General features: G+C 67.7%; 109 protein-coding genes and 3 pseudogenes (2 of these 112 only partly in view). 63 read left to right on the top strand and 49 right to left on the bottom strand.

Annotated features, from left to right (window positions below; all coding sequences use genetic code 11):
* Window positions 1-1,207: the 3' portion of a tetratricopeptide repeat protein gene (locus D3874_RS31135; protein WP_119777738.1), read on the top strand. Its footprint begins 701 nt before the window's first position; the window shows 1,207 of its 1,908 coding nt (coding positions 702-1,908); its start codon lies off the left edge, out of view; its stop codon occupies window positions 1,205-1,207.
* Window positions 1,204-4,185 (top strand): motility associated factor glycosyltransferase family protein, encoded by a 2,982-nt coding sequence (locus D3874_RS08700; RefSeq protein ID WP_119777737.1) that lies wholly within the window; start codon window positions 1,204-1,206, stop codon window positions 4,183-4,185. The genes D3874_RS31135 and D3874_RS08700 overlap by 4 nt, the downstream gene beginning before the upstream one ends.
* Window positions 4,186-4,313: 128 nt before the next feature.
* Here D3874_RS08700 and D3874_RS08695 read toward each other — a convergent pair whose 3' ends face one another.
* The 3 genes from D3874_RS08695 to D3874_RS08685 are packed head-to-tail and all read right to left on the bottom strand — an operon-like array spanning window position 4,314 to window position 6,474.
* Window positions 4,314-4,652, bottom strand: coding sequence for a flagellar biosynthesis regulator FlaF (locus D3874_RS08695; protein ID WP_119777736.1), 339 nt, complete (start codon window positions 4,650-4,652; stop codon window positions 4,314-4,316).
* Window positions 4,649-5,818 carry a UDP-N-acetylglucosamine 2-epimerase gene (gene neuC / locus D3874_RS08690; protein ID WP_119777735.1) on the bottom strand — a complete coding sequence of 390 codons (1,170 nt, stop codon included), beginning with the start codon at window positions 5,816-5,818 and terminating at the stop codon, window positions 4,649-4,651. The genes D3874_RS08695 and neuC overlap by 4 nt, the downstream gene beginning before the upstream one ends.
* Window positions 5,815-6,474, bottom strand: a complete 660-nt coding sequence (locus D3874_RS08685; RefSeq protein ID WP_119782219.1) for an acylneuraminate cytidylyltransferase family protein — start codon at window positions 6,472-6,474, stop codon at window positions 5,815-5,817. The genes neuC and D3874_RS08685 overlap by 4 nt, the downstream gene beginning before the upstream one ends.
* A 98-nt stretch (window positions 6,475-6,572) precedes the next feature.
* Between D3874_RS08685 and D3874_RS08680 the strand changes: the two genes are divergently transcribed.
* The 5 genes from D3874_RS08680 to D3874_RS08660 all read left to right on the top strand — a co-directional run bounded on the left by D3874_RS08680 (window position 6,573) and on the right by D3874_RS08660 (window position 11,863).
* Window positions 6,573-7,571, top strand: a complete 999-nt coding sequence (locus D3874_RS08680; protein ID WP_119782218.1) for an NAD-dependent 4,6-dehydratase LegB — start codon at window positions 6,573-6,575, stop codon at window positions 7,569-7,571.
* A gap of 288 nt (window positions 7,572-7,859) precedes the next feature.
* Window positions 7,860-9,056, top strand: a complete 1,197-nt coding sequence (locus D3874_RS08675) for a LegC family aminotransferase (protein WP_119777734.1) — start codon at window positions 7,860-7,862, stop codon at window positions 9,054-9,056.
* A 34-nt stretch (window positions 9,057-9,090) separates the two neighbouring features.
* The gene (locus tag D3874_RS08670) at window positions 9,091-10,176 is read left to right on the top strand and encodes a nucleotidyltransferase family protein (protein WP_119777733.1); all 1,086 of its coding nucleotides are present in this window, start codon (window positions 9,091-9,093) and stop codon (window positions 10,174-10,176) included.
* Entirely contained in the window at window positions 10,173-10,814 is a 642-nt protein-coding gene (locus tag D3874_RS08665; protein WP_158595904.1) for a NeuD/PglB/VioB family sugar acetyltransferase, read from the top strand. The genes D3874_RS08670 and D3874_RS08665 overlap by 4 nt, the downstream gene beginning before the upstream one ends.
* Window positions 10,814-11,863 (top strand): N-acetylneuraminate synthase family protein, encoded by a 1,050-nt coding sequence (locus D3874_RS08660; RefSeq protein WP_119777732.1) that lies wholly within the window; start codon window positions 10,814-10,816, stop codon window positions 11,861-11,863. The genes D3874_RS08665 and D3874_RS08660 overlap by 1 nt, the downstream gene beginning before the upstream one ends.
* A 194-nt stretch (window positions 11,864-12,057) precedes the next feature.
* Here D3874_RS08660 and D3874_RS08655 read toward each other — a convergent pair whose 3' ends face one another.
* Window positions 12,058-12,393 carry a hypothetical protein gene (locus D3874_RS08655; RefSeq protein ID WP_119777731.1) on the bottom strand — a complete coding sequence of 112 codons (336 nt, stop codon included), beginning with the start codon at window positions 12,391-12,393 and terminating at the stop codon, window positions 12,058-12,060.
* Window positions 12,394-12,424: 31 nt separating this feature from the next.
* Window positions 12,425-13,303 carry a flagellin N-terminal helical domain-containing protein gene (locus D3874_RS08650; RefSeq protein ID WP_119777730.1) on the bottom strand — a complete coding sequence of 293 codons (879 nt, stop codon included), beginning with the start codon at window positions 13,301-13,303 and terminating at the stop codon, window positions 12,425-12,427.
* Window positions 13,304-13,705: 402 nt separating this feature from the next.
* Between D3874_RS08650 and D3874_RS08645 the strand changes: the two genes are divergently transcribed.
* Window positions 13,706-14,005, top strand: a complete 300-nt coding sequence (locus D3874_RS08645; RefSeq protein WP_147385585.1) for a flagellar protein FlaG — start codon at window positions 13,706-13,708, stop codon at window positions 14,003-14,005.
* 40 nt (window positions 14,006-14,045) lie between these two features.
* Here D3874_RS08645 and D3874_RS08640 read toward each other — a convergent pair whose 3' ends face one another.
* From D3874_RS08640 to flgE, 4 genes and pseudogenes are all read right to left on the bottom strand, one after another.
* Complete coding sequence (locus D3874_RS08640; RefSeq protein WP_119777728.1) at window positions 14,046-15,047, bottom strand: hypothetical protein; 1,002 nt, start codon at window positions 15,045-15,047, stop codon at window positions 14,046-14,048.
* 5 nt (window positions 15,048-15,052) lie between these two features.
* Window positions 15,053-15,580, bottom strand: coding sequence for a flagellar basal body rod C-terminal domain-containing protein (locus D3874_RS08635; protein WP_147385584.1), 528 nt, complete (start codon window positions 15,578-15,580; stop codon window positions 15,053-15,055).
* An 80-nt stretch (window positions 15,581-15,660) separates the two neighbouring features.
* Entirely contained in the window at window positions 15,661-16,422 is a 762-nt protein-coding gene (locus D3874_RS08630) for a FlgK family flagellar hook-associated protein (RefSeq protein ID WP_119777726.1), read from the bottom strand.
* 26 nt (window positions 16,423-16,448) lie between these two features.
* Window positions 16,449-17,650 (bottom strand): annotated as a pseudogene (gene flgE, locus D3874_RS08620) (flagellar hook protein FlgE); the annotation flags it as partial.
* 268 nt (window positions 17,651-17,918) lie between these two features.
* Between flgE and D3874_RS08615 the strand changes: the two are divergent.
* From D3874_RS08615 to eutC, 9 genes are all read left to right on the top strand, one after another.
* Window positions 17,919-19,037 carry an SH3 domain-containing protein gene (locus D3874_RS08615; RefSeq protein ID WP_119777723.1) on the top strand — a complete coding sequence of 373 codons (1,119 nt, stop codon included), beginning with the start codon at window positions 17,919-17,921 and terminating at the stop codon, window positions 19,035-19,037.
* Window positions 19,034-22,237, top strand: a complete 3,204-nt coding sequence (locus D3874_RS08610; RefSeq protein WP_119777722.1) for a caspase family protein — start codon at window positions 19,034-19,036, stop codon at window positions 22,235-22,237. Before D3874_RS08615 ends, D3874_RS08610 begins: the two co-directional genes overlap by 4 nt.
* A 104-nt stretch (window positions 22,238-22,341) precedes the next feature.
* Complete coding sequence (locus D3874_RS08605; RefSeq protein ID WP_119777721.1) at window positions 22,342-23,193, top strand: AAA family ATPase; 852 nt, start codon at window positions 22,342-22,344, stop codon at window positions 23,191-23,193.
* Between the two features lie 9 nt (window positions 23,194-23,202).
* Entirely contained in the window at window positions 23,203-23,907 is a 705-nt protein-coding gene (locus tag D3874_RS27900) for a hypothetical protein (protein WP_147385583.1), read from the top strand.
* Window positions 23,908-23,917: 10 nt separating this feature from the next.
* Window positions 23,918-25,096 carry a vWA domain-containing protein gene (locus tag D3874_RS08600; protein WP_119777720.1) on the top strand — a complete coding sequence of 393 codons (1,179 nt, stop codon included), beginning with the start codon at window positions 23,918-23,920 and terminating at the stop codon, window positions 25,094-25,096.
* A 201-nt stretch (window positions 25,097-25,297) separates the two neighbouring features.
* Complete coding sequence (locus D3874_RS08595) at window positions 25,298-25,723, top strand: hypothetical protein (protein ID WP_119777719.1); 426 nt, start codon at window positions 25,298-25,300, stop codon at window positions 25,721-25,723.
* Window positions 25,724-25,815: 92 nt separating this feature from the next.
* Window positions 25,816-26,229, top strand: coding sequence for a hypothetical protein (locus D3874_RS28455; RefSeq protein WP_158595902.1), 414 nt, complete (start codon window positions 25,816-25,818; stop codon window positions 26,227-26,229).
* 125 nt (window positions 26,230-26,354) lie between these two features.
* The gene (locus D3874_RS08580) at window positions 26,355-27,755 is read left to right on the top strand and encodes an ethanolamine ammonia-lyase subunit EutB (RefSeq protein ID WP_119777717.1); all 1,401 of its coding nucleotides are present in this window, start codon (window positions 26,355-26,357) and stop codon (window positions 27,753-27,755) included.
* On the top strand, window positions 27,752-28,534 hold the full coding sequence (gene eutC / locus D3874_RS08575) for an ethanolamine ammonia-lyase subunit EutC (protein ID WP_233559882.1): 783 nt from the start codon (window positions 27,752-27,754) through the stop codon (window positions 28,532-28,534). Before D3874_RS08580 ends, eutC begins: the two co-directional genes overlap by 4 nt.
* A 116-nt stretch (window positions 28,535-28,650) precedes the next feature.
* On the opposite strand, the gene D3874_RS08570 is transcribed toward eutC, so the two are convergent.
* The 5 genes from D3874_RS08570 to D3874_RS08550 are packed head-to-tail and all read right to left on the bottom strand — an operon-like array spanning window position 28,651 to window position 34,233.
* Window positions 28,651-29,433, bottom strand: coding sequence for a 3-hydroxybutyrate dehydrogenase (locus D3874_RS08570; RefSeq protein WP_119777716.1), 783 nt, complete (start codon window positions 29,431-29,433; stop codon window positions 28,651-28,653).
* Between the two features lie 50 nt (window positions 29,434-29,483).
* Window positions 29,484-30,470, bottom strand: coding sequence for a tetraacyldisaccharide 4'-kinase (gene lpxK, locus D3874_RS08565; RefSeq protein ID WP_119777715.1), 987 nt, complete (start codon window positions 30,468-30,470; stop codon window positions 29,484-29,486).
* Window positions 30,457-31,740: a 3-deoxy-D-manno-octulosonic acid transferase gene (locus tag D3874_RS08560; RefSeq protein WP_119777714.1), complete on the bottom strand. Its 1,284-nt coding sequence runs from the start codon at window positions 31,738-31,740 to the stop codon at window positions 30,457-30,459. The genes lpxK and D3874_RS08560 overlap by 14 nt, the downstream gene beginning before the upstream one ends.
* Complete coding sequence (locus D3874_RS08555; RefSeq protein WP_158595901.1) at window positions 31,737-32,459, bottom strand: lysophospholipid acyltransferase family protein; 723 nt, start codon at window positions 32,457-32,459, stop codon at window positions 31,737-31,739. Before D3874_RS08555 ends, D3874_RS08560 begins: the two co-directional genes overlap by 4 nt.
* Window positions 32,460-32,463: 4 nt before the next feature.
* Window positions 32,464-34,233, bottom strand: a complete 1,770-nt coding sequence (locus tag D3874_RS08550) for an ABC transporter ATP-binding protein (RefSeq protein ID WP_233559881.1) — start codon at window positions 34,231-34,233, stop codon at window positions 32,464-32,466.
* Between the two features lie 125 nt (window positions 34,234-34,358).
* Here D3874_RS08550 and D3874_RS08545 point away from each other — a divergent pair, with 125 nt between their 5' ends.
* The gene (locus D3874_RS08545) at window positions 34,359-35,063 is read left to right on the top strand and encodes a fused DSP-PTPase phosphatase/NAD kinase-like protein (protein ID WP_119777712.1); all 705 of its coding nucleotides are present in this window, start codon (window positions 34,359-34,361) and stop codon (window positions 35,061-35,063) included.
* On the opposite strand, the gene sigJ is transcribed toward D3874_RS08545, so the two are convergent.
* The 4 genes from sigJ to D3874_RS08525 form a co-directional block, all read right to left on the bottom strand.
* On the bottom strand, window positions 35,032-35,958 hold the full coding sequence (gene sigJ / locus D3874_RS08540) for an RNA polymerase sigma factor SigJ (protein ID WP_119777711.1): 927 nt from the start codon (window positions 35,956-35,958) through the stop codon (window positions 35,032-35,034). The two genes, D3874_RS08545 and sigJ, sit on opposite strands and share 32 nt — an antisense overlap.
* Entirely contained in the window at window positions 35,955-36,482 is a 528-nt protein-coding gene (locus D3874_RS08535; RefSeq protein ID WP_147385582.1) for a hypothetical protein, read from the bottom strand. The genes sigJ and D3874_RS08535 overlap by 4 nt, the downstream gene beginning before the upstream one ends.
* The gene (locus D3874_RS08530) at window positions 36,479-36,895 is read right to left on the bottom strand and encodes a hypothetical protein (RefSeq protein WP_147385581.1); all 417 of its coding nucleotides are present in this window, start codon (window positions 36,893-36,895) and stop codon (window positions 36,479-36,481) included. Before D3874_RS08530 ends, D3874_RS08535 begins: the two co-directional genes overlap by 4 nt.
* 93 nt (window positions 36,896-36,988) lie before the next feature.
* Entirely contained in the window at window positions 36,989-37,711 is a 723-nt protein-coding gene (locus tag D3874_RS08525; protein ID WP_119777708.1) for an aspartate/glutamate racemase family protein, read from the bottom strand.
* A gap of 134 nt (window positions 37,712-37,845) precedes the next feature.
* On the opposite strand from D3874_RS08525, the gene D3874_RS08520 reads away from it, so the two are divergent.
* Window positions 37,846-38,307 (top strand): Lrp/AsnC family transcriptional regulator, encoded by a 462-nt coding sequence (locus tag D3874_RS08520; protein WP_119777707.1) that lies wholly within the window; start codon window positions 37,846-37,848, stop codon window positions 38,305-38,307.
* 166 nt (window positions 38,308-38,473) lie between these two features.
* On the opposite strand, the gene D3874_RS08515 is transcribed toward D3874_RS08520, so the two are convergent.
* From D3874_RS08515 to D3874_RS08500, 4 genes and pseudogenes are all read right to left on the bottom strand, one after another.
* Window positions 38,474-39,286 carry a 3'(2'),5'-bisphosphate nucleotidase CysQ gene (locus tag D3874_RS08515; protein WP_119777706.1) on the bottom strand — a complete coding sequence of 271 codons (813 nt, stop codon included), beginning with the start codon at window positions 39,284-39,286 and terminating at the stop codon, window positions 38,474-38,476.
* Window positions 39,283-40,616 (bottom strand): annotated as a pseudogene (locus tag D3874_RS08510) (TldD/PmbA family protein). Before D3874_RS08510 ends, D3874_RS08515 begins: the two are co-directional and overlap by 4 nt.
* Before the next feature lie 66 nt (window positions 40,617-40,682).
* Window positions 40,683-41,687: a glycosyltransferase gene (locus D3874_RS08505; RefSeq protein ID WP_119777705.1), complete on the bottom strand. Its 1,005-nt coding sequence runs from the start codon at window positions 41,685-41,687 to the stop codon at window positions 40,683-40,685.
* Between the two features lie 30 nt (window positions 41,688-41,717).
* Window positions 41,718-43,298: a hypothetical protein gene (locus tag D3874_RS08500; protein WP_119777704.1), complete on the bottom strand. Its 1,581-nt coding sequence runs from the start codon at window positions 43,296-43,298 to the stop codon at window positions 41,718-41,720.
* Between the two features lie 143 nt (window positions 43,299-43,441).
* On the opposite strand from D3874_RS08500, the gene bufA2 reads away from it, so the two are divergent.
* From bufA2 to D3874_RS08480, 4 genes are all read left to right on the top strand, one after another.
* Entirely contained in the window at window positions 43,442-43,690 is a 249-nt protein-coding gene (gene bufA2, locus D3874_RS08495; protein WP_119777703.1) for a BufA2 family periplasmic bufferin-type metallophore, read from the top strand.
* A gap of 83 nt (window positions 43,691-43,773) precedes the next feature.
* Entirely contained in the window at window positions 43,774-44,604 is an 831-nt protein-coding gene (gene bufB, locus D3874_RS08490) for an MNIO family bufferin maturase (protein WP_119777702.1), read from the top strand.
* Entirely contained in the window at window positions 44,601-45,362 is a 762-nt protein-coding gene (locus tag D3874_RS08485) for an HvfC/BufC N-terminal domain-containing protein (RefSeq protein ID WP_119777701.1), read from the top strand. The genes bufB and D3874_RS08485 overlap by 4 nt, the downstream gene beginning before the upstream one ends.
* A 70-nt stretch (window positions 45,363-45,432) precedes the next feature.
* Window positions 45,433-46,641 (top strand): OpgC family protein, encoded by a 1,209-nt coding sequence (locus tag D3874_RS08480; RefSeq protein ID WP_119777700.1) that lies wholly within the window; start codon window positions 45,433-45,435, stop codon window positions 46,639-46,641.
* A 125-nt stretch (window positions 46,642-46,766) separates the two neighbouring features.
* On the opposite strand, the gene D3874_RS08475 is transcribed toward D3874_RS08480, so the two are convergent.
* Entirely contained in the window at window positions 46,767-47,561 is a 795-nt protein-coding gene (locus tag D3874_RS08475; RefSeq protein WP_119777699.1) for an AraC family transcriptional regulator, read from the bottom strand.
* Window positions 47,562-47,677: 116 nt separating this feature from the next.
* Between D3874_RS08475 and D3874_RS08470 the strand changes: the two genes are divergently transcribed.
* Window positions 47,678-48,916, top strand: coding sequence for an MFS transporter (locus tag D3874_RS08470; RefSeq protein ID WP_338016696.1), 1,239 nt, complete (start codon window positions 47,678-47,680; stop codon window positions 48,914-48,916).
* Between the two features lie 12 nt (window positions 48,917-48,928).
* Here D3874_RS08470 and D3874_RS08465 read toward each other — a convergent pair whose 3' ends face one another.
* Genes D3874_RS08465 through ubiA form a run of 3 tightly spaced genes read right to left on the bottom strand, consistent with a single transcriptional unit; the run spans window position 48,929 to window position 50,728 of the window.
* Entirely contained in the window at window positions 48,929-49,471 is a 543-nt protein-coding gene (locus tag D3874_RS08465) for an NADPH-dependent FMN reductase (protein WP_119777697.1), read from the bottom strand.
* Window positions 49,468-49,854: an OsmC family protein gene (locus D3874_RS08460; RefSeq protein ID WP_119777696.1), complete on the bottom strand. Its 387-nt coding sequence runs from the start codon at window positions 49,852-49,854 to the stop codon at window positions 49,468-49,470. The genes D3874_RS08465 and D3874_RS08460 overlap by 4 nt, the downstream gene beginning before the upstream one ends.
* A gap of 10 nt (window positions 49,855-49,864) precedes the next feature.
* Complete coding sequence (gene ubiA, locus D3874_RS08455; protein WP_233559880.1) at window positions 49,865-50,728, bottom strand: 4-hydroxybenzoate octaprenyltransferase; 864 nt, start codon at window positions 50,726-50,728, stop codon at window positions 49,865-49,867.
* A gap of 111 nt (window positions 50,729-50,839) precedes the next feature.
* On the opposite strand from ubiA, the gene D3874_RS08450 reads away from it, so the two are divergent.
* The 7 genes from D3874_RS08450 to D3874_RS08420 all read left to right on the top strand — a co-directional run bounded on the left by D3874_RS08450 (window position 50,840) and on the right by D3874_RS08420 (window position 56,047).
* Window positions 50,840-51,577 carry a 16S rRNA (uracil(1498)-N(3))-methyltransferase gene (locus tag D3874_RS08450; protein ID WP_119777694.1) on the top strand — a complete coding sequence of 246 codons (738 nt, stop codon included), beginning with the start codon at window positions 50,840-50,842 and terminating at the stop codon, window positions 51,575-51,577.
* 16 nt (window positions 51,578-51,593) lie between these two features.
* Window positions 51,594-52,316 (top strand): alpha/beta hydrolase family protein, encoded by a 723-nt coding sequence (locus tag D3874_RS08445; protein WP_119777693.1) that lies wholly within the window; start codon window positions 51,594-51,596, stop codon window positions 52,314-52,316.
* Between the two features lie 94 nt (window positions 52,317-52,410).
* Entirely contained in the window at window positions 52,411-53,772 is a 1,362-nt protein-coding gene (locus D3874_RS08440; RefSeq protein ID WP_119777692.1) for a glutamate--cysteine ligase, read from the top strand.
* Window positions 53,773-53,787: 15 nt separating this feature from the next.
* The gene (locus D3874_RS30125) at window positions 53,788-54,060 is read left to right on the top strand and encodes a hypothetical protein (RefSeq protein WP_233559879.1); all 273 of its coding nucleotides are present in this window, start codon (window positions 53,788-53,790) and stop codon (window positions 54,058-54,060) included.
* Window positions 54,051-54,332 carry a type II toxin-antitoxin system RelE/ParE family toxin gene (locus D3874_RS31945; protein WP_119777691.1) on the top strand — a complete coding sequence of 94 codons (282 nt, stop codon included), beginning with the start codon at window positions 54,051-54,053 and terminating at the stop codon, window positions 54,330-54,332. The genes D3874_RS30125 and D3874_RS31945 overlap by 10 nt, the downstream gene beginning before the upstream one ends.
* A 106-nt stretch (window positions 54,333-54,438) precedes the next feature.
* The gene (locus tag D3874_RS08425; protein ID WP_119777690.1) at window positions 54,439-54,786 is read left to right on the top strand and encodes a YciI family protein; all 348 of its coding nucleotides are present in this window, start codon (window positions 54,439-54,441) and stop codon (window positions 54,784-54,786) included.
* Between the two features lie 10 nt (window positions 54,787-54,796).
* Window positions 54,797-56,047: an RNA polymerase sigma factor gene (locus D3874_RS08420; protein ID WP_119777689.1), complete on the top strand. Its 1,251-nt coding sequence runs from the start codon at window positions 54,797-54,799 to the stop codon at window positions 56,045-56,047.
* Here the strand turns inward: D3874_RS08420 and D3874_RS08415 are convergent.
* The gene (locus D3874_RS08415) at window positions 56,037-56,513 is read right to left on the bottom strand and encodes a hypothetical protein (protein WP_147385580.1); all 477 of its coding nucleotides are present in this window, start codon (window positions 56,511-56,513) and stop codon (window positions 56,037-56,039) included. The two genes, D3874_RS08420 and D3874_RS08415, sit on opposite strands and share 11 nt — an antisense overlap.
* Before the next feature lie 148 nt (window positions 56,514-56,661).
* Between D3874_RS08415 and D3874_RS08410 the strand changes: the two genes are divergently transcribed.
* Window positions 56,662-57,246, top strand: a complete 585-nt coding sequence (locus tag D3874_RS08410) for a hypothetical protein (protein ID WP_119777687.1) — start codon at window positions 56,662-56,664, stop codon at window positions 57,244-57,246.
* Between the two features lie 162 nt (window positions 57,247-57,408).
* Here D3874_RS08410 and tldD read toward each other — a convergent pair whose 3' ends face one another.
* Window positions 57,409-58,851 carry a metalloprotease TldD gene (tldD, locus tag D3874_RS08405; RefSeq protein ID WP_119777686.1) on the bottom strand — a complete coding sequence of 481 codons (1,443 nt, stop codon included), beginning with the start codon at window positions 58,849-58,851 and terminating at the stop codon, window positions 57,409-57,411.
* Between the two features lie 379 nt (window positions 58,852-59,230).
* On the opposite strand from tldD, the gene coxB reads away from it, so the two are divergent.
* The 10 genes from coxB to D3874_RS08355 all read left to right on the top strand — a co-directional run bounded on the left by coxB (window position 59,231) and on the right by D3874_RS08355 (window position 67,748).
* Window positions 59,231-60,094 carry a cytochrome c oxidase subunit II gene (gene coxB / locus D3874_RS08400; protein WP_119777685.1) on the top strand — a complete coding sequence of 288 codons (864 nt, stop codon included), beginning with the start codon at window positions 59,231-59,233 and terminating at the stop codon, window positions 60,092-60,094.
* A gap of 13 nt (window positions 60,095-60,107) precedes the next feature.
* Window positions 60,108-61,760, top strand: a complete 1,653-nt coding sequence (ctaD, locus tag D3874_RS08395; protein WP_119777684.1) for a cytochrome c oxidase subunit I — start codon at window positions 60,108-60,110, stop codon at window positions 61,758-61,760.
* Between the two features lie 19 nt (window positions 61,761-61,779).
* Window positions 61,780-62,715, top strand: a complete 936-nt coding sequence (gene cyoE / locus D3874_RS08390; RefSeq protein WP_119777683.1) for a heme o synthase — start codon at window positions 61,780-61,782, stop codon at window positions 62,713-62,715.
* Window positions 62,716-62,851: 136 nt separating this feature from the next.
* Window positions 62,852-63,454, top strand: coding sequence for a cytochrome c oxidase assembly protein (locus D3874_RS08385; protein WP_119777682.1), 603 nt, complete (start codon window positions 62,852-62,854; stop codon window positions 63,452-63,454).
* A gap of 29 nt (window positions 63,455-63,483) precedes the next feature.
* Window positions 63,484-64,338, top strand: a complete 855-nt coding sequence (locus D3874_RS08380) for a cytochrome c oxidase subunit 3 (RefSeq protein WP_119777681.1) — start codon at window positions 63,484-63,486, stop codon at window positions 64,336-64,338.
* Between the two features lies 1 nt (window position 64,339).
* The gene (locus D3874_RS08375; RefSeq protein WP_233559878.1) at window positions 64,340-64,654 is read left to right on the top strand and encodes a DUF983 domain-containing protein; all 315 of its coding nucleotides are present in this window, start codon (window positions 64,340-64,342) and stop codon (window positions 64,652-64,654) included.
* A gap of 44 nt (window positions 64,655-64,698) precedes the next feature.
* Entirely contained in the window at window positions 64,699-65,451 is a 753-nt protein-coding gene (locus tag D3874_RS08370; RefSeq protein WP_119777679.1) for an SURF1 family protein, read from the top strand.
* Window positions 65,448-66,941, top strand: coding sequence for a carboxypeptidase M32 (locus D3874_RS08365; RefSeq protein ID WP_119777678.1), 1,494 nt, complete (start codon window positions 65,448-65,450; stop codon window positions 66,939-66,941). The genes D3874_RS08370 and D3874_RS08365 overlap by 4 nt, the downstream gene beginning before the upstream one ends.
* A gap of 35 nt (window positions 66,942-66,976) precedes the next feature.
* On the top strand, window positions 66,977-67,357 hold the full coding sequence (locus tag D3874_RS08360) for a helix-turn-helix domain-containing protein (protein ID WP_119777677.1): 381 nt from the start codon (window positions 66,977-66,979) through the stop codon (window positions 67,355-67,357).
* A complete protein-coding gene (locus D3874_RS08355; RefSeq protein WP_147385579.1) occupies window positions 67,338-67,748 on the top strand; it encodes a DUF6678 family protein in 411 nt (136 codons plus the stop codon). The genes D3874_RS08360 and D3874_RS08355 overlap by 20 nt, the downstream gene beginning before the upstream one ends.
* Before the next feature lie 101 nt (window positions 67,749-67,849).
* On the opposite strand, the gene D3874_RS08350 is transcribed toward D3874_RS08355, so the two are convergent.
* From D3874_RS08350 to D3874_RS27895, 3 genes are all read right to left on the bottom strand, one after another.
* Entirely contained in the window at window positions 67,850-68,260 is a 411-nt protein-coding gene (locus D3874_RS08350) for a hypothetical protein (RefSeq protein ID WP_119777675.1), read from the bottom strand.
* A complete protein-coding gene (locus tag D3874_RS08345; protein ID WP_199698994.1) occupies window positions 68,257-68,508 on the bottom strand; it encodes a type II toxin-antitoxin system prevent-host-death family antitoxin in 252 nt (83 codons plus the stop codon). Before D3874_RS08345 ends, D3874_RS08350 begins: the two co-directional genes overlap by 4 nt.
* 79 nt (window positions 68,509-68,587) lie before the next feature.
* Window positions 68,588-69,301, bottom strand: coding sequence for a Crp/Fnr family transcriptional regulator (locus tag D3874_RS27895; protein WP_158595899.1), 714 nt, complete (start codon window positions 69,299-69,301; stop codon window positions 68,588-68,590).
* A 249-nt stretch (window positions 69,302-69,550) separates the two neighbouring features.
* On the opposite strand from D3874_RS27895, the gene D3874_RS08330 reads away from it, so the two are divergent.
* Window positions 69,551-70,150 carry a YqgE/AlgH family protein gene (locus D3874_RS08330; protein ID WP_119777672.1) on the top strand — a complete coding sequence of 200 codons (600 nt, stop codon included), beginning with the start codon at window positions 69,551-69,553 and terminating at the stop codon, window positions 70,148-70,150.
* Window positions 70,151-70,166: 16 nt separating this feature from the next.
* A complete protein-coding gene (locus D3874_RS08325; RefSeq protein ID WP_119777671.1) occupies window positions 70,167-71,144 on the top strand; it encodes a hypothetical protein in 978 nt (325 codons plus the stop codon).
* A gap of 4 nt (window positions 71,145-71,148) precedes the next feature.
* On the opposite strand, the gene D3874_RS08320 is transcribed toward D3874_RS08325, so the two are convergent.
* From D3874_RS08320 to D3874_RS08300, 5 genes are all read right to left on the bottom strand, one after another.
* Window positions 71,149-72,111, bottom strand: coding sequence for a hypothetical protein (locus tag D3874_RS08320; protein ID WP_147385577.1), 963 nt, complete (start codon window positions 72,109-72,111; stop codon window positions 71,149-71,151).
* A 33-nt stretch (window positions 72,112-72,144) separates the two neighbouring features.
* Window positions 72,145-72,729, bottom strand: a complete 585-nt coding sequence (locus D3874_RS08315; protein WP_233559877.1) for a GNAT family N-acetyltransferase — start codon at window positions 72,727-72,729, stop codon at window positions 72,145-72,147.
* 30 nt (window positions 72,730-72,759) lie between these two features.
* On the bottom strand, window positions 72,760-74,016 hold the full coding sequence (locus tag D3874_RS08310) for a M16 family metallopeptidase (RefSeq protein WP_119777668.1): 1,257 nt from the start codon (window positions 74,014-74,016) through the stop codon (window positions 72,760-72,762).
* Between the two features lie 18 nt (window positions 74,017-74,034).
* Window positions 74,035-75,423 (bottom strand): threonine synthase, encoded by a 1,389-nt coding sequence (gene thrC, locus D3874_RS08305; protein ID WP_119777667.1) that lies wholly within the window; start codon window positions 75,421-75,423, stop codon window positions 74,035-74,037.
* Window positions 75,424-75,661: 238 nt separating this feature from the next.
* On the bottom strand, window positions 75,662-76,774 hold the full coding sequence (locus tag D3874_RS08300; RefSeq protein ID WP_119777666.1) for a helix-turn-helix transcriptional regulator: 1,113 nt from the start codon (window positions 76,772-76,774) through the stop codon (window positions 75,662-75,664).
* Window positions 76,775-76,882: 108 nt separating this feature from the next.
* Between D3874_RS08300 and D3874_RS08295 the strand changes: the two genes are divergently transcribed.
* Complete coding sequence (locus tag D3874_RS08295; protein WP_119777665.1) at window positions 76,883-77,473, top strand: ASCH domain-containing protein; 591 nt, start codon at window positions 76,883-76,885, stop codon at window positions 77,471-77,473.
* A 150-nt stretch (window positions 77,474-77,623) separates the two neighbouring features.
* On the opposite strand, the gene D3874_RS08290 is transcribed toward D3874_RS08295, so the two are convergent.
* Window positions 77,624-80,842, bottom strand: a complete 3,219-nt coding sequence (locus D3874_RS08290; protein ID WP_147385576.1) for a DUF3971 domain-containing protein — start codon at window positions 80,840-80,842, stop codon at window positions 77,624-77,626.
* Window positions 80,843-81,017: 175 nt separating this feature from the next.
* On the opposite strand from D3874_RS08290, the gene D3874_RS08285 reads away from it, so the two are divergent.
* The 4 genes from D3874_RS08285 (at window position 81,018) to D3874_RS08270 (ending at window position 86,259) form a co-directional block, all read left to right on the top strand.
* Complete coding sequence (locus D3874_RS08285) at window positions 81,018-84,023, top strand: bifunctional [glutamine synthetase] adenylyltransferase/[glutamine synthetase]-adenylyl-L-tyrosine phosphorylase (RefSeq protein WP_158595898.1); 3,006 nt, start codon at window positions 81,018-81,020, stop codon at window positions 84,021-84,023.
* The gene (gene bcp / locus D3874_RS08280) at window positions 84,001-84,468 is read left to right on the top strand and encodes a thioredoxin-dependent thiol peroxidase (RefSeq protein WP_119777662.1); all 468 of its coding nucleotides are present in this window, start codon (window positions 84,001-84,003) and stop codon (window positions 84,466-84,468) included. The genes D3874_RS08285 and bcp overlap by 23 nt, the downstream gene beginning before the upstream one ends.
* A 116-nt stretch (window positions 84,469-84,584) precedes the next feature.
* A complete protein-coding gene (locus tag D3874_RS30120; protein ID WP_147385575.1) occupies window positions 84,585-85,877 on the top strand; it encodes a M23 family metallopeptidase in 1,293 nt (430 codons plus the stop codon).
* Window positions 85,849-86,259: a bactofilin family protein gene (locus tag D3874_RS08270; protein ID WP_119777660.1), complete on the top strand. Its 411-nt coding sequence runs from the start codon at window positions 85,849-85,851 to the stop codon at window positions 86,257-86,259. The genes D3874_RS30120 and D3874_RS08270 overlap by 29 nt, the downstream gene beginning before the upstream one ends.
* On the opposite strand, the gene D3874_RS08265 is transcribed toward D3874_RS08270, so the two are convergent.
* The 6 genes from D3874_RS08265 to D3874_RS08240 all read right to left on the bottom strand — a co-directional run bounded on the left by D3874_RS08265 (window position 86,246) and on the right by D3874_RS08240 (window position 92,723).
* The gene (locus tag D3874_RS08265) at window positions 86,246-87,823 is read right to left on the bottom strand and encodes an alginate O-acetyltransferase AlgX-related protein (protein ID WP_147385574.1); all 1,578 of its coding nucleotides are present in this window, start codon (window positions 87,821-87,823) and stop codon (window positions 86,246-86,248) included. The genes D3874_RS08270 and D3874_RS08265 overlap by 14 nt on opposite strands.
* 78 nt (window positions 87,824-87,901) lie before the next feature.
* Window positions 87,902-89,030 (bottom strand): peptide chain release factor 2 gene (gene prfB, locus D3874_RS08260; RefSeq protein WP_119777658.1). Its coding sequence is split into 2 segments (ribosomal slippage): window positions 87,902-88,960 and window positions 88,962-89,030, totalling 1,128 coding nucleotides; the frame shifts between segments, so codons are not numbered across the junction.
* A gap of 60 nt (window positions 89,031-89,090) precedes the next feature.
* Entirely contained in the window at window positions 89,091-91,586 is a 2,496-nt protein-coding gene (locus D3874_RS08255) for a penicillin-binding protein 1A (protein ID WP_233559876.1), read from the bottom strand.
* Window positions 91,587-91,705: 119 nt separating this feature from the next.
* Window positions 91,706-92,056 carry an HVO_A0114 family putative DNA-binding protein gene (locus D3874_RS08250; protein WP_119777656.1) on the bottom strand — a complete coding sequence of 117 codons (351 nt, stop codon included), beginning with the start codon at window positions 92,054-92,056 and terminating at the stop codon, window positions 91,706-91,708.
* Entirely contained in the window at window positions 92,037-92,333 is a 297-nt protein-coding gene (locus tag D3874_RS08245) for a toxin-antitoxin system TumE family protein (protein ID WP_119777655.1), read from the bottom strand. The genes D3874_RS08250 and D3874_RS08245 overlap by 20 nt, the downstream gene beginning before the upstream one ends.
* A 63-nt stretch (window positions 92,334-92,396) precedes the next feature.
* Window positions 92,397-92,723 carry a DMT family protein gene (locus D3874_RS08240; protein ID WP_119777654.1) on the bottom strand — a complete coding sequence of 109 codons (327 nt, stop codon included), beginning with the start codon at window positions 92,721-92,723 and terminating at the stop codon, window positions 92,397-92,399.
* Window positions 92,724-93,244: 521 nt separating this feature from the next.
* Between D3874_RS08240 and D3874_RS08235 the strand changes: the two genes are divergently transcribed.
* From D3874_RS08235 to D3874_RS08220, 4 genes are all read left to right on the top strand, one after another.
* Window positions 93,245-96,262, top strand: a complete 3,018-nt coding sequence (locus D3874_RS08235) for an Rne/Rng family ribonuclease (RefSeq protein ID WP_119777653.1) — start codon at window positions 93,245-93,247, stop codon at window positions 96,260-96,262.
* A 208-nt stretch (window positions 96,263-96,470) separates the two neighbouring features.
* Window positions 96,471-97,523, top strand: a complete 1,053-nt coding sequence (locus D3874_RS08230) for a M48 family metallopeptidase (RefSeq protein WP_119777652.1) — start codon at window positions 96,471-96,473, stop codon at window positions 97,521-97,523.
* A 23-nt stretch (window positions 97,524-97,546) separates the two neighbouring features.
* Window positions 97,547-97,849, top strand: a complete 303-nt coding sequence (locus D3874_RS08225; RefSeq protein WP_147385573.1) for a tetratricopeptide repeat protein — start codon at window positions 97,547-97,549, stop codon at window positions 97,847-97,849.
* Between the two features lie 33 nt (window positions 97,850-97,882).
* Window positions 97,883-98,635, top strand: a complete 753-nt coding sequence (locus D3874_RS08220; protein WP_119777650.1) for a DsbA family protein — start codon at window positions 97,883-97,885, stop codon at window positions 98,633-98,635.
* Between the two features lie 312 nt (window positions 98,636-98,947).
* On the opposite strand, the gene D3874_RS08215 is transcribed toward D3874_RS08220, so the two are convergent.
* A complete protein-coding gene (locus D3874_RS08215; RefSeq protein WP_147385572.1) occupies window positions 98,948-99,904 on the bottom strand; it encodes a hypothetical protein in 957 nt (318 codons plus the stop codon).
* Here D3874_RS08215 and D3874_RS08210 point away from each other — a divergent pair.
* From D3874_RS08210 to D3874_RS30115, 6 genes and pseudogenes are all read left to right on the top strand, one after another.
* The gene (locus D3874_RS08210; protein ID WP_119777648.1) at window positions 99,887-100,135 is read left to right on the top strand and encodes a hypothetical protein; all 249 of its coding nucleotides are present in this window, start codon (window positions 99,887-99,889) and stop codon (window positions 100,133-100,135) included. The genes D3874_RS08215 and D3874_RS08210 overlap by 18 nt on opposite strands.
* Window positions 100,136-100,656: 521 nt before the next feature.
* Entirely contained in the window at window positions 100,657-101,076 is a 420-nt protein-coding gene (locus D3874_RS08205) for a CoA-binding protein (protein WP_119777647.1), read from the top strand.
* A 122-nt stretch (window positions 101,077-101,198) separates the two neighbouring features.
* A complete protein-coding gene (locus D3874_RS08200) occupies window positions 101,199-102,482 on the top strand; it encodes an O-acetylhomoserine aminocarboxypropyltransferase (RefSeq protein WP_119777646.1) in 1,284 nt (427 codons plus the stop codon).
* A gap of 185 nt (window positions 102,483-102,667) precedes the next feature.
* A complete protein-coding gene (locus D3874_RS08195) occupies window positions 102,668-103,819 on the top strand; it encodes a calcium-binding protein (protein ID WP_147385571.1) in 1,152 nt (383 codons plus the stop codon).
* Window positions 103,816-103,968: pseudogene (locus D3874_RS31940) on the top strand (calcium-binding protein); the annotation flags it as partial. The gene D3874_RS08195 and the pseudogene D3874_RS31940, both read left to right, overlap by 4 nt.
* 15 nt (window positions 103,969-103,983) lie before the next feature.
* Complete coding sequence (locus D3874_RS30115; protein WP_233559875.1) at window positions 103,984-104,250, top strand: hypothetical protein; 267 nt, start codon at window positions 103,984-103,986, stop codon at window positions 104,248-104,250.
* A 5-nt stretch (window positions 104,251-104,255) separates the two neighbouring features.
* On the opposite strand, the gene D3874_RS08185 is transcribed toward D3874_RS30115, so the two are convergent.
* The 4 genes from D3874_RS08185 to D3874_RS08170 all read right to left on the bottom strand — a co-directional run bounded on the left by D3874_RS08185 (window position 104,256) and on the right by D3874_RS08170 (window position 108,780).
* Window positions 104,256-105,467, bottom strand: a complete 1,212-nt coding sequence (locus D3874_RS08185) for an MFS transporter (protein ID WP_119777643.1) — start codon at window positions 105,465-105,467, stop codon at window positions 104,256-104,258.
* 51 nt (window positions 105,468-105,518) lie between these two features.
* Window positions 105,519-106,586, bottom strand: coding sequence for a COX15/CtaA family protein (locus D3874_RS08180; RefSeq protein WP_199698993.1), 1,068 nt, complete (start codon window positions 106,584-106,586; stop codon window positions 105,519-105,521).
* Between the two features lie 231 nt (window positions 106,587-106,817).
* A complete protein-coding gene (locus D3874_RS08175; RefSeq protein WP_119777641.1) occupies window positions 106,818-107,486 on the bottom strand; it encodes a TetR/AcrR family transcriptional regulator in 669 nt (222 codons plus the stop codon).
* Between the two features lie 40 nt (window positions 107,487-107,526).
* Window positions 107,527-108,780, bottom strand: a complete 1,254-nt coding sequence (locus D3874_RS08170; RefSeq protein WP_199698992.1) for a cytochrome P450 — start codon at window positions 108,778-108,780, stop codon at window positions 107,527-107,529.
* 141 nt (window positions 108,781-108,921) lie between these two features.
* Between D3874_RS08170 and D3874_RS08165 the strand changes: the two genes are divergently transcribed.
* Both D3874_RS08165 and D3874_RS08160 read left to right on the top strand, forming a co-directional pair.
* Complete coding sequence (locus D3874_RS08165; protein WP_119777639.1) at window positions 108,922-109,152, top strand: hypothetical protein; 231 nt, start codon at window positions 108,922-108,924, stop codon at window positions 109,150-109,152.
* Between the two features lie 4 nt (window positions 109,153-109,156).
* Window positions 109,157-109,924 carry a hypothetical protein gene (locus D3874_RS08160; RefSeq protein ID WP_119777638.1) on the top strand — a complete coding sequence of 256 codons (768 nt, stop codon included), beginning with the start codon at window positions 109,157-109,159 and terminating at the stop codon, window positions 109,922-109,924.
* A 125-nt stretch (window positions 109,925-110,049) separates the two neighbouring features.
* Here the strand turns inward: D3874_RS08160 and D3874_RS08155 are convergent, their stop codons facing one another.
* Window positions 110,050-110,628 carry an HD domain-containing protein gene (locus tag D3874_RS08155; RefSeq protein ID WP_119777637.1) on the bottom strand — a complete coding sequence of 193 codons (579 nt, stop codon included), beginning with the start codon at window positions 110,626-110,628 and terminating at the stop codon, window positions 110,050-110,052.
* Between the two features lie 190 nt (window positions 110,629-110,818).
* On the opposite strand from D3874_RS08155, the gene D3874_RS08150 reads away from it, so the two are divergent.
* Window positions 110,819-111,454 carry a sensor histidine kinase gene (locus tag D3874_RS08150; RefSeq protein WP_119777636.1) on the top strand — a complete coding sequence of 212 codons (636 nt, stop codon included), beginning with the start codon at window positions 110,819-110,821 and terminating at the stop codon, window positions 111,452-111,454.
* A 13-nt stretch (window positions 111,455-111,467) separates the two neighbouring features.
* Window positions 111,468-112,100, top strand: partial view of a response regulator gene (locus D3874_RS08145; protein ID WP_119777635.1) — the 5' portion only. Its footprint extends 93 nt past the window's final position; only the first 633 of its 726 coding nucleotides appear in the window; its start codon is at window positions 111,468-111,470; the stop codon falls past the right edge of the window.

Below are 112,100 nucleotides of genomic sequence, written 5' to 3'. Positions count from 1 at the left end.
CTGTGCCGAGGCCGCCGCCGATCTTGCCCCGGGGGCCGAGGCCGACCTGGTGGCGACACGCCTGGTCGCCGCTTTGTTCGATCCCGCGACACCGCGTGACGGTGCGCCGCTCGCCGCCCTGGTGGCACAGGTCCAGGCACCGCTATGCGGTGCGGCCCCCATCGCCGGCCATGTCGCCGGCGTCGAGGCGCCGCGCCGGATCGGCGTCCTGGCCGCCGCGCTGACCCACCCGCGCGACCTTGAAACCATCGCCGTCCTGGGCCAGGGCCTGCGCGACGGCGGCGCGGCCGACCTGGTCGTGTTCGGCAGCGGCGCCCTGGCGGCGCCCCGCAACCGCCTGCTGCAGGGCCGCGTCGCCCGGCACATCGATGCCGCCGACTTCGACGGCGACACCCTCGCCTACACCATCGCCAGCGAGAACCTGAATATTCTGCTCGACGCCGGCGGCATCGGCGCGGCGCTCCATCTCTCCACCCTGGCCCAGCACCCCGCCGGCTGCGCCGCGGCCTGGCTCAACGGCGCCTTCGACGGCTTCGCGCCGGGGCTCGACCTGATGATCGGCGGCAATGCCCTCGACCCCGGCACCGGGCCCCTGCCTGTCGCCCCCTGCGCCGGCGGCCTGGTCGGCCGGCTGGAACGCAGCCCCCGCCTGGTCACCGGCAACGCCGTCCCCCTGCTGGGCGCCGATATCCTGCCCGGCCAGTTGCACGACGAGCTGTTGCAGGCCTGGGCGGCGATCCTCGCCCGCCTGCCGCAGGCCCGGCTGCTGCTGCGCGACCGCGAGATGAGCCATCCCGACAATGTCGCCTCCCTGATCGCCCGCGCCTCGGCCTTGGGGATCGCCGAGCGGATCGAGATCGTCGACGGGGCCGATCAGGCTTTCACCGCCGGCCTCGACCTGCTGCTGACACCCTTCGTCGCCACCGACGGCCACGACGTCGTCACCGCCGCGGCCGTGGCGACCCCTGCCGTTGCCCTGGCCGGTCCCGTCCGCCACCGCCGGTTCGCCGCCGCCGCCCTGTCCGCGCTGGGCCTCGGTGCCCAGGCCGCCCCGACGATCGATGGCTATGTCGAGATCGCCGTCGGCCTGGCCGGCGACCGCGAGGCCCGCCAGCGCACGGCCGATGCCGCCGCCGCCGCCCCCGCCTTCGCCCCGCAGCGCTTCGCCCAGGCGCTGCTCGATGCCCTGCGCGAGGCGGCACGATGACCGCCCCGGCGCCGGCGAACCCCGATTTCGCTGCGCGCTTTCCCGCGGCCGCCGCGGCCCTGCCCACGGGGCCGCTGCACACCAAGCTGATCCGGGACGCGGCCGGCCGCGCCATCGACATCGACCTGGGCCAGGGCCGTCTCTACACCGGCGACGGCAGCAAGATCGCCGCCGATCAGGTGGAACGCTTCGAGGCGCGCCCGCTGCGCTTCTTCCTCAACGACCTGGCCGGGGCCAACATCGGCAGCGCGGTTTCGGCGCGCCTGCGCGATCGCCTGCTGGGCAGCCTGCGCGAGATGGGCATCACCACGCTCACTGATAAGCCGGATTACGAAGGCACCTTCCTGGTCATCCTGGGGGTCGGCCTCGGCCACCACCTGGCCGGCCTGATCGAGACCACCAAGGCCCGCCACGTCCTGATCGTCGAGCCGGTGGCCGAGTTCATGGCCCACGCCATGGAGACGGTCGACTGGCCCGCCCTGTTCGAGCGGGCGCAAGCGCGGGGCCTGACCCTGGAGGTCAACCTGTCGGCCACGCCCGAGGCCATCGTCGACGCGGTCAAGGCGCTGATCGGCCGGGTGGGCGAGCCGTTCATCGACGGCGCCTATGTCTTCCTGCACTACCCGTCCTGGGCCCTGACCGAGACCCGCGACCGCCTGCAACTGGTGGTCGACCAGATCTTCATCTCCAAGGGGTTCTACGAAGACGAACTCCTGATGATGACCAATGCCGTCGGCAACATGGTGCATCACGATTATCGCGTGATCGACGCCAAGCCCAAGCTGGCCCGCAAGGAAACCGCGATCATCGTCGGCTCAGGCCCGTCGATCGACCGCTCGCTGGACGATCTCAAGCGCCTGCAACGCGACGGCATCGTCTTCTCGGCCGGGACCGGCCTGCGGGTCTGCCTGCGCAACGGCATCCGCCCCGACTTCCACTGCGAACTGGAGAATGGCGAGGCGACCTTCGAGGTGCTCTCGGCGCTGGCGCGGGAATTCGACCTGTCGGGCATCAAGCTGATCGCCTCGATGACGGTCGATCCCCGGGTGCCCGCCCTGTTCGCGGAAAAATACTTCTTCTTCCGCGACTCGGTCAGCTCGACCCGGATCCTGGCGCCGCCGCGCCACGAGTTGCGCGGGGCCGCCCCGACCTGCGTCAACACGGCCGTGCGCCTCGCCGCGGCCCTGGGCTTCACCGAGCTGGTGCTGTTCGGCACCGACTGCGGCACCAAGCTGGGCCAGGCCAAGCATTCGAAAGATTCGATCTACGGCACCGAGCAGAAGTTCAAGGCGGTCGACGCCAAGATCCAGTTCAACCAGACCCTGCCCGGCAATTTCGGCGGCGCGGTCGAGACCCATTGGATCTTGTCGCTGTGCGCCCGCATGATCGGCGACGCCGCCGCCCACCTGCGCCTCAATGTGCTCAACACCGCCGACGGCGCCCGCCTGCACGCCACCACGCCGCGCCTGTCGTCGACCATCCGGCGCCTGTCGCATCTGGCCGACCGCAGCCGGCTGAACGCCGATCTCGCCCGCATCACCACCCCTTCGCCCCGGCGCCTTCCTGGCGCGCTGGCCGCGCGGCGTCCTGCTCGGCGCGGCCGAGGCCTTCTTTGCCGAATTGCTGACCCTGGTCGACGAGACGATCGCCGAGGATGGCGACCTGGTCAGCTTCTGGCGGCGCTTAGGACCCTTCATGGCGACCCTGGAGGGCAACTATGCCGGCACCCACAGCGTGGCCATCGGGTCCATCCGCTCGATGCCCAAGATCGGCATGTTCTTTGCTCATCGAATTACCGATCGGGCCAAGCGCCAGCGGCTGATCGCCGACTTCTTCGAGGAGTATCGGGCGATCGTCTGCTTCATGCGCGACGGCACCGTCGAACTTCTGCGCCGGCTCGAGGAAAACCTCGACGAGGCGGCGCCGCTGACGGAGGAAATGCGCGCATGACCTCGCTCCTCGGCCTTTCGGCCACCCAGCAGAAGGCGCAGATCAGCGCGGCGCTCGACCGCACCTATCTGCTGATCAAGGCCGGCGTGGAAGCCCGCCACCAGCAGCAACTGGCGACGATCCAGAACCGCTTCAACCAGTCGAGCGCGCTGACCACGCTGCAACAGGACATCAATCGCCTCTCGGAAGTGAAGTCGGCCGCCGACGATGCGGTGAGCGCGCTGAAATCGGCCGGCGAGACCTCGCAATCCGTGCTGCTGCGCCTCAACGAGGCGCTGGCCGCGGCCAAGAACGGCAATGCCAATGGCTTCGACACGGCCATCAACCGGCTGAATATCGCGGTCGGCAGCCGCGGTGCCGGCCTCGACGAGCTGGTGGGCAATGTCGCCGCCGGGCAGAACGGCGCGCGGTCCGAGTTCATCGACGCGGGATCGAGCCAGATCCTGCTGTCGCTGCGCGCGCTGGGCAGCCGCTTCGCCCTGGTCGAGCAGGGCACCGGCAGGCAGTTCGAGCCCAACTTCATCGACCAGACCCTGAGCGTCGGCGACAAGCGGGTCGCCGTCGCCGACCTGTCGCTGATCTCGCGCGATGGCGACACCTTGACCTTCACCGACGGCACCGACACCTGGACCGCCGACTTCAAGTCGGGCGGCCTGCCGGTCGGCTCGGCCTGGACTTACGGCGGGCTGACCGGCGACGGCCAGGCCAAGGCAATCGAAGACATCACCGCCGCCATGAAACTGGTGCGCAAGGCGACCGACGATCTCAGCAATGGCGGCCTACAGGCCGAGGTGGGAACCAGCATGTTGCAAAGCCGGCTCGATGCCATGGGTGACGAGGCCCTGCGCCTGAACGACGCCCAGTTCGACGAAATGTCGGCCGCCAAGGCGGCCGCGACCACGCGCTATGAGATGACCCTGCGCGGCCTCGCCTTCGCGGCGCAGGCCCAGCGCGAGGTGATCGGCGCGATGATCCAGCCCGACCCGGTTTCCAGCAAGAGCGTCTTCTCGATCCTGGGCGGGAGCTGAAAAAGGTAAATCCCCTCGCCCCGCTTGCGGGGAGAGGGTCAGGGTGAGGGGTGTCGATGCCTCGCCCTGACCCGGCCGGCCCCTCACCCCAGCCCTCTCCCCGCAAGCGGGGCGAGGGAGTTACAAGGTTACGCCGCCTGGGCGTCCCTGGCCAGGATCATTTCCGACATGTTCAGGTTCAGCTTGATCAGCGTATCGAGCAGGTTGTCATCCATTTCGGTGCGCACCGCCGCGGCGACCTTGGCGACGAAGGCCGAGGTCTTGTGGATGAACTCGATGGTTTCCAGCGGCAGCTTGCCGTGGGCGGCGAGCGCGTCGTCGGTCAGCTTCAGCCACATCTCGGCATTCTTGCCCAGGGCCTTGTCGAGCACGGCCCAGGCGGCCCGCGCCTGATCGAGTTGCACGGCATGTTGCAGAAAGGGAAAAGCTGTTTCTTCCACCGGATTCAATTTCTCGTCTTCGCTCATGGCATTCGAGCCTCCCGCTGTTGAGGCTGATCATGGAAGCTTTTAAGTAAAAGATTGGTGAAGTCCGTCGCCTCGAGGATCGAAACGATGCGCTGTGCGGCGTGGCCGTCACCGAAGATCGAGGCCTTGCCGCCGCGCTTGTGGCGCATGGCCTTGCCGATCGCGGCCTTGATCTTGCCGACATCGGCCGGGCAATCGAACACCCCGGGGCTGCGCAGACGGCCAGCCTGCCGCGCCCCGATATTGACGCAAGGCGTATCCAGGGCCGGCGCCTCGATCACGCCCGAGGATGAATTGCCGATCACCAGCGCCGCCAGCGCCACGGCGGACAGATAGGCCTGCCGCCCCAGCGACGGGATCAGGACCGTGCGGCCGGGCCGGGCTGCGACATAGGCCTCCAGCCGCTCGCGGACGGCCAGGCCGCCCGGGTCGGCATTGGGCGCCGTCGCCAGCAGGGCCAGCTTCGGGAAGGCATCGAGCGCGGCCAGCAACACATCGAGTTCCGCGAGGCTGGCCGCCTCGCCCGCCACGGTCGCCGGGTGATAGGTCAGCAGGGCAAAGCCCGGCGCAAGATCGATCCCCGCCCGGGCTTCCAACTGCGCCAGCGACAGGCGCGGCAGGGCCATGATGTTGTCGACCGCCAGCGACCCGACCACATGGATCCGCGCCGGCGCCTCGCCCATCTGGGCGATCCGCGCGGCATAGTCGGCATGGGCGGTGAAATGCAGGTGGCTGAGCTTGGTCAAGGCATGGCGGACGGAATCGTCGATCGCGCCTTGGGTGACGTGGCCGCCCTCCAGGTGAACGATGGGCAGGCGCAGCACGGTGGCCGCGGTCGCCACGGTCAGCAGTTCGAAGCGGTCGCCCAGCAGCACCACGGCATCGGGCTTCTGCCGGGCGAAGGCGCGGCCGAACCCCTCCAGGCCCTTGGCCAAGGCCCGCACCTGGTGGACGCCCGCGCCGCCGATCGGCATCTCGACGGCGGCATCGATCTTCCAGCCGTCGGCCTTGATCTCGCCGATCGTGTGGCCGTGCGCCGGGTCGAGATGGGTGCCGCTGACCACGAGCTGAAGGTCGAGCCTGGGCGAGGCGGCAATGGCACGCAGCAGGGGCACCAGCAGGCCGTATTCCGCGCGGGTGGTGGTGACGACGCAGATCCTGCTCATGGCGCCAGGGCCTCGGCCAGTTGCCAGTCCAGCGCCGTGTCGATGTCGATCGAGCGTTCGAACGGCATCTCGAAGGCGACGGTCCCCGGCGGCGCGAAATCGCGAGCCTGCCGCAGCACGTCGACGCGAATGGCATAGAGCGCGCCGTTGATCAGGCGGATCTCGTCACCCCCCTCGACCTCGACCGGGGTAACCTTGTCCCCTGCCCCGAGGCGGACATGATAGCCCAGCGGCTTGAACGGCGTGGTCACGCCGATGACGGCCGGGGCCGCGCCATCGGCCAGGCGGCGCAGGGCAGCGTCGATATCCTGGGCCTGGCGCAAGGGCGAGGTCGGTTGCAGCAGCAGGAGGATCCGGGCGGGATCGCCCAGGGCATCCAGGGCATGGAGGGCGACATCGACCGAACCGGCACCGTCGCCGGCCAGCGCCGGCGGGCGGCGAAACGGCACTTCCGCCCCGGCCGCGAGCGCTGCAGCGACGATCGCATCGTCGTCGGTCGAAACCACGAGGCGGTCGACCGCCGCGGCCGCCAGGGCGGCCTCGATGCTCCAGGCGATCAGGGGGCGACCGCGAAAGGGCCTTACATTCTTGCCCGGCAAGCGCTTGGAGCCGCCGCGGGCGGGAATGAGGGCGAGTACACGCTGGCCGTCGATCATGCCCAAAACTCGCCCAACAGCCTGAAGAGTTCCTTAACGATCCCGTGACAGCATGGACATGGTTAACAGCGGGCTGCAACCCGCGCATGGAAATGGTCATGGCGGCTAAGATCCTGGTCACCGGTGCCGACGGCTTCATCGGCTCGCATCTCGTCGAGGCCCTGGTGCGCCAGGGTTTCGACACCCGCGCCTTCGTCTTCTACAACTCGTTCAATTCCTGGGGCTGGCTGGACAATGCCGCGCCCGACGTGCGCGGCAAGTTCGAGGTCTTCGCCGGCGACATCCGCGACCCCCACGGCGTGCGCGAAGCGATGCGCGGCATCGACACGGTGCTGCACCTGGCCGCGCTGATCGCCATCCCGTTCAGCTATCACTCGCCCGCCTCCTATGTGGATACCAACATCACCGGCACCCTGAACGTGGTGCAGGCCGCCCGCGACCTGGGCGTGCGCCGGGTGGTCCATACCTCGACCAGCGAAGTCTACGGCACCGCCCGCTTCGTGCCGATCACCGAGGACCACCCGTTACAGGGCCAATCGCCCTATTCCGCCACCAAGATCGGCGCCGACCAGATCGCCCTCTCCTTCCATGCCGCCTTCGGCTTGGGGCTGACGGTGGCACGGCCGTTCAATACCTATGGCCCGCGCCAATCGGCCCGGGCGGTGATCCCCACGGTCATCACCCAGTTGCTGGCGGGTACGCGGCGGATCAAGCTGGGCGCCGTCCACCCCACCCGCGACTTCAACTATGTCGACGACACGGTGGCCGGCTTCATCGCCCTGGCCCAGAGCGAGATTGCCGGCGAAGTGATCAACTTCGGCAGCGACTTCGAGATTTCGATCGGCGACACCGCCCGCCTGATCGCGCAGGTGATCGGCTGCGACCTCGACATCGAGTCCGACGACCAGCGCCTGCGCCCCGCCGCCAGCGAGGTCGAACGCCTGTGGGCATCAAACGACAAGGCCCGGCGCCTGCTGGGCTGGCGCCCGGCCCATGGCGGCCGTGACGGCCTCGCGCGCGGCCTGGCCAAGACCGTCGACTGGTTCCGCGACCCCGCCAACCTCGCCCGCTACAAGGCGGGGCAGTACAATATTTGAGGAGACCGGGATGGCAGCGCCGATGTGCGTCCTTCGACAGGCTCGGGATGAGGAGGGTCTTTGTGGCAAAAAGATTGTCCTCATGGTGAGCCTGTCGAACCACGCAACCCCGTCGATCCCAAGTAGCCCTCTCCGCCCTTCAGGGGGGAGAGGGTGGGGTGAGGTGGGTCGGCGGCATAGAGCACGTTCTTGCCCGACCACCACCTCACCCTCCCCATCGCTGACGCGACGGGTCCCCTCCCTCTCCCCCGCGCGCGGCGGAGAGGGCCTTATCGAGATGAATCAGTGATGCACCCCCTCTCCGATCGCCTGCGCCGGATCATCCGCGACGACCTGTGCCTCGAGGGCCAGGTGCCCCTGCACACCCCGGTGTTCCGGGGTCGCGAATGGGACTATGTGAAGGACTGCCTCGATACCGGCTGGGTCTCCTCCGTCGGCGCCTATGTCGATCGTTTCGAAGCGGCGATGGCGGCACGGGCCGGGACCCGGTTCGCGGTCGCCACCGTGAACGGCACCGCGGCCCTGCATGCCAGCCTGCACGCCCTGGGCGTGGGGCCTGGCGATCTGGTCGTCTGCCCGACCCTGACTTTTGTGGCCAGCGCCAACGCCATCGCCTATTGCGGTGCCACCCCCCTGCTGGCCGACAGCGAGCCGACGACCCTGGGCCTCGATGCCGCCGCTCTCGACGATTTCCTGCGCACCAGGGCGGTGCGGCGGCCGGACGGCCTGTTCCTGGAGGGCCGGCGCATCGCGGCGGTGCTGCCCGTGCATATTTTCGGCCATGCGGCGGACCTGACCGCGCTCGCCGAGCTGTGCCTGCGCTGGGACCTGCCGATGGTCGAGGATGCCAGCGAAGCCCTGGGTACCCTGCATCGCGGGCGTCCCTGCGGCGGGGTGGGCCGCATCGGCACCTTCTCGTTCAACGGCAACAAGATCGTCACCACCGGCGGCGGCGGCATGATCGTGACCGACGACGAAGCCCTGGCACGCCGGCTGAAACACCTGACCACCACCGCCCGGGTCAAGCACGACTGGCAGTTCCTGCATGACGAGGTCGGCTTCAACTATCGCCTGCCCAACCTGAACGCCGCCTTAGGCCTGGCCCAGGTCGAGGCCCTGGATGAATTGATCACGGCCAAGCGGCGGGTCGCGGCCTGGTACCGGCGCGCGCTGGCCGGCCTCGACGGGGTGACCTTCCTCGACGAGCCCCAGGGCGACCGCAGCATTTTCTGGCTGAACGCAGCCCTGGTCGAGGATCAGGCTGCGCGCGACGCCGTGCTGGCCCAATCCAACGCCATGGGAATCGACACCCGCCCGGCCTGGGTGCCGATGCACGAACTGCCCGCCTTCAACGCGGCGCCGCGCACCGGCTCCCTGTCCGTCGCGCTGGATATCATCGCCCGACTGGTGAACCTGCCGTCCAGCGCCTGGCTGGCCGACCATCTGCCGGTGGCCAACGATCTTTTAACCTTGTCCAGCGTTTAATGAGCCCCGTGATAGCTAAGGGAACGGGTATCGCATGGCCGATTGGCGACAGATGCTGGTGCGTCCCGACTGGCCGCTGAAGCGGGCAGTCGAGACCCTCAACGCGGCACCGGTGAAGATTTGCCTGGTCGCCGACGAAGACAATCGCCTGGTCGGCACCGTGACCGACGGTGACGTCCGCCGGGCGATCCTGGCCGGCACCTCGTTCGAGGCCCCGATCGAGAAGATCATGAACGCGAGGCCCCTGGCCAAGCGTGCCGGCGTGTCGACGGCCGAGCTGTTCGCACTCTATTCCCGCTGCCGCCAGCACCACATCCGGCAGTTGCCCCAGCTCGACGCGCTGGGCCGCATCACCGGCATCGAAACCCTGGACGGCACGGCCATCGTCGAGGGGCGCAAGGACGGCTGGGTCATGCTGATGGCCGGCGGCTTCGGCAAGCGCCTGGCGCCGCTGACCAACGACACCCCCAAGCCCATGCTGACGGTGGGCGACCGGCCGATCCTGCAGACGATCATGGAATCCTTCCTGCGCCACGGCTATTCCCGCTTCTTCATCTCGGTCCACTACCAGGCCCAGAAGATCAAAGATTATTTCGGCGACGGCAGCCGCTTCGGCGCCGAGATCCGCTATATCGAGGAAGACCGCCCCTTGGGCACCGCCGGCGCCTTGGGCCTGGTGCGCGACGCCGTGATCGAGCCGATCGTGGTCGCCAATGGCGACCTGCTCACCAATGTCGACTACGACGAGTTGCTGAACTATCACCGCAGCCAGCGCGCCGACGTAACCCTGTGCGTGCGCGAATACCGGGTGCAGGTGCCGTACGGCACCGTCGACCTGGCCGGGCGCCTGGTCGCCCGCATCACCGAAAAGCCGGAACTGCGCTTCATGGTCAATGCCGCCGTCTATGTCCTCTCGCCCGAAGCCTTGCAGGAAATCGACCAGGGCGAGCCGATCGACATGCCCACCCTGATCGACCGGGTGGTCGATTCCGGTGGCAAGGTGGTGGCCTTCCCCATGCACGAATACTGGCTGGACGTCGGCCAGAAGGCGGAATTCGCCCAGGCCAATGCCGACTATCGCACCGTCTTCGGCGCGGTCCCGGGAGGGCTGGGCCGGTGAGCGAGCGTCCGCTGCTGATCTTTGGCGCCGGCGGCCTGGCGCGCGAGGCTGCCTTCCTGGCACAGCGCCTGGGGCGCCGTGTCACCGCTTTCGTCGATCGCGCCCCCGGCACGCTGGGCGGCCATCCGGTGGTAACCCTCGACGGCGCCGTCGCGCGCTGGCCCGGGGCCGAGGTTTCGATCGCCGTCGGCGACAGTGCCCTGCGCCGCCATCTGGCCGCGGCAGCGGCGGCGGCCGGGCTTGCCGCCACCTCCCTGATCGACCCCGCGACCCCCATCGCCGACGATACGGTGATCGGCGCCGGTGCCATCATCCTGCCGGGGGTCAGCCTGACGGTGAACATCCGCCTCGGCGCCCATGTCCTGATCAATCCGGGTGTGACCATCGCCCATGACGTGGTGATGGGCGATTTCGTCAGCCTGGCGCCCGGCGTCCATGTCGCCGGCAATGCCGCGATTCACGACGATGCGTTCTTAGGGATCGGCGCTGTGGTCAGCAACGGCCGGCCGGACCGGCCGATCGTGATCGGCCGCGGTGCCCGTGTCGGCGCCGGCGCGGTGGTGACCAATGATGTCTCCGCCGGCTTCACCGTGATCGGGGTGCCGGCCAGGCCCATGCGCGGCCGGGACGTCGCCTGATGGGCGCCTTTCACATCGGCCCCCGCCCGATCGGCGGCGATGCCTCCTGCTTCATCATCGCCGAGGCCGGGGTCAACCATAACGGCGACCCGGCCCTGGCCCGTGCCCTGATCGACGCGGCCGCTGCGGCCGGCGCCGATGCGGTGAAATTCCAGACCTGGCGCACCCAGGCCCTGACCCGGGCCGATGCCCCCAAGGCCGCCTATCAGGAAGCAACCACCGGCAGCGACGGCACCCAGGCCGACCTGCTGCGCGCCCTGGAACTGCCCTTCGAGGTCTTCCGCGACCTGGCCGATTACGCCAGGTCCCGCGGCATCCTGTTCCTCTCGACCCCCTTCGACGAGGAGAGCCTGGCCTTCCTGGTCTCGCTGGGCATGCCCATGATCAAGGTGCCGTCGGGCGAGGTGCGCAACCACCTGCATCTCAGCGCGGTCGGCCACACCGGCCTGCCGGTGATCCTGTCGACCGGCATGGCTTCGCTGACGGAAGTCGAGGCGGCACTCGGCGTGCTGGCCCGGGCCGGCAGCGGCCCGGTCGCGGTCCTGCAATGCACCTCGAACTACCCGGCCGATCCAAGGGATGCCAACTTGCGCGCGATGGCGACCATGGCGGCGCGTTTCGATGTCGTCACCGGCTATTCCGATCACACCCTGGGCAACGAGACGGCCTTTGCCGCCCGCGCCCTGGGGGCCGCCATCATCGAAAAACATGTAACGCTCGACCAGTCCCTGCCCGGGCCCGATCACCGCACCTCGGCCACGCCGGAATCGCTGGGCGCCCTGGTGCGCGGCATCCGCCTGATCGAGCGGGCGCTGGGCAACGGGGTGAAGGCGCCGGCAGCCAGCGAAGGCAATGTCGCGGCCGTGGCCAAGCGCAGCCTGTGCGCAAAGCGCGATCTCGCCGCCGGCATCCGCCTGGATCTCGACAGCCTGGTGGCCCTGCGCCCCGGCGACGGGATTTCACCCGACCAGCTCGACAAGGTGGCGGGGCGCATCCTGCTGCGCCCGGTCGCCGCCAATCATGCCCTGAACTGGGCCGATCTCGGATAGTCGAGTGGGATCGACCTGATTGCGTGGTTCGACAGGCTCACCATGAGGTGAATCTTTTTGCCACAAAAATTCCCCTCATCCTGAGCTTGTCGAAGGACGCAGGGTGTCCGTGCAAGGTCTCTGCCCGGAATACTCGAGCGACAAGCGGCCGAAACACTCAGGGTTCCGGCCGCCATCGCCTGTTCATGCCGGCCTCAGTGCGTGCTGAGGATGGTTTCCGACATGTTCAGGTTCATGTGGATCATCATGTCGATGACCTTTTCGTCGCGCTGGTGACGCAGGGTGCGGGCCGCTTCGACCATGAAGCGGCTGGCCCGGTCGAAGAACGCCGTGGTGGTCGCCGGCAGGCTGTTGGCCCGGCCGGTGGCGCGGTTGGCGACGGTCATCCAGCGCGCCGCGTTGACATCGAGGGCATCGGCCAGCGGCAGGGCGTCGCCGCCCTTGCGCGCATGATCGAGCAGCACCGCGCATTCGAGGAAGGGATAGGCGGCTTCTTCACGGGCCGACAGGGCGGCTTTGGTGTTGGTCATTGGTCAATCTCCACGTGTCTGGGTGTTGCGATTACTGGAAGAGCTGCAGGACGGCCTTTTCGTTCTGGCCGGCGAACTGCAACGCCTGAAGTGCCAACTGCTGGCGGGTCTGCAGGGCCACCAGGTTGGCGCCCTCCTCGTTCAGGTCGGCCAGCCGCAGCTTGTCCGAGCCTTCCGTCAGGGTGTTGATGTAGTTCTTCGAGAAATCGAGGCGGGTCTGGAGCAGGGTGATGTTCGAGCCCAGATTGGCCGCCGCCGCGCGCACGGTCGAAACCGCACCGTCGACGGTGTTCGCCAGATCGTTGATGGTGGTGACCAGCGCCGAGGCGGCGATGGCGGTGAAGGACGAGCCGCCGACCAGCGCGGCAAAAATGTCCGAGCCGGTATCGGAGGCGTTGGCGGCTGCGGTGAACAGGGCGCCCGCCCGCAGGTCGCGGCCGTTGATCTGCAGCTCGGAGGTGGTCGCCTCGCTGAAGCGGATGGTCAGATCCTGCACCGTCGAGTTCACCAGATTGGTGCCCTGGAACGAGGCATCGCCGAACAGGCTGTTCAACTGGTCCAGCAGGTCGGTGAACTGGGCCGAGAGGTCAGCCTTGGTGGTATCGTCGGCGGTCTTGGCCGAGATCGCGATACCCTTGAGCTGCTTCAGGATCTTGTCGCCGGCTTCGGTCGCGTTGACCGCCGCCTTCAGGGACGAGATGCCCTGGTCGATGTCGTTCTTGCGGTCGGTGAAGTCCGCCGCCCGATCGCTCAGCCCCTTCGACTGGAAATAGGCCACCGCGTCGTCGAGCGCGCTGGCGACCTTCAGGCCGGTCGAAAGCCGCCCCTGGGTACGGTTGGCGAGATCGGTCGTCTGCTGCAACGACAGCAGGTTGGACCGGGTGGTCGAGGTGAGTGCAATATCAGCCATTGGTTTGTCCCTTCTAGGTGTGGCGGCCGCCTCGTTCTGTCGCGGCGGTTCGCTGGGGACATTTCAAGCACCGTGCCAAGTGTCAAATAACGGTCAACTAATTGATTCACAACGTATATTCTCCCGCAGTCAAAACTGGCCCCAGCCCCGGCCGGCAGATTCTGCCAGCCTGACGGGGCGGCCTGCGACAGATAGGCAAAATCTCCCTGCCCGCTTGACTCTCACCGAATTGGGGATAAAAATACCCACAAGCGCGCAAAGGATGTTGGGCAACTTTGAGGCGCTTTTCAGGTGGCTGGCGCCACCCTGCCCAATGGGCCTTTCGATCATGGTGACGAGCCTCGGCATCGGTGGTGCGCAATCCCCTCTCCCCCGGCGGTGGCATCGGCCGGGGTCGCTGCCGTGCAGGCTGGTTCGGCGACCCAGGCGCAAAGCGCGCAGCCGGTAAGCCCGGCCGCACCGACCTACTTCAATCCGCGATTTTCGTTCGATCGTGAATTGGGCTTGATGATCATGCAGGTTCGCGACGATGCCACCGGCGAGGTGGTCACCCAGTTCCCCAGCGAGACGATCGTGCGGGAATATCGCCGTCAGCAGACGCACCAAACCAGGCAGCCGGCCGGCGAAAAGACGACAGCCCCGGCAGTCACCGTCCGCTCCGGCGGTAACAGGCAGTCGTCGGGTGTCGAGATCGAGGCCTGACGGCCCCCGGTCAGTGCTATTCCGACCGGCGCTATGCCGGTCAGAGGTATTTCAACAACGAGGTCTGGGTGAGCGCGGCGGTGGCCTTGTAGGTCGCCTCCAATTGCGCCTGCACCTGGGTCAGCTTCACGGCAACCTCGGTCTTGTCGACATTGACGATATTGCTGTGCTCGTCCTGCATCAGGTTGATCATCGCCGTGTTGGCCTCGCGGCTGTCGGCGATCGACTTGAGGTCGGTCGAGACGTCGGCGCGCAGGGCGCGCAGGCCGTTGCGGCTGGACGACAACTCATCGATCGACTGCTGGCGAAAGCTGTCGAAGGCGGCTTCGGCCGCTGCCGGCGTCGCCGCGGCCTGTGCCGCCTCCACGCCGCTCTTGGCCAGGCGCAGGGCGTAAACCAGGCGCTGGATCGCCGGCTCGTTGGCGACTTGGCCGTACTGGACGGTCCTGCCGGTCTCGGGCGAAAACACCGCCTTGGTCCAGGCCGCCTGATCGGTGCCGGGCGCGCCGGCGTGATAGTCCGGCAAGGTGTAGTCGCCGGCCGCCGGATCACCGACGGCGACGAAGGGATCGGCGGCGGCCAGGGTCGGCAGCGTCGTCAGGTCCGTGACCGGCAGGGTGTCGCTGTTGCGCCCGCCCCAGACATTCTGGCCCGCCACGCGCTCGTTCAGCAGGCTGGTCAGGTCGCGCAGGACGTTGTCGATCTGCGTGCCCAACTGGGCGACATTGTCGGCATCATAACTGTCCTGCCCGCCCAGGGCCTTCTCGGCCAGGGTGGCCAGGTCTTCCATCCGGCCGAACTGAAGGTCATAGGCCTTGAGTTGCGGCTCGACGATGTCGATCCCCTTGTTGTAGGCCGTCCGCCGCGCCACCTCCTGGTGGGAGTCGAGAATGCGCTGCGCATCGGTGCCGCCGTAGGCCGACAGATCGGCCGATTTCACGCCGGTGGCGAGCTGCTGCGACAGGGTGTCGAAATCCGCCTGGTTGCGCTTCATGCTCGCCAGCGCCAGAAGCTGCGAGCCGTAGGACGAGACTGCGAGCATGGCCGTTACCTCATGATCCCGAAGAGATCGTCATAGAGCTGGTTGACCACCTGCATCACCCGGGCCGAGGCGGCATAGGCATTCTGCAGCACCTGCAGATTGGCCAGTTCCTCGTCCATGTTGACGCCGACCGCGGCAGCGAAGCGGGTTTGTGCCTCGCCGCGTGTCGCTTCCGACAAGGTGGCCTTCGCCGTGACGGTGCCGACATCGCGGGCGAGCGCCGCCGTGATCGCACCGGCGATGCCTGAATAATCCTCGCCCGTCAGGCTGATGCCGGTGGCGGCAAAGCCGCGCGTGGCATCGGTCATGGCGGTGCTGGCGGCGGCGATGCCCGATTGCTTGACCGTCGCCGTGCCGTCCAGCAGCGCGGGGTTGACGGCGAGCCCGCTGCCGGTCGCCACGAAGAAGCCCGAGGCCAGTTCGCCCGCCGCAACCGGCGTGGCGCCGTCATAGGCAGCGGCGAAGCTGCCAGCCGCGGTATCGGTGAACAGGCCGGCAAATCCGGCAAGCTGATCGCGCAACTCGTCGATCACGCCCCTGCCCGCCTCGGCGCTGGGGCCGTCGGCCCGCAGGGCCAGCAGCCCGGCCAGCCGGCCGGACCGGATCGTGCCGGTCAGCGGCTGGGCATCGCCGGCCCGGGTGACATCGGTGCCGTCATAGGTGAGCCTGGCGGCCGACTGATCGACCAGGGTGGTGCCGCCGGCGGTATAGACCGCCAGGCCACCGTCCGACCGGGGATGGTCTTGACGTCGATCAGGTTCGAGAGCCTGAGCACCAGGGCATCGCGCTGATCCTCGAGCTCGACCGTGTCGCCGGCCTCGCGTCGCCCGGCGGTGATGCGGTCGTTCAGGCTGTCGATATCGGTCAGAATCCCGTTGATATCGTCGACGGCGGCTCCGGTATCGGCTTGAACCTGGGCGTCGACCTTGTCGACCCCCTCGGCCAGGCGATTGACCGTATCGACCAGCGCCGCGGCCTTGGCCACGACATCCGCCTGGGCCTCGACACTGTCGGGGCTGGCCTGCAGCACCGCCCAGGCCGAGGTGAAGTCTTCGGTCGCGGTCGCCAGGTCGGCATTGCCGTTGGCGCTGCCGAACAGGCTCGACAATTGCTTCATGTAACTCGCCTGGGCGCCGGTCTGCCCGGCCAGGGCGGTATAGGCGACAAGGTCCTGGGCCAGGGCGGCATCGGTCGCCCGGGTGACCGCGATCGTGGTCACCCCTTGCCCGGGATTGTCCTGCGCCTGCACCGTCACGGACTTGCGGGTATAAGCCGCGGTCTGCGCATTCGAGACATTGCTGCTGACGATCTGGAGCGCGCGCTGATGGGCGTTGAGGCCCGACAGGGCGGCACTCATGGCTCCGTTCAGGCTCATGACACGTCTCCCGCTTCAGCCGGCCCTCAACGCTTCACGTTGAGGATTTCCTGCAGCATTTCGTCGACCGTGGTCAGCACCTTGGCGTTGGCCGAATAGGCGCGCTGGGTGGTGATCAGGTCGGTGAATTCCTTGCCGATGTCGACGTTCGAGGATTCGACCGCCGATCCGGTCAGCTTGCCCAGCCCGGATTCGCCCGGCTTGCCGACCAGGGCGGCACCCGAATTGCCGGTGGCGAGGAAGGCGCTGCCCTCGACGGTCTGCAGGTTCTGCGGGGCGTTGAAGCGGGCCAGAGCCAGTTGGAAGCCGACGCTGCTCTCGCCGTTGTCGTAGTTGAGCGACACCCGGCCGGTCGAATCGATGGTCGCATCGCGGAAGCCGCCGCTGGGAAGCCGTCGGACGCCAGGTTGACCAGGTCGATCGTGGTGCCGGAATACTGGGTCGTGCCGCTGGCCGAGCCGATCGCGCCCAGGTCGATCGCAATCGTCTGGGGGGTGGCGCCGGGGAAGGTCACATCGATGCTGACCGGCGACGGCGTCACCGAGGCGAGCAGGCCGTCGCCGTCGAAGGTGACGGCAAAGGGGCCGGCGGTGGCCGTGCCGTCAGGGGCCGCGAGGTCGAGGGTCCAGGCCCCGGCGGCAGCGCCCTTGGTCCAGGTCAGGTCCAGCGAATGGGCGCTGCCCAGCGAATCGAAGACATCGACCGACGAGGGGGGCTGCGCGCCGGCCGCGGCATCGGCCGGCAGGTCGGCGCGATAGGTGACGCCGGTGCTGGCCTTGGGCGGCATGATCTGCTCGGTGACCTGAACCTGGCCGATGGAGCCGGTGGTCAGGCCCGTGGCGGGATCGATCGTGAAGCCCTGGGCGTAGTAACCCGAGCCATTGACCAGGTAACCGTTGTCGTCGATCTGGAAATCGCCGGCCCGGGTGAAATAGTCCTGGGCCCCGAAGGAGACCGTGGAACCGCTGACATCCGTCGGCTTGGAGACGACGAAGAAGCCGTTGCCGGTGATCGCCAGGTTGGTCGTGGTGCCGGTGGTCTCGACCACCCCGGGCGCGCTATTGACGTAGAGCGGTGAGGCGACCACGCCGCCGGGCTGGTAGTGGCTCTGGCTGGCCTGGGTCACCAGATCCTCGAACCGAGTATCTACCCGGCGATAGCCGACCGTCTGTGAATTCGCGATATTGTTGGAAATCGCCCCCAGCGCCTGGGCCTGGGCATTGAGGCCCGAGAGGGAAGTGGAGAAGAAGCCGACGAAGCTCATGGCGTTTTCCTTGAAATTTGGACGGCGCCCGATCATCGGCAGCCTTCATGGCCGGTATGTGCAAGGGGCGGACCAATCGCGAAAACCCAGGAAATCCAAGGGCTTTCAAATGGCATCGGGTGGCGCTTGCGGGCAAAATCTGCCGGTCGTGACGCAGGTCACAGCGCCTGACCGTGCAAAACGCTCCTATCTGGTCTAGAGTTTCACGACAGCGTTAAGGGGGATCCAAATCATGCTGGCGACAGCCGCCCAAAAGAAACGCCGCTTGCCCGCGTTGCTGGCCGTGAGCCTGCTCCTGGGGCCGAGCCTTGCGGCCTGCGTGCCCGACAGTTCCGCCCCCGGCGGCCAGATCGCCGCCAACGATCCGTGCAGCAGCCAGCGCGGCCAGCTCACGGCCATCGGCGACTATTTCAACCAGGCGATGATCGAAGGCGCGATCGGTGGTGCCGTCCTGGGTGGCCTGACCGGCCTCCTCATCGGCGGCGATGCGCAGAGTGCCGCCATCGGTGCCGGTGTCGGCGCCGTCGCGGGGGCCGCCGCCGGCTACTACACCGCCAAGGCCGAAGCCAATACCGACCGCACCGTCCTGGTCCAGGGCGTCTACAAGGATCTCGCGACCGAGAATAGCCAGATCGACCGCACCACATCGGCCTTCCGCGCGGTACGGGCCTGCCGCACCGCCGAAGCCCAGCGGATTCGCGCCGACTACAAGGCCGGCCGTATCAACGCCGACCAGGCGCGGGCCAAGCTGGCCGACGTGAAGACCAAGTTCGAGTGGGAAGTCAGCTACGCCGAGAGCGTCAGCACCAAGATGGAAGAGCGGGGCAGCGAATACACCTACGCCGCGACCGAAATCTCCTCGTTCGACCCCCGCGCCCGTGCCCCGGCCCCCGTCACCTCCAGCTATCAGGTCACCGGCCCGATTCGCCAACTGGTGGCCAGCAAATCGACCCGCGTGCGCGAACTGCCCAGCACGAGCTCGCGCCAGATCGGCGGCCTGAAGGCCGGCGAAGTGGTCGAAGCGCGTGAGGTTACCGGCGTTTCGGGCGGCTGGATGCGTGTGCGCCTGGCCGACGGCACCCCCGGCTTCGTTTCCGCCAGCCTGCTCGTCACCCAGGACAAGTACCGGGGCGACACCCAGGCCGTCGCCTCGCGGGCCGAGCCGGTCGCGGCAGCGCCGCCGGCGCAAAGCGCCAGCGGCGTGGTGCAACTGGCCGAGACCAATGCGATCAAGCAGCGCGCCCTGGCGGACGACGCGGCCGAATCGCGCACCATGCTGAGCAGCACGACCTTCGAGCTCGAGCAGCCGATCACCATGGACCCGGCCCTGATCACCAGACCGGCGGCATGACCCCAACGCCTTACAGGCGCCTCACCCTCGCGGCCGCGGCGATCATCGCCGCGGCCGTCGCCGTCTCGACTCCGGTGCTGGTCCAAGCCCAGTCATCGCCGAGGCCCAGTTCCAGCTTCACCGTGGTGCCGCAGCCCGAGGTGGAAACGGGCATGCACGGCGCCGCGATCAATGCCATGGCCGTGGTCAAGGGCGGCCAGCTCGCCACGGTATCCGACGACAAGACCGTCCGCCTGTGGTCGCTCGATTCCGGCAGGCTGAACGCCACCCTGCGGGTGCCCGTGGCCAGCGGCCCGGAAGGCGCCCTGCACGCCATCGCTGTCTCCCCCTCCGGCGGCTTCATCGCGGTCGCGGGCAATACCGGCTTTTCGACCGACGGCACCGCCAGCATCTATTTCTTCAGCGTCGACAAGCAGGCCTGGGCCGGGCGCATCGCCCTGTCGGAGCCGCCCGCCGACACCATCAACGACCTGGCCTTCTCGCCCGATACCGACCCCAAGAAGCTGCGCCTCGCCGTGGCCGTGAACGATGCCAAGGGCCTGCGCATCGTCGACATGGCCGGCCAGCGCGCCACCCTGGCCGATGCCGACTACAAGGATGCGATCACTCGGGTTGTCTTTGCGCCCGACGGGCGGCTGGCGGCGGCCTCGCTCGACGGCACCGTCCGCCTCTACAGCCCCGATTTGAAGCGGGTCGGCATCTATTCCGCCCCCAGCGACGTGAAGCCCTTCGATGTCGCCTTCTCGCCCGACGGCAGCAAGCTGGCGGTCAGCTTCCTCAATGGCGACAAGATCGCCATCCTGGACGGGCGGAGCCTGAAGCTGGAACGTTTCCTGGAAGGCGACGGCGCCCGCACCGGCCATCTCTCGACCGTGGTCTGGTCGGCCGACGGCAAGGCCGTGCTGGCCGCCGGCACCTATGGCGCGACCAACAGCGCCAAGATGGTGCGGCGCTGGCCGCTGGCCGGCGGCACGCCGACCGATGTGCCCGTCTCGCTGGACACGGTGCTGGCCTTGACCCCCCTGCCCGATGGCGGCATCGCCTTCGGCGCGGCCGATCCGGCCTGGGGCACCCTGGATGCGGCCGGCACCCCCGGCCTGAAGCTGGACCGCGCCACCGCCGATTTCCGCGACCAGGTGGACGGCAGCTTCGTGGTGGCACCGGACGGCGCGACCGTGCGCTTCGGCCTGTCGCGCGGCGGCAACCGGCCGGTGGTCTTCGACCTGATCTCGGGCGAGTTCAAGTCGGCCGACGGCCTGCCCCGGCCGCCCGCGCCGGCCGGCCTGGACCGCCTGGCCGACTGGCGCAACAGCGCCGCGCCCAAGCTGGACGGCAAGCCCATCCCGATGAAGCCCAACGAGCTTGCCCGCAGCGCGGTCTTCACCGCCAGCGGCAAGCGCCTGGCCCTGGGCACCGATTTTGGCCTGCGCCTGTTCGAGGGCGGCAAGCTACTGTGGAAGGCCGACCTGGCCAGCCCGGTCTGGGCGGTGTCGGTCGCCGAGCAGGCCGGCTGGGTGGTCGCCGGGCTGGGCGACGGCACGATCCGCTGGTTCGACCTCGAGACCGGCCGCCAGGCCCTGAGCTTCTTCCCCCATGCCGACGGCAAGCGCTGGGTCAGCACCACGGTCGAGGGGTTCTTCGACCATTCGACCGGGGGCGAGAAACTGTTCGGCTATGTCGTCAACGTGGTCGCCGACGGCAAGCCCAAGGGCGCCGAATGGGTTTCGGTCGACCAGGTCTATTCCGTGTTCTACCGGCGCGACCTGGTCGTCGCCAAGCTGCGCCGGTCGGGCGAGAGCGAGATTGCCTCGACCGCGGCCAAGATCGGCGGCGTCGTCGCGGTCATGGACCGCGGCCTGCCGCCCTCGATCGCCATCACCGAAATCTGCGAGGTGAAGGCCGGCGCGGCCGAGAAATGCCGCCCGGCGCCGGGCGACCGCGGCCGTTCGGGCGATGCCCTGATCATCACGACCGAGCAGGTCCGCCTGAAATTCAAGGCGGCCGACCAGGGCGGCGGCATCGGCCGGGTGGTGGTGCGCCTGAACGGCGCCGTGGTCGAGGGCGGCGCCGGCTCGACCGCCACGGTGGGCGGCGAGCAGAGCGGCGAGCGTGTCGTCTCGCTGGGCCAGGGGCCCAACGAATTGCGCCTGTCGGCCTTCAACGGCGTCGGCGAGATCGAGGTCGACCAGTCCAAGCAGCCCGTCGTGACCCTGACCTATGAGCGCGAGGCCCCGCCGCCCACCGGCCCGGTGGCCGGGGGTGAGACCACCCCGCCGCCGACCGGCGGGACCCTGGGCGGCGGCCTGGGTGGCGGGCTGGGCGGCACCACGACGACGCCGCCGACCACGGATCCGACCCCGCCGACCGGCACCGGCCCCGCCCCCGGCACCGGGACGAGCGCCGCAAGCGCCGCCGATCCGGCGGTCGCCGGCGGCCGGGTCTTTGTCGTGTCGATCGGGGTCAACCGCTTCCGCTCGCCGGAAATTCCGCCCCTTACCAATGCCGTGGCCGATGCCGAGGGCATGGCCGCCGCCCTGGGCGGCAGCGCCAGCCAGGTCACCCTGCTGACCGACGAGCGGGCGACCAAGGCCGAAGTCCTCAAGGCCCTGGACGCCCTGGCGGCCCAGGCCGGACCTGACGATACCGCGGTGATCTTCCTGGCCGGCCACGGCGTGCCGATCGACGGCCGCTATTACTTCCTGCCCTACGACATCTCGGTCAAATCGCGCGAGGCGATCCAGGCCGAGGGGGTCAGCCAGGACGAGATCATCGGCATGCTGTCCAAGCTGCGGGCCTGGCGTGCGGCGGTGGTGCTCGACACCTGCTTCGCCGGCCTGCTGGCGGTCGAGGATTCGGTCATCCGCGACACCGCCAACGACACCACGGGCCGGCAACTGGTGCGCGCCTCGGGCCGCTTCATCCTGGCCGGCGCCGCCTCGCGCGAGGAAGCGCTGGACGGCATCAACGGCCACGGCGTCTTCACCGGCGCCTTGATGAACGGCCTGGGCGGCGAGGCCGACACCCAGGCCCGGGGCAACCGCGACGGCATCGTCGACATCTTCGAAATCGGCGAATATGCCAAGGTGAAAGTGCCCGACCTGGCGCGCCAGGTGGGCAACGGCCACCGGCAGAGCCCGCGCTGGTTCTTCACCGGCTCGGACCTTTTCCCGCTGACCAGGCTCGCCGGCAGCGGCGGCTGACGCGACGGAAAACGGCTGCATCTTGCTTGCTCATTTAAAACGGCCTCTATTTCCGTGACTGAACCGTCATCGATTGAAGACCCATCAAACAGGACACGCCTTCCATGAAGTTCACCGGTACCGAGTCCTACGTCGCAACCGAGGATCTGATGGTCGCGGTCAATGCGGCGATCACCTTGCAACGCCCGCTCCTGATCAAGGGCGAGCCTGGGACCGGCAAGACCGTGCTGGCGCAGGAAGTGGCGACCTCGCTGAACCGCGAATTGATCCAGTGGCACATCAAGTCGACCACCAAGGCCCAGCAGGGCCTCTACGAGTACGACGCCGTCAGCCGCCTGCGCGACAGCCAGTTGGGCGACGAGAAGGTCCACGACATCGGCAACTACATCGTCAAGGGCAAGCTGTGGGAGGCCTTCACCGCCGCCCCCGCCCCGGTGCTGCTGATCGACGAGATCGACAAGGCCGATATCGAGTTCCCCAACGACCTGTTGCAGGAACTCGACCGCATGGAATTCTACGTCTACGAGACGCGCGAGACCATCAAGGCGGCCCAGCGCCCGATCGTCATGATCACCTCGAACAACGAGAAGGAACTGCCGGACGCCTTCCTGCGCCGCTGCTTCTTCCACTACATCAAGTTCCCCGACAAGGAGACGATGCAGCGGATCATCGACGTACACTATCCCCATATCCAGCACGAGCTGGTGCGCGAAGCCCTGGGGATTTTCTACGAAATCCGCGAAGTGCCGGGCCTGAAGAAGAAGCCGTCGACCTCGGAACTGCTCGACTGGCTGAAGCTCCTGATGGCGGAATCGCTGACGCCTGAGATTCTGCGCGAGCGCGACCCCAAGAAGCTGATCCCGCCGATGCACGGCGCCCTGCTGAAGAACGAGCAGGACGTGCACCTGTTCGAGCGCCTGGCCTTCCTCGCCCGGCGCGGCGACCGCACGAACTGAGGCCACAAGATGACCGCGCCCCGCGTGGCTTCTCGGAATGGGGAGGGTCTTCATGCCAAAAAAACCCTCCTCATCCTGAGGAGGCCCGCAGGGCCGTCTCGAAGGACGCAGGCTGCCGTTGCCAGCCTTCTCCTGCTGGCCGCGATCGCATCGCCGGCCCAGGCCGTCACGCCGACCGATCCGCTGATCAGCAAGAACGGCGATGTCTTCCAGCTTGTCGGCGACGGCATCCGTCACCGCCAGAGCCGCGTCGTTTGCCCACGGTCGCTAAAGGAGTTTCCCCTCACCCGTCTGATTGTTTATCCAGGGACAAAGTCGACGGGTACGGATGTCTCCTGTGGTTACGGAAATTATCCAGGCGGTGCGGTAACGCTTTACATGGTTAAACCCAGCGACTCTGTCAGACCAACCGGCTATCGAGACTATGCCGAAGCAGCCAGGATGGAAGTCTTGCGCGCGCACCCAGCCGCCGGTGTTGTACGCCCTCCTGCGGCCCCAAGCATCGCTTCGATCGATGGTACTACTCACTCACCAACTATTGATGCTTGGACGTTTCCCGATCAGGAGATCAAGCTCTATTCCTTGCTGTATCTATCTGATGCTAATCCATGGGTCATCATGGTTCGGGCAAGTGGCCCGACCAGAATCAAAGAGAATTTGTCTGCCGCCGGCAGCGAAGCATGGCTCGCCGCCGCGCGCACCATCGGCCAATAGCGAGGAAGCGATGTTCATCAACTTCTTCTACGAGCTCAAGAAGGCCAAGATACCGGTCACGTTGCGCGAGTACCTGACCCTGATCGAGGCCGTGAAGGCGGGCGTTGCCAGTTACAAGGTCGAGGATTTCTACTTCCTGTCGCGCGCCGCCCTGGTCAAGGACGAGCGCAACCTGGACAAGTTCGACAAGGTCTTCGGTGCGGTCTTCAAGGGCATCGAGTCGATCGCCGAGGACGGCACCGCCGAGATCCCCGAGGAATGGCTGCGCAAGCTGGCCGAGAAGACTCTGACCGAGGAGGAAAAGGCCGCGATCGAGGCCCTGGGCGGCTTCGACAAGCTGATGGAGACGCTGAAAAAGCGCCTGGAGGAGCAGAAGGAGCGCCACCAGGGCGGCAACAAGTGGATCGGCACCGCCGGCACCTCGCCCTTCGGCGCCCATGGTTACAATCCGGAAGGGGTGCGTATCGGCCAGGACAAGGGCCGTCACGGCCGCGCGGTCAAGGTATGGGACAAGCGCGAGTATCAGAACCTGGACGATTCCGTGGAACTGGGCACGCGCAACATCAAGGTCGCCCTGCGCCGCCTGCGCAAATTCGCCCGCGAGGGCGCCGATGTCGAACTCGACATGCCCGGCACGATCCGCGCCACGGCCAACAATGCCGGCTGGCTGGACCTGAAAATGGTGCCCGAGCGGCACAACAAGGTGAAGGTCCTGCTGTTCCTCGACGTCGGCGGTTCGATGGACAGCTATATCCGCCTGTGCGAGGAGCTGTTCTCGGCCGCGCGCAGCGAGTTCAAGCACCTGGAATATTTCTATTTCCACAACTGCATGTACGAGCGGGTGTGGAAGGACAACAAGCGCCGCCACACCGAAACCATCCCGACCTGGCAGGTGCTGCACACCTATGCCCACGACTACAAGGTGATCTTCGTCGGCGATGCCTCGATGAGCCCCTATGAGATCGTCTATCCCGGCGGCTCGGTCGAGCATTGGAACGAGGAATCGGGCGAAGTCTGGATGCGCCGGCTGCTGGACATCTACAGCCACGCCGTCTGGCTCAACCCGATCCCGGAAAAGCACTGGGAACATACCGGCTCGATCAACGTCATGCGCCAGTTGATGGAAGGCCGGATGTTCCCGCTCACCCTCGGCGGCCTCGACGCCGCGGCCCGCGAACTGCGCCGCTGACCGCCGGCGGGCCTATCCCCAATCGTCATTCCGGCGAAGGCCGGAATCCATTCTGGGGCAGCGCGCGACGTCTCAATGGATTCCGGCCTTCGCCGGAATGACGAATCTGGGGCGGTGGGAAAACCCTCTTACATCCGCCGCATTTCTTCCCTAATGGAAACGCCTGTGCCGCCGCGAGGCGGTGATGTCAGGAGATTCGCGATGAAGTTCCGTACCGCCCTTGCCCTGTCCTTTGCCTTGTGGGCGGTGCCGGCGGTGGCGTCGGCCGATGCCAAGCTGGAAGGCACCTGGAACCTGGACGTGCCGGCCACGGTCAAGCTGATGACCGCCAAGCAGCCGCTGCCGCCCGACCAGCTCAAGGCCATGACCGACGAGATGGGCAAGATGAGCCAGCAGTTCTCGCTGAAATTCGTCGGCAAGCAGCTCGAGGCCAACACCGGCGAAGACGTCACGAAATGCGACTGGTCCTGGGGCAAGGACGACGAGGTCGTGACCAAGAATTGCCTGAACAGCAAGGGCAAGCCCAACGACCTGGACCCCGAGCGGGAAGCCATCCAGTTGAAGGGCGGCGCCCTGTACCTGATCAACAAGGCGGAAGGCAACGCGATCGTTTTCCGCCGCAAATAGTCCGGCAAGCGGCGGCACCGCCCCGCGCGTCGGGCTGGCGATCGGGCGGAGCCCGTGTGACACTGGCTCATTGCCTAAGATGAAGGTCTACCATGCTGCTCCGTCGCTCCCTCCTCGCCCTCCTGGTCCCGGCCGCGCTCGCCGCCGCCCCCGCCTGGGCCGAACCCGAAATCGCCGGGCGCTGGGCCGTCGACAAGGAAACCAGCCTGGTCAGCCTGACGGCGTCCAAGACCATAAGCCCCAAGGAGGCCGCCGATATCCTGGCCTCGTTCGGCGACTCGGCGGTGGTGTTCGAGGGCGGCAAGATGAAGGTGCTGATGGGGCCGCAATCGATCACCTGCGACTGGACCTGGGGGACGGCGCAGGAAATCAAATACACCGCCTGCCTCGACGAGAAGCAGCAGCCCGCCCCCGGCGGCCCGGCGAAGATCGAGGTGGGCACGGACGGCCTGTTACGCTTCGTCGAGTCCGACGGCTCGGCCATGACCTTCAAGCGGGCGATGTAGGCAAGCGGGCGATGTAGGGGCCGGCTGGCCCTTTTCTTGCACTGCAATATGAGCGACGGGATCGCGGCGGGCACGGCCCACCATGGTCCCATGCGTTCGTATTCACGGCGGAAAGGGGCGCGTCCTTGGCCTATTCCATCTTCCTCGACGGCACGAACTGGGTCTTTGCCGACCTGCGCGACCTGTTGGCCAAGGCCACGCCGCGCCGGTCGGGCGATGAGCTGGCAGGCCTTGCCGCCGGCAGCGCGGTGCACCGAATTGCGGCACAGATGGCGCTTGCCGAGGCACCGCTTGCCGATTTTCTGACCCAGACCTTCGTGCCTTACGAGATCGACGAGGTCACACGCCTGATCGTCGACAGCCATGACCGGTACGCCTTCGCCCCCATCGCCTCGATGACCGTGGGCGAATTCCGCGAATGGCTGCTCTCCCCGCTGGCGACGCCGGCCGCCCTCACCGCCCTGGCACCCGGCCTGACGCCCGAAATGGTCGCGGCGGTGTCCAAGATCATGCGCCTCCAGGACATGGTGCTGGTCGCCGCCAAGTGCACCGTGGTCACCGCGTTGCGCAGCACCATCGGCCTGCCCGGCCGCCTGGCCACCCGATTGCAGCCCAACCATCCGACCGACGACAGCCGCGGCATTGCCGCCAGCCTGATCGACGGCCTGCTGCTGGGCGCCGGCGATGCCGTGATCGGCGTCAACCCGGCGACCGACGGCGTGCAGGATTACAGCCGCGTCGTCGGCCTGCTGGACGATGTCCGCCAGCGCCTGGGCGTGCCGACCCAGACCTGCTGCCTGGGCCATGTCACCACCGCGATCAAGGCGATCGAAAAGGGCGCGCCGGTCGACCTGGTCTTCCAGTCGGTCGCCGGCAGCCAGGCGGCCAATGCCGGCTTCGGCGTCGATCTCGCGGTGCTGGGCGAAGCACAGGATGCCGCCCTGTCGCTGGGCCGCGGCACGGTCGGGCGCAACGTCATGTATTTCGAGACCGGCCAGGGCAGCGCCCTGTCGGCCAATGCCCACCACGGCGTCGACCAGCAGACCATGGAAGTGCGGGCCTATGCCGTCGCCCGCCGCTTCGAGCCCTTGCTGGTGAACACGGTCGTGGGCTTCATCGGCCCCGAATACCTCTACAACGGCAAGGAGATCACCCGCGCCGGGCTCGAGGATCACTTCTGCGGCAAGCTGCTGGGCCTGCCGATGGGGGTCGACGTCTGTTACACCAACCATTGCGACGCCGACCAGGACGACATGGACGGCCTGCTCCTGCTGCTGGTCAATGCCGGGGTCAATTTCGTCATCACCGTGCCGGGCGCCGACGATGTGATGCTGAACTACCAGAGCCTGTCCTACCACGACGCCCTGTGCGCCCGTGAGGTCACGGGCCGCCGCCGGGCCCCGGAATTCGAGGCCTGGCTGGCGCAGGTGGGCCTGACCGACGCCGCCGGCGGCCTGAAGCCGGCGCCGGTGGCCATTGGCCCCGCACTGGCCGCCCTGTCCAGCCGGCTGGAGGCGGCGGAGTGAGCGACGACCTGCCGACCGCGATCATCCCGGCCACGCCCTCGCTCGAATACCTGCGCCGCTTCACCGCCGCCCGGGTGGCCCTGGGCCGCGCCGGCGCCGGCCTGCCGACCAAGGCGCACCTGCAATTCACCCTGGACCATGCCCGCGCCCGCGACGCCGTCTGGTCGGCGGTCGACATGGCCGCCCTGGAAGCCGCCGTGCGCGACCGCGGCCTGGCAGCGGCCCGGGTGCGCAGCCGGGCCGGCGACCGGGCCACCTATGTCCGCCGGCCGGACCTGGGGCGGGAACTGGCCCCCGACGACCTTGCCGGGCTGCGAGCCCTGGGCACCGCCAAAATCGCCGTCATCATCGCCGACGGCCTGTCGGCCGCCGCGGTCGAGGCCAATGCCCTGGCCGTGATCGATGCCCTGCGGTCAAGCCTCGCGATCGATGCAGTGGTCCTGGCCGAACAGGGCCGCGTCGCCATCGGCGATCCCATCGGCAGCGCCTTAGGTGCCGACCTGGTGATCGTGCTGATCGGCGAACGGCCGGGCCTTTCGGCGGCCGACTCCTTGGGCTGCTACATCACCTACAAGCCCCGGCCGGGCACCCCGGATTCAAGGCGCAACTGCGTCTCGAACATCCGCCGCGGCGGCCTCGAGATCGCCGATGCCGCCTACAAGATCGCCTGGCTCGCCCGCGAGGCGTTACAGCGGGAATTAACGGGCATCGAGCTGAAGGAAGAGTCGGGCGCAGCCCTCGAGGCGGAAACCCGCGCCTTGCTCATCGACGAGCCCTGACCCACCTCCCTCGGCGTCATCCCGGCGAAGGCCGGGATCCATTGAGACGTCGCGCGCTGCCCCAGAATGGATTCCGGCCTTCGCCGGAATGACGCTGTGTGTTTGCGTGTATTGCCCTACCGCGCGGTCCAGCCGCCGTCGATCGAGATCGAGGTGCCGGTGATCGACTGGGCGAGGTCGCCCGACAGGAACACCGCCAGGGCGGCGATTTCCTCGACTTCGACGAAGCGCTTGTTGGGCTGCGAGGCCAGGATGATGTCGCGGATGACATTCTCCTTGGGCATGTTGTTGGCCTTGGCCTGATCGTCGATCTGCGCCTCGACCAGGGGCGTGCGGACGAAGCCGGGGCAGATCGCGTTGCAGGTGATGCCGGTCTCGGCCACTTCCAGGGCCACGGTCTTGGTCATGCCGACGACGCCGTGCTTGGCCGCGACATAGGCCGACTTGAAGGGCGAGGCCACCAGGCCGTGGGCCGAGGCGATGTTGATGATACGCCCGAAGTTGCGCTTCTTCATGCCCGGCAGGGCGGCGCGGATCGCATGGAAATTGCTGACCATGTTGATGGCGATGATCTGGTCGAACTTCTCGATCGGGAATTCGTCGATCGGCTTGACGAGTTGAATGCCCGCATTGTTCACCAGGATGTCGACCGAGCCCAGCTTGGCCTCGGCTTCCGTCACCATGCCGGCGATATCGGCGGGCTTGGTCATGTCGGCGGGGGAATAGATCGCGGTGACGCCGAATTCCGTCTCGAGCTTTGCCCGCTCCGCCTCGATGTCTTCCGGCTTGCCGAAGCCGTTGATGACGATGTTCACCCCGGCGGCCGCCAGGCCCCGGGCAATCCCTAGGCCAATGCCGCTGGTCGAACCGGTAACGATCGCACTACGCCCTTTGAGCATGACTGAACTCCTTGAAAGACTGCCCTACGCCGTTGCAGCATGACTCCGCGTCATGGCGTTTTCGAGACCGGATCGACAAGACCTTGGTCGAGCAGCCGGTCCAGCGCCGCCTCGTCCTCGAAGACAAAGGCGATATCGACCACCTCGACCCTGTCGCGAAGGGCTGACGGCAGCCTGACCGCGTCCTTGGCCGTGGTGACCGGCACCGCACCCGCCGCGCCGGCAGCGGCGAGGACCGCCTCGATTTCCGGCACCGTGTAAGGGTGATGGTCGGGAAAATTCCGCGTTCCAGCGATGCGGGCGCCCATGGCGCGCAGGGTGTCGTAGAATTTGGCCGGCCGGCCGATCCCGGCAAAGGCGAATACCGGCCTGGTCGCGAATGCCCGGGGCTGTAATGGCTGCACCCGCCCGAACAACAGCGGGACGGCCCCGTTGTCGGGCACCGGGGCATTGCCGGTGCCGTTGATGATCACCGCGTCGGCCCGGCCCAGGGCATCGGCCCAGGGCTCGCGCAGGGGCCCGGCCGGGATCACCCGGCCGTTGCCCAGGCCGGCGCCGGCATCGATCACCAGCACGGCCAGGCTCTTGGCCAGGCCGGGGTTCTGAAAACCGTCGTCCATGATGATGACGTCCGCCCCGGCCGCGGCGATCGCCCGGGCCCCGGCCACCCGGTCGCGCGCGATCCAGGCCGGCGCCACGCCGGCCAGCAGCAGCGGCTCGTCACCCACCGCCGCCGCGTCATGGCCGTCGCCGACCCGCAGCGGCCCGGCCTGGGACCCGCCATAGCCGCGCGAGAGGAAATGCGGGTTGAGCCCGCGCGCGATCAGGCGCCGGGCGACCGCCTGGGCCACCGGTGTCTTGCCGGTGCCGCCGGCGGTCACATTGCCGATGCAGATGACCGGGATGCCGCAATCGAAGGGCTGGGCCCGTGCCAGCCGGCGCCGCGTCACCGCGGTCCACAGCCGCGACAAGGGCGACAACAGCCAAGCGCGCCAGCCGCCGTCGCCGGGGCCGGCCCAGAAATCAGGGGCGCGCACGAGACGCCGCCTCGTCGACCAGCGGCTTCAGCGCGGCCAGCACGCGGTCCAGCACGCCGTCGCCTTGCAGGGCCACGGCCCTGGCGGCGGCGGCGAGTGCGGCGACCCGGTCCTCGTCGGACAGCAGGGCTTCGACGGCCGCGGCGAGGCCGGCCTCGTCCGGCACTTCGACCACGGCACCGCCGGCCTTCAACAGGCCCAGGGTTTCGCTGAAGTTGCCCATGTGCGGGCCGGTGACGATGGCATTGCCCAGCCGCGCCGGCTCCAGCGGATTCTGCCCGCCATGCGGCACCAGGCTGCCGCCGATGAAACTGATCGCGCAGAGCCGGTAGAACAGGCCCAGCTCGCCCAGCGTATCGGCCAGGTAGATGTCGGTATCACCGGTGATCACATCGCCGGACCGGCGGCGGGCCACGGTAAGGCCCAGCGCAGCCAGGCTATCGGCGACTTCCTCGCCACGCTCCGGGTGGCGCGGCACCACGATCGTCAGCAGGCCCGGCACGCGGGCTTTCAGGGCCGCGTGAACGCGGCCGGCGGCAAGCTCCTCGCCCGCGTGGGTCGAGGCGGCCAGCCAGCGGGGCCGCTCGTCCATGCTGGCGGCGAGTTGCGCCAGGGCTGCCGGATCGGCGGTCAGGGCCGGGGCATCGAATTTCAGGTTGCCCAGGGTGCGAACGTCGCCGGCGCCCAGGGCGGTGAAATGCGCGGCGTCCACATTCGATTGCGGCAGCACGAAGCGGAAGCAGTCCAGCATCGGCCGGATCAGGCCCGGCCGCTTGCGCCAACCCTCGAAACTGGCCTGCGACATGCGGCCGTTGATCAGGGCCATGGGTACGCCGCGCCGGTTGGTGTCGAGCACCAGGTTGGGCCACAGCTCGCTCTCCACCCACAGAGCGAGGTCGGGGCGCCAGTGATCGAGGAAGCGCCTGACCGCCTGGGGCTGGTCGACCGGGACATACTGGTGGAAGGCGCCGGCAGCCAGGCGCGACGCCATCAGGCTGGCCGAGGTCACCGTCCCCGTGGTCATCAGCACCGATACCGCCGGCGTGCCACCGGCAAGCCGGCGAATCAGGCCCAGCACGGATTGCGCCTCGCCGACGCTGGCGCCGTGGATCCAGACCAGCGGCCCCGCCGGCCGGGGCAGGCCGGCGTAGCCCAAGCGTTCAGGCAGGCGGGCCGCGTCTTCCTTGCCACGGCGGCGGCGGCGTTCCAGCAGCGGCCGGACGAACGGCGTCGCCACCCAGGTCAGCAGGCGATACAGCGCCGGCGTCACGTGCGGCGGCGCCTGGCCGGGGCGGGCTCGACCAGGTCGCGCCCCATGCGCCGGTCGGCTTCTGCCGTCAGCGTGTTGAGCGCGCGCTCCAATGCCACCCGATGGGTCTCGAACTGGTCGTCATCGAGATCGGGCGGCACGTCGAGGCGTTCGCCCACGATATAGAGGCCGCGGTTGAACGGGGTCGCCAGGAGGAAACGGTCCCAGCTATCGAGCATGGGGCCCCGCCTGGTCGACACGGCGATGGGATAGATCGGGATGCCGCCCATCGAGGCGGCGCTGATGGCGCCGCCTTGCGCCCGCATGCGCGGGCCGATCGGCCCGTCAGGCGTGAAGGCGGCACTGTCGCCCCTGCCGATCAGCTCGACCAGGCCGCGCATGGCGGCATAGCCGCCACGCTTGGACGACCCGCGCACCGTGCTGAAGCCCAGGCCCTCGATCGAACGGGCGATCAACTCGCCGTCGGAATGGGTCGAGATCAGGACATGGATCATGCGCAGGTTACGGTTGCGCATCCGCGCCATCATCATCAGCCGCCCATGCCAGAAGCACAGCACGAAGGGCTGATGCCCGTGCCAGCGCCCCAGCATCTCGGCCAGGCCAGGTCCCTCCTCGGTGAAGCGGCTGGTTGCGCGCACGAAGCGGATATAGAGGCCGATCAGGTGCGGCAGCAGCCATTGGACGAAACGGGATTTGGCCAGCCGCTTGCCCAGCGGCATGCCCCTATTCCGCTTCGGCTTGGGCATAGAGCCGTGCATAGAGGCCGCCCTTCGCGATCAGTTCGTCGTGACTGCCGCTTTCCGCGATGCGGCCGGCTTCGACCACATGAATACAGTCCGCATCGACGATCGTCGACAGCCGATGGGCGATCACCAGCGTGGTGCGGCCCTTCATCAGGCCGCGCAAGGTCGCCTGGATCTGGCGCTCGGATTCGGTGTCGAGGGCCGAGGTCGCCTCGTCCAGCAGCAGGATCGGGGCATCGCGCAAAAAGGCGCGGGCAATGCAGATACGCTGGCGCTGCCCGCCCGACAGCTTGACCCCGGATTCGCCGACCACGGTCTCGAAGCCCAGCGGCAGATTGACGATGAAGTCAAAGGCCGCCGCCGCCCGCGCCGCCGCCTCGATCTCCTCGCGCGCGGCGCCGGGCCGGCCATAGGCGATGTTGCTGGCGATGGTATCGTCGAACAGGGTCGCTTCCTGGGCCACCAGAGCCATGGCGCGGCGCACCGAGTCGATGGTAACCGCCTTGATATCGATACCGTCGACCAGGATGCGGCCGCCGGCCGGATCGTAGAAGCGCGGGATCAGGTTGATGGTGGTCGACTTGCCGCCGCCCGACGGGCCGACCAGCGCCACCGTCTTGCCGGCGGGCACGTCGAAGGTAACCCCCTTCAACGCGGCCGTACCGTCGCTATAGGAGAAGCGGACATCCTCGAAGGTGATATCGCCGCGCGTCACCTTGATCGGCAGGGCGCCGGGCGCATCGACCACCTTGGGCTCGACATCCAGCATGGCGAAGACACGGTCGGCCGCGGCCAGGCCTTCCTGCAGGCTGACATGCAGGTTGGAGAGGCTGCGCAACGGCTGATAGGCCATGATCATCGCGGCGATGAAGCTGGTGAAGGCGCCGAAGCTCATCTCCGAGGTCTGCATCGCCACGCCGGCATAAAGGATGGCGCCGGCGATGGCGACCGACCCGATCAGATCATTGAGCGGCACGGTCGCCGACTTGGTGCGCACGGCCTTCATCAGGTGCTTCAGGCGGCGTTCGACCGATCCGGTCACGGTCCTGAGCTCGTCGGCCTCGCGGCCGTAGGCCTTGACCAGGCGCGTGCCGTCGAAGCGTTCGGTCAGCAGCGAGGCCAGGGTGCCGGTTTCGGCCTGGGCCTTGGTCGAGACCTTGCGCGTCTTGCGCCCAGCCCTGCGCATCACCAGCATGGCGACGGGAAAGCCGATCGAGGCGACCAGCGCGAGTTGCCAGTTCTGGAAGTACATGACGCCGGTGAGCAGGATCACCGAGGCGCCGTCGCGCAGCAGGCCGACCACGGTCTTGGAAACCGAGTCTGAGAGCAGGCTGGCATCGTAGAGAAAGGCCGAGATCAGGCGGCCGGAATGAATGTCGTGGATCCAGGCCAGGTCGGCCCGCATGAAGCGGTCGAACAGCTTGAGCTGGGTGTCGGCGACGATGCGCTGGCCGACATAGGACATCTGCACGCTCTGGACATAGTCGGCGCCCGACTTGATCAGCGATGCGACGACCACCGCCAGGGGGATCATCCACAGCGCCGTGGGATCACGCTTGACGAAAATATCGTCGATCGCCGGCGACAGCAGATAGGCCAGGGCGGCTGTCATGCCGGCCACGATCGCCATCATCACCCCGGCAACGGCAAGGCGCCTGGCGTGCGGGCGAACCGCACTTTTGAGCAAGCGACGGACCGCCGAGGGCTTCGCCTCGGCGCTGGCGGCCAATGGTGCTGATGTCGTGGTCAATCTTGATTTACCTCTGCGGGGCCGGAAACTAGCACGACTGTTCGCTCACGCAAAACCGGGCCGGGTTGCCGCGGCCCGGTCCCATCGCTATATGGGGTTCCGGCCAGGGATTTAAGGACAGGCATTTGTTCAAGCGACAGACCCGCAAGGTGGGCAACCAGATTCGCCTCGCCCGAGGCGATGCCTCCACCCCCTGGGGCCGGATCGTCGGCTGGTTCGAGGTCCTGTTCATCGACCACGGTATCCTGCGCCTGCTCTTCTGGAACAAGCGGCGGGTTTCGCCCCGGATGTGGCGCGGCGCCCAGCCCTCGAGCTGGCAGGTGCGCGGCCTGGCCCGCCAGGGCATCAAGACCATCGTGAACCTGCGCGGCGAGCGCGACTGCGCCACCTATCTCTATGAAAAAGAGGCGGCGGAAGGGTCAGGCATCAAGCTGGTCAATTTCACCGCCACCTCGCGCGAACCGCCCTCGCCCGCCGTTCTGCGCGGCGCCAGGCAGCTCTTCGAGACGATCGAGTATCCCGCCCTGATGCACTGCAAGTCGGGTGCCGACCGGGCCGGCATCATGTCGGCGCTCTATCTCTTCCTGCACGAGGGCAAGTCCCTGGAGGAGGCCAAGGGCCAGCTCTCCTTACGCTACGGCCATATCAAACAAGGCAAAACCGGCGTTCTCGACCGCTTTTTCGACGCTTACGCCGAGGCCCGGGCCGCGACCGGCATCGAATTCTGGCACTGGGTCGACACGGTCTACGACCCCATCGCCATGAAGCGCGACTTTCACGCCGGCCTGATCGGCAACCTTATCGTCGATCGGATTCTGGGCCGCGAGTAAGGGGGCCGGGCGCAAAGGCCGCGGTCAGCACCGAGAGCTTGTCCGGGTTCCGGACCATCATGATGCGGCCGACGCTGCCCTCCTGAACATCAGGCACCAAGGCGAACCAGATTTCGCCCTCGGCAATCGCGACCAGCCCGGGGGCACCGTTCAGCAAGGTCCGCTCGAAGCGGACCTCGACCTTGATCTTGCGCGCGATGCCGGCAAAGAAGCGCAGGATCTTGTCGGCGCCATAGATCGGATTGAGCGCCGCGCTGCGCTTGCCGCCGCCGTCGGTCAGCAGGATCGCGTCCTGGTGCATGATCCCAGCCAGGGCGGCGCCGTCGGCGTTGATCAGGGCATCGATGAAGCGGTTGGCGATGGCGTCTCGCGCCGCCTTGGGCACGTGAATATCGGGCCGTGCGGCTTTCAGCCGCGCCCGCCCCCGGCTGACCAGCTGGCGTACCGCCGCCGGGCTTTTGCCCAAGATCGTGGCGACACTGTCATGGTCGTGGCCGAAGGCATCATGCAACAGGAAGGCCGCCCGTTCGGCCGGCGGCAGATTGTCCATCACCATCAGGAAGGCCAGCGACAGGTCGTCGGCCAGTTCGATGCGCGCCGCCGCCCGGCCCTCGTCGCCCACCCGATCCCCGGGCTCGTCCAGGATCGGCTCGGGCAGCCACGGCCCGACATAGCGGGCGCGCTCGTTCTTACGGGCGCGCAGATGGTCGATAGCCAGCCGGGTCAAGGTGGTGGTCAGCCAGGCGGCCGGGCTGCGGATCTCCGCGGCCGAAGTGCCGTGCCAGCGCAGGTAGGTCTCCTGCACCAGGTCCTCGGCCTCGGCCATGGTGCCGGTCATGCGGTAGGCCAGGCGGATCAGCCTGGCCCGTTCCGCCTCGAAGGCCGCGGCGGTCATGCCGCCTGCCTGACCTTCACCTGGACCAGGTGACAGGCCGTGGCGTGGCCCAGCGCCCGCTTCAGGGCCGGAAATATCCGCGCCGTGGCGATGGAAATGGCCAGGTCGGCCATGGCCTTGGGGCCGATCGCCGCCTCCAGTTCCAGGCGCATCTCCTCGGCTGCCGGATCGTTGGCGGACACCGCCTTGCCGAAGGCCAGGGCCAGGGCTTCGAGCGGGGCCAGATCCTGCACCCGCCCCGCGACGACAGCGCGCAGGGTCTCCGGCGACACGCCGGCATCGGCGGCCATGTCGACGGCGATCTGGGTGCAGGGGCCGCAGTCTTCCGCCATGTCGGCGCCGATATGGGCGAGGTGCCACAATTCCTTGGCCGCATGGGCCCGGTGGCGCGACAGGGGCATGAACAGGGCGAATTTCCAGAAGCCCGACGAACTCGACTTCAGGATATCGCGCAGGAATTCGGCACTCTGCCCGGTCTGGCGCTCGCCGCCGTCGATCAGTTTGCCACAGAGCCACTTCATCATGATGCCTTCCTCCTCAGGGCGACGATGGCGAGGAGCAGGATGAGCAGGCTGGGGATATGCACCGGCCCGATGTCGGCGATCGCCTGGGCCGGCGAACACCGCCCGGCGGCCGCATCCATCAGGTGCACCCAGGAATGAAGCAGGTGAAAGATCGCCGCCACCATGGCACCCCCGGCCGCCAGCCGCGGCCACAGGGCCCCGCCGATCAGCCCCAGGCTGGTCGCCAGGTAGGCGCCGCCGATATCGCCGATGAAGTGGCGGTTGGGCGGCCCGGTATCGACCACGCCCGGCACGGCGATGTACCAGCCCATCGGGTCCGCCAGCATGAACAGGCCGTTGGCGGCCAGGCCAAGGCCCAGCACCAGGGCCAGAAGTCTCCACCAGCGGGGTAGCGCCATCGTCGTCTGCTCCATTGTCTCTTCTCCTCGTCTTAAGTTTGACGAGGGGGACCGGCAGATTGTGACATGACCCGAATGGGGCGGCGATGACCGCCGGGGTAAGTGCCCTCAGGCGACGCTGCGCGCCGCCCCCCGATCCGCGGCCAGCGCGAAATCCACCGCCGCGCGGGCATGGATGGCGGTCGAGTCGAAGCCCTGGACCGGCAGTGCGTCGGGATCGAGCAGCAGGCAGATCTCGGTGCAGCCCAGGATCACCGAATCGGCGCCGGCCGCGATGCCCCGGGCGACGATTTCCATCAGGCGGGCCCGCGAGCTTTCGCGCACGATGCCCTGGCAAAGCTCCTCGAAGATGATCGAATGCACCGCGGCCCGGTCGATCTCGTTGGGCACCAGTGCCTCGATCCCGCCCTGGCGGCCCAGCCGCTGGGTATAGAAACCGTGCTCCATGGTATAGCGCGTGGCCAGCAGCAGCGGCCGCCGGCGACCGGAAGCGGCAATCACCCGGCCCGTCTCGTCGATGATATTGATCAGCGGCACGCCCGCCTGCGCGCCCACCTGGTCGGCGACCAAGTGCATGGTATTGGTGCAGATCAGGACGCAATCGGCCCCGGCACGGACCAGGCCCGCCGCCGCATCGCCCAGCATGGCGCCCGCCTCGTCCCAGCTATCGGCCCGTTGCAGCTTCACCACCTGCTCGAAATCGACCGAGCGCAGGATGATGTCGGCCGAATGCAGCGAGCCCAGGCGCTGGCGCATCGCCTCGTTGATCTGGCGATAGTAGACCGCTGTGCTTTCCCAGCTCATGCCGCCGATCAGGCCGATCATCTTCATGCCATGCACTCCCCGAATTTCCATGCCGCAAGGATGCCCCAGGTTGAACGAAAATGGCGCGCGTCCTTTCCCCTTGTTGTCGGTTTTAGCGCCTGAAATTTGCGCCTATTCGGAAAATCATGCAAAATCGATCAATGCTCGACGATCGCGACCGCAAAATCCTCGCCCTGCTCCAGGCCGATGCCGACCTGGCCGTCACCGACATCGCCGAACAGGTCGCCCTGTCAGTCTCCGCCTGTTCGCGGCGGATCGCCAAGCTCAAGGATGACGGCTTCGTCGAACGGGTGGTGGCCCGGCTCGACCGGCGGCGCATGAACCTGCCGACCACGGTCTTCGTCATCGTGAAGACCAGCCATCATGCCGCCGACTGGCTGGACGGCTTCCGCCGCGCCCTGGCGGACATCCCCGAGATCGTCGAGGTTCACCGCCTGACCGGCAATTTCGACTACATCCTGAAGGTCGTGCTGCCCAACGTCGAACACTACGACGTGATCTACAAACGCCTGGTGCAGCGGGTCGAACTGTTCGACGTCTCCGCCTACATCTCGATGGAAACCCTCAAACGCGAGATCGCCCTGCCGACCAGTTATGTGTGAGGTCCTTTGAACTCCCTCTCCGCCGCTTGCGGGGGAGAGGGAGGGGACCCGTCGCGTCAGCGATGGGGAGGGTGAGGTGGTGGCCGGGAGAGATCGGACCTTACGCCTGACATCCCTCCTCACCCAACCCTCTCCTCCGAGGAGGAGAGGGCTTTTGCTCAACCGATCAACCGCTCGGCGACGTCCGGCGGGGGTTGAATTCGGTCAGTTTTTCCAGCAGGCGGGCGTGCAGCGCCGGGCCGGCGGAGATGATGTTGCGGTGGCGGGTCGAGACACGGTTGTAGGTGAAGCGCTCGCCGGCATGGGTCGAGGCGATGCCGCCCGCCTCGTGCACGATCAGGTCGGCCGCTGCCAGGTCCCAGTCGCTCTTGCCGGTCAGGCTGACCGAGCCGTCATGAGTGCCGCCGGCGACCAGGCACAGGGCATAGGCGATCGAGGTCGAGCCGGCGATGGCGATCGCCGGCCACGGCGTCGGCCACAGGCGCGAGCGATACATGTCCTCGGGCCCGACCATGCGGGCGCCCTCGATGCCGGCCTGGTCGCTGACCTTGATCGTGGCAGCGTTCATGGTGGCGCCGCCGCCCAAATGAGCGGCATAGAGTTCGTCCAGGGCCGGGTTGAAGACCACGGCCGCCTGCGGCCGGCCACCAGCCACCACGGCGATCGAGACGGCAAAATGCGGACGCCCCTTGACGAAGGCCCGGGTGCCGTCGATCGGATCGACCACGAACAGATGGTCGGCCGAGAGACGCGCCGGGTTATCCGCGGTCTCCTCCGACAGCCAGCCATAGGTCGGCCGCGCCTGGCCCAGCCTCTCCTTCAGCAGGGCATCCACGGCCAGGTCGGCATCGGTGACCGGGCCGTGGCCTTCCTTTTCCCAGGTGCGGAAGCCCTTAGCGCGGTAGTCGAGCGCCAGCGCGCCGGCGGCGCGGGCCGCGGCGATCAGCAGGTCGAGATCGGCGCGCAGGTCGATCGTCATGTGCCCGCGATGGTCATGCCGTCGATCCGCACCGTCGGCGCATTGGTGCCATAGCGGAAGACGAGGTCGTTGGCCGGAACCAGGTTCAGGAACATGTCCTTGAGATTGCCCGCGATGGTGATTTCGCTCACCGCATAGGCGAGCTCGCCCTGCTCGATCCAGAAGCCCGCGGCGCCACGGCTGTAATCACCCGTGATGCCGTTGACGCCCGAGCCGATGAGTTCGGTGACGTAGAAGCCCTCGGCGATGTCGGCCATCAGTGCCGCCGGGCTGAGCGCGCCCGGTTCCAGGTGGACATTGGCGGCGGAGGGTGTCGGCGGGCCCGAGGTGCCGCGCGCGGCGTGCCCGGTCGAGGCCAGGCCCAGTTGACGGGCGGCCGAGGTATCCATCAGCCAGGTGGTCAGGTGGCCGTCGTCGATGAGCTTGCGCGTGGTGCCGCGCACGCCCTCGCCGTCGAAGGGGCGCGAGCGCAGGCCGCGCGGGCGATAGGGGTCGTCGATGATGGTGATGCCGGGGGCGAAGATCGCCTGGCCCATCTTCTCCTTCAGGAACGAGGTGCCGCGGGCCACCGCCGCGCCGTTGATCGAGCCCAGCAGGTGGCCGACGATCGAGCCCGCGACGCGGGGATCGAACACCACCGGCACCCGGGCCGTCTTGGCCTTGCGCGGGTGGAGGCGGCGTACGGCCTTCTCGCCCGCCCGCCGGCCGATGGTTTCGGCATCCTCGAGGTCGGCGATGAAACGGGCCGAGGCATGGTCATAGTCGCGCTCCATGCCGGTGCCGCTGCCCGCCAGGACCGAGACGGAGACGCCGTGGAGCGAGTTGCGGTATTCCCCGGCAAAGCCGCCCGTGGTCGCCAGCGCCACCCGGTTGGCGCCCCAACTGGCCCCGCCCCTTCGGAATTGGTGACGCCGTCGACGGCCAGCGCCGCGGCTTCCGCCCGGGCAGCGCGGTCGAGCAGGGCCTGGGGTTCGGGCTCGCCGTCCTCGCACAGGTCGAGCGCGCGCGGCGCCCGTTCGATCAGTGCCGGGTCGGCCAGGCTGGCAAAGCGGTCGGGCGGCGCCACCTTGGCCATGCCCACCGCCCGCTCGACCAGGCGGTCGAGGGCGCTCGAGTCGATTTCGCTGGACGAGACCGTCGCCTGGGCCTGGCCGACGAAGACGCGCAGGCCCAGGTCGCGGGTTTCGGAGCGTTCGAGATCTTCGAGCTTGCCCAGGCGCCAGTTGACGCCCACGGAGATCGCCTCGAAGTACATGGCGTCGGCGTCATCGGCCCCGGCGCGCTTGGCGCGGGTCAGGAGGTCGTCGAGCAGGGCAAGCGGTTCAGCCATTCGTCCACCATTCAGAATGCGGGCCGCATCCTAGAGGTAACGAATGGCTCAAGTCAGCCTTTTTGCTCAACCCCGCCGCGCGATGCGGGCAGGGCCGGTCCCGGTCGACTGGCTGATCGCCGTCGCCGCGCGTTCGCCGGCGGCGAGATAGAACAGCCGCTTCAACTCCTGGCGGCCGCGGGTGACGTTGTCCTGGATGATCCCGGTCATCAGCGACAGCACGCTGAGCATGATCGCCCCCACCGACACGATCAGGGTCGGGAAGCGGGGCACCAGGCCGGTCGCCACATAGTCGATGAAGATCGGCACGAACAGCCCGATCGAGACCAGAGCGAAAACGCCGGCAAAGGCGCCGAACAGGGCCAGCGGCTTTTCCAGCATCAGCAGGCGCAGGATCAGCTTCAGGATGCGGGCGCCGTCGCGATAGGTGTTCAGCTTGGACTGGCTGCCGGCGACCCGGGTCGAATAGCGGGTCGGGATCTCGGCCGTGGCCAGGCGCAGTTCCAGGGTGTGGACGGTGATTTCGGTCTCGGTTTCGAAGCCGCTCGACAGGGCCGGGAAGGCCTTGACGAAGCGGCGCGAGAAGACCCGGTAGCCGGTCAGCATGTCGGTGAAGGTGCGGCCGAACAGCTTGGTGACCAGGGTGGTGAGCAGCCAGTTGCCGAAGCGATGGCCCTTGCGATAGGCCTCCGGATCGTCGTCGACGCGGGTGCCCACGACCATGTCGAGATTGTCCTCGATCAGGCGGCGCACCATGGTGGGGGCGGCGGCCGGGTCGTAGGTGCCGTCGCCGTCGACCATGATGTAGATGTCGGCATCGATGTCGCCGAACATCCGGCGCACCACATTGCCCTTGCCGCGATGGCTGACCTGGCGGACCACGGCGCCGGCGGCCTTGGCCACGGCGATCGTGTCGTCGGTCGACATGTTGTCGTAGACATACACCGTCGCCTCGGGCAGCACCTGTTGGAAGCCCCGGACCACCTGGCCGATCGCGGCGGCCTCGTTCAGGCAGGGCACGATCACCGCGATCTCGCGGCCGGCCGTTACACCACCGACATTCCAGTCCATGTCACCATCCTCGTTCGGCCGGGCCTCGGGTCAGGCTGGCCCATTCACGTCACATAACACGAAGCTGCCCCAGTTCGTTCCCGGCTGCTCCAAATGGTGGCGGACCGGCCGGCAGGCGCCGATCGTCAAGGCGGGGTCGAAGGCTTTCAGGGCGTCCGTCACCCGGGCCACCTCCCCCGGCTCGAACAGGATCGAGACCGCCCCGCCCGCCTGCGCGACGGCGCGGCGGATCTCCCGGGCGTAGCCGGCCTCACGCTCGGGCGGGTCGATCCAGAAGCCGTCGAAGCGCAGGAAACGGACGGTCGGCGGGAAAGACGGGATGACGAAGGCCGACGGCGTCAGCCCCGCCATCAGCACCACCGCCCGCTCAGGCGTGGCGATCGGCGGCACCTCGACGCCGGTCAGATCAGGACCGAAGGCGACACGTTCCGCCGGCGGCGGCCGGGTGACGGCGACGACGGCGATCAGCACGACAGCCGCCGCCACGCCGGCGGCCCGGCGCCAGGGGATCAGCCGCAGCAGGGCGAGCGTGACCAGGATCGGCCCCAGCATCTCGACGGCAAGAACGTAACGATAGATGGCAAAGACGATCGACCACGGCACCAGCGTCGCCACCACGACCAGGCACAGGCGGAAGCCCGCCGTGGCCCGCTGTTCCCGGCTGACCAGCCCGGCCGCCAGCAGCGCCAGCGCGCCGGCATAGCCCAGCGGGATGCGCCAGTCGGTGAAGCTCGCCTCGGCGCTGACGTGATCGACAATCCCTGCCAGGAACGGCAATTGGACCCGGGGCCAGGGCAGGCCGGCGGTGAAGCCGGGATCGGAATAGGTGTGGGCCGGCACGTAGGGTGCCGCGAAGACATCGTTGAAATAGGGCATCAGGGGATTGCCGAATTCGGCGTAGAGCCGTGCCATCCAAAAGCCCCCGGTGAGCACGGTGCCGGCGATCCCGGCCAGCGCGAAAACCAGCAGCGCCCGCCCGCCCCCGGCCCGGAAGGTATGAAACGCCAGTACCGCCACGGTCAGGCCGATGATGAAGGGGGCCAGCACCGGCTTCAGCCCGAACCCTGCCCCTGCCAGCAGGCCGGCCAGGGCCAGCGCCTTCAACCCCCGCGCCTCGACCGCCAGGAAGGCGGCGATCGCGCCCAGGGCAAACAGCGACAGGATATTGTCGCCCGCCGTCGCCCCCAGCAGCGAGATTTTCATGGCCCCGGCAAGCCCGATGACCGCCAGCAATGCCGCCATGGGCCTGCCGACCTGCGGCAGCACGCGGCGGGCGATGACATAGAGCGGCAGGGCATTGGCGCCGTGCACCAGCCCCAGGCCCAGCGAGGCCCACAGCGGCCCCAGCGCCTTTGCCGCCAGGTAGAACGGCACGTCGACCAGCGGGTTGTGGAAGGTCGGCCCCATGAAGGCGGGCAGCACGTCGACGCCCAGCCGCCCGTTCAGCAGGGCGAAGGGCACATACCAATGATAGTTGCGCAGGTCCCAGCCGCCGTCCTGGCCCATGACGGCAACCGCCGCGGCACAGGCCAGCATGCCGAGCAGCAGGATGGCGCCGGCGAGAAAACTTTCGCCCTCGCCCGGGTGTTGAAGTCGCAATACGGGATTCATGCGGCGCCTTTCCTGTAACTCTCGCCCGGCGGCAGGCGAACTACACCCTGGAACCGCTGAGTACAGGGTCGGTTCCCGTTGCCAGATGAACTGGTGGCGATGGAAAACACAACGTTTCAACGTTCCATTCCCAGGGGGATGACATGAGCAAATCCGGTTTCGCGCTTGCCGCCGCTGCGGCCGCCTTGTTCTCGGCCGGCACCATCGCGCTGGCGCCGATGGCCGCGCAGGCTGCCGACGTTCACTGCACGGGCGGCAACGCCTGCAAAGGCCAGAGTGCGTGTAAGAGCGCCACGAATGCCTGCAAGGGCCAGAACGCCTGCAAGGGCCAGGGCTTCACCATGGCCCCGGACGAGGCTGCCTGCACCGCCGCCGGCGGCAAGGTCGGCTGATCAGCCTGGTCTTACGGCTCGGGGCCGGCACTGCCGGCCCCGCACGCCTTGACACCGACGATGGCCGACAGGACCCTGCCACGATGATCGAAGGTTTCGGCCTGGGTCTTCGGACCGAGCACTATCACGACATGGACCAGGACGGTGTCGCCGTCGACTGGCTCGAAATCATTTCCGAGAACTTCATGGTGCCCGGCGGCCGGCCGCTCGACTGGCTGGACCGGCTGCGCGCCCGCTATCCCATGGTGATGCATGGCGTCTCGATGTCGATCGGCGGCAGCGACCCGCTCGATCACGCCTATCTCGACGACCTCGTGGCGCTGGCCGACCGGGTGCAGCCCGCCTGGATCTCCGATCACCTGTGCTGGGCCGGCATCGACGGCATCAACCTGCACGACCTGATGCCCCTGCCCTATACCGACGAGGTGCTGGCCCATGTCGCCGGCCGCATCGGCCGGGTGCAGGACCGCCTGCGCCGCCCGCTGGTGATCGAGAATGTCTCGACCTATGTAACCTATAATGTATCCGACCTGTCGGAGCCCCAATTCCTGGCCGCGCTGATCGCCCGCTCGGGCTGCGAACTGCTGCTCGACGTGAACAACATCTATGTCTCGGCCTTCAATCACGGCTTCGATCCGCTCGCCTATCTCGACCTGCTGCCGGCGGCGGCGATCCGCCAGGTCCATCTGGCCGGCCACAGCATGATGGGCAGCCACATCATCGATACCCATGACGCGCCGATCATCGGCCCGGTGTTCGAACTCTATGCCCAGGCGGTGCGCCGCTTCGGCGCCGTGCCGACGATGATCGAGCGTGACGACAACATCCCGCCGCTGGCCGAATTGCTGGACGAATTGGACCAGGTCCGCCGCCATGCCGCCGAAGGCCTGGCCGTGCGCGAGGCCGCCCAATGACCGCCCTGGCGCAATTGCAGCGCGGCTTCGCGCGCGACGTCCTGGGGGCACCCGGCACGATCAGCCCGCAGATATGCGACAGTGCCCGCACCGATCGCGAGACCCTGCTCGGGGTCTATCGCTTTGCCTACGGCGCCCGGCTGGTTGAGGCCCTGGGCAAGGATTTTCCCGCCACCGCCGCGCTGATGGGATCCGACGCGTTCGAGGGCGCGGCACGGGCCTATATCGCCGCGCATCCCTCCCACCGCCCGTCGATCCGCTGGCTGGGCGCCGATTTCGCCGGGCACCTGGCGCGGCAGGGCCAGGCCATGGCAGCCGACCTCGCCGCCTTCGAATGGGCCCTGGGCCTGGCCTTCGACGGCGGCGATGGCGACACCGTCGGTCCCGAGGCGCTGGCCGCCCTGGCGCCGGCGGCATGGGAACGGCTGCGCGCCCGCTTTCATCCGACGGTGCAGGGCCTGGACCTCGCCCACGCCGTCCACGACGTGTGGCGCATGTGGCGCGAGACGGGGGAGATTACGCCGGCACCGGCCGGCCCGGCCGCCCTGCTGATCTGGCGCCGCAACCTCGAAGTGCAATACCGCGCGATGGCGGCGGGCGAGGCGATGCTGTTCCACCGCCTGCGCGACGGCCTGCGCTTTGCCGCGGCACTGGACGATATCGAGCCGAACCAGGCCGTTGCCTGGCTGGCCGGGTGGTGCGCCGGCGGCCTGGTCGGCGGCCTCGAGACCGCCGCTCCCTCGCCGCCCGCCGCCTAGCCCCTGCGGGAACCGATCGCCGATCCCGGCATTACCAAGCTGTGCAAGCTTGTGTGCGAGGAGATCTGTGATGGCGCCCGCCGGCAACAGAATTGCCCTGATCGACGGTCTGCGGGGCTATTTTCTCGTCCTGATGATGTCCAGCCACCTGGCTTTCCAGGGCGGCGCCTGGGCGCTCAAGCTTCACCACAGCCAGTTTGCCTTCGTCGAGGATGCCCAGGGCTTCGTCTTCCTGTCCGGCCTCGTCGTCGGCCTTACCTATGCGCGCATCCTGGCCAAGCGCGGCCCCGATGTCCTGTGGGACAAGGCCAGCGCCCGGGTGGGCGAACTCTACCGCATGGTCCTGCTGACCCTGGCCGTGGTCATGACCATGCTGTTCCTGGTGCCCGACGCCGCCAGAATCTGGGGCTGGCAACTGGGCAAGCTGGCGCAATCGCCGGCCGACAACCTGGGCGCGGCGGCCGCCATGCTCTACCAGCCCGCCTATCTCGATATTCTGCCGCAATACATGATCTACCTGCTGGCGGCGCCGTTCATCGTGCGCGCCACAGCCAGCGGCCATGGCCTGCGCGTCATGGCGATCAGCGGCGCCATCTGGTTCATGGCCCAGATCGGCCTGCAGATGCCCCTGGTCGAGGCTGCCGAGGCGGGCCTCGCCTCTGTTGTTCCCGGCGGCACGCTGCGCGCCTTCTTCAACCCGATGGCCTGGCAGTTGCTGTTCGTCTCGGGCCTCGTCCTGGGCGCCGCGGCCGCCAGCGGGCGGCTCAGCGCCGATGCGATCTTAGGCCCCAAGCATCGCGACCTGGCCTTGATCGCCCTGGGTGTGGTCGCCCTGTTCGCCGGCCTGCGCATCGTCCATGGCGAGGGCGCCCTGGACGGCGCCCTGGGCGAGCGCTTCTACAAGCTGCTGCGGCGCGAAGACCTGAGCCTGTCCTATGTCGTGAATTTCGCGGCCCTGGGCTACGGCGTGGCCTGGATCCTGCACAATGCCCAGGAAGCGACCACGCCGCGGGCGGTTGCCCTGCTGGGCCGCGGCCTGCGCCGTTTCTTCGCCCTGCCCTTCCTGGTCTTCCTGGGCAGGCATTCGCTGCAGGTCTACGCCTTCCACGTCATCGTGGCCTACGGCGTCGGCGCCATCGATTGGCACTTCGGCCCGTTCGACGAGCCGAGCAAGACGGCGATCATCATCGCCGCGGTCGCCAGCCTAGGCATCCCCGCCGCCTGGCACGCCGCCAACCAGCGGCGCGACCTGGCAGCACGTCAGGTGAAGGTGGCCTGAGAGATTTTTCTCGTCATCCCGGACGAAGCGCAGCGCAGATCCGGGATCTTTCGACCAGTGTTTCCGGCACCTGAGCGTCACAAGATCCCGGCTCAAGGCCGGGATGACGAGTTTTGAAACACACTCTAAGCCTCCACCCCCTCCACAACGCCGCGGAAATAGCGGCTGGGGGATTGGCCCAGCAGGCGGCGGAACATGGTGGTGAAGGCGGCGACGCTGTCGTAGCCCAGGTCCAGGGCAACCGTGGTCACCGCCTCGCCCCCGCCCAGCCTGGGCAGGGCGGCAAAGAGGCAGGCGCGCTGGCGCCACAGGGCAAAACTCAATCCCGTCTCGCGCTTGAACAGGCGGGTGAAGCTGCGCCGGCTCATGCCCAGTTGCGCGCACCAGTCGTCGATCCGGGCATGGGGGTCGGGGGCCATGACGAAGTGCTGGCACAGGGCATTGAGCCGGGCATCGGCCGGCAGCGGCAGGCCCACCGGCAGGGCCGGCAGGGCGCCCAATTCGTGCAGCAGCAGGCTCATGATCAGCCCGGCCCGGCCGTCGGCCTCGTATTCCACCGGCAGATCCACCGCCTCGAGGATCAGCGCCCGGATCAAGGGCGAGATCTGCACCATCCGGCAGATATCGGGCAGATCGGCGATGGCGCCCGGCTCGATCAGGACGCTGCGCACGCCTAAGGGTGCGCCGGTCGAGCGGACGCCGTGGACCATGCCCGGCGGGATCCAGATCGCCCGGTCCGGCGGCACCAGCCAGGTGCCCTCCGCCGTGCCCACCATCATGATGCCCGACAGGGCATAAAGCAGTTGCGCCCGGCGATGGACGTGGGGCTTGGTCTCGTGGCCGGCCGGATAATCGTTGCCGATCGCCAGCACCGCCCGGGGGACGGCTTCGTAATCTGCAACCCTGACATTCCGGACCATGGCCCACTCGCGAAAGAGAAAGACCCGACTGCGTAAGTAGGTCGCCACCAGCCTACTATGATGCAGCACGACTGACAGTGGCCAAGTCGACAAAGGCCGCCTTGGGAGAAGCAGACGTGAGCGACACCACGGCCGATGCCGCCGCCCCCGCCATCACCGCCGCCCGGGCCCTGCCCGCCGAGGGGGCGACCTATGGCATCCTGCTCGCGGTCAGCTTCTGTCACTTCCTGAACGACCTGATGCAGTCGCTGCTGCCGGCGATCTATCCCATGCTGAAATCGAATTTCGCGCTCGATTTCGGCCAGATCGGCCTGGTCACCTTCACCTTCCAGATCACCGGCTCGCTGCTGCAGCCCCTGGTCGGCTTCTATACCGATCGCCATCCCAAGCCCTATTCACTGGCAGTGGGCATGGGCTTTACCTTGAGCGGGCTGGCCGTGATTTCGATGGCGGGCAGCTATGGCCTGCTGTTGCTGGGCGCCGGCCTGCTGGGCACCGGCTCGTCGATTTTCCACCCGGAATCGTCGCGCATCGCCCGCATGGCCTCGGGCGGGCGCCATGGCCTGGCCCAGTCGCTGTTTCAGGTGGGGGGCAATTTCGGCTCCTCCGCCGGGCCGCTGGTCGCCGCCTTCTTCATCCTGCCCCATGGCCAGGGCGGTGTTGCCTGGTTCACCCTGGCGGCCCTGCTGGGCATCGTCATCCTGTGGCAGGTCGGCACCTGGTACGGCGCGCGCCGCGCCATGCTGGCCAAGCCCAAGGCCCGGGCCAGCAGCGGCGGCGTCACCCTGTCGCGCCGGCAGGTGGGCTTTGCCATCGCCATCCTGATCGCGCTGATGTTCTCGAAGTTCATCTACACCTCGAGCTTCACCAGCTACTACACCTTCTACCTGATCGACCGCTTCGGGCTGACCATCGAAGATGCCCAGGTGCACCTGTTCATCTTTCTGGGCGCCGTCGCCGTCGGCACCATCGCCGGCGGGCCGATCGGCGACCGGATCGGCCGCAAATACGTGATCTGGGGCTCGATCCTGGGCGTGCTGCCCTTCACCCTGGCCCTTCCTCACGCCAACCTGTTCTGGACGGCGGCGCTCAGCGTGGTCATCGGCCTGGTGCTGTCCTCGGCCTTCTCGGCGATCCTGGTCTATGCCCAGGAACTGATGCCCGGCCGGGTGGGCATGGTGGCGGGCCTGTTCTTCGGCCTGGCCTTCGGCCTCGCCGGGATCGGCGCCGCGGCCCTGGGCGAGCTCGCGGATGCGACCAGCATCGAGACAGTCTACCGCCTGTGCGCCTTCCTGCCGGTCCTGGGCGTGCTGACCGTGTTCCTGCCCTCGATGAAGGAAGCCAAGGGCACTTAGGCCGCAGGGCAGCTACCCCACGAACCTGGCAAAGCCCGCCAGCATCTGCCGCACCTGCTCCTCGGCCGCCTTGTCGGTCAACTGCCCCCGGGCGTCGAAGGCCTGGTGCGCCCGCGACAGCAGCACCCGCCCGCCGAACCAGTGCCTGGTGCCCAGGGAGCGCAGCACGCCCAACCAGGCATCCTGGGACAGGACGGTGCCGAAGCCGCCGGGCGAGGCGCCCATGATCGCCACCGGCTTGTCCTTGAACACGCCGGGCTGGCCGGGCGGGCGCGACAGCCAGTCGACCGCGTTCTTGAACACGCCGGGCATCGAGCCGTTGTATTCGGGCGTCACCAGCACCACGCCATCGGCCGCCGCGATCTGCGCCTTCAAAGTGACCACCGCCTCGGGCAGGCCGCCGGCCTCCTCGACGTCGCCGTCATAGAGCGGAATGCCGGTAATCGTCCCGGTCTCCAGCGTAACCCCATCAGGCACCAGGCCCACCGCGGCACGCAGCAGCACGGTGTTCAGCGAGGCGCGGCGCAGGCTTCCCGAAATGCCCAGGAGTTTCATTTCAGCACCGTGGCAATGGTCATCGACCGCTTCAGGGTCTTGGTGACCGGCGTCTTCTCGCAGATTTCCGCAAGTTTCACCTTCGCCTCGTCGGGCAGCGGGGCGCCGATGGTCACGTCCCGTACCACCCGCTCGGTCCCGTCGGCATCGCGAACGAAACGGGCATGGATGCCGATCGTCCCCAGGTCCCATTTCTTGCGGTCGGCGTACATGCGCAGGGTGGCCGAGGTGCAGGCGGCGAGTGCCGCCATCAGCAATTCATAAGGCGCCGGGCCGGTATCGGTGCCGCCGTTGCTCGGCGGCTCGTCGGCGGTCAGCACATGGGTGCGGGCGCGGATCGACTGGGCCAGGCCCTTCTCGCTGGTCAGATGCACCGAAGCCATGAAATCCTCCTTATGCTGCCCATTGCCCGGCGGCGATGGCGACGAACACGATTGCGCCCAGGCGGGCATTGGACTTGAACTTGGCCAGGCAGTCGGCGCCATTGTCGAAATCGCTCGCCGCCGCCTGACGGCCCAGGTGCAGTGCCGCCAGTCCCAAGACGATCCAGAACGGCCAGGCGAGGCCGGTCAGGACGCCGGCCGCGCCGATCAGGGCCACGGTCAGGCCGTAAACCAGCCACAGGAACGGCCGGGTCCGCTCGCCCAGTTTCAGCGCGGTCGACTTCACGCCGACCACCGCGTCGTCTTCCTTATCCTGGTGGGCATAGATCGTGTCGTAGCCCAGCGTCCAGGCGATGCCGGCCAGATAGAGCAGGATCGCCGGCCAGCCCAGATCGCCCCTCACCGCCGTCCAGCCGATCAAGGCGCCCCAATTGAAGGCGATGCCCAGCACCGCCTGCGGCCAGTAGGTGATCCGCTTCATGAAGGGATAGACCGCCACCGGCAGCAGCGAGGCCAGGCCCAGCCAGACCGAGAACGTGTTGAGCGACAGGAGCACGCCCAGGCCGATCAGGGCCTGAAGCCCCATGAACACGGCCGCGGCCTTGGTGGACACGGCGCCCGACGGCAGGGGCCGGCCCCGGGTGCGCGCCACCTGGGCATCGATGTCACGGTCGACGATGTCGTTCAGGGTACAGCCGGCGCCGCGCATCACGGCCGAGCCGACGAAGAACAGCAGCAGCAGGCGCCAATCGGGCAGGCTGCCCGCGGGGGCAGCCAGGGCCGTCGACCACCAGCAGGGAAACATCAGCAGCCAGACGCCGATCGGCCGGTCGGCCCGCGCCAGGCGCAGATAGGGCCGGAGCGCGGGCGGCATGCGGTCGACCCAGCCTGACGGCGTGGCATCGGCCGGTTTGATATCGGGGACAGGTATCATGCCACTGTGCTACCCCGGAATGGCCCGCCGCCTCAAGGAGCCGATGAGATCATGAAGGACCGCCCGCGCCATCGCCTGTTCGTCGATGCCGATCTGGGCCCGGGCGCGACCGTGGCCCTGGCCGAGGGGCAGGCGCACTATGTCGGCAATGTGCTGCGCCTTGGTGACGGCGACCAGATCGCCCTGTTCAACGGGCGCGACGGCGAATGGCGGGCCGGCCTGGCCCGGCCGGGCAAGAAGGCCGTCACCGCCCTTTGCGAAGAATTGCTGGCGCCACAGCCGGTCGAAGCCGAGACGATCCTGGTCTTCGCCCCGATCCGCGGCGCCAAGGTCGAGCTGATCGCCGAAAAGGCGACCGAACTGGGCGCCTCGCGCCTCATCCCGGCCCAGACCCGGCGCAGCGTGGTCGACAAGGTGAACATCGCCCGCATGCGCGCCAATGCGATCGAAGCCGCCGAGCAATGTGGCCGCCTGGGCGTGCCGGCCATGGCCGAATTGCGCCGTCTCGAACAGGTGCTGGGCGATTGGGACAAGGCGATCCCGCTGTTTTTCTGCGACGAGGCCGGCGATGCCCCGCCCCTGATCGAGGCGGCAAGGGCGATCGGCGACGCGCCGGCGGCCCTGCTGATCGGCCCCGAAGGCGGCTTCGAGCCGGCCGAGCGCAGCCTGATGCGCCGCCTGCCCTTCATCCGCCCGGTTTCGCTGGGCCCCCGCATCCTGCGCGCCGAGACCGCCGTGATCGCCGGGCTTGCCTTATTGGACGCGGCAAGGCGAGCATCCTGGGCATGACAGAGGGTCCAGCCACATGACCGCCTCCCGCGACGAGATCAAGCCGCCCCACATGCTCGACACCCTGCGCGAGATGGGGGCCGGGCTGGAAATGATGAAGGGCCTGGTGTCAACCGTGACCGGTGCGATTCTGCCGCGCCCCATGACCGTGGCGGGCTGGCCGCGTGTCATCGTCCTGCCCGGCTTCGGCACCGACGACTATTCGACCGTCGTGCTGCGCCGGCGCCTGACGGCCGCCGGCTTCAAGGCCGAGGGCTGGGGCCTGGGCCGCAACAGGGGCAGCGTGCCGGCCCTGGTGCAGGCCTTCCTGGCCCGGCTGGAGCGGCGGGTGGCGGCCTTCGGCGGCCCCATCGCCCTGGTGGGACAAAGCCTGGGCGGCTATATCGCCCGGGAAGCGGCGCGGGAGCGGCCGGACCTGGTCAGCCGCATCGTCACTTTGGGCACCCCGGTCAAGGGCGGGGCCAAATATACCGTGCTGGCCGGCACCTACCGGCGCCGGGGCATCGACCTCGACAAGGCCGATGCCCGCATCGCCCAGCGCGAGCTGGTGCCCCTGAAAATCCCCGTCACCGCCTTCTACAGCCGCCATGACGGGGTGGTGAGCTGGCGCGCCTGCATCAGCACCCACGAGCCCATGGTGCGCCATGTCGAGATTGATGCAACGCATTGCGGCATGGGTTTCGCCCCCCATATGCTCGAACGCGTCGTCGCCGAGCTTTCCACACCGCTGCCTCGCTAAACGTCCGGACGCATAGCGGCGCTGCACGGCGTGCTGCTGGACAGGGTGATCAGGTTTCGTTAGTCAACCTGCCAGTTGGCTGGGAGAAGAATTGATGTCGGGTGTGCAGGCGGCCGGAGAGCCGATCGAAGACCGTCGTCAGCTTGTCGAGTGGATGGCCGAGGGCGGCAAGCCCAAGGCCGACTATCGCATCGGTACCGAGCACGAGAAATTCGGCTTTCGCCTAGACGATCTGGGCCCCGTCCCCTACGACGGGCCGGCCGGCATCCGCGCCATGCTGGAAGGCCTGCGCCGTTTCGGCTGGGGCCCCATCTACGAGGGCGAGCACATCATCGCCCTGGAACAGAACGGTGCCTCGATCAGCCTCGAGCCGGGTGGCCAGTTCGAGCTCTCGGGCGCGCCGCTGGAAACCGTGCACGGCACCTGCGGCGAGGTCGGCACCCATCTGGAACAGGTCCGTGCCGTCGCCGGCGAACTGGGCCTGGGCTTCTTGGGGCTTGGCTTCTCGCCCCTGTGGAAGCGCGACGAAGTCCCGATCATGCCCAAGGGGCGCTACGACATCATGCGCAGCTACATGCCCAAGCGCGGCAAGCTGGGCCTCGACATGATGCTGCGCACCTCGACCGTGCAGGTGAACCTCGACTTCTCGAACGAAGCCGACATGGTGCGGAAAATGTGCGCGGCGATCGCCCTGCAACCCGTCGCGACCGCGCTGTTCGCCAATTCGCCTTTCACCGAGGGCAAGCCCAACGGCTATCAGTCCTACCGTGCCCACATCTGGTCGGACACCGATCCCGACCGCACCGGCATGATCCCCTTCGTCTTCGACCAGGGCTTCGGCTTCGAGCGTTACGTCGACTGGGCGCTGGACGTGCCCATGTACTTCGTCTACCGCGACGGCAGGTACATCGATGCCTCGGGCCAGTCGTTCCGCGATTTCCTGGCCGGCCGCCTGCCTGCGCTGCCGGGCGAGAAGCCGCACCTGGGCGACTGGTCGGCCCACCTGACCACGCTCTTCCCCGAAGCGCGCCTCAAGCGTTACATCGAGATGCGCGGCGCCGACGGCGGCCCGTGGAACCGCCTGTGTGCCCTGCCCGCCCTGTGGGTCGGCCTGATCTATGCCGACGATTCGCTGGCCGCCGCCCTCGACCTGGTCAAGGACTGGTCGGCCGAGGAACGCGATGCCCTGCGCGCCGGCGTGCCCCGCCTGGCGCTGAAGACCCCCTTCCGCAAGGGCAGCGTCCTCGATGTCGCCCGCGAGGTGGTCGGCATCGCCGAGCATGGCCTGAAGCAGCGCGCCGCCGACAACGGCATGGGCAGCGACGAGACCATGTTCCTCGACATCCTCAAGCGCACGGTGGACAGCGGCCGCACCCCGGCCGACGATCTGCTGGAAGCCTATCACGGCCGCTGGAACGGCGACCTCACGCACCTGTTCAAGGAACATGCCTATTGATGCTATGCTGTCGCCATGAATGTTCAGGCGACACGCACGATTGAACTGCCGGCCGAGGTCTATGAAGACCTCGCCGCCTTTGCCAGTGCCCACGACCTGACGGTTGCCGAAGCCGTCGCCGGCCTTCTGGACGGCGCCGTGTCGCCCGCCGATGCCGACACCCTGGCGGATATCAGCGCAGGTATGGCAGAGGCGGATGAGGGCGATTTTGTTCCTCATGAAGAGGTTGAAGCGTGGCTGCGCAGTTGGGGCACACCCAACGAGCTTCCCCCGCCGCGATGGAAGTAGTTTGGCTTCCGCGGGCAAACGGCAACCTTGTCCGCATCCGTAGCTACATATCCGATTTCAACCCCGCCGCGGCCGATCGGATGGCAACGCGAATCCTTCAGGTCGTGAAGCTTATCGCCGAGCACCCCCTGGTCGGCCGGCTCGGCGGCGTGGGCGATGCTCGTTGCCTGCCGGTACCTGGTACACCGTATCTCATCTACTATCGGATTCGAGGGCAGCACGTAGAGATCATCCGAATTCGGCATGGGATGCAGCAACGTCTTCAGCCCTGACGAATTCAGGGCGTGCATTTGAGCGCTTGCCTGTCGAAATGGGGCATGGTCGGACGACATTGTAGCAGCCGGCCATCAGGTGCGGCTGAACTCCGGGGGAACCGCCATGCAATACATGCTGATGATCTACAACAACGAAGCCGATTTCCTGAGCGCCAGCCAGGCGCAGATCGGCGAGACCATGGCCGCTTACGGCGCCTATACCCAGGCCTTGCAGCAGGCCGGCATCCTGCTCGCCAGCGACCGCCTGAAGCCGGTCGCCACCGCCACGGTCGTGCGCATCGCCGACGGCAAGACCAACGTGCTGAACGGCCCCTATGCCGATACCAAGGAACAGCTCGGCGGCTTCTACATGATCGACGTGCCCGACCTCGACGCCGCCTTGTCCTGGGCGGCGCGGTGCCCGGGCGCCAGCCGCGGCGCGATCGAGGTCCGGCCCGTCTGGACCATGTAGGCGGGACGGGATGGCGCGGCCCGATGACGGCCCTGCCCGGGCGACCGCGGAAGCGGTTGCCCGCCAGAGCTACGGCAAGCTGGTCGCCTTTCTCGCGGCGCGCACGCGCGATGTCGCGGGGGCCGAGGACGCCTTGTCCGAAGCCTTCGCCGCCGCCCTGGCCACCTGGCCGGCCGACGGCATCCCGCGCAGCCCCGAAGCCTGGTTGCTGGCCGTGGCCCGGCGCAAGTCGATCGATGCCGCCCGGCGGCGGCGCAGCCGCAGCGACGCCGCCGGCCACCTGCGCCTCATGGCCGAGGAAATCGACGCCGCTGCCGCCCGCGAGGCCCCCATGCCCGACGCTCGCCTGGGCCTGATGTTCGCCTGCGCCCACCCGGCGATCGAGCGGGGCATCCGCGCCCCCTTGATCCTGCAGACCGTGCTGGGCTTCGATGCCGCGACCATCGCGTCGGCCTTCCTGGTCGCGCCGGCGACCATGGGACAGCGGCTGGTGCGGGCCAAACAGAAGATTGCCCAGGCCGGCATTCCCTTCCACGTCCCCGAACCGGCGCAGTTGGGCGAGCGCCTCGATGCCGTGCTCGAGGCGATCTATGCGACTTTTGCCGAAGGCTGGTCCGATCCCGCCGGCACGCAGGCGCGGCGCCGCAACCTGGCCGACGAAGGCATCTGGCTGGGCCGCCTCGTCGCCTCCCTGCTGCCGGGCGAGCCCGAGGCCCTGGGGCTGCTCGCCCTGATGCTGCATGCCGAGGCAAGGCGCGATGCCCGCCGCGATGCCCAAGGCGACTATATCCCCCTGGCCGAGCAGGATCCGGCCCGGTGGAACGCCGCACAGATCGCGGAAGCCGAGGGCCTGCTGTTCCGGGCCAGCAAGCTGGGAGCGATCGGCCGCTATCAACTGGAGGCGGCCGTCCAGTCGGCCCATGTCGTGCGCCGGCACACCGGGCGCGCCGACTGGGCGGCGATCGTCCGGCTCTACGGCGCCTTGCTGGCCCTGACCGAGTCGCCCGTGGTCGCCATCAACCAGGCCATCGCCATCGCCGAGTTGGACGGGCCGCGGGCCGGCCTCGCCGCCCTTGACGCGGTAACCGGCGACGTGCGCCTGGCCCAGTATCAGCCCTATTGGGCGGCCCGTGCCGAACTCCTAGCCCGTTCGGGTGCGACCGCCGCCGCCGATGACGCTTACGGCCGCGCCATCGGCCTCGAAGCCGATCCCGCCGTCCGCCGCTTCCTGCAGCATCGCCGCGACCAGCTCAACGCCTGAAGGCCGCCTTGGCCAGCAGGGCGACGACCCAGATGGTTACGAAGGCGGCGATGGCGGCGGGGGCGAAGGCGATCAGCCCGGCGATCGAGCCCTGGCCCACCGCATTGTCCCACGGCGACAGGCCCCGGTTGGCGGCGAAATTGGCCGCGAGATAGAAGATCGTGTTGGCCCAGATGGCCAGGGTCAGCACCCGCGTGATCAGGCGGCGCGTGCCGAAATTGTCGACCACCCGGTCGATCACGCCGGCGACCGCGATCGCCATGATGCCGTTGAGCAGCGAGCCCACGTGCATGGCGCGCCAGCCGCGCTCGCTGCCGGGAAAGGCGAAGGTGGCGCTGGGCAGTGGATCCAGGATGAAACCACCCAGGGCCACAAAGCCGATGGCGAACCCCGCGAGCAACCCGAAGATCACCACCAGGGCACCGTGACCGACGAGGCGGCGGGCCTCGGGCGACAAAGACGACATATAGCTCCCTCCCCAGCCCTTCAGGGCCTTTCGACGAGCATATCCCGGCCGCCCCGGGCCACGTCCATACTTTGGATGTGGCGATCGAATGGTTTACGTGCCGGGCGCCGTCGCTAGGATGGGCGCCGCGATTGCTTGGGGACCCGCAATGTCGAAGAAGTTGACCGCCGTCCTGGCCGGGATGCTGATTGCCAGCCTCATCGGTTTCGGCGTGACCTTCGCCCTGGCCGCCGCCGGTGTCGAACCGATGTCCTCGATCTGGATCGTCTCCGGGCTGATCGGCGGCTTCGTCACCCTCGGCCTGATGAATCTCGCCGGCAACAAGCCGGTGACACTGGCCGACGAGAAGACCCGGGCGGCCGCCCTGTCGCTGACCCCGCCGCCGGGAACGGGGCTTGTCATCGTGTTGCGCGAAGGCTTTGTGGGCAAGGCGCAGGGCATGGATGTAACGCTGAACGGCCGGGAGCTGGCGCAGCTCAAAAGCCCGCGCTTCACCGCGACGACCGTGCCGCCGGGCCAATATGTCCTGAAGGCGGCCTTCGCCGGCCAGATGAACCTGGGCAGCGCGCCGGGAACCGCGACCTTCGATTTAGGCTCGGGCCAGGTGGCCCTGTTCCGCCTCACCACGGCCATGAAGATGACGACCAGCGACGTCGTGCTGACCCACCTGGAAGACCCGGCTGCGGTCGTCAGGAAACTGGCGAAGACAAAGATGGTCGCGGCGACCGCCTGAGGGCTTTAGGCCCCCAAGTCGTCATGACCGGGCTTGTCCCGGTCATCCACGTCGAGACGGTGCAAGTCCGTCAACGATTTGGGCAGCCTGCCGACGTGGATGGCCGGGACGGCGCCCGGCCATGACGATATAGGATAGTGCCCGAGGCGGCGGATCAACGCCTCAGGCGGCAGCCGTGCCGCCCACGGTCAGGCCGTCGATCAGCAGGGTCGGCTGGCCGACGCCGACCGGCACGCCCTGGCCCGACTTGCCGCAGGTGCCGATGCCGGGATCCAGCCTCATGTCGTTGGCCACGGCGCGGACCTGGGTCAGGCAATCGGGGCCATTGCCGATCAGGGTGGCGCCCTTCACGGCGGGGCCGACCTTGCCCTCCTGGATCAGATAGGCCTCGGTGCAGGAGAAGACGAACTTGCCGCTGGTGATGTCGACCTGGCCGCCGCCGAAATTCACGGCGTAGAGCCCGTGCTTGCAGCTCGCGATGATCTCCTCGGGCGTCCTGTCGCCGCCCAGCATGATCGTGTTGGTCATGCGCGGCATCGGGCTGTGGGCATAGGACTGGCGGCGGCCGTTGCCGGTGGGCGCCATGCCCATCAGGCGGGCGTTCAGCCGGTCCTGCAGATAGCCGACCAGGATGCCGTCCTCGATCAGGGTGGTGCGATTGGTCGGCGTGCCCTCGTCGTCGACGGTCAGCGAGCCGCGCCGGCCCGGCAAGGTACCGTCGTCGATCACGGTGACGCCCTTGGCCGCGACCTGGGTGCCCATCAGCCCCGAGAAGGCCGAGGTCTTCTTGCGGTTGAAGTCACCCTCCAGCCCGTGGCCGATCGCCTCGTGCAGCAGGATGCCCGGCCAGCCCGAGCCCAGCACCACCGGCATCTCGCCCGCCGGGGCCGCCACCGCATCGAGATTGACCAGGGCCTGGCGCAGCGCCTCGTCGACCCCGGCCTGCCAATGGGCCGGGTCCATGTAGCGGGCATAGAAGCCGCGCTCGCCTGCGCCGAAGCTGCCGGCCTCCTGCTTGTCGCCCTGGCCGACCACGACCGAGACGTTGAGGCGCACCAGCGGGCGCACGTCACGCACGCGCACGCCGCCGGCGCGCACGATCTCCACCACCTGCCACGAGCCCGACAGCGAGGCCGAGACCTGGCGCACCCGCGGATCCTTGGCGCGGGCATAGGCATCGATATCGGACAGCAGCTTGGTCTTGGCCTCGAACGGGACCGCGGTCAGCGGATTGTCTTCGACATAGAGCTTGGCATTGGTGCGCGCCGGCGGGCCGGCCATCACGCCGTCGTGGCCCTGGGCCACCGCGCGCACGGTGCGCGCCGCCCGGGCGATCGCTTCCTCGGACAGGTCGGCGGCATGGGCAAAGCCGGTAGCCTCGTCCGACACGGCCCGCAGGCCGAACCCTTGCGAGGTATCGAAGCTCGCCGACTTCAGCCGGCCGTCGTCGAAGCCGAACGACTCGGACTGGGCATATTCCAGGAACAGTTCACCGTCGTCGGCCCCGGCCAGGGCATCGTCGACCAGGCGGCCGACACGGGCGGGATCGAGCCCGGCACGTTCGAAAAACAGGGCATCGGGAACCAGACGATCGGATTCGGACATCGGTGAAAAACTCCGTGGCGCAGGCCTCCAATATGGGGGTTCCGGCGCCTCCCGTCACCGCCCCAGCCTACCGAAACAGTCGATAGCCGCTAAATGACGGAAATCAATCGCATTTTGCGTCATAACGTCGCAAGAACCGCGGCCTCCGTGGCCCTGGGGGCTCAGACAGTATACTCCGCCTCGCGCGACACCTGTTCGACGGCGAAGGCCGGTGATAGGTTCGCCCTGCCAAACAGGCTAGTGATCCGGCCCGATCAGATGTACCCATCGATCAGGCGACTGGATCGCCGGTCGTGGGGCCGGCAAAGAATTTCCGAGGGGTGGCGGGGGACCGGACGGCGCCTACGCCCAACGTAGCAAGCGGGAGTTGGATCGACCCATGGGTCAGCAGATCAACCGGGCCATTTTTGGCCTTCTTACCTCAGGCACCGCTTTGGCGCTGCCGGGCTTGGCGATGGCCGATCAGCCGCAGGAGTGGCAGCTGAATTTCCAGGACGCCGCAACCCCGGTCGCGGAAAGCATGCATTCCTTCCACGACATGCTGCTGGTTATCATCATCGCGATCTCGGTCTTCGTCGCGGGCCTGCTCGGCTATGTGATGTTCCGCTATCGCGCCGGGGCAAATCCCAATCCCTCGCGAACCGCGCACAACACCCTGATCGAGGTGCTGTGGACGGTGCTGCCGATCATGATCCTGGTCGTGATCGCCATTCCCTCGTTCCGCCTGCTCTATTTCGGCGACAAGGCCGTCGATGCGCAGATGACCATCAAGGTGCAGGGCTATCAGTGGTACTGGGCCTACACCTACCCCGACGCCGGCGACCTGACGATCGAATCGCGCATCGCCGCGCGGACGGAAGCGGAAGCGACCGAGGGCAAGATCCGCCTGCTGTCGACCGACAACCCGCTGGTCATCCCCGTCGACACCACGGTTCGCGTCCTGCTGACCTCGGACAACGTCATCCATTCCTGGATGGTCCCGTCCTTCGGCGTGCAGAAGTACACGACCCCGGGCCACACCAACGAGACCTGGTTCAAGGTCGAGAAGACCGGCACCTACTACGGTCAGTGCAACCAGATCTGCGGCTCGGACCATGCGTTCATGCCGGTCGAAATCAAGGTCGTGACCAAGGAAGAATACGCCGCCTGGATCGCCCAGCAGAAGGCCCAGGCCGGCATTCCCGCGGACACTGCCGCCACCACCGTTGCCTCGGCCCACCCGGCCGTCGCGCCCGCGAACTGAAGGACCTCCGCTCATGGCGAGCCCGACCACCGCTCATGGTCACCATGACAGCCACGGACACGACGATCACGGCCATCCCACGGGCCTGCGTCGCTGGCTGTTCTCGACCAACCACAAGGACATCGGCACCCTCTACCTGATCTTCGCGATCGTCGCCGGCATCATCGGCGGGGCCATGTCGATCCTGATGCGCCTCGAGCTTCAGGAACCCGGCACCCAGTATTTCGAAAACCATCACGTCTTCAACGTGCTGGTGACCGGCCACGGCCTGATCATGATCTTCTTCATGGTCATGCCCGCCATGATCGGCGGCTTCGGCAACTGGTTCGTGCCGCTGATGATCGGGGCGCCCGACATGGCATTCCCGCGCATGAACAACATCTCGTTCTGGCTGCTGATCCCCTCCTTCTCGCTGCTGCTGCTGTCGGTCTTCGTGCCGGGCGTCGGTGCGGACAATGGCGTCGGCACCGGCTGGACGATCTATACGCCCTTGTCGTCCAACGTCGCGGGTGTCGTCTCGCACGATGGCCCGGCCATGGACCTCGGCATCCTGTCGCTGCATCTGGCCGGCGCCTCGTCGATCCTGGGCGCCATCAACTTCATCACCACCATCTTCAACATGCGCGCGCCGGGCATGACCCTGCACCGCATGCCGCTGTTCGCCTGGTCGGTGCTGATCACCGCGTTCCTGCTGCTGCTCTCGCTGCCCGTGCTGGCCGGCGCGATCACCATGCTGCTGACCGACCGCAACTTCGGCACGGCCTTCTTCAACCCGGCCGGCGGCGGCGACCCGATCCTGTTCCAGCACCTGTTCTGGTTCTTCGGCCACCCCGAGGTGTACATCCTGATCCTGCCGGGCTTCGGCATCATCAGCCACATCATCTCGACCTTCAGCCGCAAGCCGGTGTTCGGCTACCTGGGCATGGCCTATGCCATGGTGGCGATCGGCGTCGTCGGCTTCGTCGTGTGGGCACACCACATGTTCACCACCGGCATCGGCGTCGACACCCGCGCCTACTTCACCGCGGCGACCATGGTCATCGCGGTGCCCACCGGCATCAAGATCTTCTCGTGGATCGCGACCATGTGGGGCGGCTCCATCCGCTTCACCACGCCGATGATCTGGGCGATCGGCTTCATCTTCCTGTTCACGGTCGGCGGGGTGACCGGCGTGGTGCTGGCCAATGCCGGCATCGACACCGCCCTGCACAACACCTACTACGTGGTGGCGCACTTCCACTACGTGCTGTCGCTGGGCGCCGTGTTCGCCATCTTCGCGGGCTTCTACTACTGGTTCCCCAAGATGTCGGGCCGGATGTATTCCGAGACCCTGGGCAAGCTGCACTTCTGGATCACCTTCATCGGCGTGAACCTGCTGTTCTTCCCGATGCACTTTCTCGGCCTCGCCGGCATGCCCCGCCGTATCGCGGACTACCCGGATGCCTTCGCCGACTGGAACCGCATCGCCTCCTACGGCTCGTACATCGCGGGCGCCGGCGTGATCCTGTTCCTGTTCATCATCATCCACGCCTTCGTCGCCGGTAAGCGTGCCGCGGCCAATCCGTGGGGTGAAGGGGCCGACACGCTGGAATGGACGCTGCCCTCGCCGCCGCCGTTCCACCAGTTCAACGAGCTGCCGGTGATCACCGCAGCCAAGCACCACTGATCGGCCTGGAGTAACGCCATTGACCCTGGTCACTCATCCTCGTGACCGCGCCGCGACCGACGTCGGGCCCGCCTCCTTCGAGGCGGGTCTCGACGCCAGCGCGTCGGACTTCATCCAACTGCTCAAGCCGCGGGTGATGTCGCTCGTGGTGTTCACCGGGCTGGTGGGCCTCGTGCTCGCCCCCGGCCATCTGCACCCCGTCTTCGCCCTGACCGCCCTGCTGTGCATCGCGGTCGGCGCCGGCGCCTCGGGCGCCTTGAACATGTGGTACGACGCGGACATCGACGCCCGCATGTCGCGCACCAAGACCCGTCCCATCCCCATGGGCCGCGTGGCACCCCAGGACGCCCTGGCCTTCGGCCTGGTGCTGTCGGCCATATCGGTGGTGTTCATGGGCCTGGTGGTCAATGTCCTGGCGGCCGCCCTGCTCGCCTTCACCATTCTTTTCTATGTCGTCGTCTACACGATGTACCTGAAGCGCCGCACGCCGCAGAACATCGTCATCGGCGGCCTGTCGGGCGCGCTGCCGCCGGTGATCGGCTGGGCCGCCGTGACCGGCAATGTCACCATCGAGCCAATGGTGCTGTGCGCCATCATCTTCTTCTGGACCCCGCCGCATTTCTGGGCCCTGTCGCTGGTCAAGGCCGGCGAATACGGTGCCGTCGGCGTGCCGATGATGCCCAACGTGGCCGGCCCCGAGTCGACCCGCCGCCAGATCCTGGCCTATGCCCTGCTGCTGGCGCCCCTGGGCCTGGTGCCCAGCCTGATGGGCTTTGCCGGCCTGCTCTACGGCATTTGCGCCGGCGCCCTCGGGCTTGCCTTCATCGGCCTGGCGGTGCGCCTGTTCGTCCAGCGGACCGACAAGGCGGCGATGCGCCTGTTCGCCTTTTCGATCCTCTACCTGTTCCTGCTGTTCGCGCTGCTCCTGGTCGAGCGCGTGGCCGGCTTGGCCTGACGGATCGGGGGAGCGCCGCCATGCCCTATTCCGAGATGCACCGCCGCCGCCGCAGCCGCAACATCGCCTTAGGGCTGGCGCTCGCCGCCTGGGTCGTGCTGTTTTTCGTGATCGCCGCGGTCAAGGTCTCCAACCCATGAACGGCCAGCCCGGATACAAGCCGCCGCGCCACGGCCGCACCGCGCTGGTGCTGTCGCTGGCCGTCGCCGGCATGCTGGGGCTGAGCTTCGCCTCGGTGCCGCTCTACGACCTGTTCTGCAAGGTGACCGGTTACGCCGGCACGACCCAGCGCGCCGATGCCGCGGACGCCCCGGCCGCCGCCGCCGTGTCGAGCCGCGTGTTCATCGTCGAATTCGATGCCAACACCGCGTCCGACCTGCCCTGGACCTTCCGGCCCGAGCAGCGCTCGGTCACGGTGCATCCCGGCGAGCAGAAGCTGGTCTTCTACAAGGCCGTCAACAACACCGACCGGCCGGTCACCGGGCGTGCCACCTTCAACGTGACACCCGACAAATCCGGCCAGTACTTCGTCAAGATCGCCTGCTTCTGCTTCGAGGAGCAGACCTTGCAGCCCGGTCAGGAAGTCGACATGCCGGTGACCTTCTATGTCGACCCGGCCGTGTTGGCCGATCGCAACATGGACGAGGTCAAGACCATCACCCTCTCCTACACCTTCTTCAGAGCCCAGGACGACGAGACCAGATCCTCGGCGGCCGAACCCCGTAGTGTCACGAATTGACTGAGTATTCCGTTCGAGGAACGACAGCCATGGCAAGCATCGACGCCCCCAAGCACGACTATCACCTGGTAAACCCCAGCCCCTGGCCGATCATCGGCGCGTTCTCGGCCATGATCATGGCCCTGGGCGGTGTGCGCTGGTTGCACCCCGAGCAGTTCATGACCTTCATCCCGACCCATTCCCTGCTGTTCTGGCTGGGCTTGGCGGGCGTGCTCTACACCATGCTGGCCTGGTGGCGCGATGTGGTCGACGAGTCGGTGCATAAGGGCGACCACAAGCCCGTGGTGAAGCTGGGCCTGCGCTATGGCATGGTCCTGTTCATCGCCTCGGAAGTGATGTTCTTCGTCGCCTGGTTCTGGGCCTATTTCGCCGGCGCCCTGTTCCCGACCGAGGCCATGGGCCATGTCTGGCCGCCCCACGGCGTCGAGACCTTCGACCCCTGGCACCTGCCCTTCATGAACACCGTGATCCTGCTGCTGTCGGGCACCACCGTCACCTGGGCCCACCATGCCCTGCTGGAAGGCGACCGCAAGGGCCTGATCCAGGGCCTGACGCTGACCGTGATCCTGGGCGTGTTCTTCTCCTGCGTGCAGGCCTATGAATATGCCCACGCCGCCTTCTCCTTCGGCGGCAACGAGGCGGGCGCCAATTTCTATGCCGGCGCCTTCTTCATGGCGACCGGGTTCCACGGCTTCCATGTCTTCATCGGCACGGTGTTCCTGGCCGTCTGCCTGATCCGCGCCACCCGCAACCACTTCACCCCGGAACGCCATTTCGGCTTCGAGGCGGCTGCCTGGTACTGGCACTTCGTCGACGTGGTGTGGCTGTTCCTGTTCGCCTGCATCTATGTCTGGGGTGCCGGCTCCACCGTCGCGCACCACTGAGGTGGCAAAAGCCTGTTGTCCGCGCTGCGGTCAGGGGGCCCTGTTCACGGGCCTCCTGAACCTGCGCGAGAAGTGCGACAGTTGCGGCCTCGACTTTGCGGCGATCGACACGGGCGACGGCCCGGCCGTGTTCGTGATCCTGATCCTGGGCGCCTTCGTCACCGGCGGCGCCCTTTGGCTTGAAGTGAACTACGAGCCGCCGATCTGGCTCCAGATGGTGATCTGGTTGCCGGTGATCCTCGGCCTCTCCATTTACATGCTGCGCCGGATCAAGACGGCGCTGATCCACCAGCAGTACCGCAAGCTCGGCTGGTAGCCCTGTGCCGCCCCGGCGGCAGAGGCGCCCTTGAGGGTTCTTACATGATCAGTACCGATACCAGGCCGGCCGGGCCCAAGCGCTTTCGCCCGACGCTGTGGCCCACCGTCTTCACCGTGCTGATCGTCGGTCTGCTCGTCGCCCTCGGCACCTGGCAGCTCCAGCGCCTGGCCTGGAAGCAGGGCCTGATCGATGCCCTGCACGCCAACCAGGCCCTGCCGGCGGTCGAACTGCCGGCCAGGATCGACGATCCGGAAGCCTGGCGTTACCGCAAGGTCGGCGTCACCGGCAGCTTCCGCTTCGAGGACGAGATCCATATCGTCGCCTATGACGAAGCCTCCAAGCTCGGCTATCTGATCGTGGTCCCGATGGTGCGTGGCGACGGCACCACCGTGCTGGTGAACCGCGGCTGGGTGCCCACGGAAAAGGCCGATCCCAAGACCCGCCAGGACGGTCAGGTCGCCGGCACCGTGACGGTTACCGGCATGGCACGGCCCGGCTGGCCCCAGGGCTGGTTCGTGCCCGACAACGCCCCCGACAAGAACATCTGGTTCTGGGGTGACTTGGCCGCCATGGCCAAGACGGCCCATGCCGAGGGCGCCCTGCCCCTGTTCGTCGAGGCGGATGCGACACCCAACCCGGGCGGCCTGCCCGTCGGCGGCCAGAGCGTGATCAACCTGCGCAACGATCACCTGCAATACGCCATCACCTGGTACGCTCTGGCAATCGGCATGGCGGTCATCTATTTCCTGTTTCATTTCCGGCCCGACGACGCGAAGAAGGCCAGAACGCCATGACCGCGACCAACGCCTACGCCCACCTGGAAGACCGTTTCCGCCGCATCGCCAATGTCCAGGGCGCGCTGGCCGTCCTGCACTGGGACAGCGCCGCGGTCATGCCGCCGGGCGGGGCCGCGGCGCGGGGCGAGCAGATCGCCACCCTGTCGGTCATCGCCCACGACCTGCTGACGGCAGGCGACATGGCCGACCTGCTGGCGGCGGCGGGCAGTGTCCCGCTCGATCCCTGGCAACAGGCGAACCTGCACGAGATGAGCCGCGTCTGGCGCCATGCGACGGCGGTGCCCCAGGCGCTGGTCGAGGTCATCGCCCGCCAGTCGCACGAGACCGAACTGGTCTGGCGCACGGCGCGCGGTGCCGACGATTTCAAGAGCCTGGCGCCGAAACTTCAATCCCTGCTCGATCTGGTGCGCCAGGTCGCGGCATCGAAGGCCGCCAGCTTCGATCTCGATCCCTATGACGCCCTGCTCGACGAATACGAGCCGGGCGGCCGGGCGGCCCGGATCGACGTGCTGTTTGGCGAATTACAGTCGTTCCTGCCCGAGCTGCGCGGCCAGGTCCTGGAACGGCAGGCATCGCGGGGCGCGCCCCTGCCCCAGCCCGGCCCCTTCCCGGTCGAGGCCCAGCGCGCCCTGGCCGACCGGATCCTGGACGTGCTGCAGTTCGACCGGGCCCACGGCCGCCTGGATGTCAGCCACCACCCCTTCACCGGCGGCGTCCCCGATGATGTGCGTATCACCACGCGTTATGCGACGAGCGACTTCACCCGCTCGCTGATGGGCGTGATCCACGAGACCGGCCACGCCCAGTACGAGCGCGGCCTGCCGTCGTCATGGCGCGGCCAGCCGGTGGGCAACGCCCGCGGCATGGCCATGCACGAGAGCCAATCCCTGCTGTTCGAGATGCAGGCCTGCCGCAGCCTGGAATTCATCGATTTCCTGGCGCCCCTGGTGCGCGAGGCCTTCGGCCGCGACGGCGAGGCCTTCACGGCCGCCAACCTGCGCCTGGTCTATCACCGGGTGCAGCCGGGCCTGATCCGGGTCGATGCCGACGAGGTGACCTATCCCAGCCACGTCATCCTGCGCTACCGCCTGGAACGGGCGATGATCGCCGGCGACCTCAAGGTCGCCGACCTGCCCGGCGCCTGGAACGACGGCATGGAGGAATTGCTGGGCGTGCGCCCGCCCGACGATGCCGACGGCTGCATGCAGGACATCCATTGGCCGGGCGGCAGCTTCGGCTATTTCCCGACCTACACCATGGGCGCCATGGCCGCGGCCCAGCTCTTCGCCGCCGCCAAGGCCGCCGACCCGGCAATCCTGCCCTCGATCGGCCAGGGCGACTTCAAGCCCCTGCTGGCCTGGCTGCGCCGCAATGTCCACGAGAAGGGCTCCAACGGCACCACCGACGAAATCCTGACCCAGGCCACCGGCATGCCGCTCGGCGTGGCCGCGTTCAAGACGCACCTGGAGGCGCGGTATCTGGGGTAAGCTCGGTCCGCTCGGCTGGGCGACGGAGGTTCAACATGCGGGCAGAACTGAAGCCGATCCGCAGCGAGGCGGATTACGAGCGCGCCCTGGAGGAAGTGGCAAGCCTTTGGGGCGCAAAGGCGGGGACCATTGACGGCGATCGTCTGGATATCCTTGCGACCTTGGTCGAAACCTACGAAGCAGCCCATTTTCCGATGGATCCGCCCGATCCGATCGACGCGATAAAGTTTCGGATGGAACAGCAGGGCCTTACCCGCAAGGACTTGGAACCCCTGATCGGGACCAGGGCCCGCGTCGCCGAGGTACTGAACCGTAAACGACGGCTATCGATCGAGATGATCCGCCGCCTGCACGAGTCGCTCGGCATTTCGGCTGACGTCCTGATTCGCTCGTCCGATGGGCAGCGCGCGGCTTGAGGGATCGTTGCGGCATTGGGCAGAGACGCCGCGAGAATCTGAAATTCCGAAAAGCAAACAAAGCATAGGTCCGCGGATGGCCCATATAACCAGTTACGCAAACAACACGAAGTGGCGCAAGCTCCAGCAGAAAATGGCCGGGCTGGCTTCAAAGGCCCCTATATGGCAAATAAAGTATTTGGGGCTTGATCATTTCGGGAAATCGGATGGTGAGTGGTTTTACCATTTTCGACTGGAAGAATATGAAAAGATTGAATGGTGCGACCTGACACCAGCGAAATCACCCGATGCCATTTCCCTTTCCGACATCGCATTGATCTGCAAAATGATCGGCTTGGAGACTGAAGTTATGGAAAACTCTGTTCGGGTGATCGGATACCGACTGACCTAGCCGGCCTGTCATCCAGGCGATCTAGTGTGCCACCTTGCATCGCGGTCTTCAGCACGCACCTGGAGGCGCGGTATCTCGGGTAAGGGTCGGGATCTTTCCGATTACACCCGATCGACACTTCGGCTTTTGGTGCGCAGTGCAAGGAACTGCTTCAGTAGCGGCAGGAAAAAGGCCTTGCTGAAGTGTCCAAGCGGCGGCTCCGGTTCCAGGTAATAGGATTGGCCGACGATATCCAAATTGTACTCATCCAAGACAACCCAGAGGCGGACATCGGCATCGAGGCCGGCTCGACGCTTCTCGATCTGTGGAATCTCGATCGCAAACCGTGACCGATCCGGTTCCTTGCTGGTGATCGGAAGAAGCAGGAGCAGATCGCCATTTTCGCGAGGCAGGCGGATCACGACGGCGGCCGGGCGCAACTTACGCCCCTCGGTCTCGCCTTGGGCGGCCTCTCTCGCCCACAGATAAGGGTATCGAACGATTGAAGCCGCGACGATGCCGTCGAAGCTCACCGATCCTCTCCCTCCCGCTCATAGGCATCGACCGCGCGCTTTACTTCCTCAAACAGATCGTCGGGCATGTCCTCGAGCCTGCTCGCGACGCGGCTGTCGCCCCGCTTCACCAACCGGCGGTAGTCCTCGATGCTGAGCAGGACAAGGCGGGGCTTGTTGCGCTGGGTGATGGTCACCGGATGGCGTAGCGCATCGGCGATGATGTCGCCGGACTTGCGAGAAAGGTCGCTCGTCGAATAGGTAGCCACGGCTTTGATCCTTCAGCAAATACAGCAATTACAAGATTACTGCATTTGCTGTATTTCAGCAAGGCAGGGGGAAATCCCCCTACCGTGCCGGCGCGTCCTCGCGGCGGGGGTTCAGGCGGTTGGCGAGTTCGGTGAGCTTCTCGCGCGAATCGATGTAGACGGTCTTGTGGACCTTGCGAATCATGCCGTCCTCGGCCAGTTGGCTCATCACCCGGGCGACGGTTTCGCGCGTGGTCGAGGCCAGGGCGGCGATTTCCGCCTGGGTCGGCAGGGGATAGACCATCCAGCAGCCGGGCTTCACCGGATCGGCCTTGGCCAGGCGCAGCAATTCGATGCACACCCGCTGATGGGCGCCCAGGGTCGCCAGGTCCATGATCCGGTCGTCCGCGGTGCGGATGATCTTGACCAGCTTCTGGATGATGTTGAAGGCGATCTGCGGGCGGTTCTTCAGCATCTCGGTGAAGGTTTCCCGCGGCACTTCAGCGATGCGGCATTGGGTCTGGGCCACGATATTGGCCGAGCGCGGCTCGCCGTCGATGGCCGAGAGCTCGCCGAAGAATTCCCCGGCCCGCACGCGGGCATAGGCGATCTCGCGCCCCTGATTGGAGTAGTTGACGACGTCCACTTCGCCTTCGACGACAAGGTAGACACCGCGGCAATCGCTCTGGCGGTCGAAGACCACCTCGCCCTCGTCGAAGCGGTGCCAGCGCGACACCCGTGCGAGATCGGTCAGCTCGGCCTCGGTCAGGCCGTTCAAAAGCGAAATCTTGGCAAGCTGGTTACCGGTCGACATGGGGCGGAAGCCTACAAGACGGCGCTCCAAGGTCAATCTTTCCCGCGCATCGCTTTCGCGATTTCTTGTGACGGTGCTCACAGCCGGCGACCCGGCGATCTGCGATGGTCCCCCTGCCTCGCACCCGAGGCAGCCAACCCTGCACAAACTTCCCCCCGCCCCATCCGTGGCGCGGGGGTTTTTTTTGTCACGCCGATCCCTGTGCCTGCCCTCTTGCCCAGTCGAGCCGGCAGGACCAATCTTAAGAGCATGACGACGCGTCCTCACCCCTCGCCGGCCGGCGGCGACAACGCCGACAGCTCGCTGGAAGGCAAGCTCCTGGTTGCCATGCCGACCATGGGCGATCCCCGCTTTGCGCGGACGGTGATCTACATGTGCGCCCATTCGTCGGAAGGCTCGATGGGCCTGGTCCTCAACAAGCGGGCCGACCACATCACCTTTCCCGAACTGCTCGGCCAGTTGGGCATCGAATCCGGCGCGACCACCGAACACATCCGGGTCCATGCCGGCGGCCCGGTGGAGACCGGGCGCGGCTTCGTTCTGCATTCCGACGATTATGCCCAGTCCACCACCATGGAAGTGGGCGATCATGTGGCCCTGACCGCGACGGTCGACATCCTGCGCGCCATCGCCAGCGGGGCCGGGCCCCGCCGCTGCCTGTTCGCCCTGGGCTATGCCGGCTGGGGGCCGGGGCAGCTCGACGCCGAGATCCAGGCCAACGGCTGGCTTCACGTCGATGCCGACCAGGACCTGATCTTCTCGCCCGATCTCGACAGCAAATGGGGCCGGGCCATCGCCAAGCTGGGCTTCGACGTCGCGCAACTGTCGGGTGCCGCGGGCCGCGCCTGATGCAGGGGGACGGCCGATGCTGGAGCGACTTGCCGCCGTCACCGCCTTGGCGCTGATCGCCTTGACCGCGCCGGCCACCGCCACGACGGCCGCCGCCTACCGCGACCCCGACGTCATCTACGCGGCATTGGCCGTGCAGGCGAAGGAGACCCTTTCCATCGGTGGCGGCACGATCGATGTCGTCTTCGCCGACGGCGCCGAGGGCCTCGATCGCGGCCCGGTGATGGACTGGGTGAAGACCAGCGCCGTCGCCGTCACCACCTATTTCGGTAGGTTTCCGGTGGCCCATGTCGGCATCCTGATCGTGGCCGAAGATGATGCGCGGGTGGGCCAGGGCGGCGTCACCTATGGCTACAACGGCGCGGCGATCCGGGTCGGGGTCGGCCGCCAGGCCGGGCTCGAGGCATTCCGCCGCGACTGGGTGCTGGTCCACGAAATGACCCACCTGGCCCTGCCCTTCCTGGGCGACGAGCGCCGCTGGGCCATGGAAGGCAGCGCCGTCTACGTCGAGCCGATCGCCCGCGCCCAGGCCGGGCAACTCGATCCGGCCAGCGTCTGGCGCGACTCCCTGACCGGCATGCCCAAAGGCCAGCCCGACAGCACGGACCAGGGCCTGAACCACACCGACGCCTGGGGCCGCACCTATTGGGGCGGCGCCACCTTCTACCTGCTGGCCGATATCGCCATCCGCGAGCGCACGGGCAATCGCCTGGGCCTTCAGGATGCGCTGCGGGCGATCAACCGCGAAAGCGGCGGCAACGGCACCTACTGGCCGATGGAAAAGCTGGTCAGCGTCGGCGATGCCGCGACCGGCACCGATGTTCTGGCGACACTCTATGCCCAGATGAAGGACAGCCCGGTCGCGCCGGACCTCGACACCCTGTTCGCCCGGCTGGGGGTCGCGCTGAAGGACAACGAGGTAATCTTCGACGACCAGGCGCCGCTGGCGGCCATCCGCCGGAAACTGACCGAGCCGCCGGCCCCGGTGCTGTAGCCGGTTACCAGCGGTAGTACTGCTCGACCTCCCTGGCCTTGTCGACCAGCTTGGCAATCTGCGTGCGGGTCTGATCGAGTGCCGCGATCAGCGGCTCGACCTTCGCCCTGGTCGCCTCGTCGCCGTAGACGAGCTGGCCGTCCGCGCCGCGTGTAACCTTGGCCGTAGCAACAGCGTCGACCACCGCGCGCAACTGCTCGGCCGCGCGGCGCATCAACTGGGCGAAAGCGACATAGACCGCGGTATAGTCGCGCTGCCGGGCGACCAGGGTGGCGGCCATCGTCTGCCCGAAGGAGGCCGACAGCTTCAATTCGACAGCGCGCGTGGCAATCGCCTGGGTTTCGGCAAGATAGAGGCCCGGCAGCTTGTCGGGCACGGCGCTGAGCGCCACGTCGAGATCGATCAACTGGCTGCGCAGCCGGGCCAGGGCGTCGGGATCGGCGGGATCGGCCGTAAAGCGCCAGTCGATCCCCAGGTTCTGCGCCGGCTGCAACAGCGTCTTGACCTGCGCCTTGGTCTGCGCCGACCGCTCCAGGGCGAAGATGAAGAATGCCGCATACTCGTTGCGGGGGCCAAGCGCCTGCAGGCGGACACGCGGGCTGTCGCTGCCCCATGCCGCCAGGGCGGCGCGCTGCGCCAGGACTTCGCCCAGCGGCGCCAGGTGCATCGCCCAGACCGCCAGCAAGGCAGCCAGCAGCGCCAGCGGCAGCCGCAGCATCCGGCGGTCGACGGGGCGCCGGGTCGGCCACCAGGCCAGGATCAGTCCCGCCAGGGCGCCGACCGCGGCGATCAGCAGCAGGACCACGAAGCCCAGGCCGGCAAAGCCGTAGATCACCGCGGCGAAGACCAGCACCGAGCCGGCGAGCAGGCCGAGCAGCCCGGCGAACGACCAGCCCAGCAGCCGGCGCAGGGTGGCCCCCAGGGACCACACCCCGTCGGACGGGTGATGCTTCGATTGCGTGCTCAAAAGCCTCTCCAGCGAATGACGTAACCGCTGCCGTTATGGTCGCGGATCGGTCGCGAGCATGGCGAACAGCAGATGATCCCGCCATTGGCCGTTGATACGCAGGTACTGGCGGGCCAGGCCCTCGTCACTGAAACCAACCTTGTGCAGGACATGTTTGGAGGCTTCGTTGCTGGGCAGGCACGCCGCCTCGATACGATGCAGGCGCATGGTTTCGAAGACGTGAACGACGACGCCTTTCACCGCCTCGGACATCAGCCCGCGGCCGGCATGGCGCCGCCCCATCCAATAGCCCAGCGAGCAGCTCTGGGTTACCCCGCGCCGGACGTTGGTCAACGAGATGCCGCCCAGCAAGCCGCCGTCGCCCCGGCCGAACAGGAAGAAAGTATAGCCGATATCCTCGCGCACCTCGCGGCCATAGCGGCGCAGCCGCTGGCGATAGGCCGAGCGGGTGAGATCGTCCGCGGGCCAGATCGGCTCCCAGGGGGTGAGAAAATCGCGGCTGTCGGCGCGCAGCGCGGCCCAATCCTCGAAATCGCCCATGGTCGGCGGGCGCATTTCCACCCGGGCGGTTACCACCACCGGCATAGGGTCGAGACGCAGGGAGCGGATCAGGGTCACGATTGTCGCCCTCTCCCCCGTCCCCGCCCGTCAGCCGAAACGGGCGGCGATGCGCGCCGGCGATTCGATCGCGCCATGGGGGCCGAGGGCGGCCACGGCCGGGCGGCTGCGCATGGTCGCCTCGGCGAAGCGGCGCACCGCGGCCGCATCGACCCTGGCAAGGCCGGCGAGGACTTCCTCGGTCGGCAGGCTGCGGCCGTGGATCAACCATTGCCGGCCCAAGGTTTCGATCACCGACGACGGGCTCTCCAGCCCCATCAGGAAGCCGGCACGAAGCTGCGCCCGGGCCCGCGCGACTTCCTCCTCGGTGGCGTCGACCACCAGCTTGGCCATTTCCTGGGCGATCACCGGCACAAGGTCGCCGGCGTCGCGCTCGCTGGTGCCGGCATAAAGCCCGATGGTGCCGCCGTCGGCATTGGGGCTTGCATAGGCGAAGACGGAATAGGCCAGGCCCCTGACCTCGCGGATTTCCTGGAACAGGCGCGACGACATGCCCCCGCCCAGGACGGTGGCATAGACCTGGGCGGCATAGTAATCGGGGTGGTCATAACCCACGCTGTCGAAGGCCATGGCCAGGTGGACCTGCTCGAGATCCTGGTCGTCGCGGCGGTCGCCGGCGGTGAAACGCGCCGCTTCCGCCCGGCCGTTGCCGCGCGGGCCGAGCTTTGCGAAATAGTCCTGCGCCAGGCGGTAGACCTGCTCGTGATCGATCGCGCCGGCCGCGACCACGGCCATCGCCGGCGCCCGGTAGTGATCGGCCATGTAGCCGGAAATCTCGTCGCGGGTCAGGCGCGCGACATTGTCGGCGCTGCCCAGGATCGGCCGGCCCATCGGCTGGTCGATATAGGTCGCCTCCTGCAGCATGTCGAAGATCAGGTCGTCGGGCGTGTCCTGGGCTTGGCCGATCTCCTGGATGATGACCTGGCGCTCGCGCTCCAGCTCGTCGGGGTGGAAGGCGGACTGGGTCAGGATGTCGGCCAGGATATCGGCGGCCAGGGGCACGTCGTCCTTCAGGACGCGGGCATAATAGGCCGTCTGCTCGCGGCTGGTGAAGGCATTCAGGTGCCCGCCCACCGCCTCGATCTCCTCGGCGATCTGGCGGGCGCTGCGCCGGGCCGTGCCCTTGAAGGCCATGTGCTCCAGCATGTGGCTGACGCCGTTCAGCGCCGCCGTCTCGTGGCGCGCGCCGACATCGACCCAAACCCCCAACGCCGCCGAGCCGAGTTCCGGCATCGGCACCGTCAGGACCGCAAGACCATTATCCAGAAGACTAGTTTCGACCTTCATGCCTGTTCCAAATCCGCCTCAACCGATGATGCCCGATATATGGGATTGCAGGGCGTCGGCGTCATTGGGCAGCACAGCATATCTCTCATCGCGTTGATAGAGGTCGGCCATGCGGGGCGGCAGCGCGGGAAGCACCCCCGTCGCCGCCTCGACCGCGGTCGGGAACTTGGCCGGATGGGCGGTCGCCAGGGTCACCATGGGCACGCCGATGTCGCCCCGCGCCTGCGCCGCCCCCGCCAGGGCGACCGCGGTATGGGGATCGACGATCAGCCCGGTTTCGGCCTTGGTCCGCCCGATCGTCTCGCGCGTCGTCTCCTCGTCGACCTTGACCGCCCTGAACAGGCGTCGCGCCTGATCGAGCGCATCGGGTGCGATGGTCAGCCTGCCCGTCGCCTGGAAACCGTCCATGGCCCGGGCGACGGCGGTGCCGTCGCGGCCGTGGAGATCGAACAGCAGGCGTTCGAAGTTGCTCGCCACCTGGATATCCATGGACGGGCTGATGGTCGGCTGCACCGTGCCGGTCGAATAGTCGCCGGTGTTGAGCGCCCGGGCCAGGATGTCGTTGCGATTGGTGGCGACGACCAGCTTCTCGACCGGCAGGCCCATCTTGGCCGCGGCGTAGCCCGCATAGACATCGCCGAAATTGCCCGTGGGCACGGCGAACGAAATAGGCCGGTCGGGGCCGCCCAGGGCGAGGCTCGCATAAACGTAATAGACCGTCTGGGCGACGATGCGGGCCCAGTTGATCGAATTCACCGCCGAAAGCCGGGCCTTGTCACGGAATTCCAGGCGGTTGAACAGGGTCTTCACCAGGGCCTGGCAATCGTCGAAGGTGCCCTCGACGGCGACGTTATGGATGTTGCCATCCATCACTGTGGTCATCTGGCGGCGCTGGACTTCGGACACCCGGCCCTTGGGGTGCAGCATGACCACGGTCACCGCCGGCAGGCCCTTCAAGGCCTCGATCGCGGCCGAACCGGTATCGCCCGAGGTCGCGCCCAGGACCGTCACGCTCTCGCCCCGCCGGGTCAGGATGGTGTTGAACAGCCGGCCCAGGAGCTGCATCGCCACGTCCTTGAAGGCCAGGGTCGGCCCGTGGAACAGCTCCATCAGGAAATCGTTCGGGCCGAGCTGGACCAGCGGGCACACCGCCTTGTGGCCGAAACTGCCGTAGGCGCCATCGATCAGGTCGCCCAGGGCCGGGGCCGGCAGCGCCTCGCCCACGAAGGGGGCCAGCATCTCGAAGGCCAGGGACTGATAGGACAGGCCGCGCCAGAAGGTCAGCCGATGGCCGATTTCGGGCCAGGATTCCGGCACGTAAAGCCCGCCGTCACGGGCCAGCCCCGCCAGCAGCGCCCCTTCGAAGTCGAGCACGGGAGCCGCCCCGCGGGTGGAAACATAGCGCAACACGAGATCCTTGAGCCTGACAAGCCGCGGCGGAGACTAGCCCCGACGCCCGCCGGCTTCAACCAAGCTTGTCCGCCCGTCCTTTCCATCTCGTTATCCCGGCGAAGGCCGGGATCCATGCCGAGGGAAATCGGGATCGCGATTGGCACGCAGTGACGAAGATCCCGCGCGTCACGCCAATGGATCCCGGCCTTCGCCGGGATGACGATCGGGGTGGGTATTTCAACAGCGAAAGCCGCTAGCTCATGGCCCGGGTGAGCAGGGCCACGAGCTGGACCTGGCCGGCGGTGTGGGTCTTGCGCAGCATGCTGGCGATGTGGGTGCGGGCGGTGGTGATGCCGATACCACTGCCCGCAGCCGCTTCCTTCAGCGAGCAGCCGGCCACCAGCGCCGTGGCGACTTCGGCTTCCTTGCGGGTCAGGCCGAACAGGGCCTGAAGCCTGGGGCCGAAATCGGGCCGGTCGCGGTGGCCCAGTTCGCGGATGAAGACCGCGGCGAGTCCCCCCATCGGCAGGCCTTCGGCCTGCACGTCGCGCAAGGGCGCAACCGAGAGGGCCAGCGGCGAGCGCCCGGCGGCGCCGGCGATCAGCAGTTCGCCGCCCACCCCCGGCACCCCGTCCGCGCTCTTGCTGGCAGCAATGACAAGCTGGTGCAGCGCCCTGGTCGTCGCCAGGTCGCGGGTCCCTAAGCGGCCGTTGCGGGCGCTGAGGTCGCCCCGGGCGAGGACGGCATCGGCGGCCTCGTTCATGCCGGCAATCTGCTGGTGGCCGTCGACCAGGATCACCGCGAACGGCAGTTGCGCGAAGGCCGAGGCCAGCAGCTTGCTGGTCCTGGATTTCCAGCTTATTTCCGCGGCCCGCTGGAGATGGGGCAGGATCCGCTCGAGCAGATCGGCATCGCGCCGGTCGAAACTCTCCTGGTTGCGGCCGCGCTGAACATCGAAGAACCACGACGAGGCGCCCGAGCGCAGCAGCTTGACCGCCAGGCCGCCGTACATGTCCTGGGGCGCCATCCATTCGGTCCAGAACTTGGACCGTCGCAGGGTCTCACGGCCCACCATCGCGTGATCGCTGTAGACCAGCCCCACGGGCACGGTCTCGAAGACGTTCATCAGCGGATTGGGCTGATAGGCATATTCATCGATGAAACTGATCGCATAGGCCGGATCCGCCGCGGTGCTGATCACGTCCGAGGCCTGGAGATTCGGCCCCTGCCGGCACAGGCAGGCCTTCGAGCCGCCAAACAGGCCGCACAGCGCCTCGATCGTTGCCGGCCATGCCGACGGGTCGTAGGCCGCCTCGTAAAGGCCGGCGACGGCGTTTGCAACAGTATCGATATCAACCCGCGCCATCGGCCGCTCCCGACGTAAACCCACGAAAAGCAACACCCCGTCCCGCAGCCGCGACTATAGTCCGGACGAATGGCCCCGCGGTCAACGCCTGGGACACGAGTATTGGACATGCTGCTGAAACAAAAAATCCTCGATGCCATCGCCGGCGGCCGGATCAGCCTGGTGTTCCGGCGCTGGCAACGCCCGTCGGTGAGCGCGGGCAGAACGATGAAAAGCGCCATCGGCACCCTCGCCATCGAGTCGGTCGACATTGTCGAACCGTCCGCCGTCACCGAGGAAGAAGCCCGGCAAGCCGGCTATGTCAGCCTTCAGGCCCTGCTCGGGTCGCTGGGCGACGGCCCCCTGCCGCTCTACCGCGTCCACCTGCACCTCGCGGGTCCGGACCCGCGCCATGCCCTGGCCCAGGCCGGCGAGATCAGCGACGACGAGCGTCACGCCCTGCGCCGGCGCCTGGATCGCCACGACCGGGCCGGCGGCGGCGAGCCATGGACCAGGGCCTGTCTCGCCCTGATCGGCGCGCAGCCGGAAGTGGCCGCGATCACGCTGGCGGCCCGGGTCGGGATGGAGAAGGACGACTTCAAGCGCCGGGTGCGCAAGCTGAAAGACCTGGGCCTGATCACCGCCCATGCCGTCGGCTACCGGCTGTCGCCACGCGGCCAGGCGTTTCTGGACGGCGAGGCGCCGTCGACGAACGAATGATCTCACGGCAACGCGGTGCGTCCTTCGAGACGCCACCTTCGGCGGCTCCTCAGGATGAGGAAAATCTTTTTGGTATAAAGACTTGCCTCATCCTGAGGAGGGCGCGAAGCGCCCGTCTCGAAGGACGCACGGCGTCGCCCCGAGGCACCCTTACTTCGCCGGCGGTGGGGCCTGGCGCTTTTGCGGGACCTCGATGATCGGCGGGGCCGCGGCGTCGGCGGCCGAATTGCTGCCGTCGACCGCCGAGACGATGTCGCGCAGGATGCCGGGCGCCAGGGCCGAGAGGGCGTTGACGTTCACGTCCGGGTTTTCGATCGCGCCGACCACGCTGTAGTTGAAGGCGAACAGGCCGCCGCCCTCGCCGCCCGTCAGGATATCGCCCACCAGCGGGATGGCGCCCAGGAAGCGGTTGAGGCCGTAGGACGGCACGATGGTGCCGCCGACGCTGATCGAGCGACCCCAGGTGTCATAGGTGCCGGCCAGGGTCATGCCGATGGAGGTGCCATAGGCGCGGGCCTTCTCGATGCGCATGACGTCACTTTCCATGTGCACCCTCGCCTTCAGCGCCTCGAAGCTGATGCCCTCGCCGCCCACCGCTTCGGCGATGCCGGTCAGCGAGGCCAGGGTGAGTATCCGTGCCAGGGTGGGCGTGCGCACCAGCTTGAAATCGCGGATATCGAGATCGGCGGTCAGCGGCCGGTTGGGCTTGGTATCGTCGATCCGGGCGACCAGGCTCAGCGAGCCGCCCTCGATATCGCTGTAGATGCCCAGCAGCCGCGTCCAGGTGCCGGCCTCGCCCGAGGTGATGCGGAACTCGCGGTAACCGGCGGCGGGCGCCAGGGTCAGGTTGAACGTCGCATTGGCGCCGAGCGTCCCGTGGGCCACGGCCGAACGCCAAAGCCCGCCGAAATGACTGCCGTTGGACTTGAAGGCCGACAGCGAAGCCGCATCGTCGAGCAGGATGCGATCGATCGCGATGTCGAAATCGAAGTCCGGCAGGCTGTCGGGCTTGGCCGGATCGGGGCGGTCGGCTTCAGGCAGGCGCTCGGGTGCCGCCCGCGCCAGATATTCCGACAGGTCGAGCACCGCACCGCGCAGCTTGGCCTGGAAGCGCTGGTCCGCTGCCGGGCGCGAGATATCGAAGCTGAGGTCCGTCCGCCCGAATCGCGCCCGGTTCACGGCAAGGCGCAGCAGGGCGCCATCGCGCGTCAACTCGCCGGTGCCGCCGGCAATATCGAGTGCGGGCGCCTTGAATTGCAGGGCATCGATCTTGTAGCGCTGCGCCGCCATCTGGACGCGGAACGACAGCGTGCCCGGCACGGCCGCCTTCTTGGACCAGCCCAGTTCCGGCACGTCGATCGCCGCCTGATCCAGCTTCATGGCCACGGTGATCGCGCCGATGCTCTGCCCCCGCCCTTCCAGCGTGACCGTGGTATCGAGCGGGCCGGTCAGGTGCCGGTCGGCCGGCATGCCCAGTTGCTCGCGCAGTTTCTCGTCCACCAGGCCCGAGGCGGAAAGCCGCGTCGTCACCCCGCCGGGGGCCACCGTGAAGCTCTCGCTCCAGGACAGCGCCACCGCGGTCGGCCCCAGCATGGCCTTGCCCTCGCCGACCGCCTTGGTCTGGTCGACGCTGATGGTGATATCGCCGGCCGTCATCGACAGCGGCCCCACCACCTTGTCGATGCCCAGGTTCGTCAGGTGGCTCGAGGTCGTGAAATTGAGGTTGTCGAGGTCGAGGTCGGCCACCAGGGGCAGGACGAACCGCGCCTTGGTCGCCTGGTTGCCGCTGACCCGCGACGGATCGATGCCCATCTTGCCGGCATAGCCGAGCGGCGGCCGGTCGACCAGCGCCAGCGCCGCGCGGGCCGGGCCGCTGGCGGTGAAGCTGATGTCGCCGGTCTGGTCCTGCTTGTTGAAATCGGTAACCCGTGCCGTGCCGCCCTCCAGCGTCACGATACCCGAGGCGCCCATGTCGACCTTGCCCGCCTCGAAGGCCACATCGATCGCATCGACGGTCATGTGCGCCTTGCCCTCGATGTGGGCGACCGGCGGCAGGCCGTTCAGGTAGTTGACCGAGGTATCGGCAAGATCGAAGTCGCCCGCGAAAATGTCGCCGGGCGGTTCGCTCCGGTCCAGGGCGCCGGGCGGCGCCTTCAAGCGGAACACGCCATTGGTGATATGGCCGCCGCGGATGTTCTGCATCACCCAGCGCCGCCCGTTCACCGACAGTTTCACCGGCCACAGGGCACCCAGCTCGTCGATGGGGGCCTTGGGCATCCTGATCGTCAGGTCCAGCCCCAGGCCGGCCTGCGCGATGGTGATCGTACCGGCGGCATCGACAGAGAATTCGCCGCGGCGCGCCTGTAGCGCATCAAAGCGCAGGACACTGGCGGTCATGTCGAAAGAGCCTTTGAGGCCGATGCTGTCGAGGGTCAGCCCCTCGGGAAACAGCTCGGGCAGGTTGATGCCGCCGGCACCGCCACGCACGTCGAACGACAGGGTCCTGGGCTCGCCCCGGTTGTCGACGGCCAGGGCGACCTGACCGCTCAGGGGCATGACGATGCCGCCCGCCGGGCCGATGATCTCGCCGCCGGAATCGAACAGCGCCGGCACCAGGCCGGCGAAATTCAGCGCCAGGGTCACATCCTGAGTCGCCTGGGCCGGCACCGCGCCGGCAATGTGCAGGCTGACCTGCTCGCCGCCGCTGGACAGGGCGACGTCGGCACGCAGCGCGACCGCGCCATCCAGGCCGCGCATCAGCTCGAAACTGGCATCGGACGCGATCCATGATTTCAGCGTGACCTCGTCCTCGATCAGCAGGTGAGCCCGCACGACCGACAAGGTTGCGAGGTGCCGCAGGGATTCGCTGTTGCCGGGCCCCCGCCGCAGCAGGGCGATGAGCTCGCTGACCGGCGAGCGGCCGTCGTCGGGCCGGTTTTCGGCCGCGACCGCCCCGCCCAGGCCCAGTTCGACCGTGCCGTCGGCGGCACGGCGAATGGAGATCTCGGGCGCCACCAGGGCAACCGCTGTCGGCGCCAGGGTGCCGGTCAACAGCGCCTTGACCGACAGGTCGATATCGGCGCTGGGCAGCTTGGCCATCAGCCGCTGGTCCCGGTCGCGCAATTCGAGCCCGACGATCTGCAAGGTGACGTCGTGGTTGATCCCGCTCCAGGTCAGGACAGTGTCGGCAACGGTGAGCTTCAGGCCGTCGGGATTGGCCGCGAAACTGTCCTCGATCATCGAGGTCAGGAAGCCCAGGGAGATAGGCCCCATGGACAAACGGATGCCGATCGCCAGCACCACGATGATCACCGCGGCGAGCGCACCACCGAACAGATGGGCTGTGAACCGAGAAGCGCGCCGTACCACTTTCGAGAAAACCTCGTCCAGAAACCGCCTGTTGTTCCGCGACCCCGGCTGATTGACGACGACAGCGTGGCGCCGCAGCGCGTCACCGCTCCCTAGCAGGTTTACCTTGACCAGACCATCTGCCCGGTCAAGGTAAACCTACAAAATTCAGGTTCCCCAACAGGCTCGAGAAAACTTGACCAGCGTAAACCTTGGCCTGCCCAGCAAAGCCCCCTGCCCGCCCGCCCAAGCCCATCCCGATGTCCGGCGCGTGATCGAAGGCTTCGACGCCGCCCGGGGCGGGGCGGCGCCGGCGGGCGAGCAGGGCGACATCCTGGCAGTCCTGGCCATCTTCGCGGCCTACAGCCCCTATCTGTCGACCCTGGCGCAGCGCGACCCCGCGGCGCTTGCGCAGATCGTTGCCCAGGGCCCCGCAGCCTTCCTCGACGCGCTGTGGCCCAGCCTGACCCCCGCGGCGACCGCCGGCCTGGCCCTCGATGCGCTGATGCGGCGGCTGCGCCAGGCCAAGGCGCAGGTGGCCCTGGCGACCGCGGTGGGCGACCTCACCGCGGGCTGGCCCCTGTTGCAGACCACCCGGGCGCTCAGCCATTTCGCCGGCCTCGCCCTGCGGGCGGCGACGGCCCATGTCCTGCGCGAGGCGGCGGCCAAGGGCGAGTTGACCCTGGCCGATGCGGCCGATCCGGAAAGCCGCTGCGGCCTCATCGTGCTGGCCATGGGCAAGCTCGGCGCGGGCGAGCTCAACTATTCCAGCGATATCGACCTGATCGTCTTCTATGACGACGATGTCATCCGGGCGACCGGCAAGCGCACGCCGTCCGAGCTCTTCGTCCGTCTGACCAAGACCCTGGTCAAGATCATCCAGGAGCGCACCGCCGACGGCTATGTCTTCCGCGTCGACCTGCGGCTGCGCCCCGATCCGGGTGCCATGCCGATCGCGCTGTCGACCGACATCGCCGAAAACTACTACCAGAGCCTGGGCCAGAACTGGGAACGGGCGGCGATGATCAAGGCCCTGCCCCTGGCCGGCGACATCGAGGCGGGCCACGATTTCCTGCAGCGCATCCGGCCCTTCGTGTGGCGCAAGCACCTCGATTTCGCCGCGGTGCGCGACATCCAGCGCATGAAGGAGAAAATCCGCGATCACCACGGCCATGGCGACATCGGCGTCGAAGGCCATGACGTGAAACTGGGGCCGGGCGGCATTCGCGAGGTCGAATTCTTCGTCCAGATCCAGCAGTTGATCTCGGGCGGCCGTGACCCCGCCCTGCGCCAGCCGGCGACCCTGGCCATGCTCGACCACCTGGCCGCGATCGGGCGCCTGCCGCCGGCCGACCATGACACCCTCATCGCCGGCTACTGCTTCCTGCGCCACCTCGAACATCGCCTGCAGATGGTCGAGGACGCACAGACGCACCGGCTGCCCGAGGCGCCTGAAGCGGTCGCCCAGATCGGGCGCTTCATGGGTTACGGCGATGCGACCGTCTTCCGCGCCGACCTGCTGGGCCACCTGGCGGCGATCCAGCGCCGTTTCACCGCCCTGTTCGCCGCCGATGACACGGCCGACCCCACCGATCGCCCGCCTGGCCTGCCGCGGGACGAGGCGGCCATGGCCGAACGCCTGGCCGCGGCCGGGTTCAAGGAACCGGGCAAGGCCGCCTTGATCGTCACCGGCTGGCGGATCGGCCGCTATCGCTGCTTCCGCCACGAACGGGCCCGCGTCCTGGTCGAGGGCATCGCCCCGGTGCTGATGGCAGCGCTGGCGCGGACCGGCGAACCCGACAGCGCCCTGGTCCGCCTGGACCAGTTCCTGTCGCGCCTGCCGGCCGGGGTGCAGTTGTTCTCGCTGCTCGATGCCAACCGCGCCCTGCTCGACCTGCTGGCCGAGATCATGGGCAGCGCGCCCCTGCTGGCCGAGACGCTGAGCCGCCGGCCCGGCCTGCTCGACAGCGTGGTGGGCGGCGAGGCGCTGCGCCCGATCACCAGGCCCGAGCCGTTGCGGCGCGAGCTGGATACCGCGCTATGCGATGTGACCGATTATCAGGATGTCCTCGATTCGGTGCGCCGCTGGACCGCCGACCGGCGCTTTGCCGTAGGCATCCAGTTGCTGCGCGGCCTGATCGACCACGCCGCCGCAGGCCAAGCCCTGACCCTGATTGCCGATAGCGTGATCGAGCGGTTGCTGGCGACGGTGTCGCAGGCCTTTCAGGCCGCGCACGGCCGCATCCCCGGCGGCGGTTTCGCCGTGCTGGGCTTTGGCAAGCTGGGCGGCCGGGAACTGACCGTCACCTCCGACCTCGACCTGGTGTTCATCTTTTCGGTGCCGGACGGCACCGTGGGCTCGGACGGCGCCAAACCGCTCACCCCCGGCCTCTACTACACGCGGCTGGGTCAGCGCCTGATCGCCGCCATGTCGGCGCTCACCGCCGAAGGCAGCCTCTATGAGGTCGACATGGCCCTGCGCCCTGCCGGCAGCAAGGGGCCGCTGGTCTCGACCCTGAAGGGGTTCGGCGACTACTACCAGGGCGAGGCCTGGACCTGGGAGCATCTGGCCCTGACCCGGGCGCGCGTCGTCGGCGCTGACGGGGCGGCTTTCGCCGACCAGGCCGCCGCCCTGCTCGACCGAATCAAGCGCCTGCCGCGCGACGCCGCCCGGGTGCGGGGCGACATCGCGGCGATGCGCGGGCGCATGGACAAGGACCGCCCGGCCCGCGATCGCTGGGACTTGAAGCTCTGCCCCGGCGGCCTCGTCGATATCGAGTTCATCGTGCAGAGCCTGATGCTGGTGACCAGCGCCAAGCAGCCGGCGCCGCTGCCGACCGAAACCGCCGCGATGATCGCGCGCCTCCTGGCGCAGGGCCGGCTCGATGCCGCGCAGGCCGGCCTGCTGGACGAGGCGCTGCGCCTGGCCGCCGGCCTCTCGGCCCTGTTGCGGCTGACGGCCGGCGATCCGTTCGTCCCCGACCAGGCATCGGACAGGCTGAAGACCCTGCTGGCGCGCCAAGCCGGCGTTGCCGATTTCGCCGCCCTGACGGCCACGCTCGACCGCCTCCAGCCGGCGGTGCGAGCGCTGTTTGCGACCCTGGTCGGCGATCCTGCCAGCACCTATGTTCAAGGCAGCGGCGCCGGGACCGGCGCGCTCGAACCATCAGGAGGCCTGAATGACGACGCTATCGCCCGGTGATGCCGCGCCCGCCTTCTCGTTGCCGGCCAACGGCGGCGGCAAGGTCAAGCTGAGCGACCTCAAAGGCAAGAAGGTCGTCCTCTATTTCTATCCCAAGGACGACACCACCGGCTGTACCAGGGAAGCGATCGGCTTTACCGAAAAGATCGCCGCCTTCGAGCAGGCGGGCGCGGTCGTCATCGGAGTCTCCCGCGACAGCGTCGCCGCCCACGACAAATTCGTGAAGAAGCACGCCCTGTCGGTCACCCTGGCCGCCGACGAGGAGGGCAAGGTCACCGAAGCCTATGGCGTCTGGGTCGAAAAGAGCATGTATGGCCGAAAGTACATGGGCATCGAACGGGCGACCTATCTGATCGACGCCAAGGGCAAGATCGCCAATATCTGGCGCAAAGTCAGCGTGAACGGCCATGTCGACGCGGTTTTGGCGGCCGTCCAGGCGGCCTGATCGGGCGATGCCACCATGATCGGGGACGGGTGCGGCGGCTTAAGCGGTTGACAAGATCGTGCCATTCTGGCGCCAATGTCGCGTCTGTCCTCCCCAGAGACTGTCCCGACGTCGCAATGTCCCCCGACGCCAAACATCGCCCTTTGCCCTCGCGCCGAACCTGGTTCGCGCCCCGCGAGATTGCCATCCGCAACGCCTGGGGCGTGCGCTGGATCAGGCTGTCGCGTGGCGCCCAGGTTTCCGCCCTGGCCCTCGGGTTGGCGGCTTTCGGCTGGGTCAGCCACGCCACCATCACCACCTTGAGCATGCGGCCGGCCGACGACGGCCGTGACGAGACCATCGCGCAGTTGCAGGCCGACCTGGCCAGGCAGGCCCAGCTCAACGGCGAAGTCGCCGCCCTGCGCGCCCAGCGCGATGCCGCCGAGGCCGCCCGCACCATCCTCGAAAAGCAGATGACGGCGCGGGCGAACGACCGCGACGAGGCCCGCCCCACCAATCCCGCCCTGCCGGCCGCCGCCCCCGCGATGGCCGACGACAGCGCGGCGCTCAGCCTCGAACTATCGGCCGCCTATGATGAACGCCGGCGCCTGCTGGAGAGCCTGCAGGTGGCCGAGGATCGCCTGGCCGCGATGGAACGCACCGCCGGCGCGACCCGCGACCTTCTGGCCCAGGCCGAGCGCCGGGCGACCACGCTGAGTGACCGTATCGTTGCCCTCGAGACGGTCCAGGGTGCCTTGGTCGACCGCCTGACCCCGGCGACCGCCATGGAACTGACCAGGCTGGAAGGACAGTTGGGCAGCACCGGCCTCGACCTCAGCCGCATCGTGCCCACCGGCGGTCCCGGCCAGGGCGGCCCGCTCGTCGAACTGGCCCAGGCGCCCCCGCCGCCCGGCAGCGCCGTCGAAAAGCCGGAAAGCCGCGACCGCCTGCTGTTGCTGACCAGCGGCATCGTCCGCCTCGACACGCTGCGCGCCGCCCTCCCCGCCATTCCGCTGGCCACCCCGCTGACGCACTACGAGTTGCGCAGCGGCTTTGGCACGCGCATGGACCCGTTCAGGCGCCGCGCCGCCTTCCATGCCGGGCTCGACTTTGCCGCCCCGATCGGCACGCCGGTCAAGGTGACGGCACCGGGCGAAGTGGTCGACGCCGGCTGGGAAGGCGCCTATGGCCGCGCCGTGCGGGTGCGCCATGCCTTCGGGATTGAGACCCGCTATGCCCACCTGCGCAGCATCTCGGTAAAGGTCGGCGACAAGCTCGAAGCCGGCGACGTGGTCGGCAAGCTCGGCAGTTCGGGCCGCTCCACCGGGCCGCATGTTCATTACGAAGTGATGCTCGACGACGTTCCGCGTGATCCCATCCCATTCATCGAGGCTGGCCGTCATGTTCAACAAACCCAAGACGACAAATAAGCGCCCGACGCCGCCGTCCCTGTTTGCCGAGAACCTGACGATCGAGGGCAACCTCAATTCGACGGGCGACCTGCAGATCGACGGCACCGTAACCGGCGACATTACCTGCCGGACCCTGACCCTGGGCGAGGACGGCGTGGTCAACGGCGAGATAAGGGCCGAAACCGTCCACGTCCGCGGCCGTGTCGAGGGTCGCATCATCGCCGCCACTGTCGAATTGGCGGCATCTGCCAACATCACCGGCGACATCCTGCACGACAGCCTAGGCGTCGAAGCCGGCGCCCGCGTCGAGGGTAATCTCAAGCGTCGCCCATCGGCGAGCGCCGAACCGGTCAAGCTGATCGAGGGTACCAAGCCCTCGCTGGTGCTCACGAACAGTTGATTGCCGCCGCCTGGCGGGCGGCCGCCAGGAACGGGGCGATGAAGCCCTCCCCGTTCGGCGACAGCGCGGCGAAGCGCTCGAGGCAGCCGACCGCCTCGGCCCAGTGCCGGAGCTTGAAACAAATCCTGGCGGCGAGCTGCCAGAAGGCCATGACCCCATCGTCGAGGTGGAGTGCCTGCGATACCTCGGCATGGGCTTCCGCAAGCCGGCCGGCTTCGAGCAGGATCGTTGCAAGTTCGGCATGAAGTGCCGGATCGTCGGGGGCGACGGCCAGCCCCGCCCGGACCTGAACCGCCGCCTGCGCCGGCCGGCCCAGAAACCGGCTGACCCGCGCGGCCAGCAGCCACGGCCGGGGCGCCTTGGGAACCAGGTCGATTACGCGCAGATAGTGGCCCAGGGCATCGTCGGGTTGGCCTTGGGCGCGGGCGATATCACCCAGCAACTCGTAACCGGCGGCCAGCCTGCCATCGCGCGAGAGGGCATCCCGGCACGCCATCGCGGCCTCGTCGCGCCGGCCCGCGGCATTGAGGGCGACGGCGCGAAAATAGTGATGGGTCGCCGACTGCGGCCAACGGCTTGCCACCATGGCCGCCTTGTCCGCCGCCGCCGCATGGTCCCCGTCATGCAGGAGCCGGCGAACGTCCAATTCGGCCGCCGCTTCATCGAGATCCTGGCAACGCAGATCCCCGAACAGGATCTGCTCATCGACCGCCTGGTTGTCGGTCACCGGCGGGACCAAGGCAAACTCCGCGCGCTCGAGAATGACGATGTCGGGCCGCTCGCGCACGATCACGTCGAACAGCATCCGGTTGCCGCACCTGATCAGGATCAAGCGCCGGAACGAGCGGATCAGGAACGGCAGCATGGCGACGGTGAACGACCCGCGAAACATCACCGCCGTGGGCAAGGCCGGATCGCCGCCATCGAACTCGGCAAAACTCAAGCCGCCTTCGGTCCTCACGGTATCCCGCCGCTGCGCCGCCGCCGAGGCACAGTCGGCGATCGGCACGCTCGCGGCGCGCCTGCCCGGGACCTGGGCCCCCAGCAGGCCCAGGGCTTCACCGTCGCGCCACCGGATATCGCCCGCCTCGACGGTGCGCGCCGCGGGCAGGTGCCGGCGCACCCGCGCCATCAGCGCGCGGTAGCCGGCATAGGCGCCCCAGGCCGTCCAGTGAAAATCATCCGGCGGATAGGCGGGGCGCTGGTGGTGGGCCTTGCGGATCGTTTCGAGCGGATAGACGAAGTCCGCGCGTTCGGCGGCCGATAGTTCCCGCGCCAGGCGCCGGTACGGCCCGTTCGCGGGATCGAAGCGCACGCCCGGCGGCAACTTTTTGGGGACCAGGAATGCAGGATCGGGCGGCGCGATGGCAACGAAGGGAATGCCCAGCGCCGCAAGATCGGCACGGCGACGGCGATGGGTTGCGGCCATGCGCCGGAACACCGTCTGCGACAGGGTCTCTGGATGGCGATACCAGACAAAGTGATCCTGACCGCGAAGACCGGTCAGGAAGAGCCAGTCGTCGCGTCCCTCCATCACCGGAAACGGCAAGGTCGATAGGGTCAAGGCATTCCCCCCGGGAACACCTCGACCGTGAACCGCTAGCCCGACGCGGTCAACACTGCTTGCATAGACGGTGCAAAATCAATCCAGGTCGCTGACCTCGGTCCCACTGCCTTCGACGCGCGCGGCCAGGGCTGCGGCCATGAAGCGATCGAGATCGCCGTTCAGCACGCCCTGGGTGTCGGAGGTTTCGGCCCCGGTGCGCAGGTCCTTCACCATCTGATAGGGCTGCAGCACGTAGGAGCGGATCTGGTGGCCCCAGCCGATGGCGGTCTTCTCGTCCGCCTGGGCCTGGGCCGCTTCCTCGCGGATCTGCAATTCGCGCTCGTAGAGGCGGGCTTTGAGCATCGACATGGCCTGCGAGCGGTTCTTGTGCTGCGAGCGGTCGCTCTGGCAGGCGACCACGATGCCGGTGGGCATGTGGGTGATGCGGATGGCCGAGTCTGTCTTGTTGACGTGCTGGCCGCCGGCGCCCGAGGCGCGATAGGTGTCGATGCGCAGGTCCTTGTCCAGGATCTCGACCTCGATCGTGTCGTCGACCACCGGGTAGACCCAGACGCTGGCAAAGCTGGTCTGGCGCCGGGCGTTTGAATCGAAGGGCGAAATGCGCACCAAGCGGTGCACGCCCGACTCGGTCTTCATCCAGCCATAGGCGTTCAAGCCCTTGACCATGATGGTGGCGCTCTTGATGCCGGCCTGTTCCCCGGCGCTGTCTTCCATCAACTCGACCTTGTAGCCGTGCTGCTCGGCCCAGCGGGTATACATGCGCAGCAGCATCTCGGCCCAGTCCTGGGCCTCGGTGCCACCGGCACCGGCGTTGACTTCGAGATAGCTGTCATTGGCATCGGCCTCGCCCGAGAGCAGCGCCTTCACTTCCGCCCCGGCCGCATCGTCGCGCAGGCCGCGCAGCGTGGTGACGGCGTCGTCGACCATGGTCTCGTCCCCCTCGGCTTCGGCCATCTCGGCCAGATCGAGGGTGTCGCGCAATTCCGCCTCGAGCCGGCGATAGGCGCCGATCGCATCTTCCAGGCGGGTGCGCTCGCGCATGATCTTCTGCGCTTCTGTGGGATCGTTCCACAGGCTGGGGTCTTCGACCCGGGCGTTCAGCTCGTCCAGGCGGACGTTGGCAACGTCCCAGTCAAAGATGCCTCCTCAGCAGTTCCAACGACTGCTTGATCTCGGCTTGCAGGGATTCGACGTCGGCGCGCATGGGTTCTAGCACTCGTGATGGGGTCGCACGGTATAGCCGGGAACGGCCGCCCCGATCAACTCAATAGAGCCCGCCGGTCGCGCTGTCGCCCGCGGCCGGTGCGCCGCCGCCCGGCGACGGCGCGCCGATGGCCCCCAGGAAGTCGCTGTCGTTGCCGAAGCCGTCCATGGTGAAGCTGCCGTCGGCCGAACCGTCGAGCACCGGGCGCGAACCGAAGGGCTCGGTGCCGGGCTTGAAGGCTTCGAAGATCGCCCGCTCGCCGGGGCCGGCGGGCGCACCGGTGGCCGGGTTCACGCGCACGAAGCGCAGGCCCGGCGGAATGCGGAACGGTATGCCCGGCTTGTCGGCCAGGGCCGCCTTCATGAAGTCGCGGAAGATCGGCGCCGCGACCACGCCGCCCGTCTCCTTGCCGCCCAGGGTACGCGGCTGGTCGAAGCCGACGAAGACGCCGGCGACCAGATCGGGCGAGAAGCCGATGAACCAGACGTCCTTGCTGTCGTTCGAGGTGCCGGTCTTGCCTGCGATCGGCTTGCCCACGGCGCGAACCCGGCCGCCGGTGCCCCGCTCGACCACGCCCTGGAGGATCGAGACCATCTGATAGGCGGTGCCGGCGTCGATCACCTCGGGCCGGTTGTCGGGAATGACCGGCGGCGCCTGGTCCGAGAAGCTGGTGGCGCCGCAACCCTCGCACGGGCGCATGTCGTGCTTGAAGACCGTGCGGCCGCGGCGGTCCTGGACCCGGTCGATGAAGCTGGGGGTGATCTTCTTGCCGCCGTTGACGAACTGGCCATAGGCCGCGGTCATGCGCAGCAAGGTGGTCTCGCCCGCCCCCAGCGACATGGCGAGGTAAGGCGGCAGGTCGATGACCACGCCGAAGCGTTCGGCCAGGGCCTTCACCTTGTCGATGCCCAGGTAATAGGCCAGGCGCGCGGTCACCAGGTTGCGCGATTTCTCCAGCGCGACCCGCAGGGTGATGGCGCCTAAGAAATCATGGCCGTAGTTGGCCGGCCGCCACGGCGGCATGCCCGGCCCCTGGTCGGCGACGAAGGGCGAATCCATCACCAGGGTGGAGGGGGTCAGGCCGGATTCAAGGGCGGTCGCATAGACGAAGGGCTTGAAGGTCGAACCGGGCTGGCGCAGGGCCTGGGTCGCGCGGTTGAACTGGCTCTCGTTGTAGGACCAGCCCCCGACCATGGCCAGGACACGGCCGGTATGGGGGTCGAGCGCCACCAGGGCGCCGCCGACATTGGGGATCTGGCGCAGGCCAAAGACACCCTCGCCCGCCTTCAGTTCCTCGACGGCGACGACATCGCCCACCTTGAACACGTCGCCGGGCTTGCGCGGCGCACCGCCCACACCCTGGTTGGCGGTGGTCGGCCGCGCCCAGGTCAGCTCGCTCAGGGGGATCGTGCCCTTGGCGCCGTCGAGCAGGCCGATCGACGCCGCCTTGGCATCGCTCGACAGCACCACCGCCATGCGCCAGGGCTTGATCCCCGGCACTATTAGGCCCGGCGGAATCGGCACTTCGCGCAAGGCCGCCAGCCAGTCGGTGGCGGCGTCGATGCGGGTGATCGGGCCGCGCCAGCCGTGGCGGCGGTCGTAATCGATCAGGCCTTCACGCAGCGCCTTCTCGGCCAGGGCCTGCATCGCCGGATCGATGCTGGTGCGCACGCTGAGGCCGCCTTCATAGAGCGCGGCATCGCCATAGAGCGAGACGATCTCGCGGCGCACTTCCTCGGCGAAATAATCGGCGCGGGTGGTGTTGCCCTGGCTGGCGTCACGCACGGTCAGGGGCGTGGCCTTGGCCTCCTGCCACTGTTCCTGGGTGATGCGCCCGTCCTCGTACATGCGGTCCAGCACCCAGTTGCGCCTGGTCGTCGCGGCTTCGCGCTGCTTGATCGGGTGATAGTTGGACGGTGCCTTGGGCAGCGCCGCCAGATAGGCGATCTCGGCGACCGAAAGCTTGTCGAGCGGCTTGTCGAAATAGTTGAGCGAGGCGGCGGCGACGCCGTAGGAGCCCATGCCGAGGTAGATCTCGTTGAGATAGAGTTCGAGAATCCGGTCCTTGGAGAAGGTGCGTTCGATCCTGAAGGTCAAGATCGCCTCGCGGATCTTGCGGCCGTAGGAGACCTCGTTGCCGAGGAGGAAGTTCTTGGCCACCTGCTGGGTGATGGTCGAGGCGCCGACCGGCCGGCGATCGCTGCCCATGTTGCGCAGGTTGGTGAACAGGGCGCGGATCACGCCCGAGAAATCGATGCCGCCATGCTCGTAGAAGCTCTTGTCCTCGGCCGAGAGGAAGGCGCCGATGACCTGGGGCGGAATGGCGGTGATGGGCACGAACAGGCGGCGCTCGCGGGCATATTCAGCCAGCAGCGAACCGTCGCCGGCGTGCAGGCGCGTGGTGACCGGCGGCTCGTAGACCGCGAGCTGCCGGTAGTCGGGCAGGTCGCGCGAATAGAAATGCACGGCGCCGAGCACTGCCAGCAACCCGACGATCGCGAGGATCGCGAACGCACCGAAAATGAAACCGAGAAAGCGCATGTAACGCCGTTGCATGGGACCGCCAGCGCCGACTTATAGCGTTATTGAGGACCGATGGGCACGTTGGTCCGTGAATATGGCGTGGCTGTGGCAGCCCTGCATCACTGTGACTCTGCCGCCTCGTCTATCTCGCCCTAAGCCGCCGCGTTCAGGCTGAAGCGCACGTCAACCCGCTCGTAGGGAAACAGCAACTTGCCGTCGCTCGTCCGCTCGATGACGCCTGCCTGGGCGAGCTTCATCGCATCGGTGTGCACGCCTTTCACGTCACGGCCCGCGCGCCGTGCCAGTTCTCGCACGCCAAGGGGCCCTGCGCCGGCCATGGCCTTGAGCAACTCCCACCGCTTGGCGGTCAGTACCTTCCACAGCAGTTCCGGCGTGGCGAAACCGATGTGTTCGGCCCCATCGCCTTGGCCGCTCTTCCAGGCGCGCAGGAAATCCGCGGTCGCGTCTTCGGCGGACATCACTTCAAGAACCACGGTTTTCATCGTTCCACCTCGCGACATCAGCCCAGAAATCGGCCAGCAGGGTTTCGGGATCGGAAAAGGCGTAGGCCGATTCCACGTCGCCGAAATGCCGGTGGTCGCCCTTGCCGCGCTCGTTGTCGTAACGCAGCACGCAAACGCCGTCGACCACATAGGCCAGCCGATACTTGAGCCCGTGCGGGCTGGGCGGCACGGGTGCCGGCAGCCGCCACAACACCAGTTCGGCGAAGGCGTTTTCGGCCAGAACATGACGGCGCTTGTAGAGCAAGACGGCTTTCACGTTGTAAACAATTACAACACGACCGGCCGATGTCAACGGCGGCGATAGCCCCGCTCCCTCACACTACCGCTGGAACATGAAAAACACCGCGCCGACCAGGCAGGCGAAGGCGGCCAGGTGGTTCCAGCGCAGCGCCTCGCCCAGGTAGGCCACTGAAAAGACGGCGAAAACGACCAGAGTGACGACCTCCTGGATGGTCTTGAGCTGGGCCGCCGAGAATTCGCCGTAGCCGATCCGGTTGGCCGGCACCATCAGGCAATACTCGAAGAAGGCGATGCCCCAGCTCACCAGGACCACCTTCCACAGCGGCTGGTCGGTGAATTTGAGATGCCCGTACCAGGCAAAGGTCATGAACACGTTCGAGCCGACCAGCAACAGCACCGTCCACACGAATGAAACCTCCGGTTAACGCTGTACGGGGATAATCATTGCCGCGCCCGCAAGCTATCGATATCATCGGCCGCGCGAAGATCAGGCACCGACCCGAAACTGTCATTCGGTCGGGCTTGTCGCTCCCGGAACGGTCGAATCGGCCAGGCGGCTCGAAAGCCCCAGGCCTCCTGATGCGCCGGATGCGACATTCGGTGTCTGCGCAACGACGTTCACCCTGCTCAAAGACAAGTTTCAGCTCGTGTCATCCAACCGCCCACAGGCCACATTACAAGCAAGCTACCATGGCGCTGCCATGGGTCGGGCTGTCGCTAGTGGGTTGGGTGGTTCGCGAGCAGCGCTCTCTCGTCGGCACCACGGTGCCGGCCGTATTTCCTCGCGCCCGATGCCGCTGGCCGTGTGGTCGACCACACGGCATGACCCGGCAGGCGGGCGCGCTCCACTTTGCACCAACCAACCGATCCTGAGGCTCCCGCCGCTCTTCGCGCAGGCGTCCGCCCGGGGTCGAGGAGATTCACCTGATGGCAACCCGTATGCTCATCGATGCCACCCACCCGGAAGAAACCCGGGTGGTCGTGGTTCGCGGCAATCGCCTTGAAGAATTCGATTTTGAATCGGCGAACAAGAAGCAACTCAAAGGCAGCATCTACCTTGCCAAGGTCACCCGCGTAGAGCCGTCGCTGCAGGCGGCCTTCGTCGAATATGGCGGCAACCGGCACGGGTTCCTGGCTTTCAGCGAGATCCATCCCGACTACTACCAGATTCCGGTCGCCGACCGGCAGGCGCTGCTCGACGAAGAAGCCGCCGCCCATGCCGAGGAAGACGATGACGACGACGAGGAACTGCCCGAGGGCAGCGCGGAGTCGTTCGAAGAGGCCGCCGCCCATGCCGAGGAAGACGACGATTCCGGCCTGATCGAAGTCGTCGAAGTCGACACCGCGACGGAAGTCATCGGTGTCGGTGCCGACGACAATGGCGAGGGGTCGGACGACGCCGACAACGGCGACGAGGACCCCGACAATCACCGCATGGCGGCTGATGCCGACTTCAACGACCCGGTGCTCGAGGGCGACCCCGACACCCTGGCCGTCGTCCCCAAGCAGGACGCCGAAGTCGCCCAGCCGGCACCGGCCGAGGAGGGCGAAGTGGCCCAGCCCGCGCCGGTCGAGGCAGGCGAGGTCGCGCAGCCCGCACCGGTCGAGGCCGAGGTGGCAAGCCCCGAGCCCCTGGCCGAACCGTCGGCCGAGACGGTCGAAGCCGCGCCAGTCGAAGCGGCACCGGCCGAGCTCGAACAGGCCGAACCCGAACAGGCCGAAGCCCCCTTCGCCCCCGGCGAAGAGGCCGCCCCGGTCGACGAGACCATTGCCCCGGCGGTGGTCCCCGAGCAGACCCGCCATCACGAGGAAGAGGCCCCGCCCCGTCCCCGCTTCCGCCCGCGCCGCAGCTACAAGATCCAGGAAGTGATCAAGCGCCGGCAGATCATGCTGGTCCAGGTCGTGAAGGAAGAGCGCGGCAACAAGGGCGCGGCGCTCACCACCTACCTGTCGCTGGCCGGCCGCTATTGCGTGCTGATGCCCAATTCCCCGCGTGGCGGCGGTATCAGCCGGAAGATCCAGAACCCGGCCGACCGCAAGCGCCTGAAGTCGATCACCTCGGAGCTCGAACTGCCCAAGGGCATGAGCGTGATCGTGCGCACCGCCGGCCTGAACCGGACCAAGCCCGAGATCAAGCGCGACTACGAATATCTGCTGCGCATGTGGGATTCGGTGCGCGAGCTCACCCTCAAGTCGGCCGCGCCCGCGCTGGTCTACGAGGAAGGCAACCTGATCAAGCGGGTGATCCGCGACCTCTACAGCAAGGACATCGAGGAGATCCTGGTCGACGGCGAGGATGGTTATCGCCAGGCCAAGGACTTCATGCGGATGCTGATCCCCAGCCACGCCAAGGTCGTCCAGCTCTACAAGGACCGCGTGCCGCTGTTCCACCGCGCCCAGATCGAGACGCAGTTGGACCAGATGTTCAACCCGACCGTCCACCTGCGCTCGGGCGGCTATATCGTCATCAACCCGACCGAGGCGCTGGTCTCGATCGACGTCAACTCGGGCCGCGCCACGCGCGAGCACAACATCGAAGAGACGGCGACCAAGACCAACCTGGAAGCGGCCGAGGAAATCGCCCGGCAGTTGCGCCTGCGCGACCTGGCCGGCCTGGTGGTCATCGACTTCATCGATATGGAAGACCAGCGCAATGCCCGCGCGGTCGAACGCAAGATGAAGGACTGCCTGAAGTCCGACCGTGCCCGCATCCAGATCGGCCGGATCTCGCCCTTCGGCCTGCTCGAAATGTCGCGCCAGCGGCTGCGCCCCAGCCTGCTGGAAGGCTCGACCGTCACCTGCGCCCATTGCCGCGGCATCGGCCTGGTGCGCTCGACCGAGTCGACGGCGCTGCACGTCCTGCGCGGCATCGAGGACGAGGGCATGCGCGAGCGCGCCTCCAAGATCGCGGTGAAGATGCCGCCCGCCATCGCGCTCTATATCTTCAACAACAAACGCGATGCCCTGAATTCGCTGGAGCAGCGCTACGATTTCAAGATCTATGTCGAGATCGACGAGAGCCTGATCGCGCCGGACTACCGGATCGACCGGCTGGCCAATCGCACCGTGCCCATCCCCGAGCAGGTGGTCGCGGTGCGTTCGGGCTCGTTCCCCATGCCCGACCTCGACGAGGACGTGGTCGAGGAAGAGGTCGAGGTCGACGAGCCCGAGATCGAGGCCGAGGCCCCCGCCGCCGAACCGGCAACGGCCAAGACGGGCGAACAAGACAAGGACGGCAAGGATGGTGGCAAGCGCCGCCGCCGCCGCCGTCGCCGCGGCGGGCGCGATCGTGATGGTGCGCCTGACGGTGCCGAGAATGCCAAGGGCGGCGAAGACGCGGCCGACGGCGATGACGACGAGGGCGAGGCCGAGGGCGAGGCGCCCGCCACCAGCCTGCCCAGCGGCGAGGCGGTTGCGGCCGAGTCCGATGCGGATGGCGACGATGACGGCGAAGGCGACGCCGAGGGCGAAGGCGGGACCGACGCCGCCGCCACCGGTGACGACGACCGCCCCCGCCGGCGCCGGCGTGGTCGCCGCGGCGGTCGCCGCCGGCGCAACGAGGACGGCACGGAAATCGCCGAAGGCAGCACCGAGGCCGCGGCCCCCGCGCCCGACGATGCCCCGGCCCCTGAAACTGTCCCGACGGTGACGACGATCGAGATCGTCGACGCCCCGGTCGAGGCCTTGGTCGCCGAACCCGTGTCCTATGCCCGGCCGCTGCTGACGCCCGACGCCCCCTTGTTCCCCGAGGCGGTCAGCCCCGAAGTGGAAGGCAGCGACGAGCCCGTCTCGGCGGAAGCCATGAGCATCGGGCACCTGCACGAGGAACCTGTGAACAAGCCGGTGGAAACCATCACCACCGCGGCCGAACCGTCAACCGTCGATCCCGACGCGCCCAAGCCGGCGCCGCGCCGCGGCTGGTGGCAACGCCGCTTCGGCAACTGATCGACTCATCCGGGAAATGAAAGGCGCAGCTCTATCCAGGGCTGCGCCTTTCGATTCTCCGTGATAGCGTCGACGCCGTCCTAAAATAGCCACGTTCTGCTGCCAGCCGTAGGCTGTCGGGCCTTTCTGCGGCTGGCATGCGCCCCTTCCCGCGATTTGTGCTAGGGTCTGCGCCGGGCTCAGGAAGGCATCACTCGGAGAAGCAGACTTGTCGTCGCCGCAACGCCTTCGTCACCGCCGTCCTTTCGCACTCGCAGCCGCCCTGCTCCTGTTTCTGACGGCCATCGTGCCGGCAGCCGCACAGCAGGCGCGGCCGTCGCTGCAGCTCATCCGCGACGCCGAGATCGAGACCTATATCCGCGACATGGCCAAGCCGATCTTCGAGGCCGCCGGCCTGGAAGACGATGCCGTGCGCATCATCCTGATCCAGGACCCCACGCTCAACGCCTTCGTGGCAGGCGGGCAGAACCTGTTCCTCTATACCGGCACCCTGCTGGCGGTCAGCACGCCCGAGCAGTTGATGGGCGTGATCGCCCACGAGACCGGCCATATCGCGGGCGGCCACCTGGTGCGCAGCACCGAAGCCCTGCGCAACGCCACGATCCAGCAGATCATCGCCACGGTGCTGGGCGCCGTCGCCATCCTGGGCGGTGGCGGCCAGGCGGGTGCGGCCGTGATGATGGGCGGCGCCCAGATCGCCCAGCGCAGCTTCCTGCAATATTCCCGCACCCAGGAATCCTCGGCCGATCAGGCGGCCGTGTCGTTCCTCGACAAGCTGCACATCACCTCGCGCGGACTGGGCGAATTCCTGCAATTGATCGAGCGCGACCAGTTGCGCCTGCGCAGCAATCAGAACCCCTATGTCTACACCCACCCGCTGACCCCTGAACGGGTGGCGGCGCTGGAAACCCGGACCAACCAGTCGCCCTATGTCGATTCGGCGGCCGCGCCGAAATATGTCGAGATGCTGGCGCGCATCCAGGGCAAGCTGCGCGGCTATATCGACAACCCGGAAGTCACCCTGCGGCGCACCTCCTCGAAATCGACGACGGTCGCCGATCGCTATGCCCGCGTCGTCGCGCTGTACCGCAAGCCCGATGTGCCGGCCTTCGTCGCCGAGATCGACGCCCTGCTGGCCAGCTATCCCAACGACCCCTATCTGCTGGAGCTCAAGGGTCAGGGCCTGCTGGAAAACGGCAAGGTGGCCGAATCGATCGAGCCCTACACGCTGGCGGTCAAGTATGCCCCGGCGAACCGTTGATCCGCGTCGGCCTCGCCAGCGCGATGATCGCGACTGAGGACCCCAAACTGGCGGCCCAGGCGATCCAGGCACTGGAGATCGCGACCCGCGACGATCCCGACAATTCCATGGCATGGTATCAGCTTGCCATCGCCTATGGCCGGCGCGGCGACATCGGCCTGGCCGCGTTGGCCTCGGCCGAACGCTTCCTGCTGACGGGCAAGCTCGACGACGCCTTCCAGCAGGCGCAGCGGGCCGAGCAATTGCTGCCGGTGGGCTCGCCCGGCGCCCTGCGCGCCGCCGACGTCCGCGAACTGTCCTTGCGCCTGTGGCGGGACCGCAACTGAGCGGCCGCCGGGCACCATGAACGGAGTTATCTGATGCGTCGCTTGATTGCTTCCGGCCTTGCCCTGGGCCTCCTGGCGGCCAGCCCCCTGCCCGCCGCGGCCGAGACCTTCGACAGCAAGGCGCAGCAGGAAATCCGCGACATCGTCAAAGCTTATCTGATGGAACACCCCGAGGTGATCATCGAGGCGGTCCAGGGCCTGGAAGCGAAACAGGAAGCCGCCCGCGCCGAACAGGCCAAGGGCCAGATCGCCGGCCTGCGCGACAAGCTCATCCGCGACCCGCGCGACCAGGTGCTGGGCGACCCCAATGGCGACGTCACCCTGGTCGAGTTCTTCGATTATCGCTGCGGCTATTGCAAGCAGGCCCAGCCGATCCTGATGGAACTGATCAAGGCCGAGCCCCGCCTGCGCGTCGTGCTGAAGGAATTCCCGATCCTGGGGCCGGATTCGGTGCTCGCCAGCCGCGCCGCCATCGCCTCGGTCCCGCAGGGCAAGTACGCCGCCTTTCACGAAGCGCTGATCGCCACCCGCGGCGCGCTGAGCGAAGACAAGATCATGGAAGTGGCCAAGTCGGTCGGCCTTGATACGGCCGCGCTGAAGGCCGGCATGAGCAAGCCCGAGATCGCCACCCAGATCGACGATGCCCATGCCCTGGCGGAGAAGCTGGCGATCAACGGCACCCCCAGCTTCATCATCGGCGACAATCTGGTGCCCGGCGCGATAGACCTCGAGACCCTGAAGAAACTGGTCGCCGAGGCCCGCGCCGCCTGCACCGGGACCTGCTGAGCGGCAGCACCAGACGTCACGTAACCACCATCGTCATCCCGGCGCAGGCCGGGATCCATCTTGGGGCAGCACGAGATGTCGCCATGGATTCCGGCCTGCGCCGGAATGACGTCAAGGGGTGATGATGGCGCGGGGTTGCACCAGGCGATTCGCCGGCAGCCCGCAGTCTCCATGCAACCACAAGCGTCATCCCGGCGCAGGCCGGGATCCATCCTGGGGCAGCACGAGATGTCGCAATGGATTCCGGCCTGCGCCGGAATGACGATGTCGGGGGTTGCGCCGGATGTCGGGGGTTGCGCCTGATGGCCGTGATCAGGCCGGCGGCGGGACCTTGACGGTGGTGATGGGCTGTTCCCGGTAGGGTACCGCGCCGCCACCGCCGAGAATGTCGCCCAGGCCCGGAATGGTCAGGGTCGGCCCGCCGCCACCGCCGCCGCCGGACGGGTTGCTGATCGAGCCGGTGCGCTCGGCGATCACCTTGCCGTCGTAGAGCACGGTCAGGCGGTAAGGCGACGAGGACGGCCGCGGCTTGTCGGGATCGGGATAGATGCGGACCAGAACGCGGTAGTCGCCCAGGGGCGGGTTGCCGGTGAAGGTGACGTGTTCGACCGGGTCCTGGACCATGCGCAGGCCGCCCGAATTGGCATAGCCGTTGGCATCGATGTCCAACTCGCCGCCGCAATTGCGCGGTTCGCGCGACCAGATCAGCTGGCCCGCCGGGCAGACCACATGGAGGTCGAGATCGGCGGTATTGTCCCAGGCCAGGATGAATTCCAGCCGCCCCTTGTGGCCGCCCCTTTCCTCGACCCGGCGACGATCCTCGGTGACCTGACGCGACTCCGGCGGTGGCGTCTCGGCACGAGGCGGCGGGGTTGGTGGCGGAGTCGGGGTCGGCGGGGGCTCGGCCGGCGGCGGCGGGGTTGGTTCGGGCGGCGGCTCGGGCCGCGGCGTGGGTTCGGGCGGGGGCGTGGGTTCGGGCGGGGTTGCCGGCTGCTGGGGCGGCGTGGCGGGAATGGCGGGCTGGCAGGCCGCCGCCTTCTCGGCCAGGCGGCGCTCCAGATCGGCCAACTGGCGGCGCAGGACCTGCTCGTGGCCTTCCAGCGCCTGAAGCTCGGCGGCGATCTCGACCTCGCCTTCCGGCACTTCGCAGACCAGCGCCGGCTGGCCGAAGAAGCTGGACAGCCAGCCGCGCTGATAGGCCCAGACCCCAAGAACCCCAGGAACAGCAGCGCCAGGGCGACCAGGGTGACGATGACCGGCCAGGTCCATGGCGAGCGGACCGCCGGCGCCGCGGATACGGCAGCCATGGTCGCGGCCCCTGCCCCGGCCGCCTGGCCGGCAACAACCGGCCCGGTGGCAGCGGCGGCCATACCTGCCGCCGCGGCGACGGGCGGCGGCGCGATGACAGGCGCGAAGCTGAACAGCAGGCCGCGCGGCGCGACCTGGCCGCGGCCGGTCGGGTCGAGGGCCAGGCTGCCCCAATCGGTCAGGACCGGCTGATCGCCGACCAGATAGACGCGGTCGAGGCCGGGGATTTCCAGGGCCGCGGCAAGCTCCTCGCCCAAGGCGCGCTCGCCCTCGTCGGCACCGTCGACCAGGCGTGCCGCCTCGCCCCGCAAGGTGCCGACCAGGCGGCCCAGCCGGGTCTGCACCGCGTCGCGTTCGGCCGGGGGCAGATCGACGAAGCGCCGGATCTGGCCATTGGCCGTCGTGTGCCATTCGGTGAAGGCGCCTGATTCGGCCGGCCGGGCAAAAAGCGCGGCGTGATCCGGCCCCAGGCGCGCCGAAACATGGGCGACGATACCCGCCTGGGCGGCGGAAACCGGCCGTCCGGCTACTTCGAGAGGGCGGACCCGATCGGTCCGTGTGGTCGCGACGAGCGTCATGATCGCCTAAGAAACGTGCCCGCTGGAAGCCGGTTCCGCCAAGGGAGGCGCAGTGTAGACGATCTGTGATGACGCGCACAGCGGTTGACGCCGGCGCGGCCGGCACGCTCAACTCGGACCCCAACGGAGAACGCCATGCCCTATCCCCGCGACACCGACGCCATCCGCCAGATCCTGACCCAGACAAAGACCATCGCCCTGGTCGGCGCCAGCCCGAATCCGGCCCGCCCGGCCAACGAGGTGATGGGCTTCCTGCTGCGCCGGGGCTACCGCGTGATCCCGGTCAATCCCGGCCAGGCCGGCAAGGAAATCCTGGGCCAGCCGGCCGTCGCCAGGCTGGCCGACATCACCGAGCCGGTGGACATGGTCGATATTTTCCGCGAGGTCTCGGCCATTCCCGGCGTCGTCGACGAGGCCATCGCCATCGGCGCCAAGACCGTCTGGATGCAACTGGGCCTCGCCCATGAAGACGCCCGCCTGAAGGCCGAGGCGGCGGGCCTGCGGGTGGTCATGGATCGCTGCCCGGCCATCGAGATCCCCCGCCTGGGTATTTGAACAAGTTTTTACCGGTAATCATAAAAGATAAACAGAACGATTGCGCAAAAAACTGGACGCGGCGGCGAATCCATCGTCAGAATGGCGCCCCGTTTTCAGCTCAGCCCAAGGGAGACCCAAGAATGAGCGACCAGCCCCAAGCGTTCGAGACCAGGACCGTCCACGCCGGCGCGGCCCCCGACCCCACCACCAAGGCCCGGGTGACCCCCATCTACCAGACCTCGTCCTATGTCTTCGATGATGTGGATCATGCGGCGTCGCTGTTCGGGCTGCAGGCCTTCGGCAACATCTATACCCGCATCATGAATCCCACGAGCGCGGTGCTCGAGGCGCGTATCGCCGACCTCGAGGGCGGCACGGCGGCCCTGGCCGTGGCCTCGGGCCATGCGGCGCAGTTCCTGGCCTTCCACACCCTGCTTTCGCCCGGCGACAAGTTCCTGGCCTCGCGCAAGCTCTACGGCGGCTCGATCAACCAGTTCGGCGAAAGCTTCAAGCAGTTCGGCTGGCAGGTGATCTGGGTCGACCAGGACGACCCGCAGAATTTCGAGCGCGCCTTCGAGGACGGCGTGAAGGCGATTTTCGTCGAGAGCATTGCCAATCCCGGCGGCGTGATCACCGACCTGGAGCCGATCGCCAAGATCGCGCAGAAGCACCATGTCCCGTTCATCGTCGACAACACCCTGGCGACGCCCTACCTGGTGCGCCCGCTCGAATGGGGCGCCAACATCGTCGTCCATTCCGCCACCAAGTTCCTGGGCGGCCATGGCAACTCGATCGCCGGGCTGATCGTCGACGGCGGCAATTTCGACTGGCTCAAGGACGACAAATACCCGCTGCTGGCCAAGCCCAACCCGTCCTATGCCGGGGTGGAACTGGGCAAGACCTTCGGCAACATCGCCTTCGCCATCGCCAACCGGGTCCTGGGGCTGCGCGATCTGGGCCCGGCCATCGCGCCGCTCAACGCCTTCCTGGTCCTGACCGGCACCGAGACCCTGGCCCTGCGCATGGAACGCCACACGGCCAACACGCTGGCGGTGGCGAGGCACCTGGCCGCCCATGACAAGGTCGCCTGGGTGTCCTATGCCGGGCTGGAGGGCGACAAGTATCATGCCCTGGCCCGGAAATATTCGCCCAAGGGCGCCGGCGCCGTCTTCACCTTCGGCCTGAAGGGCGGCTACCAGGCCGGCACCAGCCTGGTCAAATCGGTGAAGCTGTTCTCGCACCTGGCCAACGTGGGTGACGTGCGCAGTCTCATCATCCATCCGGCCTCGACCACGCACAAGCAGCTGACCCCGGCCCAGCGCGCCGCGGCGGGCGCCGGCGACGATGTGGTGCGCCTGTCGGTCGGCATCGAGAACGTGCTCGACATCATCGCCGACCTCGACCAGGGCCTCGCCGCGGTCTGAGCCCCCCATTGATCGCAAGCGGCTCGGTCCCGATGCCGCTTGCGATCGCGGGCCTGCGTGGATCTATCGCCGCCGCCCCGATTGTGTGAAAATTCCCCCTGGTCAGACAGCCTAGACGGGCATGAGCACGGACCAACCGTTGCCCGAAGAAGGCCCCCCGGCTGCTGAAACCAATGGGGGATATCATGGCAACTTTTTCCGTTCTGAACGGCACTGGCCTGAACGGCGCCGGCGTGGATTTCGGCACGCTCAACCAGATTTCCGCCTCTGGCATCGCGGGTTTCCCGGTCATCACGCCCACCACGGGCAGCGTGTTTTTCAACGATACCGGGCTTTTATCCTTAACCGGCACCGGCATGTCGTTTGTTTTTCCGTCGACCTTCGGCGGCACGGTCAACAGCCTCACCTACGCCAAACCCGCCGTCACCCCGGTCTTCTCGATCACCGGGATCAGCCAGCCGCTGGCCGGCGCCGCCGGCGCCTTGCTCGGCGGGGGTGACCTGACGGCCTTTCTGGCCTCGGCCTTTGCCGGTGTCGACACGATCTCGGGATCGTCGGTAAACGATGTCCTGGCGGGCTTTGGCGGGGCCGACCTGATCGATGGCGGGCTGGGCAACGATATCGCCGACTACGGCGCCTCGGCCGCCGGCCTGACCGGCGACCTGAGCGCCGGCACGGTGAGTGGCGGCGACGCGACAGGCGATACGCTGACCAGTATCGAGGGTCTCACCGGCACCGCCTTCAGCGACGCCTTGACCGGCTCGGCGGCGGCCAATGTCCTCTCGGGCGGCAATGACAACGATACGCTGACCGGCCTTGCCGGGGCCGACACGCTGAACGGCGGCAACGGGATCGACACGGCCGACTACTCCCTGTCGGCCGCCGGCATCGTCATCAAGCTGGCGGCCGGCACGGGCAGCGGCGGCGATGCGGCGGGCGACACGCTGAGCGGCATCGAAACGGTCGTCGGGACGGCCTTCCGCGACGCCATGGCCGGTGACGGCAACACCAATACCCTGAACGGCGGCGCGGGAACCGACGTGCTGGCCGGCGGCGGCGGGGCCGACACGCTGGACGGCGGCGACGGCATCGACATCGTCAGCTATGCGGCATCGCTGGCCGGGGTGCAGGTCGACCTGAAGAACAACACCTACACCGGGGGCGACGCCGCGGGCGACAGCCTTGTCGGCATCGAATATCTCACCGGCTCGGGCTTTGGTGACACGCTTGCGGGGACGGACAGTACCAATCGCCTGCTGGGCCTGGACGGCGACGATGTGCTGCAGGGCAACGGCGGCAACGATGCCCTGAGAGGCGGCGCGGGGGTGACGAGCTGAACGGCGGCGATGCCAACGATGACCTGGCCGGCGACGCCGGCAACGACACGCTTTCAGGCGGTGCGGGCGACGACCGGCTTCTTGGCGGCACCGGGGAGGATGTCCTGTCGGACGGCGCCGGTCGGGACAACCTGACCGGCGGCGCCGACAACGACACCTTCGCCTTGACCACCCTGGACGGCAGCATCGACGTCATCCGCGACTGGACGGCGGGCGACAAGATCAGCATCGAATTCGATACCGGCACGGTTACCGTCGGCGAACTGGTGTCGGGCACGGACATCGGCGCGGCGGTGGGCGAAGGCATCTTCTACAACACCGCCAACGGCCGGCTCTACCTGTTCGACAGCGCAGACGACTCGCGGACCCTGTTCGGGGTGCTGGTGAACACCCCGAACGACCTGGCCTTCACCGATTTCGTGATCGTCTAGAAAACCTATTCGGCCGGCTGGACCGCTTCGCTTGCGGGGCGGTCGGCCGGCAGCATCAGGCAGAACAGGGCGGCGATGCCGGCGAAGATCGCCAGCACCATGAGCAGGCCGTCGAGCGAACCGGTCAGGCGGTGGATGATCGGCACCAGGCTGACACCCAGCGACGAGACGCCCAGGGTCAGCACGAACTTGGCGCCGAAGGCCCGGCCGCGCCAGGCGGGCGGGGTATAGTGGGCGAGCAGCGAATTCTCCGCTGGCTGGCCCACCACATTGAACGAGACCATGATGGCGGCGACGCCCACCAGGGCGGAGCCCGAGAGGAAGACCGCCAGCAGGATCGCCGGAATCTGGAGAAGCTGCGCGACCAGATAGACCGTGCGCGCCGGGTAGCGGTCGGCCAGTTCGCCGCCCAGGTACTGGGTCAGGGCCGAGACCAGGTAGACCGCCGAGACCAGCAGGCCGATGCCGAAGGTACTGTCGACCAGGCCGCCGGCGCGGTCCTCGAACAGCTTGGGCAGGCCGACCGAGGTCGACTGGAAGATCAGCCCGGCCATCAGCATGGTCACCGACAGCACCCAGAAGGCCCGGCGGACATCGCCCCGGCTGGGCGGCGGCGTCGGCGCCAGATCGTGGGGCAGGTCGAAGATCCTGCCCGTGCGCATCAAGGCGACGAAGACGATGCCGACCAGGATCGAGACGGCGCCCGGCACGATGAAGGCCGCCTGCCAGCCATAGCGATCGGCGAGGAAGCCGGCGATCACGGCCGCCGCCGCGGTACCCAGCGAGCCGAAGATGCCGTTGATGCCCAGGGCCCGGCCCCGGTTGGCGGCGTTGCGCACCAGCCAGGCGATGCCCACCGGGTGATAGATCGAGGCGAACAGGCCGATCAGGGTCAGGCCGATGGTGATGCCGGTCAGGTTCGTGGCAAAGCCGGTGGCGATCGAGGCGGCGCCCAGGCCGATGAAGAAGACGGCGATCATGCCCGGCGCGCTCCACCGGTCGCCCAGCCAGCCGGCGGGAATGGCGCCGGCACCGAACATCACGAACAGCGGGATCGAGGCCCAGGCCAGCTCGTCGTAGGGCAGGCCCCATTCCTTCTCGACGCTGAGGATCACGGTCGCATAGAGCAGGGTGAACAGGTGCGAGAAGCTGTGCGCCACGCTGGAAAAGGCGAGGCCCAGTTGGGTCGAGGGGGCGGTGGGGGCGGCAGGTGTCATCGCCACAATCTGTGCGATGGCGGCACCCTTGTCACATGCCCGATCGACAGATCAGGGCCGCCGCAGCCGATGGGCCAGGTTCAGCCCCAGGGTGAACAGGATGAAGGCCAGGGCCTGGTGCAGGGCCCCCAGGTGAACCGGCACCACGGCCAGCAGGGTCCAGACGCCCAGGATGAACTGGAGCATGACGGCGAAGGCCAGGAGGCCGGCCGCGTCGCCGGCCCGGGGCACCCTGCCCCGCACCAGCAGGGCCAGGGCCAGCACCGCAAGCGCCACCACCACGGCGAAATGGCGGTGCAGGAACTGGGCGGTGATGCTGTTCTCGAACGGGTCGATCCAGGCCGGGACGTGGCTGAACAGGCCGGCCGGCACCAGGTCGCCATCCATCAGCGGCCAGGTGTTGTAGGCCAGCCCCGCATCAAGGCCCGCGACGAAGGCGCCCAGCAGGATCTGCAGGAAGACGAGGCCCAGCACGACGAAGGCCGCCGTCGACAGGCCCCGCGAGGCGACCTGCACCACCCTGCCCCGCCACAGGTCCAGTGCGGTCCAGAACACCGCCGCCTGGATGATGAAGGCAAGGCCCAGATGGGCGGCCAGGCGATACTGGCTGACCGAAACCCGCTCGGTCAGGCCCGAGGCGACCATGAACCAGCCCAACGCGCCCTGCGATCCGCCCAGCAGCAGAATGCCGCCCAGGCGCCAGGCCATGGGCCGGTCGAGCCTGCCCCGGAACAGGAACCAGAGATAAGGCAGCGCGAAGACCAGCCCGATCAGGCGGCCCAGCAGGCGGTGCGCCCACTCATACCAGAAGATCCACTTGAACTCGTCCAGGGCCATGCCCTTGTTGACCAGTTCGTACTGCGGGATCTGCTGGTAATTCTGGAATTCGACCGCCCAGTCGGCATCCGACATCGGCGGCAGGGCGCCGGAAACCGGCTTCCAGGTGGTGATCGACAGGCCGGAATCGGTCAGCCGGGTCACCCCGCCCAGGACGACCATGGCCAGCAGCAGGACCGAGATGGTGAACAGCCAGATCGCCACCGGCCGGTTGGTCGGGCGTGCGATCAGGCCGCCCTGCTGGCGCTGCGATTGGCTTTGCATGGCACCTGCTACGCTCATGCCCGTATCCCGTCAGTTGGTGGGCGGGACCATAGGGGATCGCGCCCCGCGGGGCCATATCCTGCGACGAGGTGCCCCAGCGGGAGGTTGCGGGACCGTTGTGCGTCCTTCGAGACGGGCGCTTCGCGCCCTCCTCAGGATGAGGAAAACCTTTATGACACAAAGACTTACCTCATCCTGAGGAGCCACGGCACGTGGCGTCTCGAAGGACGCAACATGCTTGTCCCACACTCAGCCCTTCGCGGTGAAAGGCATCAGCATGGTCGCCCCCGCCGCCTCCAGGCCCAGCTTGGCCAGGAGATAGCGCCGGGCATCGGCGTGCAGCATGTCGCCGAAGGAGGCGAGGTGCTGGACGATGCCCCAGTCGATCTGCTTCTGGCCCTCCTCTTCCCCGGCATTCATCTCGCGGAAGAATTCCAGCGAGAAGCGGATGATGATGACCGAGTTGATCACCAGCGGGTCGATCCACTGGTCAGGCATGTCCAGGTGCCCTGCCCGCTTCAGGGCACGGAAGAACTGGCCGAACTGATGCCAGGTGCCCTCGTAGATGCCCGGCGCCGCCGCGATCATGCGCGCGGTGTGCTCGCCGTAATCGGCGCGGTCGCGGAAAATGGAGCGGAAGTCGCGCACCTCGGCCGAGAGGGCGGCGAGCAGGCCGGCATAGCCGTCGAGCACGTCGCCCTCGCCCGGCAGGATCGCCAGACGCTGCCCCGCCCGCTCGAGATAGAGGTCGGTCATCGCCTCGAGCAGGGCGCGCTTGCTCTTGAAGTGATACCAGAGATTACCTTCGGTGATGCCCAGATCGGCCGCCAGCTCGGCCGTCGTCACATTGCCGAAGTGCCGCTCGTTGAACAGCCGCAGGGCGGCCTCGATGATGCGTTGGCGGGTGTTGCGTGCCATGCCGCAGCATTAGTCGATCGAGGCGCCCGTGTCAGCCGCTTCATTGCCGGAGGCGGACCGTCACCTCCTCGAAGCCGTTCACGAAGTTCGACAGCACGCGGCGGGGCTCGCCCACCAGCTCGATATGGCTGAAGCGCTTCATGATTTCTTCCCACAGCACGCGGAGCTGCATTTCCGCCACCCGGTTGCCCATGCAGCGGTGAATGCCGAAGCCGAAGGCCATGTGATGGCGCGCCCGGTCGCGGTCGATCAGGAATTCGTCGGGCTGGTCGATCACGGTCTCGTCCCGGTTGCCCGAGGCGTACCACATGACGACCTTGTCGCCCTTGCGGATCAGCTTGCCGCCGAATTCGATATCCTCGGTCGCCAGCCGGCGCATGTGCGAGAGCGGCGTCTGGTAGCGGATGATTTCCGAGACCATGTTGGGGATCAGGCCCGGGTCGGCCTTCAGCTTGGCGTATTGGCGGGGGAACTGGTTGAGCGCCACCACGCCGCCCGAGATCGAATTGCGCGTGGTGTCGTTGCCGCCGACGATGAGCAGCATCAGGTTGCCGATCAATTCCATCGGGTCGTTGACCATGTCCCGGGTTTCGGGGTTGTGGGCCATCAGCGAGATGAAATCGAACTTCGGCGGCGCCGCCGCCCGCTCGTGCCACAGCCGCGTGAAATAGGCCAGGCACTCCATCAAGATGCGCTTGCGTTCCGCCATGTCGGTGGGGATGCCGACGGCTTCCGAGGTGGTCGAGACGTCCGACCAGTAGGGCAGCAGGTAGCGATCCTCCCACGGCACGTCGAACAGGATGGCCAGCATCTGGGTGGTCAGTTCCTTGGAGACCCGCTCCACCCAGTTGAATTCCTCGCCTATCGGCAGCCCGTCCAGGATCGTGCCCACCCGCTCGCGGATCAGCGCCTCGAGGTCGGACAGGCGCGCCGGCGAGACGCCCGGCGAGGCCGCATGGCGCTGCACATCGTGCTTGGGCGGGTCCATGGCGATGAACATGGGCGGCACGAAATCATCGGTCGGCTCGCCGATCACGATGCTGGGCTGCGAGGAGAAAACCTTGTGGTTGGTCTCCACCGCCACGATGTCGTTGAACTTCGTGATCGACCAATAGGGGCCAAAGCTGCCGCCGGCCGTGAAGTGGACCGGATCCTCTTGGCGCAGGCGGCGGAAATAGTCGCCGTGGCGGTTGTGCAGGTAAAGCTCGGCCCGGCTGGGATCGACCTGGTCGATCGGCAGGGACCACGGGTCGGGGATCTCGTCGGAGACCATCGAATAGGCTGGAACGGCCACGTTAACCTCCCTTATTTTCTTATTCTAGGGTTTATACCCTAATTCTTACCCCCATGCAATTCGCGCCAGCGCGGCCTTGCGCGGGGATGGATCTTGAGGGATCAATGCCTTCAGGCAATCGTGCTCTCAGGTCAGGTGTGCATGCAAGACGAACCCATCGATACGCCGCGCCGCATCGCTTTCTGGGGCGGGATCCTGGGTGTGGTCTTCGGCCTGCTGCTGTTGCAATTCCTGCTGGCGGAATATCCCCACTGGGGCCAGACCACGATCTATGCCCTGGCCACCATCCCGCCGTTCGGCCTGTGGGCGCTGACCCTGACCATCGCCCAGCGCGTGGTCGATCGCCGCGCGGCACGGCGCAACCGGGAATAATCGGATGCGGCGCGCCGGGGTCCAAGGCATGGCGCTCGCCGTGGCACTGGCCGCCGGTACCCCGGCCTTCGCCGAGGGGCAGATGATCAGTTCAACGGCCGATCTTGCCGGCCATACCCTGCTGTTGACGGAAACCGGCCCCTATCGCCGCACCCAATGGCTCGCCTTCGACCCTTCGGGCCTGTTCGTGGCGACCATGGCCACCCTGGGTGCCGACAAGCCGTTCTGGGACGGCACGATCATGCACGGCCAGATGGTCACCGGCTTCTGGTTCCGGGCCGAGGGCAACAGCATCTCGTGGAACGAGGATGCCTTCGTCGACAGCGGCGTTCTGGAACAGGGCCCCGGCGGCACGCTCAGCTTCACCGTGACCCGCGGCATCGACGGCAAGGCGCTGCGCTATCCGGCGACCGTGCTGCCCGGCCTGGTGGCCCCGGGTGCCAAGCCGCCGCGCCGGGGCAAGGCCCGGGTGACCATCAACGACAAGACCGCGTCGGGACCATGGATCCGCTGGGACGGCTTTGCCTACGGCGTCAACAACCCGGCAATGCAGCCGGGCAAGGCGACGATCCTGCCCGACCCCCTGGCCCCGGGGAAAACCTGCGTCTGGATGCATGACCCGGAAGTGCGCAAGATGGCGCTGCACTGCCCGTCCCGCGGCTTCACAACCGCCTCGGTCGGCGAGCGCCCGCGCATCCCCGAACCGCCCGGTGGTGCCCGTGCCACCTGGACCGACACCAGCGGCAACAGGGTCTCGATCGAACTCGACTAGCGGCTGGACGCCACTCCTCACCCCAGTCATTCCGGCGAAGGCCGGAATCCATTGAGACGTCGCGCGCTGCCCCAGAATGGATTCCGGCCTTCGCCGGAATGACGAATGAGGGTGGGAAGTTCTTGCTAGGCGCCCAGACGCGCAAGCGAGCGGCGAATGTTCGCCCGGGCCGGTGCTTCATAGCGGTCACGGAAAATGTCGGTGTGGAAGATCCGGGGCCGGCCGAGGAAACCCGCCAGCACGGCGGCGCGTCCCTGGCGCCAGCGGTCGTCGGCTACCCAGGCATATTCCAGGCGGACCCCCTGCTCGTAGGCGTCGAACACCGCGGGCGCCTCGCCCAGGATCGACAGGTCCATGTCCAGGAACAGGGCGGCATCCTCGCCGCCGATCGCCGGCACCTGGTGGGTTGCCGTCGCCTCGATCATCGCGACCACCGCCGCCAGGCGCGCCGGCGCCAGCCGGTCCTTCAGCAGCAAGGCCGCCAGGGCCGCGCTCCGGCCCTCGTTGTCCTTGGCGCGGGTGTCGTAGACGGCGTCGTGGAACCAGATGGCGGCTTCCACCACCCCGGGATCCGACAGGATGCCGGCATGGTCACGGGCCAGGCCGAGCAGGGCCTGGATGTGGCCCATGCCATGATAGTGGCGCCCGGCCTCGCCGTAGCGTGCCAGCAGATCCGCCTTCAGCGCGTCGTCAATCAGGGGCATCCCGCTACCCTCGCCTCCCGTGCCGCCCGACGGGCGGGGCCAGCCACCGACGATTGTAGCGGCCGGCGCCGGCTTCACGAATTCTTAAATTCCGTGCCGCTATGGTTGTTGCAAGCCCGCAGACCACACGAGCATGGCCCGAGCCTCGCTGCAGGTCTGCGCAACAACCATAATCAGGGCGGAGACGGTCATGAGCAACGCGCTGGCCGGCGAGAAACGCGACAGCACCGGCATGCCGGGTAGCCGGCAGGCTGTATCGACAGAGGTTCCACCAGATTGGACGCGGGTCGTCCGCGACTTCGCCCACGACCTGAACTCCCAGTTGCAACCGATCGTCAGCCTGACCGCCCTGGCCCTGGAAGACCTGCCCCGGGACAGCGAAACATGGAGCGATCTGGAGATCGTCCAGGAGGCTGCCGACCGCGCCGCCGCCCTGGTCTCGGCCTTGAGCGATTATGCCCGCAAGGGCGCGCCCAGGGCCGCCCGGGCCACCGTCTTTGCCGCCCTCGCCGAGGCGCCGGGCTGCAAACAGGTGCAGGTCGACCTGCCTGACGATCTGATGATCGAGGAGGGCGCGCTGGGGGAAACGCTCGCCACCCTGTTCGGCGACCTGGCGCCCCTGATCGGGCAGGCCGACAGGCTGTGCCTGAGCGCCGACGGCCGGGGCCTTTCGCTCCAGGTCGCGCTGGGTGCCGGCGAGGCCTGCGCGGCGCCGGATCTGACGCGAAGCCGTGCCGTCGCCGCCCGCCGCAACATGACGCTCGCCCGCCACGACCTGTCGGCAGATACCGTCGACATCCGCCTGGCGATGGCGGCCGATCGATAGGGCGGGGCCGGCCATGACGACGGAAAGACAAGGCTTTGCCGACGACTTCATGGCAGAGATGAAGGTTCGTCGCGTGCTGATCGCCGATGATTACGTCGCGATCCGGGCGACGATGTATCGCCTGCTGGTGCGCGGCGGCTGGGAAGACGTCGTCCAGGCCGACAACGGCGCAACCGCGCTCACCCAGCTTGCCGAACCCGGCATCGGCGCCGTCCTCAGCGATTTCCGCATGGCCCGGCTGAACGGACTGCAGCTTCTCCAGCAGATCCGGTCGGGACAGACCGCGGCCCCCCGCAACCTGCCCGTGCTGCTGGTCACGGGACATGCCGACCACGACCTGATCAAGCGCGCAAGGCTGCTCGACGTGAACGGCATCATCGTCAAGCCGTTCAGCGCCGCCGCCCTGGCCGACCACCTGATCAGGGCCTTCTGCAACCCCATCGTCGCCAAGGACGTCGCGCACTACGCCGGGGTCGAGGTTCCCGTCGAGCCCGACGAGGTGCCGCCACCGAGCCACGCCGCGGCAACACCGCGCCTGAACTTCACCGCGCCGTCACGCCCCGGCGCCGTTACCGTCGCCGCGCTGCAACCCGGCATGAAGCTGGACGAGGATGTGAAGGGCGACAACGGTGTAATGCTTGTGGTT

It is taken from the genome of Oleomonas cavernae, from assembly GCF_003590945.1.
Lineage (GTDB): Bacteria > Pseudomonadota > Alphaproteobacteria > Zavarziniales > Zavarziniaceae > Zavarzinia > Zavarzinia cavernae.
The sequence above is the reverse complement of the archived record's forward strand: the minus strand, read 5'-3'. Positions and strand labels throughout refer to the sequence as shown.

Excerpts from the sequence above, each read along its gene's own strand:
- D3874_RS08700 (WP_119777737.1), top strand. The coding sequence starts at position 1,204 with ATGACCGCCCCGGCGCCGGCGAACCCCGATTTCGCTGCGCGCTTTCCC.
- D3874_RS08695 (WP_119777736.1), bottom strand. The coding sequence starts at position 4,652 with ATGAGCGAAGACGAGAAATTGAATCCGGTGGAAGAAACAGCTTTTCCC.
- neuC (WP_119777735.1), bottom strand. The coding sequence starts at position 5,818 with ATGAGCAGGATCTGCGTCGTCACCACCACCCGCGCGGAATACGGCCTG.
- D3874_RS08685 (WP_119782219.1), bottom strand. The coding sequence starts at position 6,474 with ATGATCGACGGCCAGCGTGTACTCGCCCTCATTCCCGCCCGCGGCGGC.
- D3874_RS08680 (WP_119782218.1), top strand. The coding sequence starts at position 6,573 with ATGGCGGCTAAGATCCTGGTCACCGGTGCCGACGGCTTCATCGGCTCG.
- D3874_RS08675 (WP_119777734.1), top strand. The coding sequence starts at position 7,860 with ATGCACCCCCTCTCCGATCGCCTGCGCCGGATCATCCGCGACGACCTG.
- D3874_RS08670 (WP_119777733.1), top strand. The coding sequence starts at position 9,091 with ATGGCCGATTGGCGACAGATGCTGGTGCGTCCCGACTGGCCGCTGAAG.
- D3874_RS08660 (WP_119777732.1), top strand. The coding sequence starts at position 10,814 with ATGGGCGCCTTTCACATCGGCCCCCGCCCGATCGGCGGCGATGCCTCC.
- D3874_RS08655 (WP_119777731.1), bottom strand. The coding sequence starts at position 12,393 with ATGACCAACACCAAAGCCGCCCTGTCGGCCCGTGAAGAAGCCGCCTAT.
- D3874_RS08650 (WP_119777730.1), bottom strand. The coding sequence starts at position 13,303 with ATGGCTGATATTGCACTCACCTCGACCACCCGGTCCAACCTGCTGTCG.
- D3874_RS08640 (WP_119777728.1), bottom strand. The coding sequence starts at position 15,047 with ATGCTCGCAGTCTCGTCCTACGGCTCGCAGCTTCTGGCGCTGGCGAGC.
- D3874_RS08630 (WP_119777726.1), bottom strand. The coding sequence starts at position 16,422 with ATGAGCCTGAACGGAGCCATGAGTGCCGCCCTGTCGGGCCTCAACGCC.
- D3874_RS08615 (WP_119777723.1), top strand. The coding sequence starts at position 17,919 with ATGCTGGCGACAGCCGCCCAAAAGAAACGCCGCTTGCCCGCGTTGCTG.
- D3874_RS08610 (WP_119777722.1), top strand. The coding sequence starts at position 19,034 with ATGACCCCAACGCCTTACAGGCGCCTCACCCTCGCGGCCGCGGCGATC.
- D3874_RS08605 (WP_119777721.1), top strand. The coding sequence starts at position 22,342 with ATGAAGTTCACCGGTACCGAGTCCTACGTCGCAACCGAGGATCTGATG.
- D3874_RS27900 (WP_147385583.1), top strand. The coding sequence starts at position 23,203 with ATGACCGCGCCCCGCGTGGCTTCTCGGAATGGGGAGGGTCTTCATGCC.
- D3874_RS08600 (WP_119777720.1), top strand. The coding sequence starts at position 23,918 with ATGTTCATCAACTTCTTCTACGAGCTCAAGAAGGCCAAGATACCGGTC.
- D3874_RS08595 (WP_119777719.1), top strand. The coding sequence starts at position 25,298 with ATGAAGTTCCGTACCGCCCTTGCCCTGTCCTTTGCCTTGTGGGCGGTG.
- D3874_RS28455 (WP_158595902.1), top strand. The coding sequence starts at position 25,816 with ATGCTGCTCCGTCGCTCCCTCCTCGCCCTCCTGGTCCCGGCCGCGCTC.
- D3874_RS08570 (WP_119777716.1), bottom strand. The coding sequence starts at position 29,433 with ATGCTCAAAGGGCGTAGTGCGATCGTTACCGGTTCGACCAGCGGCATT.
- D3874_RS08555 (WP_158595901.1), bottom strand. The coding sequence starts at position 32,459 with ATGCCGCTGGGCAAGCGGCTGGCCAAATCCCGTTTCGTCCAATGGCTG.
- sigJ (WP_119777711.1), bottom strand. The coding sequence starts at position 35,958 with ATGACCGCCGCGGCCTTCGAGGCGGAACGGGCCAGGCTGATCCGCCTG.
- D3874_RS08535 (WP_147385582.1), bottom strand. The coding sequence starts at position 36,482 with ATGATGAAGTGGCTCTGTGGCAAACTGATCGACGGCGGCGAGCGCCAG.
- D3874_RS08530 (WP_147385581.1), bottom strand. The coding sequence starts at position 36,895 with ATGGAGCAGACGACGATGGCGCTACCCCGCTGGTGGAGACTTCTGGCC.
- D3874_RS08525 (WP_119777708.1), bottom strand. The coding sequence starts at position 37,711 with ATGAAGATGATCGGCCTGATCGGCGGCATGAGCTGGGAAAGCACAGCG.
- D3874_RS08520 (WP_119777707.1), top strand. The coding sequence starts at position 37,846 with ATGCTCGACGATCGCGACCGCAAAATCCTCGCCCTGCTCCAGGCCGAT.
- D3874_RS08515 (WP_119777706.1), bottom strand. The coding sequence starts at position 39,286 with ATGACGATCGACCTGCGCGCCGATCTCGACCTGCTGATCGCCGCGGCC.
- D3874_RS08505 (WP_119777705.1), bottom strand. The coding sequence starts at position 41,687 with ATGGACTGGAATGTCGGTGGTGTAACGGCCGGCCGCGAGATCGCGGTG.
- D3874_RS08500 (WP_119777704.1), bottom strand. The coding sequence starts at position 43,298 with ATGAATCCCGTATTGCGACTTCAACACCCGGGCGAGGGCGAAAGTTTT.
- bufA2 (WP_119777703.1), top strand. The coding sequence starts at position 43,442 with ATGAGCAAATCCGGTTTCGCGCTTGCCGCCGCTGCGGCCGCCTTGTTC.
- bufB (WP_119777702.1), top strand. The coding sequence starts at position 43,774 with ATGATCGAAGGTTTCGGCCTGGGTCTTCGGACCGAGCACTATCACGAC.
- D3874_RS08485 (WP_119777701.1), top strand. The coding sequence starts at position 44,601 with ATGACCGCCCTGGCGCAATTGCAGCGCGGCTTCGCGCGCGACGTCCTG.
- D3874_RS08480 (WP_119777700.1), top strand. The coding sequence starts at position 45,433 with ATGGCGCCCGCCGGCAACAGAATTGCCCTGATCGACGGTCTGCGGGGC.
- D3874_RS08475 (WP_119777699.1), bottom strand. The coding sequence starts at position 47,561 with ATGGTCCGGAATGTCAGGGTTGCAGATTACGAAGCCGTCCCCCGGGCG.
- D3874_RS08465 (WP_119777697.1), bottom strand. The coding sequence starts at position 49,471 with ATGAAACTCCTGGGCATTTCGGGAAGCCTGCGCCGCGCCTCGCTGAAC.
- D3874_RS08460 (WP_119777696.1), bottom strand. The coding sequence starts at position 49,854 with ATGGCTTCGGTGCATCTGACCAGCGAGAAGGGCCTGGCCCAGTCGATC.
- ubiA (WP_233559880.1), bottom strand. The coding sequence starts at position 50,728 with ATGCCGCCCGCGCTCCGGCCCTATCTGCGCCTGGCGCGGGCCGACCGG.
- D3874_RS08450 (WP_119777694.1), top strand. The coding sequence starts at position 50,840 with ATGAAGGACCGCCCGCGCCATCGCCTGTTCGTCGATGCCGATCTGGGC.
- D3874_RS08445 (WP_119777693.1), top strand. The coding sequence starts at position 51,594 with ATGACCGCCTCCCGCGACGAGATCAAGCCGCCCCACATGCTCGACACC.
- D3874_RS08440 (WP_119777692.1), top strand. The coding sequence starts at position 52,411 with ATGTCGGGTGTGCAGGCGGCCGGAGAGCCGATCGAAGACCGTCGTCAG.
- D3874_RS30125 (WP_233559879.1), top strand. The coding sequence starts at position 53,788 with ATGAATGTTCAGGCGACACGCACGATTGAACTGCCGGCCGAGGTCTAT.
- D3874_RS31945 (WP_119777691.1), top strand. The coding sequence starts at position 54,051 with ATGGAAGTAGTTTGGCTTCCGCGGGCAAACGGCAACCTTGTCCGCATC.
- D3874_RS08425 (WP_119777690.1), top strand. The coding sequence starts at position 54,439 with ATGCAATACATGCTGATGATCTACAACAACGAAGCCGATTTCCTGAGC.
- D3874_RS08420 (WP_119777689.1), top strand. The coding sequence starts at position 54,797 with ATGGCGCGGCCCGATGACGGCCCTGCCCGGGCGACCGCGGAAGCGGTT.
- D3874_RS08415 (WP_147385580.1), bottom strand. The coding sequence starts at position 56,513 with ATGTCGTCTTTGTCGCCCGAGGCCCGCCGCCTCGTCGGTCACGGTGCC.
- D3874_RS08410 (WP_119777687.1), top strand. The coding sequence starts at position 56,662 with ATGTCGAAGAAGTTGACCGCCGTCCTGGCCGGGATGCTGATTGCCAGC.
- tldD (WP_119777686.1), bottom strand. The coding sequence starts at position 58,851 with ATGTCCGAATCCGATCGTCTGGTTCCCGATGCCCTGTTTTTCGAACGT.
- coxB (WP_119777685.1), top strand. The coding sequence starts at position 59,231 with ATGGGTCAGCAGATCAACCGGGCCATTTTTGGCCTTCTTACCTCAGGC.
- ctaD (WP_119777684.1), top strand. The coding sequence starts at position 60,108 with ATGGCGAGCCCGACCACCGCTCATGGTCACCATGACAGCCACGGACAC.
- D3874_RS08385 (WP_119777682.1), top strand. The coding sequence starts at position 62,852 with ATGAACGGCCAGCCCGGATACAAGCCGCCGCGCCACGGCCGCACCGCG.
- D3874_RS08380 (WP_119777681.1), top strand. The coding sequence starts at position 63,484 with ATGGCAAGCATCGACGCCCCCAAGCACGACTATCACCTGGTAAACCCC.
- D3874_RS08370 (WP_119777679.1), top strand. The coding sequence starts at position 64,699 with ATGATCAGTACCGATACCAGGCCGGCCGGGCCCAAGCGCTTTCGCCCG.
- D3874_RS08365 (WP_119777678.1), top strand. The coding sequence starts at position 65,448 with ATGACCGCGACCAACGCCTACGCCCACCTGGAAGACCGTTTCCGCCGC.
- D3874_RS08360 (WP_119777677.1), top strand. The coding sequence starts at position 66,977 with ATGCGGGCAGAACTGAAGCCGATCCGCAGCGAGGCGGATTACGAGCGC.
- D3874_RS08355 (WP_147385579.1), top strand. The coding sequence starts at position 67,338 with ATGGGCAGCGCGCGGCTTGAGGGATCGTTGCGGCATTGGGCAGAGACG.
- D3874_RS27895 (WP_158595899.1), bottom strand. The coding sequence starts at position 69,301 with ATGTCGACCGGTAACCAGCTTGCCAAGATTTCGCTTTTGAACGGCCTG.
- D3874_RS08330 (WP_119777672.1), top strand. The coding sequence starts at position 69,551 with ATGACGACGCGTCCTCACCCCTCGCCGGCCGGCGGCGACAACGCCGAC.
- D3874_RS08325 (WP_119777671.1), top strand. The coding sequence starts at position 70,167 with ATGCTGGAGCGACTTGCCGCCGTCACCGCCTTGGCGCTGATCGCCTTG.
- D3874_RS08310 (WP_119777668.1), bottom strand. The coding sequence starts at position 74,016 with ATGAAGGTCGAAACTAGTCTTCTGGATAATGGTCTTGCGGTCCTGACG.
- D3874_RS08300 (WP_119777666.1), bottom strand. The coding sequence starts at position 76,774 with ATGGCGCGGGTTGATATCGATACTGTTGCAAACGCCGTCGCCGGCCTT.
- D3874_RS08295 (WP_119777665.1), top strand. The coding sequence starts at position 76,883 with ATGCTGCTGAAACAAAAAATCCTCGATGCCATCGCCGGCGGCCGGATC.
- bcp (WP_119777662.1), top strand. The coding sequence starts at position 84,001 with ATGACGACGCTATCGCCCGGTGATGCCGCGCCCGCCTTCTCGTTGCCG.
- D3874_RS30120 (WP_147385575.1), top strand. The coding sequence starts at position 84,585 with ATGTCCCCCGACGCCAAACATCGCCCTTTGCCCTCGCGCCGAACCTGG.
- D3874_RS08270 (WP_119777660.1), top strand. The coding sequence starts at position 85,849 with ATGTTCAACAAACCCAAGACGACAAATAAGCGCCCGACGCCGCCGTCC.
- D3874_RS08255 (WP_233559876.1), bottom strand. The coding sequence starts at position 91,586 with ATGCAACGGCGTTACATGCGCTTTCTCGGTTTCATTTTCGGTGCGTTC.
- D3874_RS08250 (WP_119777656.1), bottom strand. The coding sequence starts at position 92,056 with ATGAAAACCGTGGTTCTTGAAGTGATGTCCGCCGAAGACGCGACCGCG.
- D3874_RS08235 (WP_119777653.1), top strand. The coding sequence starts at position 93,245 with ATGGCAACCCGTATGCTCATCGATGCCACCCACCCGGAAGAAACCCGG.
- D3874_RS08225 (WP_147385573.1), top strand. The coding sequence starts at position 97,547 with ATGATCGCGACTGAGGACCCCAAACTGGCGGCCCAGGCGATCCAGGCA.
- D3874_RS08220 (WP_119777650.1), top strand. The coding sequence starts at position 97,883 with ATGCGTCGCTTGATTGCTTCCGGCCTTGCCCTGGGCCTCCTGGCGGCC.
- D3874_RS08210 (WP_119777648.1), top strand. The coding sequence starts at position 99,887 with ATGACCGGCCAGGTCCATGGCGAGCGGACCGCCGGCGCCGCGGATACG.
- D3874_RS08215 (WP_147385572.1), bottom strand. The coding sequence starts at position 99,904 with ATGGACCTGGCCGGTCATCGTCACCCTGGTCGCCCTGGCGCTGCTGTT.
- D3874_RS08205 (WP_119777647.1), top strand. The coding sequence starts at position 100,657 with ATGCCCTATCCCCGCGACACCGACGCCATCCGCCAGATCCTGACCCAG.
- D3874_RS08200 (WP_119777646.1), top strand. The coding sequence starts at position 101,199 with ATGAGCGACCAGCCCCAAGCGTTCGAGACCAGGACCGTCCACGCCGGC.
- D3874_RS08195 (WP_147385571.1), top strand. The coding sequence starts at position 102,668 with ATGGCAACTTTTTCCGTTCTGAACGGCACTGGCCTGAACGGCGCCGGC.
- D3874_RS08185 (WP_119777643.1), bottom strand. The coding sequence starts at position 105,467 with ATGACACCTGCCGCCCCCACCGCCCCCTCGACCCAACTGGGCCTCGCC.
- D3874_RS08180 (WP_199698993.1), bottom strand. The coding sequence starts at position 106,586 with ATGAGCGTAGCAGGTGCCATGCAAAGCCAATCGCAGCGCCAGCAGGGC.
- D3874_RS08175 (WP_119777641.1), bottom strand. The coding sequence starts at position 107,486 with ATGGCACGCAACACCCGCCAACGCATCATCGAGGCCGCCCTGCGGCTG.
- D3874_RS08165 (WP_119777639.1), top strand. The coding sequence starts at position 108,922 with ATGCAAGACGAACCCATCGATACGCCGCGCCGCATCGCTTTCTGGGGC.
- D3874_RS08160 (WP_119777638.1), top strand. The coding sequence starts at position 109,157 with ATGCGGCGCGCCGGGGTCCAAGGCATGGCGCTCGCCGTGGCACTGGCC.
- D3874_RS08155 (WP_119777637.1), bottom strand. The coding sequence starts at position 110,628 with ATGCCCCTGATTGACGACGCGCTGAAGGCGGATCTGCTGGCACGCTAC.
- D3874_RS08150 (WP_119777636.1), top strand. The coding sequence starts at position 110,819 with ATGAGCAACGCGCTGGCCGGCGAGAAACGCGACAGCACCGGCATGCCG.